The organism is Novosphingobium sp. TK71, from assembly GCF_055361505.1.
Map to the genome: position 1 here is coordinate 1,096,756 of NZ_JBSZKA010000001.1, position 115,343 is coordinate 1,212,098.

The 115,343-nt window shown below is 65.9% G+C and carries 92 protein-coding genes and 1 riboswitch (2 of these 93 only partly in view); of the genes, 54 read left to right on the forward strand and 38 right to left on the reverse strand.

Annotated elements, in window-relative coordinates; all coding sequences use genetic code 11:
* From ACXJ16_RS20930 to ACXJ16_RS20945, 4 genes are all read right to left on the reverse strand, one after another.
* Positions 1-1,538: the 5' portion of a hypothetical protein gene (locus ACXJ16_RS20930; RefSeq protein WP_463923247.1), read on the reverse strand. 7 nt of this gene lie to the left of the window's left edge; 1,538 of the gene's 1,545 nt are visible here — the first part of the coding sequence; the start codon lies at positions 1,536-1,538; the stop codon falls past the left edge of the window.
* A gap of 16 nt (positions 1,539-1,554) precedes the next feature.
* On the reverse strand, positions 1,555-4,344 hold the full coding sequence (locus tag ACXJ16_RS20935) for a TonB-dependent receptor plug domain-containing protein (protein ID WP_463923248.1): 2,790 nt from the start codon (positions 4,342-4,344) through the stop codon (positions 1,555-1,557).
* 170 nt (positions 4,345-4,514) lie between these two features.
* Positions 4,515-5,222: a TetR/AcrR family transcriptional regulator gene (locus ACXJ16_RS20940; protein WP_054435995.1), complete on the reverse strand. Its 708-nt coding sequence runs from the start codon at positions 5,220-5,222 to the stop codon at positions 4,515-4,517.
* A 169-nt stretch (positions 5,223-5,391) separates the two neighbouring features.
* On the reverse strand, positions 5,392-5,742 hold the full coding sequence (locus ACXJ16_RS20945) for a hypothetical protein (RefSeq protein WP_054435994.1): 351 nt from the start codon (positions 5,740-5,742) through the stop codon (positions 5,392-5,394).
* 169 nt (positions 5,743-5,911) lie between these two features.
* Between ACXJ16_RS20945 and ACXJ16_RS20950 the strand changes: the two genes are divergently transcribed.
* Complete coding sequence (locus ACXJ16_RS20950) at positions 5,912-7,972, forward strand: AsmA family protein (RefSeq protein WP_463923249.1); 2,061 nt, start codon at positions 5,912-5,914, stop codon at positions 7,970-7,972.
* Positions 7,973-8,208: 236 nt separating this feature from the next.
* Entirely contained in the window at positions 8,209-9,699 is a 1,491-nt protein-coding gene (proP, locus tag ACXJ16_RS20955) for a glycine betaine/L-proline transporter ProP (RefSeq protein WP_463923250.1), read from the forward strand.
* Positions 9,700-9,756: 57 nt separating this feature from the next.
* Here proP and ACXJ16_RS20960 read toward each other — a convergent pair whose 3' ends face one another.
* Positions 9,757-10,527 (reverse strand): S1/P1 nuclease, encoded by a 771-nt coding sequence (locus ACXJ16_RS20960; protein ID WP_463923251.1) that lies wholly within the window; start codon positions 10,525-10,527, stop codon positions 9,757-9,759.
* A gap of 220 nt (positions 10,528-10,747) precedes the next feature.
* On the opposite strand from ACXJ16_RS20960, the gene ACXJ16_RS20965 reads away from it, so the two are divergent.
* Complete coding sequence (locus tag ACXJ16_RS20965; RefSeq protein WP_420719915.1) at positions 10,748-11,797, forward strand: phosphatase PAP2 family protein; 1,050 nt, start codon at positions 10,748-10,750, stop codon at positions 11,795-11,797.
* A gap of 14 nt (positions 11,798-11,811) precedes the next feature.
* Here ACXJ16_RS20965 and soxR read toward each other — a convergent pair whose 3' ends face one another.
* Complete coding sequence (gene soxR, locus ACXJ16_RS20970; protein WP_185999843.1) at positions 11,812-12,294, reverse strand: redox-sensitive transcriptional activator SoxR; 483 nt, start codon at positions 12,292-12,294, stop codon at positions 11,812-11,814.
* 176 nt (positions 12,295-12,470) lie between these two features.
* On the opposite strand from soxR, the gene ACXJ16_RS20975 reads away from it, so the two are divergent.
* The 4 genes from ACXJ16_RS20975 to ACXJ16_RS20990 are packed head-to-tail and all read left to right on the forward strand — an operon-like array spanning position 12,471 to position 18,270.
* A complete protein-coding gene (locus ACXJ16_RS20975) occupies positions 12,471-12,626 on the forward strand; it encodes a hypothetical protein (RefSeq protein ID WP_156336513.1) in 156 nt (51 codons plus the stop codon).
* Positions 12,627-12,631: 5 nt separating this feature from the next.
* Positions 12,632-13,750, forward strand: a complete 1,119-nt coding sequence (locus ACXJ16_RS20980; RefSeq protein ID WP_463923252.1) for an efflux RND transporter periplasmic adaptor subunit — start codon at positions 12,632-12,634, stop codon at positions 13,748-13,750.
* 1 nt (position 13,751) lies between these two features.
* The gene (locus tag ACXJ16_RS20985; RefSeq protein WP_463923253.1) at positions 13,752-16,835 is read left to right on the forward strand and encodes an efflux RND transporter permease subunit; all 3,084 of its coding nucleotides are present in this window, start codon (positions 13,752-13,754) and stop codon (positions 16,833-16,835) included.
* Positions 16,828-18,270 (forward strand): efflux transporter outer membrane subunit, encoded by a 1,443-nt coding sequence (locus tag ACXJ16_RS20990; RefSeq protein ID WP_463923254.1) that lies wholly within the window; start codon positions 16,828-16,830, stop codon positions 18,268-18,270. The genes ACXJ16_RS20985 and ACXJ16_RS20990 overlap by 8 nt, the downstream gene beginning before the upstream one ends.
* A gap of 224 nt (positions 18,271-18,494) precedes the next feature.
* On the opposite strand, the gene ACXJ16_RS20995 is transcribed toward ACXJ16_RS20990, so the two are convergent.
* From ACXJ16_RS20995 to ACXJ16_RS21010, 4 genes are all read right to left on the reverse strand, one after another.
* Positions 18,495-18,641 carry a hypothetical protein gene (locus ACXJ16_RS20995; RefSeq protein ID WP_165913239.1) on the reverse strand — a complete coding sequence of 49 codons (147 nt, stop codon included), beginning with the start codon at positions 18,639-18,641 and terminating at the stop codon, positions 18,495-18,497.
* 446 nt (positions 18,642-19,087) lie between these two features.
* Complete coding sequence (locus ACXJ16_RS21000) at positions 19,088-19,429, reverse strand: S24/S26 family peptidase (RefSeq protein ID WP_463923305.1); 342 nt, start codon at positions 19,427-19,429, stop codon at positions 19,088-19,090.
* 23 nt (positions 19,430-19,452) lie between these two features.
* Positions 19,453-19,623 (reverse strand): hypothetical protein, encoded by a 171-nt coding sequence (locus tag ACXJ16_RS21005; protein WP_463923255.1) that lies wholly within the window; start codon positions 19,621-19,623, stop codon positions 19,453-19,455.
* 132 nt (positions 19,624-19,755) lie between these two features.
* Positions 19,756-20,355: a TetR/AcrR family transcriptional regulator gene (locus ACXJ16_RS21010; protein ID WP_054436345.1), complete on the reverse strand. Its 600-nt coding sequence runs from the start codon at positions 20,353-20,355 to the stop codon at positions 19,756-19,758.
* 125 nt (positions 20,356-20,480) lie between these two features.
* Here ACXJ16_RS21010 and ACXJ16_RS21015 point away from each other — a divergent pair, with 125 nt between their 5' ends.
* Positions 20,481-22,238 (forward strand): DUF4153 domain-containing protein, encoded by a 1,758-nt coding sequence (locus ACXJ16_RS21015; protein WP_463923256.1) that lies wholly within the window; start codon positions 20,481-20,483, stop codon positions 22,236-22,238.
* Between the two features lie 31 nt (positions 22,239-22,269).
* Here ACXJ16_RS21015 and ACXJ16_RS21020 read toward each other — a convergent pair whose 3' ends face one another.
* The 3 genes from ACXJ16_RS21020 to ACXJ16_RS21030 are packed head-to-tail and all read right to left on the reverse strand — an operon-like array spanning position 22,270 to position 26,298.
* Positions 22,270-23,595 (reverse strand): purine-cytosine permease family protein, encoded by a 1,326-nt coding sequence (locus tag ACXJ16_RS21020; protein ID WP_221937317.1) that lies wholly within the window; start codon positions 23,593-23,595, stop codon positions 22,270-22,272.
* The gene (locus ACXJ16_RS21025) at positions 23,580-24,683 is read right to left on the reverse strand and encodes an S-methyl thiohydantoin desulfurase family protein (protein ID WP_054436347.1); all 1,104 of its coding nucleotides are present in this window, start codon (positions 24,681-24,683) and stop codon (positions 23,580-23,582) included. The genes ACXJ16_RS21020 and ACXJ16_RS21025 overlap by 16 nt, the downstream gene beginning before the upstream one ends.
* Positions 24,673-26,298 (reverse strand): hydantoinase/oxoprolinase N-terminal domain-containing protein, encoded by a 1,626-nt coding sequence (locus ACXJ16_RS21030; RefSeq protein WP_463923257.1) that lies wholly within the window; start codon positions 26,296-26,298, stop codon positions 24,673-24,675. Before ACXJ16_RS21030 ends, ACXJ16_RS21025 begins: the two co-directional genes overlap by 11 nt.
* Positions 26,299-26,543: 245 nt before the next feature.
* On the opposite strand from ACXJ16_RS21030, the gene ACXJ16_RS21035 reads away from it, so the two are divergent.
* From ACXJ16_RS21035 to ACXJ16_RS21070, 8 genes are all read left to right on the forward strand, one after another.
* The gene (locus ACXJ16_RS21035; protein ID WP_324699732.1) at positions 26,544-29,276 is read left to right on the forward strand and encodes a helix-turn-helix transcriptional regulator; all 2,733 of its coding nucleotides are present in this window, start codon (positions 26,544-26,546) and stop codon (positions 29,274-29,276) included.
* 204 nt (positions 29,277-29,480) lie between these two features.
* Complete coding sequence (locus tag ACXJ16_RS21040) at positions 29,481-31,547, forward strand: TonB-dependent siderophore receptor (protein WP_463923258.1); 2,067 nt, start codon at positions 29,481-29,483, stop codon at positions 31,545-31,547.
* Positions 31,548-31,632: 85 nt separating this feature from the next.
* The gene (locus ACXJ16_RS21045; protein WP_463923259.1) at positions 31,633-33,417 is read left to right on the forward strand and encodes an amidohydrolase; all 1,785 of its coding nucleotides are present in this window, start codon (positions 31,633-31,635) and stop codon (positions 33,415-33,417) included.
* A gap of 1 nt (position 33,418) precedes the next feature.
* On the forward strand, positions 33,419-34,015 hold the full coding sequence (locus ACXJ16_RS21050; protein ID WP_443478261.1) for an FMN-binding negative transcriptional regulator: 597 nt from the start codon (positions 33,419-33,421) through the stop codon (positions 34,013-34,015).
* An 84-nt stretch (positions 34,016-34,099) separates the two neighbouring features.
* Positions 34,100-34,468 (forward strand): hypothetical protein, encoded by a 369-nt coding sequence (locus ACXJ16_RS21055; RefSeq protein WP_292636569.1) that lies wholly within the window; start codon positions 34,100-34,102, stop codon positions 34,466-34,468.
* 229 nt (positions 34,469-34,697) lie between these two features.
* Entirely contained in the window at positions 34,698-36,836 is a 2,139-nt protein-coding gene (locus ACXJ16_RS21060) for a TonB-dependent siderophore receptor (protein ID WP_054436355.1), read from the forward strand.
* Between the two features lie 2 nt (positions 36,837-36,838).
* Positions 36,839-37,567, forward strand: coding sequence for a hypothetical protein (locus ACXJ16_RS21065; RefSeq protein WP_463923260.1), 729 nt, complete (start codon positions 36,839-36,841; stop codon positions 37,565-37,567).
* Entirely contained in the window at positions 37,564-39,039 is a 1,476-nt protein-coding gene (locus tag ACXJ16_RS21070) for a PstS family phosphate ABC transporter substrate-binding protein (RefSeq protein WP_463923261.1), read from the forward strand. The genes ACXJ16_RS21065 and ACXJ16_RS21070 overlap by 4 nt, the downstream gene beginning before the upstream one ends.
* Before the next feature lie 19 nt (positions 39,040-39,058).
* Here the strand turns inward: ACXJ16_RS21070 and ACXJ16_RS21075 are convergent, their stop codons facing one another.
* Positions 39,059-39,295, reverse strand: coding sequence for a hypothetical protein (locus ACXJ16_RS21075; protein ID WP_132469219.1), 237 nt, complete (start codon positions 39,293-39,295; stop codon positions 39,059-39,061).
* Between the two features lie 12 nt (positions 39,296-39,307).
* Positions 39,308-41,281, reverse strand: coding sequence for a TIR domain-containing protein (locus ACXJ16_RS21080; RefSeq protein ID WP_463923262.1), 1,974 nt, complete (start codon positions 41,279-41,281; stop codon positions 39,308-39,310).
* A gap of 148 nt (positions 41,282-41,429) precedes the next feature.
* Between ACXJ16_RS21080 and ACXJ16_RS21085 the strand changes: the two genes are divergently transcribed.
* Complete coding sequence (locus ACXJ16_RS21085) at positions 41,430-43,388, forward strand: hypothetical protein (protein WP_463923263.1); 1,959 nt, start codon at positions 41,430-41,432, stop codon at positions 43,386-43,388.
* A complete protein-coding gene (locus ACXJ16_RS21090) occupies positions 43,385-44,908 on the forward strand; it encodes a CHAT domain-containing protein (RefSeq protein WP_463923264.1) in 1,524 nt (507 codons plus the stop codon). The genes ACXJ16_RS21085 and ACXJ16_RS21090 overlap by 4 nt, the downstream gene beginning before the upstream one ends.
* Positions 44,909-44,968: 60 nt before the next feature.
* Here the strand turns inward: ACXJ16_RS21090 and ACXJ16_RS21095 are convergent, their stop codons facing one another.
* From ACXJ16_RS21095 to ACXJ16_RS21110, 4 genes are all read right to left on the reverse strand, one after another.
* Positions 44,969-47,722 carry a T6SS phospholipase effector Tle1-like catalytic domain-containing protein gene (locus tag ACXJ16_RS21095; RefSeq protein ID WP_443478268.1) on the reverse strand — a complete coding sequence of 918 codons (2,754 nt, stop codon included), beginning with the start codon at positions 47,720-47,722 and terminating at the stop codon, positions 44,969-44,971.
* A 215-nt stretch (positions 47,723-47,937) separates the two neighbouring features.
* The gene (locus tag ACXJ16_RS21100) at positions 47,938-48,282 is read right to left on the reverse strand and encodes a DUF2322 family protein (protein WP_443478269.1); all 345 of its coding nucleotides are present in this window, start codon (positions 48,280-48,282) and stop codon (positions 47,938-47,940) included.
* Positions 48,283-48,415: 133 nt separating this feature from the next.
* Positions 48,416-50,458, reverse strand: a complete 2,043-nt coding sequence (locus tag ACXJ16_RS21105) for a TonB-dependent receptor (RefSeq protein ID WP_463923265.1) — start codon at positions 50,456-50,458, stop codon at positions 48,416-48,418.
* Positions 50,459-50,633: 175 nt separating this feature from the next.
* Positions 50,634-50,876: riboswitch (cobalamin riboswitch) on the reverse strand.
* A 144-nt stretch (positions 50,877-51,020) separates the two neighbouring features.
* A complete protein-coding gene (locus ACXJ16_RS21110; protein ID WP_463923266.1) occupies positions 51,021-51,473 on the reverse strand; it encodes a tRNA (cytidine(34)-2'-O)-methyltransferase in 453 nt (150 codons plus the stop codon).
* 163 nt (positions 51,474-51,636) lie between these two features.
* Here ACXJ16_RS21110 and ACXJ16_RS21115 point away from each other — a divergent pair, with 163 nt between their 5' ends.
* The gene (locus ACXJ16_RS21115; protein WP_054436368.1) at positions 51,637-51,891 is read left to right on the forward strand and encodes a hypothetical protein; all 255 of its coding nucleotides are present in this window, start codon (positions 51,637-51,639) and stop codon (positions 51,889-51,891) included.
* A 36-nt stretch (positions 51,892-51,927) separates the two neighbouring features.
* On the opposite strand, the gene ACXJ16_RS21120 is transcribed toward ACXJ16_RS21115, so the two are convergent.
* On the reverse strand, positions 51,928-53,667 hold the full coding sequence (locus ACXJ16_RS21120; RefSeq protein ID WP_463923267.1) for a cytochrome c biogenesis protein DipZ: 1,740 nt from the start codon (positions 53,665-53,667) through the stop codon (positions 51,928-51,930).
* A 156-nt stretch (positions 53,668-53,823) separates the two neighbouring features.
* Here ACXJ16_RS21120 and msrA point away from each other — a divergent pair, with 156 nt between their 5' ends.
* The 6 genes from msrA to ACXJ16_RS21150 all read left to right on the forward strand — a co-directional run bounded on the left by msrA (position 53,824) and on the right by ACXJ16_RS21150 (position 59,467).
* Positions 53,824-54,534, forward strand: coding sequence for a peptide-methionine (S)-S-oxide reductase MsrA (gene msrA, locus ACXJ16_RS21125; protein WP_463923268.1), 711 nt, complete (start codon positions 53,824-53,826; stop codon positions 54,532-54,534).
* Positions 54,535-54,610: 76 nt separating this feature from the next.
* Entirely contained in the window at positions 54,611-55,186 is a 576-nt protein-coding gene (locus ACXJ16_RS21130) for a sigma-70 family RNA polymerase sigma factor (RefSeq protein WP_054436390.1), read from the forward strand.
* Positions 55,179-55,871 (forward strand): anti-sigma factor, encoded by a 693-nt coding sequence (locus ACXJ16_RS21135; protein ID WP_324699740.1) that lies wholly within the window; start codon positions 55,179-55,181, stop codon positions 55,869-55,871. Before ACXJ16_RS21130 ends, ACXJ16_RS21135 begins: the two co-directional genes overlap by 8 nt.
* A gap of 83 nt (positions 55,872-55,954) precedes the next feature.
* Positions 55,955-56,515 (forward strand): fasciclin domain-containing protein, encoded by a 561-nt coding sequence (locus ACXJ16_RS21140; RefSeq protein ID WP_463923269.1) that lies wholly within the window; start codon positions 55,955-55,957, stop codon positions 56,513-56,515.
* 84 nt (positions 56,516-56,599) lie between these two features.
* Complete coding sequence (gene msrB, locus ACXJ16_RS21145) at positions 56,600-57,106, forward strand: peptide-methionine (R)-S-oxide reductase MsrB (protein WP_463923270.1); 507 nt, start codon at positions 56,600-56,602, stop codon at positions 57,104-57,106.
* 177 nt (positions 57,107-57,283) lie between these two features.
* Positions 57,284-59,467 (forward strand): TonB-dependent siderophore receptor, encoded by a 2,184-nt coding sequence (locus ACXJ16_RS21150; RefSeq protein WP_463923271.1) that lies wholly within the window; start codon positions 57,284-57,286, stop codon positions 59,465-59,467.
* A gap of 78 nt (positions 59,468-59,545) precedes the next feature.
* Here the strand turns inward: ACXJ16_RS21150 and ACXJ16_RS21155 are convergent, their stop codons facing one another.
* Complete coding sequence (locus ACXJ16_RS21155) at positions 59,546-61,660, reverse strand: TonB-dependent siderophore receptor (protein ID WP_463923272.1); 2,115 nt, start codon at positions 61,658-61,660, stop codon at positions 59,546-59,548.
* Between the two features lie 211 nt (positions 61,661-61,871).
* Between ACXJ16_RS21155 and ACXJ16_RS21160 the strand changes: the two genes are divergently transcribed.
* Positions 61,872-63,617, forward strand: a complete 1,746-nt coding sequence (locus tag ACXJ16_RS21160) for a M14 family metallopeptidase (RefSeq protein ID WP_463923273.1) — start codon at positions 61,872-61,874, stop codon at positions 63,615-63,617.
* A 30-nt stretch (positions 63,618-63,647) separates the two neighbouring features.
* Here the strand turns inward: ACXJ16_RS21160 and ACXJ16_RS21165 are convergent, their stop codons facing one another.
* The 6 genes from ACXJ16_RS21165 to ACXJ16_RS21190 are packed head-to-tail and all read right to left on the reverse strand — an operon-like array spanning position 63,648 to position 66,657.
* Positions 63,648-64,049 carry a thiol-disulfide oxidoreductase DCC family protein gene (locus ACXJ16_RS21165; RefSeq protein ID WP_185999872.1) on the reverse strand — a complete coding sequence of 134 codons (402 nt, stop codon included), beginning with the start codon at positions 64,047-64,049 and terminating at the stop codon, positions 63,648-63,650.
* A complete protein-coding gene (locus ACXJ16_RS21170) occupies positions 64,042-64,575 on the reverse strand; it encodes a DUF4166 domain-containing protein (protein WP_463923274.1) in 534 nt (177 codons plus the stop codon). Before ACXJ16_RS21170 ends, ACXJ16_RS21165 begins: the two co-directional genes overlap by 8 nt.
* Entirely contained in the window at positions 64,572-65,045 is a 474-nt protein-coding gene (locus tag ACXJ16_RS21175) for a DUF2269 family protein (RefSeq protein ID WP_054436377.1), read from the reverse strand. Before ACXJ16_RS21175 ends, ACXJ16_RS21170 begins: the two co-directional genes overlap by 4 nt.
* On the reverse strand, positions 65,038-65,670 hold the full coding sequence (locus ACXJ16_RS21180; protein WP_463923306.1) for a DoxX-like family protein: 633 nt from the start codon (positions 65,668-65,670) through the stop codon (positions 65,038-65,040). Before ACXJ16_RS21180 ends, ACXJ16_RS21175 begins: the two co-directional genes overlap by 8 nt.
* Positions 65,667-66,314: an SDR family NAD(P)-dependent oxidoreductase gene (locus tag ACXJ16_RS21185; protein WP_463923275.1), complete on the reverse strand. Its 648-nt coding sequence runs from the start codon at positions 66,312-66,314 to the stop codon at positions 65,667-65,669. Before ACXJ16_RS21185 ends, ACXJ16_RS21180 begins: the two co-directional genes overlap by 4 nt.
* A gap of 10 nt (positions 66,315-66,324) precedes the next feature.
* Positions 66,325-66,657 carry a hypothetical protein gene (locus ACXJ16_RS21190; RefSeq protein ID WP_185999875.1) on the reverse strand — a complete coding sequence of 111 codons (333 nt, stop codon included), beginning with the start codon at positions 66,655-66,657 and terminating at the stop codon, positions 66,325-66,327.
* 175 nt (positions 66,658-66,832) lie between these two features.
* Between ACXJ16_RS21190 and ACXJ16_RS21195 the strand changes: the two genes are divergently transcribed.
* From ACXJ16_RS21195 to ACXJ16_RS21265, 15 genes are all read left to right on the forward strand, one after another.
* The gene (locus ACXJ16_RS21195) at positions 66,833-68,575 is read left to right on the forward strand and encodes an ATP-binding protein (protein ID WP_463923276.1); all 1,743 of its coding nucleotides are present in this window, start codon (positions 66,833-66,835) and stop codon (positions 68,573-68,575) included.
* On the forward strand, positions 68,572-69,927 hold the full coding sequence (locus ACXJ16_RS21200; protein ID WP_463923277.1) for a sigma-54-dependent transcriptional regulator: 1,356 nt from the start codon (positions 68,572-68,574) through the stop codon (positions 69,925-69,927). Before ACXJ16_RS21195 ends, ACXJ16_RS21200 begins: the two co-directional genes overlap by 4 nt.
* 102 nt (positions 69,928-70,029) lie before the next feature.
* Positions 70,030-70,530, forward strand: coding sequence for an RNA polymerase sigma factor (locus tag ACXJ16_RS21205; protein WP_054436379.1), 501 nt, complete (start codon positions 70,030-70,032; stop codon positions 70,528-70,530).
* Positions 70,531-70,624: 94 nt separating this feature from the next.
* A complete protein-coding gene (locus ACXJ16_RS21210) occupies positions 70,625-71,629 on the forward strand; it encodes a FecR family protein (RefSeq protein ID WP_463923278.1) in 1,005 nt (334 codons plus the stop codon).
* A 147-nt stretch (positions 71,630-71,776) separates the two neighbouring features.
* Positions 71,777-74,296, forward strand: coding sequence for a TonB-dependent siderophore receptor (locus ACXJ16_RS21215; RefSeq protein ID WP_463923279.1), 2,520 nt, complete (start codon positions 71,777-71,779; stop codon positions 74,294-74,296).
* A 37-nt stretch (positions 74,297-74,333) separates the two neighbouring features.
* The gene (locus ACXJ16_RS21220) at positions 74,334-76,046 is read left to right on the forward strand and encodes a PepSY-associated TM helix domain-containing protein (protein ID WP_463923280.1); all 1,713 of its coding nucleotides are present in this window, start codon (positions 74,334-74,336) and stop codon (positions 76,044-76,046) included.
* 27 nt (positions 76,047-76,073) lie between these two features.
* Positions 76,074-76,388 (forward strand): hypothetical protein, encoded by a 315-nt coding sequence (locus ACXJ16_RS21225; protein WP_324699752.1) that lies wholly within the window; start codon positions 76,074-76,076, stop codon positions 76,386-76,388.
* Positions 76,385-76,723, forward strand: a complete 339-nt coding sequence (locus ACXJ16_RS21230) for a DUF3325 domain-containing protein (RefSeq protein WP_463921815.1) — start codon at positions 76,385-76,387, stop codon at positions 76,721-76,723. Before ACXJ16_RS21225 ends, ACXJ16_RS21230 begins: the two co-directional genes overlap by 4 nt.
* The gene (locus ACXJ16_RS21235; protein WP_463921816.1) at positions 76,723-77,421 is read left to right on the forward strand and encodes an energy transducer TonB family protein; all 699 of its coding nucleotides are present in this window, start codon (positions 76,723-76,725) and stop codon (positions 77,419-77,421) included. Before ACXJ16_RS21230 ends, ACXJ16_RS21235 begins: the two co-directional genes overlap by 1 nt.
* Positions 77,422-77,475: 54 nt before the next feature.
* On the forward strand, positions 77,476-78,420 hold the full coding sequence (locus ACXJ16_RS21240) for a bifunctional helix-turn-helix transcriptional regulator/GNAT family N-acetyltransferase (RefSeq protein ID WP_463921818.1): 945 nt from the start codon (positions 77,476-77,478) through the stop codon (positions 78,418-78,420).
* A gap of 145 nt (positions 78,421-78,565) precedes the next feature.
* Entirely contained in the window at positions 78,566-79,987 is a 1,422-nt protein-coding gene (locus tag ACXJ16_RS21245) for a serine hydrolase domain-containing protein (protein ID WP_463921820.1), read from the forward strand.
* Positions 79,988-80,140: 153 nt separating this feature from the next.
* Positions 80,141-81,139: a dipeptide epimerase gene (locus ACXJ16_RS21250; RefSeq protein ID WP_463921821.1), complete on the forward strand. Its 999-nt coding sequence runs from the start codon at positions 80,141-80,143 to the stop codon at positions 81,137-81,139.
* Between the two features lie 194 nt (positions 81,140-81,333).
* Positions 81,334-84,030, forward strand: coding sequence for a TonB-dependent receptor plug domain-containing protein (locus ACXJ16_RS21255; RefSeq protein ID WP_463921822.1), 2,697 nt, complete (start codon positions 81,334-81,336; stop codon positions 84,028-84,030).
* A gap of 51 nt (positions 84,031-84,081) precedes the next feature.
* On the forward strand, positions 84,082-86,025 hold the full coding sequence (locus ACXJ16_RS21260) for a serine hydrolase domain-containing protein (RefSeq protein ID WP_463921824.1): 1,944 nt from the start codon (positions 84,082-84,084) through the stop codon (positions 86,023-86,025).
* A gap of 4 nt (positions 86,026-86,029) precedes the next feature.
* The gene (locus tag ACXJ16_RS21265) at positions 86,030-87,349 is read left to right on the forward strand and encodes a peptide MFS transporter (protein WP_463921826.1); all 1,320 of its coding nucleotides are present in this window, start codon (positions 86,030-86,032) and stop codon (positions 87,347-87,349) included.
* A gap of 246 nt (positions 87,350-87,595) precedes the next feature.
* On the opposite strand, the gene ACXJ16_RS21270 is transcribed toward ACXJ16_RS21265, so the two are convergent.
* Entirely contained in the window at positions 87,596-88,264 is a 669-nt protein-coding gene (locus ACXJ16_RS21270) for a helix-turn-helix domain-containing protein (protein ID WP_454798340.1), read from the reverse strand.
* A 210-nt stretch (positions 88,265-88,474) separates the two neighbouring features.
* Here ACXJ16_RS21270 and ACXJ16_RS21275 point away from each other — a divergent pair, with 210 nt between their 5' ends.
* The 4 genes from ACXJ16_RS21275 (at position 88,475) to ACXJ16_RS21290 (ending at position 91,613) form a co-directional block, all read left to right on the forward strand.
* A complete protein-coding gene (locus ACXJ16_RS21275; protein ID WP_463921828.1) occupies positions 88,475-89,371 on the forward strand; it encodes a LysR family transcriptional regulator in 897 nt (298 codons plus the stop codon).
* A 128-nt stretch (positions 89,372-89,499) separates the two neighbouring features.
* Complete coding sequence (locus ACXJ16_RS21280; RefSeq protein WP_463921829.1) at positions 89,500-90,477, forward strand: alpha/beta fold hydrolase; 978 nt, start codon at positions 89,500-89,502, stop codon at positions 90,475-90,477.
* 24 nt (positions 90,478-90,501) lie between these two features.
* A complete protein-coding gene (locus tag ACXJ16_RS21285; RefSeq protein WP_463921830.1) occupies positions 90,502-91,131 on the forward strand; it encodes a pyridoxamine 5'-phosphate oxidase family protein in 630 nt (209 codons plus the stop codon).
* Positions 91,131-91,613: a nuclear transport factor 2 family protein gene (locus ACXJ16_RS21290; protein WP_463921831.1), complete on the forward strand. Its 483-nt coding sequence runs from the start codon at positions 91,131-91,133 to the stop codon at positions 91,611-91,613. Before ACXJ16_RS21285 ends, ACXJ16_RS21290 begins: the two co-directional genes overlap by 1 nt.
* A gap of 9 nt (positions 91,614-91,622) precedes the next feature.
* On the opposite strand, the gene ACXJ16_RS21295 is transcribed toward ACXJ16_RS21290, so the two are convergent.
* Both ACXJ16_RS21295 and ACXJ16_RS21300 read right to left on the reverse strand, forming a co-directional pair.
* Positions 91,623-92,033, reverse strand: coding sequence for a glycine zipper 2TM domain-containing protein (locus ACXJ16_RS21295; protein WP_463921832.1), 411 nt, complete (start codon positions 92,031-92,033; stop codon positions 91,623-91,625).
* Between the two features lie 271 nt (positions 92,034-92,304).
* A complete protein-coding gene (locus ACXJ16_RS21300) occupies positions 92,305-93,093 on the reverse strand; it encodes a MipA/OmpV family protein (RefSeq protein ID WP_463921833.1) in 789 nt (262 codons plus the stop codon).
* A gap of 224 nt (positions 93,094-93,317) precedes the next feature.
* On the opposite strand from ACXJ16_RS21300, the gene ACXJ16_RS21305 reads away from it, so the two are divergent.
* The 5 genes from ACXJ16_RS21305 to ACXJ16_RS21325 all read left to right on the forward strand — a co-directional run bounded on the left by ACXJ16_RS21305 (position 93,318) and on the right by ACXJ16_RS21325 (position 98,145).
* Positions 93,318-93,884 carry an RNA polymerase sigma factor gene (locus tag ACXJ16_RS21305; RefSeq protein WP_463921834.1) on the forward strand — a complete coding sequence of 189 codons (567 nt, stop codon included), beginning with the start codon at positions 93,318-93,320 and terminating at the stop codon, positions 93,882-93,884.
* Positions 93,874-94,830: a FecR family protein gene (locus tag ACXJ16_RS21310; protein ID WP_463921835.1), complete on the forward strand. Its 957-nt coding sequence runs from the start codon at positions 93,874-93,876 to the stop codon at positions 94,828-94,830. The genes ACXJ16_RS21305 and ACXJ16_RS21310 overlap by 11 nt, the downstream gene beginning before the upstream one ends.
* Entirely contained in the window at positions 94,817-97,213 is a 2,397-nt protein-coding gene (locus ACXJ16_RS21315; protein ID WP_463921836.1) for a TonB-dependent receptor, read from the forward strand. The genes ACXJ16_RS21310 and ACXJ16_RS21315 overlap by 14 nt, the downstream gene beginning before the upstream one ends.
* Before the next feature lie 86 nt (positions 97,214-97,299).
* Positions 97,300-97,620 carry a hypothetical protein gene (locus ACXJ16_RS21320; protein ID WP_054435988.1) on the forward strand — a complete coding sequence of 107 codons (321 nt, stop codon included), beginning with the start codon at positions 97,300-97,302 and terminating at the stop codon, positions 97,618-97,620.
* Positions 97,621-97,656: 36 nt separating this feature from the next.
* Positions 97,657-98,145 (forward strand): isochorismatase family protein, encoded by a 489-nt coding sequence (locus ACXJ16_RS21325; protein WP_463921837.1) that lies wholly within the window; start codon positions 97,657-97,659, stop codon positions 98,143-98,145.
* A 204-nt stretch (positions 98,146-98,349) separates the two neighbouring features.
* Here the strand turns inward: ACXJ16_RS21325 and ACXJ16_RS21330 are convergent, their stop codons facing one another.
* From ACXJ16_RS21330 to ACXJ16_RS21345, 4 genes are all read right to left on the reverse strand, one after another.
* A complete protein-coding gene (locus ACXJ16_RS21330) occupies positions 98,350-98,709 on the reverse strand; it encodes a hypothetical protein (RefSeq protein WP_443478291.1) in 360 nt (119 codons plus the stop codon).
* A gap of 91 nt (positions 98,710-98,800) precedes the next feature.
* Positions 98,801-101,596, reverse strand: a complete 2,796-nt coding sequence (locus tag ACXJ16_RS21335; RefSeq protein WP_463921839.1) for a M14 family metallopeptidase — start codon at positions 101,594-101,596, stop codon at positions 98,801-98,803.
* 138 nt (positions 101,597-101,734) lie between these two features.
* Positions 101,735-103,012: a M20/M25/M40 family metallo-hydrolase gene (locus ACXJ16_RS21340; protein ID WP_185999899.1), complete on the reverse strand. Its 1,278-nt coding sequence runs from the start codon at positions 103,010-103,012 to the stop codon at positions 101,735-101,737.
* Positions 103,013-103,027: 15 nt separating this feature from the next.
* Positions 103,028-105,379 carry a TonB-dependent receptor gene (locus ACXJ16_RS21345; protein WP_463921841.1) on the reverse strand — a complete coding sequence of 784 codons (2,352 nt, stop codon included), beginning with the start codon at positions 105,377-105,379 and terminating at the stop codon, positions 103,028-103,030.
* A 327-nt stretch (positions 105,380-105,706) separates the two neighbouring features.
* On the opposite strand from ACXJ16_RS21345, the gene ACXJ16_RS21350 reads away from it, so the two are divergent.
* The 4 genes from ACXJ16_RS21350 (at position 105,707) to bdcA (ending at position 110,112) form a co-directional block, all read left to right on the forward strand.
* Complete coding sequence (locus ACXJ16_RS21350) at positions 105,707-106,369, forward strand: response regulator (RefSeq protein WP_185999901.1); 663 nt, start codon at positions 105,707-105,709, stop codon at positions 106,367-106,369.
* Positions 106,369-107,913, forward strand: a complete 1,545-nt coding sequence (locus ACXJ16_RS21355) for a sensor histidine kinase (RefSeq protein WP_463921842.1) — start codon at positions 106,369-106,371, stop codon at positions 107,911-107,913. Before ACXJ16_RS21350 ends, ACXJ16_RS21355 begins: the two co-directional genes overlap by 1 nt.
* Before the next feature lie 66 nt (positions 107,914-107,979).
* Positions 107,980-109,293 carry a dicarboxylate/amino acid:cation symporter gene (locus ACXJ16_RS21360; protein ID WP_463921843.1) on the forward strand — a complete coding sequence of 438 codons (1,314 nt, stop codon included), beginning with the start codon at positions 107,980-107,982 and terminating at the stop codon, positions 109,291-109,293.
* A gap of 105 nt (positions 109,294-109,398) precedes the next feature.
* Positions 109,399-110,112: an SDR family oxidoreductase gene (gene bdcA / locus ACXJ16_RS21365; RefSeq protein ID WP_054435973.1), complete on the forward strand. Its 714-nt coding sequence runs from the start codon at positions 109,399-109,401 to the stop codon at positions 110,110-110,112.
* A 50-nt stretch (positions 110,113-110,162) separates the two neighbouring features.
* On the opposite strand, the gene ACXJ16_RS21370 is transcribed toward bdcA, so the two are convergent.
* The 4 genes from ACXJ16_RS21370 to ACXJ16_RS21385 all read right to left on the reverse strand — a co-directional run.
* A complete protein-coding gene (locus tag ACXJ16_RS21370; RefSeq protein ID WP_463921845.1) occupies positions 110,163-110,954 on the reverse strand; it encodes an energy transducer TonB family protein in 792 nt (263 codons plus the stop codon).
* Positions 110,938-111,531, reverse strand: coding sequence for a biliverdin-producing heme oxygenase (locus ACXJ16_RS21375; RefSeq protein ID WP_463921846.1), 594 nt, complete (start codon positions 111,529-111,531; stop codon positions 110,938-110,940). Before ACXJ16_RS21375 ends, ACXJ16_RS21370 begins: the two co-directional genes overlap by 17 nt.
* Before the next feature lie 15 nt (positions 111,532-111,546).
* A complete protein-coding gene (locus ACXJ16_RS21380) occupies positions 111,547-115,092 on the reverse strand; it encodes a TonB-dependent receptor domain-containing protein (RefSeq protein WP_463921848.1) in 3,546 nt (1,181 codons plus the stop codon).
* 119 nt (positions 115,093-115,211) lie between these two features.
* Positions 115,212-115,343 carry the 3' end of a FecR family protein gene (locus ACXJ16_RS21385; protein ID WP_463921849.1) on the reverse strand. Its footprint extends 870 nt past the window's final position, so 132 of the gene's 1,002 nt are visible here — the last part of the coding sequence; its start codon lies beyond the right edge, outside the window; it ends in the stop codon at positions 115,212-115,214.

A 115,343-nucleotide genomic window follows, 5' to 3' on the forward strand; every position in this document is an offset into this window, starting at 1 on the left:
GGGTTCGGGCAGGCGGCGCGGCGTGCAGTGTCCGGCCCCGAGACGGGATCGGCCCCGAGGCTGGCGTCACCGCCCTTCAATTCCGCAAGCGAGAAGCGATCGGTGGCCTTGATCGTTTCCGCTATCATCGCCGTCTGCCGGGCCGCGAGATCGGCATCCAGCTTGTCCATATGGCCGTTGGGGGCGATGCCGAGCAGATAGTTCGGCCCGGAAATGCACGCGACGTGCGGAATGCCGCTGTTGTGAAACACGCGCCCGGTGGTGTATCCCGGCCCCTGTTCCACGGCATGTCTCAGCAGGTCGTGCCGCCTGATCCCGGCAACGATCTGCTCGGTCAGCGGCCCCGCTGTGGCCGGCCAGTTCATGTACTCGTTGTGGCCGGTGGCCGCGTAGCCCTTGCCGGGAACGTCGGCCCATTCGCTGGCGCCAAGGTGCTCGATCGTGAACGCTGCCGCCGCGCGCTTCATCAGATCCGGGTGGGCAAGCGCCCAGCCGGGCGCTTCGGGCATGTCGCCGCTCATGTGCCCGGGCCATCCTGCGAAGACGAGCGTCCGGCGCAGCCTTTGCGCCTCCGGCAGGCTGGCGAAATGACGCGCGAGTTGCAGCACGGCCATGCAGCCGTTTTCCTCGATGAAGTTCTGGCCATCGGTGTGCGTGTCCACGATCACCACTTCCTCGCTCTTTCCGGGGAGGATCGCGGTGATCTGCGGCACGAGCCCTTCCACCCATTCCGCATCGAGCGTGAGGTGCGCGCTGCGCCCCGCCCTGGCCGCGGCACGCAAGGCTTCCCCCTGGTCCTGGCCGACGAACAACGCGGGCACTTTTGCCTTGTAGGGAGAGGCATGGGGCGAGAAATTGCCCGCTATCATCGCCGATGAAGCATCAAGGATGATCGCCACGCCCGCCGCGCCGCGTGCTGCAAGATCGTCCATCTGGAACGAGGGCATCGTCCAGAGCCGGTGATAACTCGTATCCAGCACGTCCGCCGCACTTTCCCCGCGCAAGTGGATGAAATGCGGGTGGACTATGCTGCTCAGCGCCATGCGCGGAAGATGCGCCTCGAAGACCAGCACGCTGCCTTTCGCAAATTCGGGCAGGCTCACGGGACCATCGGGCCCGAGTTCACCGGCATGGACGAGCGGCCCCGTCACCCCCTCCGGCCCGGTCGGCTGCGACCGGACGAAGTAGGCGACATTCGCGACTGCACGCCGCGCCGTGCCTTCGATCAGGTCGAGGCCCCAGCGCTTCGGCTCCCATCGGCGATAGGCATAAGCCTCGCATGGCCCGGGTTGCAGGCCGGCCGCGGTGAGTTCCCGGCCCAGCCAGTCCACGAACCGCAAGTGATTGGCATTACCCGGCAGGCGCGGGCCGAAATCCACCATCTGCTGGTAGTCTCGCCTGATCCGCTCGGCATCGGGGAGCGGCACCATCGCACGATTTTTCGTGGCGAATCCCCGTGCGGCGGGGTTGAGGCCTGCCGCCGCAATGGCTCCGGCCACCAGCGCCGCGCGGCGTGACAAAGGCGGGAAACTCGGCATCGTCTATACTCCGCGATCAGAATGCGAGGTTGATGCCGGCGGTGAACTGACGGCCGATAACGTCGTAAAGCTGGGGGTTCGTCGGGATGAACGTCACCAGCGTACCATTCGGCGCCAGTGGCGGATCGCGATCGAACAGGTTGTTGATCGTCGCGTAGAAACGGAAGTTTTCGCCCACCCGGTAGGAGGCGGTAACGTCGGTATAGAAGACCGATTTCACGGTGTTGTCCTCGATCGTCACAGGTTCGTGCCGCGTCACGTCGTACCGGCCTGCCGCAATGAACCGCTCCTGCACGAAAAGATCGAAGGCGCCGCGCGTCCAGTTTAGGTTCCCCGTGGCGGTCCAGCGCGGGTTGGCGGTAAGGCCCACCTCCCCGGCACGGTCGGTCGAGGTGCCGTTGCTGATGTCCTGCCGCTGTTTCTGGAGATAGCTGGCGACAACGCGGAACTGCGTCGCCCCGCCCAGCATCCCGCCGCCGGGGCGGTAGCTCATCTCGAAGTCGATTCCCGCGCTTTTCAGGCGGTTGAGATTGAGCGTCGGGGATTCGATGCGCGTGATCGCTCCGGCATCGTTGCGGGTGATATTGGCGCAGAGCGCCGTCGCTCCCGCCAGGCACTGATCGAGCGTGATCTGCGGCGTCAGCGAGGAAATCACGCCGTCGAGATCGATCGAATAGTAATCCGCCGAAAACGTCAGTCCCGGCGCGAAAGCGGGGGTAAGCACGAGGCCGGCGGTGTAGGTCCTGGCGCGCTCGGGCTTGAGCTGGGCATTGCCCCGCGTGACCTGGATGATCGGCACGGTGACGCCGTTCTCGATCACCGAGCCGGTGTTCTGAACGGTGCCCGCGAACAGTTCGGGCACGTTGGGCGCCCGGATATCGCGCGAAACCGTGCCCCGCAGGCGGACGCCCGAAACCGGCTCCCAGACAAGGCCGGCCTTCCACGTCGTCACCCCGCCGCTGGTGCTGTAATCGGTGTAGCGAACCGCCGCATTGAGATCGAGCGCGTGGAGGAACGGCAGGTCGCGCGCCAGCGGCACGGCGGCTTCGGCAAAGAGCTCCCACAAGTGATAGCCGCCCGAAACCGGGAAGACGTTGGTAAGCAGATAGCCGCCCGGCTGGTTGAGGTAAGCCGCTGGAAAACCGCGAATTCCGGTAGCATCATTGACGCTCGGCCCGATGTCGTCGGAAACCTGGTCGAGCTCGATCCGCCGGTACTGCCCGCCCGCCGCCAGCGAGACTTCTCCCGCCCAGGTCGAGAACGGCCGCGCCCGTACCGAGATGTCGGCCACGTCCTGCGTGAAATCCGTCCGGTAGGCGGCGGTGCCTTCCACATAGTCGATCGCCTCCTGCGAAGGCGCGCCCTGACCGAAGAGGTTGAGCGGTACACAACCGGGGTAGAGACCGGGGTTGGTCAGGCTGACGCGGCAGACGATCTGGCCGCTGGCGGGATCGCGCACGGCATCAGCGGCGGCGTAGAGCCTTTCGAGCACCACGTTGTTGTCGGTCCGGATTTTCGTCCGGTTCTTGCTGTGGCCATAGTACCCTTCGACCAGCAGGTCCGAGGGCCCGGTGAAACGGAAGCCCGCCTTGAAATCCATCGTCCGCGCCTTGGCGGTGGCGTTGGCCGGGTCTCCGAAATCGAAGTTCAGGCGGCCCATCGCGAAGGCAGGAGTGTTGGTTGCGGTCAGCACCTGCTGCACGGACGGATCGAGGAAAGCATTGCCGCTGTAGATCGTGAAGCCGTTGAAGCCGCCGAGGTTGAACTGCTGCACCTGGTTGTAGTGGTTGCGCGCCAGGGCAAGGCTGCCTTCGCCGAACAGCGTCAGCGTCGGGGTCACGTCGAATTCGCCGTGCGCGAAGTAGCTTTGCGTGCGGATCGCGGCGGACAGGTTGCTGAACACTTGCGCGCCGTCGCCGCCCACCTGGATGAGGCCGGATTGCAAGGTGCCGCGAGAGAACGGCACGAGCGTGCCGTCCGGCGCGAACTGCTGCATCGCCAGCGGTCCGCTGAGGATCAACCCGCCGGGCGCCGCGGTCGAGGCGCGCAGGTCGTCGCGGAAGATGAGCTGGCCGGGGACCGCCGGATTGCTGAGGAAGCCGGTGGCCCGCCGCCCCCAGCTCCGCTCGGCGACGCTCTGCAGGCCGCCGGCATCGTAATAGGACGCGCTGGCGACGATCCGCCCGCGCCCTTCGGCGAAGCTGTGCCCGGCGGTGAGGCTGGCCTTGTAGGTGGGCACGTCGCCCCGCCCGGAAATGCCCGATTGCAATGTGGCCTTGAGACCGGTGAAGCGCGTGTCGAGCACGAAGTTCACCACGCCCGCCACCGCATCGGACCCGTAGGCCGCCGAAGCACCCCCGGTGACGACATCGACCCGCTTTATGAGCGGTTCGGGCAGGAGATTGATATCGGTGGAGCCATCCCGCGCGGAAGGCGCGGCGCGGCGGCCGTCCACCAGCACGAGCGTGCGCTGCGTGCCCAGATTGCGCAAGTTCAGGTAGCTGCCGGTTCCGGGGCCGGTAGCGGCGGTGAAGCCGCCGGTCGGCCGCGTGGAGCCGCGGAAGGCGGGAAGCTGGTTCAGCCCTTCCGCGATCAGGCCCGGCTGCGCCTTGGTGAGCGCATCGGACGAGATCACCGTCACCGGCGTCGGCGCCTGCGACCCGTCGCGGATGGCGCGCGATCCGGTGACGACGATGGCGGCGCCCTCCTGCGGTTCAGCCGGAGCCGCCGCGCGATCAGCCGCTTGCGCTATTTCCGCACCCGCTCCTTCCTGAGCCGAGACCGGCGCCGCGATCAATGCGGGCACACATGTCGATGCGAGCAGAATCCCTCGAAACATTCGCCGCCCTTTCAGTCGTGGGTCTGCGGCGCTTTTCGCACCGTCTGCCCATCCATCTCCTGACGGCGAAAGTCTCGCGTTGGACGGCGCGAGTCAATATATTTCTTTTCTCAAAAAGAAAGATGTTTGCAGGAACGTCAGCGCTCCGTTTCGCAAGCCTGCGCCGATGCGCAAAGCGCGCGGATTCCGCCGGCAACGAAAGCGGGAAGCCGGTCGGCGATACCGGCGAAATCCGAGGACCGGACTTCGCCTTTCGAAATCCGGTCGATGCGCCCGGTCTGCCCGAGCGAGAACGTGAAGGCGCCGGTGAGGAAGTGATACCCCCAATAGAGCGTCTCGATCGGGGCCTGCGGCATCAGGCGCTGCATGTCGGCGATGAGCACCTGGGAAACCTCGTCGAACACCTCGGACATCAGCGAGTGCATCGCGCCCTTCGAACTGTTCACATAGGCGACGATCGCCGCGTAATTGCGATGCCCCTCGTCCCGCTGGGCCATGTCGAAACCGGGGCGGACAAAGGCGTCGATCAGGCCCTCCAGCGTTCCCTTGTCGCCGTATTCCCGGCGATAGGCTTCCAGCGCTTCGTAGCGGGCGGCATTGATGAGCGGGCCGCGCCGCCGGAAGACCGCCGCGAAAAGCTGCTCCTTGTCGCCGAAATAATAGCGCATCAGCGCGGTATCGACGCCTGCCATGGCCGCCACGCTCGCCAGCGTGGTGCCGTTGTATCCCTTGGACGCAAATTCCGCCTCGGCATGGTCGAGGATCAGCGTCATGGATTCCTCGCGCCGCTCGGCATTGGGACGGCGCGACGCAGGTTTCTTCTTCTCGTTCTGTTTTTTCGTCACTTACCGATCCCGGGCATGCTGCTCCGGCCGAAAGCACGACCGGGCTTGCTTCCCCAGATATCAATTTTGTCCGGCAAGTCGAAGCCGTAGACCGGCCCCTCCCACGATTTCCCTGTCGCAATCGCCGGCGCGAAGGCTTTCGCGATCGGTTACGACCTAGGTCGTAAACCTAGCGCCCGACGCTGGACAGGCGCACGAGATCGGAGCTTTCGCGGCTCGATGCATTGTCGGGATATTCGACAAGTCCGTCCGGCCGCAGGATCGTGAGGTCCGAATCCTCGACCGCGCCGTTGAGCGTTACCGGCCAGGTCACCGACATCGGCACCATCTGGCCCGGAATCCGGAAAGTATCGATCCGCCATGCCAGAATCTGGCTGGTCTCCGACATTTTCGCCGGATCGCCATCTCCATGAACGATGAAGAACCCGATCGGAGCGGGCACGCATGTCGTGGAGATCAGCTCGTAATCCATCCGGTTCTCCATGACCATGCCCCCATCGCGCCCGTCCGGAACGGACATTTGCGGCGCTCATGCCGATCTACCGCAATTCGGCTTACGGCAAACTTACAAGGTAGCAAGGCACGTTCATGCCCGCGAACCGCCACATTTGCGCGAAGTTCGGCCCATCGATTGCACGGCGCGTCCCGGCGGCGCAACCAAATGGCCTGCCCGCGCGCTTTGCCGCATCATGGACGCGCCTCTCCACAGCGACGATCGGGAAGCCCCGCCCGGCAATCCACACCGGGCGCGCGCCTTGCGCATCCTGCGCAATGTCGTGCTCGTGCTGGTCGGCGCGATCTTCGCGGTGTGGCTGGTGCTGTTCGTAACCAAGGGCCGTTTCCTCAAGCCCTCGTTCGAGCGGATCGCCACATCGATGACCGAACGCAAAGTCAGCGTGAGCGGAGACTTCCAGCTCTACTTCGCGCCGCTGCGGATCAAGTTCGTGGCCGAAGGGCTGGACGTTGCCAACCCGCAATGGGCCAAACGGCCCAGCTTCTTCGCCGCCCGCCGCATGGAGGCGCGGATCGCGCCGCTTTCGCTCCTGTTCGGCCGCCGGCACTTTCACAGCCTTGACCTGACGCAGGGCGAGGCCGATCTCGAATGGGATGCCGCACACCGGCACAATACCTGGACTTTCGGCAGTTCCGGCACCGGCAAGCCGCTTGAATTCCCGCGCATCGACCGCGCTGCCGTTTCCGGCACCCGCATCCGCTACAGCGACCCGCAGATGCCGCTCACGGCCGACCTCCTGGTCGATCCCGTGGTTTCCACCGACGCGCGGATCGGCAAGGCCGTGGCGGTTCGCGGCACCGGCACATTGCGCAGCACCCCGTTCCAGGTCGAGGCGCGCCTGCTCACCCCCGATGCCACGGTCAATCGCGGCCGCAACGCGCTGGAGGCGCACATCCGGGCGGCGAACAACGTTATCGACGTATCGGGCACCCTGCCCTCGATCGCCGATGTCGAACGCGTCCCCCTTCGCGTGCGCGCGCAGGGCCGCGATCTCTCCGAACTGCTGGGCATCATCGACGTCGCGATCCCGCAGACCCGGCGCTACGCCCTGAAAGCGCAGATGGTGAAGGACGGCGAGACTTACCGCTTCACCGGCATGACCGGCACGTTCGGCCAGTCGGACCTGTCCGGCCGCTTCACGGTGACCAACGCCAAGCGCCTGCGGCTTGACGCCACCCTCGCCACGCGGCGGCTGGACATCGTCGATGCCGCTCCGTTCATCGGCTACAATCCCGATATTGTCGCCTCGAAAGGCGCGGTCGCGGCGGCGGCGGCAACGGGCGCGGGCGCGCAGCGCGTCCTGCCCGACGCCGCCCTGCCGGTGGAGGCGATGCAGCGCTTCGATGCCGGGCTGGACTGGAAAGTCGGCGTGGTCCGCTCGCGCAATGTGCCGGTGCAGGACATCTCGCTGCGGCTCGCGCTCGAACAGGGCCGGCTCAAGCTTTCGCCGCTGACATTCTCGATGGCGCGGGGCGACGTGTCCGCCGATCTCGTTTTCAACACCCGCCAGCGCCCTTCCGCCGTCAGTTACGATATCCGCCTCTCGCCCACGCCGATGGGCCGCCTGCTGTCGGGCTACGGCGTGGCGGAGGCGGGAACTTCCGGCACCATCCGCGGGCGGATCAAGCTGGAGGGGCGCGGCGATACCATCCACGATTCCCTTGCCACCGCATCCGGGCGGCTGGCTTTCGTCATGCCGCAAGGCACGTTCTGGACCCGCAACGTGCAGCTGGCGGAACTGGACCTCGGCACGTTCGCGTCGAAGATGTTCGAGGGCAAGCTCAAGAAGCCGGTCGAGATCAACTGCGGACTGGTGGCCTTCACCGTTCGCGGCGGACTGGCGGCGGCCGACCCGATCCTGATCGACACCAGCAAGAACGTCATCACCGGGCGCGGTGGCTTCAGCTTCGATACCGAGGCGGTAGACCTTGCGATCCGTGCCGACGGGAAGAAGTTCAGCCTGTTCTCCGGCCAGTCGCCCGTCGGGATTCATGGCCACTTCGCGAAGCCCTCGCTCGACATCGTCAGCAAGCAGCTGGTCGGCCGGGCCGGGGTGGGGCTCGGCCTTGCGGTGGTTGCCACGCCGGTTGCCGGGCTGCTCGCCTTCGTGGACGTGGGCGACGCCAAGTCCGCCGCCTGCGGCCCGGTCCTCGCCGGGGCGACAGCCGCCGCGCAGCGCACCTCCAGGGGCAAGCCGCGCGACGATCTGGGCAAGGCGGACAGCCGGAAAAAGTGATGGAGACCTTTCGAACGAAAGCGATTTTTGCGCGGCGCCCCCCTTGCGCCTCGTCCCGGCCGAGGCACGGCTCGCCCATTAACGCCCCACATTTGCGGTAGGCGTGCCTATGGGGGCGGTCCATCGCTTGATGCCCTGACGGGTATCGCACCCTTTCACGGCCGCCCTGCGGCCGCTCCCACCGGCTGATCGTGGCGCGCCCTTGCGTGCCTGCGCCGGTTCCATCGGAGACGTACATGACCAAACCCCATGCGCATCATGCGCATTTCGGCTGGTTCAAATCCAGCCGCGACCTCGTCGTAGACGATGTCACGCTGGTGGACCGTTCGCAGCTCAATCGCGCGGTTGCCGCCGCCGCGCTCGGCAATGCCATGGAATGGTTCGATTTCGGCGTTTACGGCTATATCGCGGTCACCCTGGGTCATGTCTTCTTCCCCACCGGCAATCCCGCCGTCCAGCTTATCGCCACGCTGGCGACGTTCGCCGCCGCCTTCCTGGTGCGGCCGCTCGGCGGGCTGGTGTTCGGCCCGCTCGGCGATCGGTACGGCCGCCACCGGATCCTCGCGTTGACGATGGTGATGATGGCCGTGGGCACCTTCGCCATCGGCCTGATCCCTTCCTATGCCAAGATCGGCATGGCCGCGCCGCTGCTGCTGCTGCTGGCACGGCTGGTCCAGGGTTTCTCGACCGGCGGGGAATACGGCGGCGCCGCGACGTTCATCGCCGAATACTCCACCGACCGGAACCGCGGGCTCATGGGAAGCTGGCTGGAGTTCGGCACGCTGGGCGGCTACATCGCCGGGGCCGGCACGGTAACCGCGCTGCAATTCGCGCTGAGCGATGCCGACATGCTGGCCTGGGGCTGGCGCATCCCGTTCCTGATCGCCGGCCCGCTTGGCCTGCTTGGCCTCTACATGCGCCTGAAGCTGGAGGAAACGCCCGCCTTCCGCATCTATTCGGAGCAGGCCGACAAGCGCGAAAGCGAGCGCCCCGGACTGCGCGCCCTGTTCAGGGGCCACTGGCGCCAGCTTCTGAAGTGCGCCGGGCTGGTGCTGGTGTTCAACGTCACCGATTACATGCTGCTCACTTACATGCCCAATTACCTGAGCGTGACGATGGGCTATGCGGAGAGCAAGGGGCTGCTGCTGATCATCATCGTCATGCTGGTGATGATGCCGCTCAACGTGCTCGGCGGCCTGTTCAGCGACCGGCTGGGGCGGCGGCCGATGATCATCGGGGCCTGCGCGGCGCTGTTCCTGCTGGCGATCCCTTCGATGCTGCTGATCGGCACCGGCAACGACTGGCTGATCTTCCTCGGCCTGATGACGCTGGGCGTGGCGCTGGTCTGCTTCACCAGTTCGATGCCCTCCACCCTGCCGGCGCTGTTCTACACCCCGGTGCGCTACAGCGCGCTGTCGATCGCGTTCAACCTCTCGGTCTCGCTGTTCGGAGGGACGACGCCGCTGGTCACGGCATGGCTGGTCGAACGGACCGGCGATCCCCTCATACCCGCCTATTACCTGATGGCGGCCGCCACCATCGGCATCGCCACGATGCTGCTGGTCCGGGAAACCGCCGGGATGCCGCTGCGCGGATCACCCCCCGCGGTGGAGACCAGGGCCGAGGCGATCGCCCTCGTGCGGAGCGACCAGCCGGTCACGGTGGACAGCAGCATGCCCCGAGCGCCCGAACCCGCTGCCGCCCCGGTCGGCGCGCTTCCCGCCTGACGCCGCGCTGACAGATGAAGCGACGGCGGCGGATATGCGCCGCCGTCGCTCACGCGGCTACTTGCGCCTGGCCGGACGCAGGGCCGGCGCGGGATTGTCGAAAATCCAGTTGAGATAGGCCGCGATGCGGATGCCCGCCCGTTCGAGCCGGTCGTCCACCTCCTTGCGGTGCTGGTAGGCATAGTCCCACGAAAGCGCGGGGTCTGCCGGGTAGATCGTCTTGCGCAGGGCGATGCTCTCTCGCACCCAGACGGCCGGGTCGCGCTCGCTCCATTGCACGACCTGCTCGGGCGTGATCGCGCGGGACAGCCAGCCCGCATATTCCGAATAGGACAGCGAGCGCTGTTCGATCAGCCCCGAATCCCACACCGAATGCAGGTTTGTGGCATTGCCGAACCACGTCACCTTCACGGTGTTGCCGCCGCGATCGTCTCCGCCACCGGCATGGAGCGGCTGGTGCAAATCGCCGATGATGTGGACGATGAAACGCAGCGCCGTGCGCCGGTCTTCCTGCGAGGCCTGCGGATCGCGCAAGGTCGCCGTGAAACGCGCAAGCGCGGTCAGCGCGTCGCCTTCGGGCGGGGCGTCGGACGGCTTGTAGGCGTCGCCCTCGCGCACGGTGACGTAGTGCCACGGGCTGGCCGCCTTCTTCCAGAATTCGGCCGGATCGGACTTCATGTCGTCGGGCCAGGTCGCGGCTTCGGCCAGATCCTCGGTCCCAAGCAGGATCCTGACATTGGCGCGGGCCATGCCGCTCAGGTTCTCCTGCGCGATGGCGCCGGTGATGCGATGGCCGATCGGCCCCCAGGCCTGGGCCGGCGAAGCCATTGCGGCAGCGGAAACGATTGCAAAGGTGAGATAACGCATCGGGCGTCCATACAACAACGCTATCGCCCTGCCACGCCCGGATTTTCAAATGTGGACATTGCACGGGACGCACGCCATGGCGCGCGCCATCGATTGTCCGGTTCATCGAGCCTTAAGCACGATTCGGGCTGATCGCCGCTCTCGTATCCCGCCCGCCGTTCATCCCTTCGGACAAGACGCAATGCCTTCGACGCAGCCATCCTGGTCCGTGCCAGCTCCTTCCGGCACGGCTTTCGGCGATCCCGGCCCTGCAGGCCCGGTTCCCGCCTGCGCCGCCGGCATGGTGACGGCCCCGTCAGCCACCGCGCCGCGCCCGGCACAGGCGTTCATCGTGCGCGGCCCCGCGATCAGGCGGCATTTCCTCGCGGGACTGCTGCTCAGCCTTGTCGTCCTGTCCGTGCTGATGCATTTCGCCCGGCTTCACATCGATCCGCTGCGCGCCAGCAACCTGCCGTACTACGCGGCGGGACTGGTGGCCGCCGCGCTGCGTTTCGCGCTGCCCCGGACAAGCTGGCGCCATGCGGAGGCAGTGGCCCGGTTCAGCGAATACGCAGCGCTCTTCACGCTCATCTCGCTCATGGGCGCTACCGCCAGCTACCCGGTCGCCGCGCTGACCCACGGCTATGCCGACGTGGCCCTGCAGCGAATGGACATGGCCATGGGGTTCGACTGGCTCGCATGGTACCGGCTGGTCGCGGCCCACCCCGCGCTCCAGTTCCTGGGAACGGTGGCCTATCGCAGCATCTACGTAACGCCCGTGCTCCTGCTCTGGACCGCCGCCCGCAGCGGTCGTCAGGACGAGGCCTACCGGTTCATCGCCGGGTTCTGGCTGGCGGCGATCGTCACGCTGGTGGTGTTCAGCCTCATGCCCGCAGTCGGCCCGTTCTCGCACCTCTGGCACGGGCCGATCGCCTACATGCCCGAAAGCGAGCTGTGGCAATCGGGCCTGATCCCGGCCCTGCGCGCCCATGCCGTGCATGTGGTGGACCTCGGCCAGTTGCGCGGCATCGTGTCCGCGCCCAGCTTCCACACGGCCGCCGCCGTCCTCTATATCGTGGCAGGCTGGCGCAACGCATCGCTGCGCTGGCCGATCGTGGCGCTCAATGCGGCCATGCTGCTCTCCACCCCGGTGGAGGGAACCCATTACCTGATCGACATGATCCTCGGCGCGGTGGTGGCCTCGCTCTCGCTCGCCCTGATCCGCCTTTACGAGCGCATCGCCGCAAGCTGAAAACGGCGGCGGCCTTACTCCGGCGCCTTTTCCGACTGGGCAGCAGCAAGCAGCCGGGCGCCTGGACCTTCGGATGCGAGCTGATCGCCCGGATTGCGCAGCGGGCAATCCTCCAGCGAGAGGCATCCGCAACCGATGCAACTGTCCAGCTGGTTGCGAAGCTGGATCAGGCTGGTGATGCGCTCGTCCAGCATCGCGCGCCAGTCGCGGTTCAGGACGTCCCACTGCGCCGCAGTGATCGGCATGGCGGGAAAGCGGTCCAGATGTTCCTTGATGAGCGAAAGCGGCAGGCCCGCGCGCTGGGCGATCCTGATGATCGCCACGCGCCGCAATATCCGGCGTTCGTAGCGCCGCTGGTTCCCCTCGGTTCGCCAGCCTTCGATCAGGCCCTTCTTCTCGTAGAAGTGGATCGTCGACACCGGCACGCCGCTGCGCTGCGCCACTTCGCCCACGGTCAGCGATCGGCTATTTTCCGCCACCCTCAATTCCTCAATCATGGTTCAGGATTTCCACGCGCGTATAGCCGTTAAAACCGCGCGAACATAATCGCTAAACACCGGCATCCTGATCGGAAAATACGATATTGACCTTAACTATAGTTGAGGTTGTAAGAGGCGTGTCGGCTTGCTCCGCGCAAGCTTCCCCCCATGGGAAATCCCCAAGAGGAGCCGACATGATCCTGTTTTACGAGCCCTTGAACCCGGCGATCCGTCCGCCGCTCGGCAAGTCTGCCGCGCACCGGATGGGGACCGGGCGGCAAGCGCCGCCCTGCACCGCCGCGCTTCCCCAGGCGGATGGCGGCACCTCCGGCCATGGCATGGCGGGGTGACGGCCATGGAGGAAACTTCGTCAGGCGAAACGCGCGCCCGGCCGGTTCGTACCATAGCGGTCACCGGCGTCGCCCTCGCCGCTCTTCTCGGCGGCCTTTTCCTCTGGCGCGGGCTGCGCAGCGGCGCCGAGGAGCAATGGCCGCAGCAGGCCGTCCCTGTCGCCGCGGTGATCGCCACGCCGCGCGAAGTGCCTCAGGCGATCGAGGCCATCGGCGCCTTGACGGCGGTGCGCGAAGTCACGCTTTCACCGGAAGTGGCGGGACGCGTTTCCGCGATCCAGTTCGAAGCCGGGCGGCAGGTCTCCGCCGGAGAACTGCTCGTGCAACTCTACGACGGGCCGGAACGCGCCGACAGGCAAGCGGCGGCGGCCCGGGCGCAGTTCTCGCAGCTTCAGTTCGCCCGCTCGAACGGACTGGCGCCCACCGGCGCGGAACCGCGCGAACTGCTCGAACAGCGCCGCGCCGAACGCGACCAGGGCCTGGCATCGGTCAGGCAGATCGACGCTAGGCTGGTGCAGAAGCAGGTGCGGGCGCCTTTCGCGGGGCAGCTCGGCATCCGCCGCGTCAATCTTGGCCAGTATCTCAACCCCGGTGATCCCGTCGTCACGCTGACGGCGCTCGATGCGCTCTACGTCGAATTTGCGGTTCCGCAGCAGGAGCTGGCGCGGCTCAAGCCCGGTGCCGGCGTCGCCGTCTCCACCGACGCCTTCCCCGGACGCACCTTCTCCGCACGCGTCAATGCCGTGGAGCCGCAGATCGGCAAGGACACCCGCAACGTCACGGTGCAGGCCCGGCTCGCCAATCCCGATCGCGCGCTGCGACCCGGCATGTACGTCACCGCCGCAATCGCCCTGCCCCCGCGCAAGGACGCGCTGGTGGTGCCCGCCACCGCGATCCAGACATCCGCACAGGGCGACAGCGTGATCGCGGTGCGCGGCAGGGATGCCCGCAAGGGCGGCACGGCGGAGATCGTGCCGGTGCAGGTCGGCGCGCGGATCGGCAACGCAGTGGTCGTGACAGACGGCATCCGCGCGGGAGACGTCATCGTTTCCGAAGGCCAGCTTCGCGTCCAGCCCGGCGCGCAGGTCAGGGTCACCAGGCTTTCCGCGCAGGAGGCCCGCTGACATGCGCTTCACCGATCTGTTCATCCGCCGCCCGATCCTGGCGATCGTGGTCAGCCTGCTGATCCTGCTCGTCGGCCTGAGCGCGGTCTTCGCCCTCCAGATCCGCCAGTATCCGCGCATGGAAAGCGCCACGATCACCATCGACACCGGCCTTCCCGGCGCGACGCAGGACGTCATGCAAGGCTTCGTGACCACGCCGATCGCCCAGTCCATCGCGACTGCTGGCGGCATCGAGTACCTCACCTCCACTTCCACGCAGGGGCGGAGCCATATCGCCGCCAAGCTCGTGCTCAACGCCGATGCCGACCGCGCCATGACCGAGGTTCTCGCCAAGGTGCAGCAGGTCAAGTACCGGCTGCCGGAAGGCGTCACCGATCCGGCCATCGCCAAGATCACCGATGGCGCCTCGGCCATCCAGTACGTCGCCTTCACCAGCGAGCGGCTTTCCGCCTCGCAGATCGCGGACTTCGTGAACCGCGTGGCGCGCCCGCTCATCACTTCGGTGCCGGGCGTCGCCTCGGCCGAGATCAGCGGCGGCGCGCCGCCCGCGATGCGCATCTGGGTCGATCCCGTCAAACTCGGCGGACGCGGCCTTACCGCCGGCGATATCGGCGCGGCCCTGCGCGCCAACAACGTCCAGGCCGCCCCCGGACAGCTCAAGGGCGCGAGCACCGCGATCAACATCACCGCGGGCACGGACCTGCGGGATGTGGAATCCTTCCGCCAGATGGTCGTCAAGGGCGGCTCTTCCGGCGGGCTGGTGCGGCTTGGCGATGTCGCCACGGTCGAACTCGGCGCCCAGAACTACGACGCGCAGGCACTTTCGGCGGGGCACAAGTCCGTAACCGTGGCGATCGCTCCCACGCCGGACGGCAATCCGCTGGAAATCGTGGCCGGCGTGAAGGCCCTGCTGCCGCAGATGCAGCGCGTCGCCCCGCCGGGTCTCGAAGTCCGCAGCCAGTTCGATACCGCGCACTTCGTGGAAGCCTCGATCGACGAAGTGGAACATACGCTGATCGAGGCGGTGGCCATCGTCATCGTCGTGATCTTCCTGTTCCTCGGCACGTTCCGCGCGGTCATCATTCCTGTCGTCACCATCCCGCTTTCGCTGCTGGGCACGGCGGCGCTGATGCTGGCCTTCGGCTTTTCGCTCAACCTTTTGACCCTGCTGGCGATGGTGCTGGCGATCGGCCTGGTGGTGGATGACGCCATCGTCGTGGTGGAGAACATCCACCGCCATATCGAGGACGGCGCCAGCCCGATCGAGGCCGCGCTGCTAGGCGCGCGGGAGATCGTCGGCCCGGTAATCGCGATGACCATCACGCTGGCGGCGGTCTATGCCCCCATCGGCCTGATGGGCGGGATGACCGGCGCGCTGTTCCGCGAATTCGCCTTCACGCTGGCAGGTTCGGTGATCGTCTCGGGCGTGATCGCGCTCACTCTGTCGCCGATGATGAGCAGCCGCCTGCTTCACGCCAAGATGGGCGAGAGCAGGCTGGAAAAGGCGCTGGAGCGCGCCATGCACGGCCTTACCGCACGGTACGACCGCCTGCTGGGCCGCACTCTTGCCGCACGGGGGGCCGTGCTTCTGGCGGGCCTTGCCATACTGGGCGCCAGCGTGGTGTTCTTCACCGGCGCGGCCCGCGAACTCGCCCCGCAGGAGGACATGGGCTACGTCTTCGTCCAGACCAAGGCCCCGCAATACGCCAATGTCGATTACACCGCGCGGTTCAGCGCCGAAGTCGAGGCGCTGTTCCACAAGGTGCCCGAATATGCGGACAGCTGGTTCGACATGGGCGGCGCGAACGGCGCCAACATGGGCTTCGGCGGCATCATCCTGAAGGAATGGGCGGACCGTACCCGCAGCGCCGATCAGGTTCAGGCCGAGATCGCCGGGTCGGCCGCCGCCGTCACCGGGGTCTACACCGCGGCATTCCAGGACAGCCCGCTCCCGGCGGGCAGCGGCGGCCTGCCGGTGCAGATGGTGATCCGCTCGTCTGACGAGTTTCCCGAAATCCATCGCACGCTGGAAGCGCTCAAGGGCGCGGCATGGGGCAGCGGGCTGTTCGCCTTCGTCGATGCCGACCTCGCGTTCGACAGCCAGGAAGCCCACGTCGCCATAGACCGCGCCAAGGCGGGCGAACTGGGCGTCTCGATGGCGGAGATCGCCGATACGCTGGCGCTGATGGTGGGCGAAAACTACGTCAACCGGTTCAACTGGCATGACCGGTCCTACGACGTCATCACCCAGGTCCCGCAGGACCGGCGCCTGACGCCGGACAGTCTCGGCGGCTTCTACGTGAAGACCGGGTCCGGCAGTCTCGTGCCGCTTTCCACCGTGGCCAGCATCACCATCAATCCCCAGCCCAACAAGTTGCCGCAGTTCAACCAGATGAACTCCGCGACGATCTCGGCCGTGCTGATGCCCGGCGTCACGATGGGGCAGGCGGTGGACTTCCTGAAGGCCCAGCCGCTGCCGCCGGGCATGACCGTCGACTGGCTGTCCAACAGCCGCCAGTACGTGCACGAGGGCAACCAGCTCACCGTCTCGTTCGCCTTCGCGCTGGTGGTGATCTTCCTCGTGCTGGCCGCCCAGTTCGAAAGCTTCCGCGATCCGCTGGTCATCCTCGTCACCGTGCCGCTCGCGGTCTCGGGCGCGCTGGTGCCGCTCTACCTCGGGTTCACCACGCTCAACATCTACACGCAGATCGGCCTCGTCACCCTGATCGGGCTGATTTCCAAGCACGGAATTCTCATGGTCTCCTTCGCCAACGAAATGCAGCACGCCCACGGCTGGAACCGCGCCGAAGCGATCCGCCATGCCGCCGCCGTGCGCATGCGCCCGATCCTGATGACGACGGCGGCGATGGTCGCGGGCCTCGTTCCCCTGCTCTTCGCGGGCGGTGCGGGCGCCGCCAGCCGCTTTGCCATCGGCATCGTGGTGGTCATGGGGATGCTGATCGGCACGCTGTTCACGCTCTTCGTCCTGCCCACGATATATACGCTGCTTGCCGGGGATCATCGCCCGAAAGCCCGCGCAGAGGCCGACAGCGCGCCTGGCGAAGGAGGGCTGGCCCATGCGTAAGCGCCCGATCGCAGCCGCGCTCTGCACGCTGCTCGCCGCAGCCTGCGCGGCGGGGCCGGACTACCGCCGCCCTGCCGCCCCCGCCTCGGCCGGAGAAGCCTTCGTGACCCGCGCAGAGGGGATCGATCCGGCGTCTCCCCTGCCCGACGACTGGTGGCGGCTCTACAACGATCCCGTGCTGGACGATCTCGTCGCCCGCGCCTTTGCCGCCAACACGGATCTTCGCGCGGCATCCGCCAACCTCGCCAAGGCACGCGCGGTCCTGTCCGCAGCGCGCGCCGGGCGCCTGCCTTCGACCGCGCTTTCGGCGGGCGGCGGCTACGGCGATTCCGTGCAGTTCGGCGGCGGACAGGGCGGATCGGCCCAACTGGCAGGCGCTCAGTGGTCCGGAAACGCTTCCGCATCGCTGTCATGGGAAGCCGACCTGTTCGGCCGCGTGAGCCGCACAGTCGAGGCCGCGCAGGCAGATACGCAAGCGGTCGAGGCCGCGCGCGACGGCGTGCGCGTGCTGGTGGCGGCGGAAACCACCCGCGCCTATCTCGGCGCCTGCGCCAATGCCCATGCGCTGGAGGTCGCCCGCGAATCCGCCGCGGCATCGGCCCGCAGCCGCGATCTGGTTTCCGCGCAGGAGAAGGCAGGCTCAGCCGCCCGCTTCGATGTCGAGCGCGCCGCAGCCGCCGCGGCCGGTTCCCGCGCCGCGATCCCGGCGCTGGAAGCGCAGCGGCAGGTCGCGCTGTTCGAACTGGCGGCGCTGCTGGGGGAGACACCGCGTTCCATCCCCGCTGCGGCGCAGGCCTGCTCCCGCCCGCCCGATCTCGCCGGCGCACCGCCCCTGCCGATAGGAGACGGCGCCGCACTGCTGAGGCGCCGGCCGGACCTGCGCGAGGCCGAACGACGGCTGGCGGCGGACACCGCGCGGATCGGGGTGGCGACGGCCGATCTCTATCCCCGGATCAGCCTTGGCGGTTTTGGCGGCTTCCTGCGCAGCGAAACGGTGAAGGGCAGTGATTCCCTGTCCTTCTCGCTCGGCCCGCTGGTTTCGTGGAGCTTCCCCAACATGGCGACCGCACGCACACGGTTGCGGCAGGCCGAAGCGCAGGGCGACGTGGCACTGGCGACGTTCGACGGCCGCGTGCTCACGGCGCTGAAGGAAGTCGAACAGGCGCTTGCCCGCGTGGCACAGGGCCAGCGCCGTCTCGACGATCTTGCCGAAGCCGAAGCCAGCGCCCAGCGGGCGTGGGCCCTTGCCGACCTGCGCTACCGCGCGGGTTCGATCTCGCTGCTCGACCTGCTGGTGGCGCAATCGGCGATGCTGGAAGCACGCTCCGTCCATGCAGCCGCACTCACGCAGCTTTCGTCGGATCGGGTAGACCTGTTCAAGGCCCTTGGCGGCGGATGGCGTCAGGAAAGCACGGCGGAAAGCGCGAAACGCTGAGGTTCGCCCGCCCGCACCGACATTCGCGGCGCGCGCCATCCGGCGCGTCGATCCTCGCGAATGGGAAAAAGTGCAGCCGCAGGAATGCGCGCTGCGAATAGAGGCCGCTGGCGATGGCGGCGGCGCGGGCCGAAATCGACCATCCGCGCGGCAGGCCCCCTAACGGGCAACCTGCATCAGGAGTCCAAGGGTGTGCGTGCGCTACACGCGCGCGCCCCTGGCACTCAGGCAGCCAGCGGCAGTTCGCGGGCAACAGTCTCGGGCTCGGCAGCGACGGGCGCTTCGGCAGCAGCAGCAGCGGTTTCCGCAAGAGCGGGCATGTGACGTTCGGCCATCACGACATCGCGGCGATAGGCGAAATAGAGGGACATCAGAGAGAACATCGGGATACCTCGTGAAGCAGCGTTCTGCTGCATTGCAACATGTCTGCTATGTGATCCCCGATGGCTCTCGCTGCAAATGCAAGCACCTCGCCTTCGGTTGCAAATCGCGCAACCTACCGATTTGGCCTTCCCCGAGCCGTAAAGTGTGCCCCTGCACGTCCAACGCAAGACGCGGCCTTCCGCTACGAAATGCCTTAAAACGGCCGATTCCTGCGGATTGAATGTCGATACAGGCGGATACCGCTGCCGGTTCGACTGCCATCCCCTTGGCAATCACGACGGCGAATTCGCCCCGATCAGGGCTGAGGCGCACGCTTGCGGTGACAACAACTCAGCCCTCCATTGCATCGCAACGGACGCGACATGCCGTGAGACTCGCGAAACTGCGCAAGGCAATTCACCCGAACTTCTTTCTATTGCGCGAAACGCAAGATTCAGCGCGTAAAGCGGCATCGACTTGCGCGGCGCGGCCTGCGCCTCAGCAAACGGATCGATCCCCCCGACAGGCAGGCGACAGCGCGGCCCACCACCTCTTCGGGGGAGACCCGGCCCAGATCGACCGATGGCTGCGAGGCCGCACCATCGCCCGACAGCGCATATGTGCCGTCACCCGCCCGCCTGCCGAGCCGCTTGACCAGCATCGGCTCTCCGCACCGGTGCACACAGACGACGTCGCCCTCACCCGGCGAAAACCAGCGCCCGCGCCGCCGCAGGAGGATGTAGTCACCCTCGCGCAAGGTCGGAAGCATGCTGCGCCCCCTGACCCGGACCAGCATCCAGCCAAGCCACCAGCCCGCGCTCACAGCACCGGGTAGACCACCTCGATCGACGGCGGATAGGGACAGGGACGGCGCACCGTCTCGATGTCCTTGGTCGCCCAGAATATCTCGGCAAAGAGCGCGCCGCCGAGATCTCCCAGCATCTTTCCGACAAAGGCATGAAGCCTCGCCTCGTCGAGCGGTTCCGTCATGGCACCCTCCAGCGACTCTTTCAGTTGCTGCTGGCGCCGGAGACTAGCACATCGGGCGCGTCACGCGGCGCGCCGGAGGTGTGACTATTATGGATGAACCCGATGCGAAGCGAAGGCGGGAAAGCGGCTGCTTCAATCTTCGGCCTGCACGGCGGCCAGGCTTTCCCGCACACGGGCTAGCGCCATTTCCACCGGCTCCCGTTCGCCCATCAGCGCGAAACTGCCGTTGATATCGAACACGCAGTGGCCATGGACCGTCGCCACCAGCGACCGCGCCAGCCGGGGCGCCTTTGCCCGCAGGTCCGCAGGGAGGACTTTCTCCACTTCCTCCACCACGAGATCGGTCAGCCTGCCCCGGATCAGGTCATGCTCTTCGGGAAGGCCCATGTCAGGCGGCAGGTGATGGTCGTAGATCGCCGTCCAGGCATTGCGATTGGCCCGGGCAAAACCGAAATAACCTTCCACCAGGCAGCGCACGCGATCCTCGCCCGAAGCGGCCAGCGCTTCGCGCATGTAGTCCGTCCACAATACGAAAGTGCGCGTGTTGATGGCGATGATGAGCTGGTCGTAATTGCCCATCACGTTGTAGAGCGTGCCGATCGAGTAGCCGATCCGCTTCGCCACCTCGCGCGCGGAAAACCGCGAAAAACCGACGTCGGCCATGTGCTTGTGGCCTTCGACGATGAGCATCTGCTCCAGCTCCTGGCGGCTGTGGTCGGATCGTCTTCCCATGGCCGGCGATTCTAATCGCCTCTTAAAAAATGTACAGCGTACAATTTTATATTGAACATCGCTTAATTTAAAGATAGCGCTTGCCGAACCTAGAGCGCGACCTTCCAAGATCGAGAGGACCGGCGATGACCAGCCCCGAAAGTTCCGAAGCACTGCCGTCCGGCGAACCTGCCGCCGATTGGCCCTTGCGATCCTGGGGCCTGGCCCTGCTGGGCGGGCTGGCCGGTCTCGCGGTCCACTGGATCGTCCGGCCGGACCGTGCGTCCGGCAATCTTGACGCCATGCAGCTGCGCATGGCGATGGCCACCTTCATCGGCATCGGCACGCTGATCTTCGGGTTTCTGGTCGAACGCACGCGCATTCACTGGAGCGTGGCAAGCGCGGCGATCGGTGCGGCGGTAGTGGCGCTGACGATCTACTGGAACGGTCCTTTCGGTGCGGCCCGGGGCGAGGAGCCGTGGCGGATCGTCTGCGCGGTGCTGGCCGTCGTCATCGCCGCCCCGCTGTTCCAGGCCTGGCGGGATGCGCGGACCGCTGCGGAAAGCGCGGATGAAGGGCGGCCTTTCGCCATTCCCTATCCCGAGGCTCATGGCCATGCCTGGACCAATGTCGTCCTGTGGTGCGCGGCCTGGGTCTTCGTCGGGGTGAGCTGGGCCATGGTGCTGCTGCTCGGGCAGCTGTTCCGCCTCATCGGCATCAACCTCCTTAACGATCTGATCGAAAAGAACTGGGCGATCCTGCTGCTTACCGGCGCCGCACTGGGGGCCGGCATCGGGCTGCTGCGCGATCGCGACGGCATCCTGCGGCTGCTCCAGCGGGTGGTGACGACGATCCTCTCGGTGCTCGCCCCGGTGCTGGCGATCGGACTGCTGGTTTTCCTTGCGGCGATCCCGTTCACTGGCCTTGCGCCGTTGTGGGATGCAACCCGTTCGACCAGCCCGATCCTGCTCGGCTGCGTGATCGGCGCCCTCTCGCTTGCCAATGCCGTGATCGGCGACGAAACCGCGCATGAGCCGCGCAGCCCGGTCCTGCGCGGCAGCGTCGCGGCGCTGAGCGTCGCCATGCTGCCGCTGGGCGTGATCGCCGCGATTTCTACCGGCCTGCGCATCCAGCAATACGGCCTGACACCGGACCGGCTCTGGGCCGTGGTCTTCACCGGCATCGCCTGCGCTTACGGACTGGCCTACCTCGTCGTGCTGCTGCGCTGGAGGGTGGCGGCCGCGCCGCACCTGCGCTTGGCGAACCTGCGCCTCGCAGGCGGGCTGTGCCTTCTGGCGCTTGTCCTGTCGACACCGCTGATCAACTTCGGCGCCCTTTCCGCGCAGGATCAGGTCGCCCGCCTGAACAGCGGCCGGACTTCGCCGGACAAGTTCGACTGGCGGGCCCTGCGGTTCGACTTCGGCCGCGCGGGCGAAGCGGCCACGCGGCGGCTTGCCGCTGGCGGCTCTACGCCGGACATCCGGGCGGCCGCGAAAAAGGCGCTCGATGCGCAAAGCCGCTGGGCCATCGATCCTGTCTCGATAGAACAGGACAATCCGGTGATAGACCCGAAGCGGCTGCTCGTCCTGCCGCGCGGCACGCAGCTCCCCAAAGCGCTGCAGGAGCATCTGCTGGAATACAACGCCTGCTCGCTCGGCGATGCCTGCACCGTCCTGTACCAGCCGGGGAGCAAGGAGGCCGTGATCGTCACCGGCACGCAAAGCAGCCTGTGGAAGCAGGAGGGCGGCAGGTGGAGCACCAGTCCGGCCCGCCCGCTTATCACCGGCAAGGAAGCGCACGACCGCATCGAAGCCGCGCTGAAAGCCGGACGCGTGGAAGTCCGCGAGGTAAAGCGCCGCCAGGTCTTCGTTGACGGCCAGCCGCTGGGAGACGCGCTCGATTAGGTTGCAAGCACCCGCCCTGCCTGAACCCCGTTCAGGCAGGGACAGCTGCGAAAGGGCGCCGCCCTGCCAGGTGAAGCAGGGCGAGGTAGAGCAGGCTCGCGAAGACCGTGGCGTCAAGCGCGGGCACCGTGCTGATCGAGAAGTCATGATGCAACGCGATCGCGGCCAGACCGCTGGTGATCGCCCACGTCGCCACCGCCGGCCAGTGGATGCCCTGGAGGTTCTCGATCGAACGCGCGGAATCGGCGCCCCTGAACCTCGTCAACCCGTCGATCACATAGATCGCCGCGAACGGCGGGATCGTCACGCCGAGCAGGACGAGGAAGGGAATGAACCCCTCGATGATCCCGGCGAGCGCGAGGCCGGTGCCGATCACCGTGCCCAGCAGGATGAAGGCCCAGCGCGGCACGCGCGGGAAGGTCGCGGAAAGCGAGAGACTGGCGGAATAGAGGTTGAGCGAATTCAGCGTCCATGTCGGCATGACGAGCAGCAGCAGCGCCCAGGCACCGAAGCCGAAGCCGGTTATCATGCGCATGATGTCGGTCTCGCCCGTCGCCAGGGCGGCGATGCCCGCGCCCGCCATCAGCAGCGGCGCGGTGATCGGGTAGGACAGCGCCATGCTCATCACCGCGCCGCGCGGGGTCCGGGTGTAGCGCGAAAGGTCCGGCAGGGTGGTGATCGTCAGCATGTCAGCCCCGATCAGCGCCGAAAGCGCTATGCCGAAAGTCATGTGGAATTCGCTCTGCGCGGGCGCGGCAAGCACGATCCCGTGGCGGCGGGCAGCTGCCACGCAGACGGCGACGATCATCGCCGCCAGAAGCGGCACGCCGATCATCGCCAACCGGTCCAGCGCCCGGAAACCGACCAGGGTGGTCAGCGCCATCAGCACCGCGCCGCAGATCACCACGACCGGGAAATCGGGCGCGAACCCGAAGCCCTCGCCCGCGGCGGCGATGGCGTCCCCCAGAAACGAGACGTTCACGCCGAACCAGCAGAAATGCACCGCCGCGATGATGACGTTCACCAGTCCTGCCCCGCCCCGTCCGAACGAACGGCGGATCAGCAGATACGTGTTGAGCCGCGAACGGACCGCCACCAGCGAGGTGAGACAGCCGCCGAGGCACAGGCAGGCGCCGGCAAGGAAAGCCGCCAGCACCGCAGGCCACAGGCCCAGCGCCAGCGAGGTCTGCGCGCCGTTCAGGAACGTCGGCAGCGAGATCGAGAAGCTGGCGATGATCAGCGCCACCCGCCAGCCGCCCACGGTCAGTCGCTCCGGCAGCGGGGCATTGGCGTACTGGTCGCCCGGTTCGTGATGGGCGTCCGGGCCGCCTGCAGGCCCGCTCACGGTTTCAGCCAAGCGTCGATCTCCTCGATGGGTACATAGTCTTCGGCAAAACCGAACGCGCGCGGGCCGACGAAGTCCAGCGCCCGCTGTTCGCGCAGGGCGGCCGGCGCCGCCGCGCCCACCACCTTGACGCGCTGGCCGTATTTCAGTCGCTCGGTGGTGATGCTGTCGGCGGTTTCCCGGTCCATCACCGTCAGGATATCGGGCACCATCGCCACCACCCGCCCGTCGCGGCGGGCGATGAGGTTCTCGTTCTGGAAGTCCAGCTCCATGCGGCTCGTGCCGTCGAAACTCTCGAACGAGACCTGGCCTACCGAGAAACCGCCTCGCGTCTCGCGCTCGATATCCACGATCTTGCCGTCGAACAGTACGCCCGCCTGGGGATAGAGCCCGGTGGCAGCCAGTGCAGCGAACATCGCGGCGAAGGGATCCTGCCCGCTCTCGCGCGCCTCGCGGATCGCGGCGCCGGCGGCCCGTGCCGCGCTGATCGTGCCGTGGATGGCATGGTCCTTCGCCTGCCGCCCGGTCAGCGGATATTCGACGAGGTGCGCGATCCCCCCCACCGCCACCGAAAGCGCGCGGGCGAGCCGTTCGTGCATGAGATTGTCGTCCGTCTCGATCAGGCTGAGCGCGCCGCAGGCCGAAGTCAGGATCGAGGGGCAGGCGGACAGGCCGCGAATGTTGAAGATCGCCATCTGCGATTCCGGGAAAGCGCGGCCCATGCCGTCGCAGTCAAGCACGGGAACGCCGAACTGCGCGGCGGCGAACAGGGGTGCCAGGCCGTTGCTGCCGCCGATCTCGATGGGGATCACCGCGTCGATCCGGCGCCCGACGATCTGCTCCAGCCGCTTCAGCCCGTCCACCGCCTCACGGCCGTTCGGCAGTTTCTCGACCGAGACGGTCGGCGCGCCGATCCAGCCGCAGGGCACCACGAGGGCATCGTCGGCCAGCGCATCGAGGCCGATCACCTCGAAGGGGCCGCGCCGCTCGAATTCCGCTTCGGCAAGGAGCTGCGCGTAGTAGGGATCGCCGCCGCCGCCCGATCCGAGGAAGGCGGCGCCGCGTGCAAGGTCGCCGAGGGCTTGACGGTCAAGCTTCATGAGGAACTCCGATGGCTGCCGCTTCGCCGCCCGCAGGAGCCTCGAAGGCAAGGTCCGCAACTGCGCGAACCCTTATCTGCACGGCGCGGCCAGGCAAGTAGCTGAGATAGGTTTCCTCGACATCGGCAAGGGTCAGGCTCGCCGGATCGCCGCCCGCCGCCAGCACTTGCTCCCGTGCGAGCGCGGCGACCTGCTCGATCGCCTCCTCGCGGGCCAGGGCATCGTAACTGACGACCCGCTCGACCTGCGCGCCGACCTGCGCGATGGCCGCGCCCACTGCATTGGCCACCACGGCATGAGGCGGGCGGATCACTTGCGCGGCACCGCCGAGGCTGTCGGGAATGAGGAAATTTCCGCCGCCCACGGCAAGGATCGTCACCTTGTCACGGCCGGTCTTCATGCGGTCCAGCCCCTCCTCGAGGATGGCGCGGATGCGTCCGTCAACCGCCGCCACGACCGCGTCGGACATGGCCGGAAGCAGTGCGGGATCGCCGAAATCGGCCTGCCCGGTGCGCAGCGCGATGTCGCTGGCCGTCAGGGTCTGGCCGCCGAACAACATCCCCTCCTGCGCGAGCCGGTAGCCCACCGAATCCGGGCCGACACGCAGCGCCGCCCCGGCCGGTTCCCCGGCTTCGTAAAGCGCGGGATCGAGGTGAATGCGCGTGCCGCCGCCGAGACCGATGGCGAGAATGTCCGGCATGCGGAAATTGGTCCGTGCGCCGCCGATATCCACCGAAATCGAGGATTCGCGCGGATAGCCGGAAGCCAGAACTCCGATGTCGGTCGTGGTGCCGCCCACGTCCATGACGATCGCATCGGCCACGCCGCTGAGGAACGCGGCGCCGCGCATCGAATTCGTCGGCCCGGAGCCCATAGTCATCACCGGATAGGCTTCCGCCTGCGCGGCGGAAACCAGCGTACCGTCGTTCTGCGAGATGAACAGCGGCGCCTCGATCCCGAGAGCCGCCACGGCGCGGCCGAACGAGCGGACAACCCGCGTGGCCAGACTGGTGAGCGCCGCATTGAGGATCGCGGAATTCTCGCGCTCGATGAAACCGATCCGGCCGATCTCGCTCGAAAGGGTGATGGCGGCCTCCGGCCAGACCTCGCGTAGAAGCGCAGCGGCGCGCTGTTCCATCGCCGCATTGATCGGCGAGAAGGCGCAGCTCACGGCGATCGCGGCGATGCCGCGCGCCTTCAGGTCCAGCGCGGCATCCCGCAGCCGCACTTCGTCAAGCGGCGCCATTTCCCGCCCGTCCACCTCGTAGCCGCCGGGAAGCAGGTGATAGTGACGGCCGATGCAGGCGGCGAGGTCTTCCGGCCAGCCGGTCAAGGGCGGCAGCGCCTCTCCCGACGGGCTGGCGAGCCGCAGCACGCCGACACGGTCCAGTTCACGCCGCTCCACCAAGGCATTCACGAAGTGCGTGGTGCCGATCATCACGGACGAGACATGGGCCGCGCTCGTGCCGGAATCCTCCAGCACCGCGCGGATCGCGGCGGTAACGCCGCCCTCCACATCGGCCGAGGTCGGCTGCTTGGTCCAGGCGAGCACGCGCCCGCCGTCCATCAGTACCGCGTCGGTGTTCGTACCCCCGACATCGACGCCAATCCGCACACGAACCTCCTTGCAGCACCACGGGAAAGCAATGCCAACGGGGTAGGAGGCTGGCCGGGTCGGCGGCAACGCGCAAGACGGGTGCGGTTCGTGGCAAAACGGGTAATCGGGCACCCCGGCGCGGGTAGCGACCGCAGGCGGCAAGCATCGCCCCTTGAGCATCCCCGCTGCGTGACATAGGCTTCCACGAAGGGAGAGCACGCCTGAAAACAGTATAATCGGGTTTCGCGACAGGACGATGACGCGTGCATGAGTTGATCCGCACAAAGGTAGCCCCTCCAATCTGGCTGGGGAGCCAGATCCGCAGGGACATCCTGCTCGAACGGCTGGACGGCGCCCTGTCCCGGCGGCTGACGGTGATCCATGCTCCGGCCGGATACGGCAAGACCAGCCTGCTTTCGCAGTGGCGCAGCCGCCATGAACATGGCGCCATCGTCACCGCATGGCTTACCCTGGAACGGGAGGATTCGGACCTCCAGCGCCTGCCGCGCTACATCCTGCTCGCGCTGGACGAAGCGGCGGGGCAATCCGCCGGGGAGGACGGCGAAAACACGGCGGCCGACCTGCCGCCCCGCTCCGCCCTTTCCGCGATCGTCAACCGTATCGCGCGCGAACCTCGCCCGGTCGTCCTCATCTTCGACGATTTCCATCGCGCGGAGGGCAGCGAGGTCAATGCCTTCCTCCAGTCCCTGATCCGGCTCGCGCCCGGCAACTGCCACTTCGTCATCGCCTCGCGCGATTATCCCTGGCTGGGCCAGTCGATGCTCGCCGCCGAGGAACAGCTGATCGAACTGACCAGCGACGATCTAAAGTTCAACCGGTCCGAAGCCGAAGCCCTGCTGGACCGCGCGGACGTGCCGCCACTGCCGGACGACGTGCTGCAACGCCTCGTGGAACGTTCCGAAGGCTGGCCGATCGCGCTGCAACTCACCTCCCTCTCGCTCAAGCGCGGGATCGATCACATCAAGTTGATGGAGCGCTTCAGCGGCTCCAGTTCCGATCTTGCCCGCTACCTGTCGGAGCAGGTGCTCACATCGCTGCCGCCGGAAACGCAGGATCTGGTGATCCGCACCGCCCTGCTCGACCGGCTGACGGGAGAGGCGGTGAATGCACTGTGCGACCGGACCGACGGCTGGCTCGTGCTCGAACGGCTGGAGCAACAGGGCGTCTTCCTTGCCCCCGCCAGCGAGGCTCGCGAATCCTATCGCTACCACCAGCTTTTCGCCGAATATCTGCGCGACCGGCTGGCGCGGCAGGATCTTGCCCGGTTTCGGCTGCTGCATGGGCGCGCCGCGCGCCATTTCGCCGATTCCGGCGCGATTTCCGCGGCGGTCGAGCATGCCCTGCTTGCCGAGGACCGCGAACTGGTCGGCACGATCCTGGAAGAGAGCGGCGGCTGGCGCCTGATCCCGCAGGGCCATCAGGCCATGATCGAAACGGCACTCGGGCGGATATCCCCTCACCAGATCTCGGCCAGCGCAAGGCTGGGGCTCGCGGCGATCTACCTCCAGATCAAGCACGGCGAACTGGCCGCCGCACGAGAAGCCTATGACAGGCTAGCCGCCGAGGCCATGGACGGCGAAGTGCCGGCGGACCTGCGCACCGAACTGCGCGTGGTGGGTGACACTCTGGCCGATTACGAAAACCTGCCGGTCACGCTGGATGACCTGCTGGCGCGCGAGGCCCTGCTGCGCACCCTCCCCGCCGACGATCATCTCGTGCTTGCCAACTTCACCGAGACCCTCGCCGCCAAGTACCTCGAAGGTGGCTGGCTGGAGCGTGCGCTGGAACCGGTGCTCAACGCGCGCGGGCATTATCAGGCGCTGGGATCGCCTTATAGCGAGGTCTTCACTCACTTCCTCGAAGCGCGTATCCGCCATGCCCAGGGGCGCATCAACGATGCCGCCGCAATCATCGCCTCGGCCCGCACGCTGATCGAGGCCCATTTCGGCCCCCGTTCCGACCTTGCCGCCAATTGCGCGGCCTTCGAGGCGGAGATCCTCTACGAGCAGAACCGGATCGAGGATGCGGGCGCGCTGCTGGCCTGGGCGCTGCCGCACATGGAGCAGTCCGACGGCTGGGTGGACGTCTATGCCGCCGCCTACCTCACCGCCGCGCGCTGCGCGGCCGCACGCCATGCGCCGGAGGAGGCCTTCGCGATCCTGGAACGCGCGCAGGCCGTCGCCGCGGCCCGCCGGTTCCGGCAGCTCGCCCTGCTTGCCGCCCTGTGCAGGCTCGAAATCACGATCGCGGCGCAGGGCCCGCTCGAAACGGCAATAGACGCCGCCGGCGCCATCGGGCTGGACGGACTGGCGGACCAGATGGCGCTGGAATCGCCGCATTACCGCCCGGTCGCCACCGCCGCCGCGAAGTGCCGCGCGGCACTCAGGCTGGCGGCGGGCGATCATGCAGGCGCGCTTGCGGATATCGCAGTGCTCCGGCGCTGGGCGGAACGACACGGCGCCGGCCGCGCCTTGGTCGATATCCTCATCCTTCAGTCCCACGCCTTGCGCGAAGCGGGAGAAGAAAGCGATTCCCGCGCCGCTTTCGACGAGGCCGTGGGCAATGCCATGTTCCAGTCGCTGGTGCGTCCGTTCGTGGACTGGCGCGGCTTCGTGCAGGGCGCGCTGGATCATGCGGGCGGCGGAGCAGGCGAAGGAAACCGCTATCGCGCGCAGTTCCTTGGCGGACTGGCGCGTGCCTTGTCATGTCAGGCGCAGCCCCCGGACGACGGCGTGCTCAACGAAGCCGAAGCGGAAATCCTCCTTCATCTCAGCCATGGCTACTCCAACAAGGAGATCGCCCGGCTGATCGGCATGTCGCCCGATACGGTGAAGTATCGATTGAAGTCGATCTTCCGCAAGATCGGCGTCGACAAGCGCCGCGACGCGGTGCGCGTCTCGCATGAGCGGGGCCTGCTTCCGGGCGGGAGCGCTCCCGCCGAAGAGGCGGATTTACTGCCTCCAACCGGTGCCTGACCCTCTCCAGGCCGCGACCTTACCCGTCGAAACACACCGATTACCCTGATTATGACGTGGTTCCCGGGCCGCCCTGTTGTTGAATGCGGGCTCAGCAGGAGGATCCTCCCGGAGGCCAGAACAACAGCCACGGGATCTGGTTCCACGTCTTTGAACAAGGGGAATAACATGGGCATCCCGTACAGCTCGCGAGGTCGCGTCCGCATGGCGCGCCTTCGCCTCACCGTCATGTCCGCCTGCTGCGGCGTCGCGCTCCTGCCGTCCGCGGTGCTGGCCCAGCAGGCCGAGGCCGATCCGAAGTCCGACATCATCGTCACCACCGGCCGCTCTAACACCGGCACCAAGACCGACACCGACATCATGCAGCTGCCGCAGTCGGTCAGCGTCATCACCACCGAGGAATTCACCGACCGCGCGTCCGTGAACTTCCAGGACGTGTTCCGCTACAGCGCCGGTGTCTCCACCGAGACGCAGGGCGTGGATACCCGCGGCGACTTCTTCGCGGCGCGCGGTTTCGCCACCGTCCAGTATCTCGACGGCGTGAACCGGATGCCCAGCTTCGTCTACGGCGGCCGCCTCGACATCTTCACGCTGGAACGCGCCGAAGTGCTGCGCGGACCGTCCTCGGTACTTTACGGCGCGGGCGGTGCCGGCGGCCTGTTCAACGGCGTTTCGAAGCGTCCGCAGGAAACCTTCGGCGGCGAGGCCGACGTGATCGTCGGCACTGATTCGATGAAGCAGTTCAATCTCGACGTCACTGGCCCGATCACCGATGGCATATCCGCCCGCTTCGTGGGCGTGGCGCGCGATGCGGAGCTTCAGCAGCCCGGCCAGCGCAACGACCGCCTGCTGGCGATGCCCGCCGTGACCTTCAAGCCGGGCCCGGATACCGAGATCACGCTGATCGGCCTCTACCAGAAGGACCGCCTCGGCAGCCAGACCTACCTGCCGATCAGCAAGACCATCGGCGCGGACAACGACAGCGAGAAGATCTCGTCCGACACGTTCCTCGGCGAACCGGGCTTCAACCACACCGATACCGACTACAAGGCCGGCACGCTGCTGCTCACCCAGCGCTTCGGCCCGAACGTGACCTTCAGCAGCAGCACCCGCTACTTCGACACCGATGTCGGCTATGCGGAAGTCTATGGGCTCGCCAGCTACTACGACGCGGAACGCACCCAGGTCGCCCGCGCATGGTACAAGCGGCTTGAGCATGACAAGGGCATCGGCACCGACAACCGGCTGCTGGTGAAGGTCAACACCGGCCCGATCGAGCACCAGTTGCTGGTCGGCATCGACTATACCCGCTTCAAGCAGTCCAGCGACGAAGGCTGGGCTTACGACCTTCCGCCGTTCGACATCTACGACCCCGTCTACGGCCAGGAAATCGACGCCTCGCTGTTCTACTTCACGCGCACCACCAACACCCAGCTCGGCGTCTATTTCCAGGACCAGATGCGCGCCTGGGACCGCGTCTCGCTCGTGCTGGGCGGACGGCATGACCGGGCCACGTCGAAACTCAACGGCGAGAAGCTGCCGACCAACAGCGCCTGGACCTTCCGCGCGGGCCTCGTCGCGGACCTCACCGACACGATCTCGCCCTATGTCAGCTATTCGGAATCGTTCCTGCCGGTGTTCGGCCGCAACGTGGAAGGCGTGAACTTCGTTCCGCGCACCGGCCGCCAGTACGAGGCCGGCGTCAAGTGGCAGCCCTTCCGGGGGGCGCTGCTCACCGCTTCGGTGTTCGATATCACGGAGAAGAACGGCGTCACCAGCGACCCGGACAACATCCAGAACCAGATCCAGACGGGCAAGGTCGGTTCGAAGGGCATCGAACTGGAAGGCACGCTGCGCATGCCCGGCGACGTGCAGGTCTCGGCCGCCTACACCTATCTCGACGCCAAGGTGCTTGAAGACACCACCGGCCGGGAAGGTTTCCAGGTCGCCAACCTGCCGAAACATGCCGCCTCGATCTGGGCTTCGAAGAACTTCGCCCTCACGCAGGACATCGGCGCCCGCATCGGCGGCGGCGTGCGCTATACCGGCGAGAAAGTGGACAGCTTCGAGAACTTCACGACGCCGTCCTACACGCTGGTCGATGCCATGTTCGAGGTCACTTACGGCAAGTGGTCGCTTGGCCTGAACGCCAGCAACATCTTCGACGTTCAGACCCACACCTTGTGCAACTACGATCCCAGCGCGACCGAGGGCTACTGCTACCTCGGCAAGGACCGCACCGTAATGGCGACGCTGCGCCGCTCGTTCTGACAATCCACCCTGCCTGCGGGAGCCGGCCCTCACCGGCTCCCGCTTTTCCGCCTGACGGCGTACCGAATTCAAGGACTTCCCGCGCATGATCCGCTCCGAGCACGCCCCCTTCCGCATCGCCATGCGCCGCGCGATTGCAACGCTTTCGCTGGCGGCAGCCTCGACGACCGCGCTCACCGCGCTGGCGCCCGCGCCGGCCATGGCGATGGCCGAGGGCATGGCCGATCTCATCCTCACGAACGGACGCATCTACACGGTGGACGAAGCGCATCCCTGGGCCGAAGCCGTGGCCGTCCGGGACGGGCGGATCATCGCCGTGGGCACCGCGAAGGAAGTGGCGGCCCAGAAGAATGCGCAGACCCGCGTGGTGGACCTCAAGGGACGCCTGCTGCTGCCCTCCTTCGGCGATGCGCACAACCATCCCGTGTTCGGCGGCATGAGCCATGCCCGCTGTTCGCTTCACGCGGGCAAGTCGATCGACGACTATCGCCGCATCATCGCCCGGTGCATCGCCGAAAATCCCGAAACCGGCCCGAACGGCGGGGTCATCTTCGGGGTCGGCTGGGAAGACGGCCTGTTCCCGCCGAACGGCGTTCCCACCAAGGACATCCTCGATGCGCTGTCCACCACCCGCCCGCTGATCTTCCGCTCGGTCGGCGGGCACAGCCTCTGGGTGAATTCCAGAGCGCTCCAGCTTGCCGGTATCACCAAAGCCACGCCCGATCCGGTGAACGGCAAGATCGACCGCGACCCGAAGACCGGCGAACCGATTGGCGGCCTCCAGGAAGCCGCGCAGGCGCTGGTTGACGGGATCATGCCGGAAACCACCGCACAGGATCTCCAGGATGCCATCGCCTACACCGTGCGCCACTTCAACTCGCTCGGGATCACGAGCTGGCACGATGCCGGGATCGAGTGGGAGGACGACGGCTCCAGCGCGGTGATCGACGCCTACAAGGCCGTTGCCGACAAGGGCGCACTGACCGTCGATGTCGCCATCGACCTCAAGTGGAAGAACGACAAGGGGCTGGAGCAGCTTCCCGGCCTGCTGCGCGCTTCCGAGCGCGCCCGCACGCTCGGCATCACTGCGCGCAGCGTGAAGTTCTACATCGACGGCGTGATCCCCCAGCAAACCGCCTACATGCTCAAGCCCTATGAAGGCACGCAGGAAGTGGGCAAGCCGCAGATCCAGCCATCCGTGCTGGCCGCCGCCACGACCGCGCTCGACGAAGCGGGCATCCAGTCGCACTACCACACCATCGGCGATGCCGCCGTGCGCGAGGCGCTCGACGCCGTTGCCACCGCCCGCAAGTTCGACGGCACCGCCGATACCCGACCGATGATCTCGCACATGAACGTGATCGACCCGGCCGACCAGCCGCGCTTCGCACGCCTCGGCGTAACCGCGATCTTCCAGCCGCTCTGGACCTGCAACGAACCTTACATGGATCTTACCAAGGAGCGCATCGGCCCGGTCCGCTCGCAGTACATCTATCCGGTGGGCAGCATCGAGAAGTTCGGCGGCCGCGTGGCTTACGGCGCGGACTGGTCGGTTGCCTCAGCCGATCCGCTGCTGGGCATCGAAGTCGCCCTCACCCGCATCGCCCCCGGCGAGGATCGCGCGCCGCTGGGCGCCTCCGAAGCCGTGACCCTCGCGCAGGCAGTGCGATCCTATACGCTGGACGTTGCCTATGTGAACCACCTCGACCAGGAAACCGGCTCCATCGTGCCCGGCAAGAGCGCCGATTTCGTGGTCCTGGACAAGGATATCTTCCGCCTTCCGGCCCGCCAGATCGGCACGGCCAAAGTCATGGTCACGCTGTTCAAGGGCGCGCCGGTGCACGGCGATCTCGCGGCTCTGGCCAACTGACATGGGACTGTTCGATCCGCGCGGCCCTGAAGACGTGGCCCGGCTCGTGGCGGAGGAAGTGCTCGGCCTGGTGACGACGCACGACGACCTCGGCTATCTGGCGACGCCGCTGCCCCTGCTTGCGGAAATCGGCGAAGACGGCGCGGTGACCGGCTTCGTCGGCCACTTCGCCCGCGCGAACCCGCATTGCGAGCGGGTTCGCCAGACACCGCGCGCACTCGTGACCTTCCTGGGGCCGCACGGCTACATCTCCCCCTCGATGGTTTCCGCGCCTGGTTGGGGGCCGACCTGGAACTACCGTTTCGCGCAGTTCGAAGTGGATATCCGGCTTGAGGAGGAACGCGCGCCGGAAGCGATCCGCGAACTGGTCTTCGCCATGGAAGGCACCGCCTGGGACGTGTCCCGCATGGGCAGCAGGTTCGGCGAACTCGCACGCCATGTCGTTGCGTTCCGGGCAAGCGTGGTATCCAGCCATGCGCGCTTCAAACTGGGGCAGGACGAAACCCCGCAGACATTCGGCGAAATCGTGGACGCGCTCGGCTCCTCCGCGCTCGCCCGTGCCATGCGCGATCAGGTTTCAACCGCCCAGAACGCCTGAAATCCGGGCGGGCGGGCCTGCCTCCCGGCAGGCTTGATCGTCCCGCCCGTTTTCACAAAGCGAAAGTTCGCATTCGCCGGTTCCATGCCGAAGTGTCAGGGTGGCATTCTCGATCATGCAGGGAACCAGAAAATGGCCGCCAAGGGGAACAGCCACATTCGCGAGATTTCGGCGAAGTGGGACGAAGTGCTGCTGGTTTGCCGCAAGTGCAGCAGGAAATTCCCCGGCGGTTTCGGCAAGAAGGGCGAACAGCGGCTTGAAAAAGCGCTCAAGTCCGAACTGAAGACGAAGGGCCGCTACAAGGTGGTGCCGGTCTCCTGCCTGGATATCTGTCCGAAGCACGCAATCTGCCTGGTCAGGGCGAGCGAACCAGGAACCGTCCATCTGATCAAATCTGGCGCCACGATGGAGGACGTGATCGAGACGCTGCTTCCTGCGCCTGCGGAGCAATAGCGACTCGAAAAAAATCCGCGTTTCCAGCGATCTGACAACGCCCGGCGCCGCCGAAGGCACACTGCAAAGATAACGAAAAGGCACCGCCTCTCGCGCCCTGCGATACCAGAACCGCCCCTGAAACCAGGCGGTTTCCTGTAGCGAACGTGAAATGCAATCGTTGCTATTGCAAATGACTCGCAGTTTTAATAGTTGGCGGCCAACAAGGGTCGAACAGGGAAACCTTCGAATGTCAGATTTTGCCGTGGGCCGCCGTGCCTGCTCGCTCACGCTCGCCTGGACGCTCGCGCTTGCTGCCTCGCTGCCGCAAGCCGCCCATGCCGATGAAGCCGAGGCCGCGCCGGATCAGGTCAAGTCGTCCGAAATCACCGTGCTGGGACAGCGCAGCGAGGACTACAAGGTCGAGCAGCTCACCACCGCAACCCGCACCGGCACCGACATCATGGACGTGCCGCAATCGATCCAGTTCGTGCCGCGCGATGTGATCGACGACCAGCAGGTCCTCGATCTCACCAGCGCGCTGCGCAATGTCAGCGGCATCCAGGCCGGGACCAATGCCGGCAACCGTTCGGAAAGCTTCACGATCCGCGGGTTCCGTTCATCCTATTACGCCGTCGACTCGATCATGCTGAGCCCCGCGATCGAGACCAACGACAGCTACCGCGACATGGCCAACATCGAGCGCATCGAAGTGCTCAAGGGGCCCGCCTCCGTGCTTTACGGTCGCGGCGATCCGGGCGGCCTCATCAATATCGTGACCAAGCAGCCGCGCTTCGAGCGGGGCATGAACTTCTCGGTCCAGGCCGGCAGCAACGACTTCGCGCGCGGCCAGCTCGATGTGACCGGCCCGGTCGATGCCGCCAAGACGCTTGCCGTGCGCTTCATAGCCGCCGCCCAGACAGGCGACACCTTCCGTGACATCTTCCAGCCCTACCGCCGCCAGTTCCTGTCCGGATCGGTGCTGTGGGAGCCGGACGACAAGACCCGCGTGATCGCCAGCCTCACGTACGCGCACCAGCATAACCAGACGGACCGCGGCATCGTCGCCACCCCGGACGCCGACGGCGATCTGGTGGTCAATCTCCCGCGTACGCGGTTCCTCGGCGAACGCTGGGCGACCACGGAATCCGAACGCTACGAGTTCAACTACCGCATAGAGCGCGAACTGACCGACTGGCTGACGATCCGCCAGATCGGCCACTACGACGAAGGCAAGCTCGACCTGTTCGGCATCAACTACGGCAACAGCGTGGCCGTGAACGCCACCACCGGCGCCCGCACGATCACGCGCACCGCCGTCGAGCAGCACGAGAACAACCACAACTACGACGCGCAGGCCGACATGGTCGCGCGCTTCAGCACCGGCGGCATCGGCCACACTGTCGTCGTCGGCGGCGAATATGTGAAGTCCTACCGCTTCCGCACGTTCGCCCGCGCCACGCTGGCGGCCATCGACATCGACAACCCGGTCTACGGCGCCGAGCCCGGCACTTTCGTCCCCGCGGCCGACCGCAAGGTGCAGGCCAAGTCCTATTCGGCCTACTTCCAGGACCAGATCGACATCGGCGATCACTTCAACCTGCTGGCAGGCGTGCGCTACGACCATGCGAAGCAGTCCGACTTCGGCACCACGCAATATGCGTCGAACGACAAGGCCTGGTCGCCGCGCGTCGGCGTGGTCTACAAGCCGATCGAGAACGTATCGCTGTTCGCCGATTTCACCCGCTCGTTCCAGTCCAAGCCCGAACCGACGATCGACGGCAAGCCGATCGATCCCGAGAAGGGCAAGCAGTACGAAGCCGGGATCAAGGCCGAACTGTTCGGCGGCAGGCTCGGCACCACCCTGGCGGTCTACGAACTCACCCGCGAGAACGTGACGCAGCAGGACCCCAACAACGTCGGCTACAACATCAACGCCGGCGTCCAGCGCTCTCGCGGTGTGGAACTGGACATGTCGGGATCGATCAGCCCCAGCGTGAAGGTGATCGCCAACGGTGCCTATACCGACGCGACGGTGCGGGAATCGACCGACTATGCCAAGGGCAACCAGCTGATCGGCGTGCCCAAGTGGAGCGGCAGCGTGTGGCTGACCTGGGAGCCGGTCGACGGCCCGCTGCGTGACTTCGGCGTGGGCGGCGGCGTGTTTGCGGCCAGCAACCGGCAGGGCAACCTCGAAAACACCTTCTCGATCGGCGGCTATACGCGGCTCGACAGCAGCCTGTGGTACAAGCTGGCCGACAAGGTGCGCCTGACGCTCAACGTCAAGAACATCACCAACGACTACTACATGGAATCTTCGGTTTCGCGCTCGCAGGTCGTGCCGGGTGAAGGCCGCAGCTTCCTCGTCGGACTGAGCGGGAGCTTCTGACGATGCGGGGGGCGTTTGCCGCTGCCCTGCTGCTCGCAGGCGCCGTCCTTCCTGCATCCGTCCAGGCGGCGGATGCGGGACGCATCCTGTTCCTGATGCGCGCGGACCCTCCGGGCGGCTCGGCCGATCCGCAAGTGAAGGCGCATCTGGAGCAGCTCGGCTACCGGGTGACCGCGAGCGAAGGCTTGCCCGCTATGCCCGATCCCTGCGGGTTCGATCTCGTGGTGATGTCGTCCACGGTGCGGTCCAACCAGTTCACCGCCGATCGCACCGTCATCACGCGGCTGCGCGACATGGGCGTACCGCTGGTGACCTGGGAGAACGACCTGCTCGATGACTTGTGGATGACCGGGCTGCGCCGCGATACCGATTTCGGCGAGCTGGGAACCGGGCACTACATCTGGCTGGTCCGCGCGCCGCATCCTCTGGCGGCAGGCGTTCCTGCCGGGCTGGGAACCTGGACCGAGGCCCGCACGCCCGCCGGCTGGGGCAAGCCCGGCCTCGGCGCCGACATCATCATGACCTGGCCGGGCGAACCGGACAAGGCGACGCTGTTCGGCTACGAGGCGGGGGTAACGATGGACCACGATCACCTCGCTCCGGCGCGGCGCGTGTTCATCGGCATGGAGAACAACAGCTTCACCCGGATGACCGATACCGGCCGCAAGTTGTTCGACGCCGCGATCGCATGGGCGGCATCGGGACGCAAAAGCTGCGGAGCCAAGAAATGAAGGCCGGGCGATATGCAGCCTTGCTGGCGGCGGCCCTCGTTCCCCTTGCCGCTTTCGCGCAGGAAGGGGCGATCCCCGAACCCAAACCTCTCGTTGCGCGGTATCGCGCCGAGGACGGGCGACTGACGATCGGCGGCGGGCCGGAGGCCGAACAGGTGGCAGGCGCGGCGGCAGGCAAGCTGACGGCCCGGATATCCGGCCCTGACGGCGCAGTGCCGCTGCTCACGCAGGGCACGGTCATGCTGGCGATCCTGCCGCGCACATTGACAGCCATGGAAAGCGCCGCGGTACGGCGTTTCTCCGGCGGAGTGCCGTTCACGCTGCCGCTGATGCAGGGGCTTTACGCCCATCTTCGCCGCGACGCGGCGGGCACGGTCGACGCACGCGCCCTGCCGATCGCGGCGTCCCTGCTCGCGCCCGGCGGCCAGACGGCACTGACCCGCTCTCTGCCCGCCTACAAGCCGCTCTCTCCTGAAAAGCTGGACGAGGCCCTGCAAGCTCTTTCCGCCCTTCCCGGCGCGACTTACGCAGAGGCCGGTTCTGGATATAGGGCCAAGGACGGCACCCTCGCGATCGTCGGCAGTGACACGCTTACCGAACTGCTACCGGACATCCTGCAGGCCTATGCCCGCCGCGCGCCGGACGTTCGGTTCACGACCGACTTGCGCGGCTCCTCTACGGCGATGCCCGCGCTTTCGGCGGGAACATCGCTGATCGCGCCGATGGGGCGGGAGGCATGGCAGAACGATATCGATGCATTCCGGCAGGTAAAAGGCTACGCCCCCACCCGCATCCGCATCGCTTACGCCAGCCATGGCCCCCGGCCCGACGGCAAGACCCCGCCCGCGATCTACGTCAATGCGAGCAATCCTGTTTCCGGTCTGACCATGGAGCAGGTCCGCCGCATCTTCGCGGCGGGTGCCGATGGCGGGGACATCGCGGACTGGGGACAGTTGCAAGGCGCCCCGCATTCGGACCGGTCCGCACCGATCCACGTCTACGGCGCCCGCGATGACGGCGGCTTCGGCACCGCTATGCGCCTCTCGAAGCTGGACGGCCTGCCCTTCAGCGCCCGCTATCGCAGCATGGCGAGCGGCAAGGCGATCCTCGCCGCCGTTGCCGCAGACCCGCTTGCCATCGGCTATGCAACGTGGATGGATGCGGGAGATGCGCCTGCGGGCGTGCGCGTGCTTCCCTTGTCGAAATGGCAGGGCAGCCCTTACGTTCTTCCAGCAGCCGATGGCCACCGGGGCGAATGGCCGATCTCCTACTTCTTCAACGTCTACGTCGACGCCCGGCCCGAACCGGGGTCAGGCAGCCGCACAGCGCCCGAAGCCAAGGCGCTGCTGCGCTTTCTGCTTTCGGACCAGGGCCAGTCCATCATCGCCCGCCACAGCAGGGAGGAAAACGGCTATCTCCCGCTGGACTCTGCCGACCTTGCGGAAGAACGCGCCAAAGTCGAAGCTCTCTGACGAAAGAGCCGGCAGCCGCTCAGGGCCTGCGTCCCGTGTCGTTGCCACGCTCGTTATCCGGCACGGCATCGTCGACCATCGCTCCTGCATCGTCTGCGGTCGGCTCGCCGGTCGGCAGCGGCGCGAAAGTCGCCGTGGGCTGCGAGGTCGGGGTTTCGGTATGATCGGGCACCACCGTCGTATCCGGCGAGGGGCTGCAAGCGGCGAGCGCGAGCACGGCCGTTCCCATCAATGCGGCTATCCAGGTCCTTGTCATGGCATCTCCCCTTCAAACGACTCGATCATGGTCGATTCCTATCTGATGCAAGACTGTCTGAAAGCGGGGTTCCTGTCTAATCGGGTCCAGCAGCGGATCGGTATTGGCAAGCACGAGGCCCGCGTCTCCGATAGCGAGGCCGCGTTCCAGCGCCGCGAGCGCATCGTCCTTGCGGCCCCATTGCGCGAAGACCAGCGCCTGCTGGTAAAGGCAATTATCCCCGTATTCCCGTTCCATTTCCGCCAGATGGCGTTGTCCGGCGGCTTCGCCTGATAGGCGCGCGTCGGCAATCGCCAGCCCGCGAATGCGGGACAACGGGCTGGTTTCCGCTTCGAAATAGCCGCGTGCCGCCCCATAATCGCCCTGCACCAGGGCAATGTCGCCAAGGATGCGATGGACGTTGTTGACCTTGGGATTGAGCGAGAGCGCACCGCGAACGGCCTGCTGCGCGGCGTCGTAAGCGCGCGCACAGAACTCGGCGATAGCCTCGGTCCGCAGCACCGAGGCATTGAGCGGGTCCAGCCGCAGCGCCCGGGCCACGGCCTTGCGGGCATCGGCAAAGGACCCGGTGAAAGCGGCATAAAGCGCGAAACTGCCCAGGATGGCGGCATTGCCATAGCCCAGCTCGAAGCTCTTCTCATAAGGCTGCCGCGCCCCCGCAAGATCGAGCCGCCCGTTGGAGAGCACGAAGCCCAGTGCGGAATGGCCCTCCGCCAGTCCGGGCGCCAGTTCGATCGCCTTGCGGGCCGCCGCGATAGCCTTGTCGAAGTACCCGGCCAGTTCCTTGCCGCTTGCATAGCTGCTGCCGATCACCGTCAGCGCGCGGGACCGCGCCGCTTGCGCTGCGGCATAGCCCGGATCGAGGGATAACGCCCGGTCGAACGCCGCCAGCGCCCCCCAGTCGGAGGGTTCGTCCGCCGCCAGATTGTAAAGCGCCATGCCGTGCAGATAGCTGTCGAACGCGGCGACGCTGGACGTGCCCCCGATCCTCTGCTTGCCGCTCGCCCCGTCTCCGCTGCCGCCGAGCGAGACGATCAGGGAATCGACGACATTGGCCGCAATCTCGTTCTGCACGTCGAGCACGTTGGCCAGCTTGCGATCGAAAGTCTCCGACCAGGACTGGAATCCCGTCGCCCCGTTGACCAGCCGCGCGGTCACCCGCAGGCTTTCCCCGGCCCGGCGCACGCTCCCCTCCAGCACGAAAGCCACGCCCAGCGCACGCGCGATCTGGGCAATTGTTCGGGCGCCGGTGCGAAAGGCGTCAGACGATGTCAACGCGGCAACGGAAAGCCGCGGATTGAGGCTGAGCGCGGCGCGCAGTTCTTCCGAGAGGCCGTCGGAGAAATAGGTCTGCTCGGGATCGTCGCTGAGGTTTTCGAACGGCAGGACGGCAATGCTGTTGCCATCCGCCTTAGGCGACAGCACGCCAAGCCGCCATGCCGCAAGCCCGCCGCCCAGCACCGCGATGCAGGCCCCGCCCGCGATCAATGCCCGCCGCCGTGACAGCTTCGTCCCGCCCTCTCGCGCGGCCGGAACGGGCCGCTCGACGCTGAGAGAGTTTCCGGGGTCCGCCGCAACCGCCTCGATCGCGCGCAGCAGCTCCCGGAATGCCGGGGATGCCGTCCGCTTTCCCCAATTGCCGAGATCGATGTACTGCACCTGCCGAAAGCCCAGCGGCGGTTCGGCGCCGTCCAGCGTGACAGAGACCATGCAGCCACGATCCCGGCCGCGCGTGGCTTCATCGCGAACCCAATGGGACTGGATGGAGCGGGCCGTCCACACCACCACGACCACGTCGGCACTTTCCAGCGCGCTTTCGGTGGTGTGGGCAAAGCGTTGCCCGCCCGCCAGCAAACCGTCCCACCACACGATCAGGCCGCGCTTTTCCAGTGCGGCGATGATCGGCAACACGCGATCGCGATCATCGCGCGAGTAGCTGAGGAATATCGTCCGGCCAACTATTTCATCGGGCGAGGAATTTTCCATGCTTTCCCCGAATTTAAGCAGAACGCCGCCCTTATCGTCTTAGACGTTAGGATAGCTTGACTGTTAACATGAACACGCGGAACTTTGCACTACCGTCACCGGCGGCAATTCGGGATATGTTTCCATGCAATCCGGGGGATGCCGCCAGATGGTTCAAGTTCCGCCGCTGCCTGCCCTTCGCCTGACCCTGGGCGTTACCGGCCACCGGGAAGACAACCCCTCCTTCGCCGCCCACCGCCACGCCGTTGCCGCCGTGCTTGCCGAGATTTGCGATACGATCCAGTCCGGCCTCGCGGGTGAAGCGTTGGCGCTGGGGCCGATCGAACCGGTGCGCCTCTACGGCCTGCTGGCTGACGGAACCGACCAGATGGTCGCCGCGATGGCACTGGCGCTCGGCTGGGAAGTGATCGCCCCATTGCCGTTCGGCCGGGCGCTTTACCGGGCCGTGGCCAGCCACACAGCCACCGGGGCTGACGCGCGCGCCTTGCTTGAAGGGCGTCCTCCCGCCGATCCGCAAGTGCTGGAACGCGCGCTCGCGCTGGATCGAATTTTCGAGACGGTCCGGCTGTTCGAACTGGCCGAACGTGACAGCGAAGTGTCGAACGCTCTTCTCGCCATGCTGGACGATCCCGGCTGTGCCACCAAGACCCAGACCTTCTCCGCCTGCTGTTCGGAGCGGGTGGCGCTGGCGGGGCGGGTGATGATCGAACAGGCGGACATCGTGATCGCGGTGTGGGACGGCGCGACCCGGAGCCTTGTAGGCGGTACCGGGCATACCATCGCAAGGACGCTCCAACAGAACGGCGCCGTGATCTGCATCGATCCCGCCGCGCCTTCGGACTGGCGGATCATGCAGTCTCCCGAAGCGCTCGTCACGCGTCCTCCGGCGGAAGGCCGCGACGCCGTGCTGCGCCGGCTCATCCGATCCGCCTTGCGCCCGGAAAGCGATGCCCAGCTTCCGGCAGGCGCCGCCAGCCTCGGGGACGAGGCCTGGCCCTCCCGCAGTCACCCGCTTTCAGGCGGATACCGCCGGATCGAGGCGATGTTTTCCGGCGACGGCAGGCCGTTCCGCCCGCTGGCCCTGCGCTATGAACCGCCCGAGGCCTTCGCCAGCGGCAGCGGCGCGCCGCTCCTGGCCGACATACGTGCCCTTCCAGGACTGGACGGCGACTTTGCCGGCAACGTGGAGCGATCCCTGCTACGCCGCTTCGCCTGGGCGGACGGGATATCGACGCACCTGTCCGATGCCTATCGCGGCGGCATGGTGGCGAACTTCGTGCTTTCCTCGCTCGCGATCGCCGCCGGCATCGCCTATCAGCCTCTCGGCGCGCAGAAGTGGTTCTTCGCCGGGATCGAATTCCTGCTGCTGATCGCCATCATCCTGATTACCTGGCAGGGCGTGCGGCGGCGCTGGCACAGCCGCTGGTTCACCACCCGCCGGGTCGCCGAATACCTGCGCCACGCCCCGATCCTGCTCGCCCTTGGCGTAGCGCGCCCGCCGGGCCGCTGGCCCCAGGGGATCTACACCAGTTGGCCGGAATACTATGCACGTGCCGCCTTGCGCGGGGTCGGCCTGCCCGCCGCACCGATAACGCACGAATACCTGCGCACCGCGATGACGCGCCTGCTCAGCCCCCACGTCGCCGAGCAGCGGGACTATCACATCGGCAAGGCACGGAGGTTGCGGCATGTCCATCACAGCCTCGACCGTATTTCCGAGACGCTGTTCATTCTCGCAGTGGTTTCCGTATCAATCTACCTGCTGATCGAAATCGCCGCGGCCACGGGCCTGCTTGCCGAGGGGTTCCCGCACGCCGCCTCGAAGGTCTTCACTTTCCTCGGCGTATGCTTCCCCACCTTCGGCGCGGCCATCGCGGGTATCCGCTACTTCGGCGATTTCGAGCGCTTTTCCGCAATCTCCCGGATCACCGCCGAACGCCTCGACGGGCTGGACCGCCGTATCGAAATTCTCGCCGCCGACGATGAGGCGCGGATCGACTATGCCGTGGTGGCGCAGCTTGCGCATGACATGGATTCCATCGTCGTGTCCGAGATCGAAAGCTGGCAGGCGGTCTTCGCCGGAAAGCAGATCACGGTTCCGGTATGAAGCGACCGCGCCAGATCCCGGTCGCCGTCCTCGCCCTGTCTGCGCTGGTTCTTTCCGGCTGCAACGCCGAGCCGCGAAAGCCGCCTGCCGACCGCGCGGCAAGCAGCGAGAGCAAGGCCGCTTCCCCCGCCCCGCCAGCTTCTGCCGCGCCGCCCCCCGCACCGATGCCTGCGGAGCTTACCCCCGGGGATCGCGCGCTGCTTCTGGAAGCCATCGCGGGCTCCGAACTGTTCGCCAGGGTCCTGCGCAACAAGGAGCGCACCGGAAAAGTCGTGGCGCCTGGAAAGGAGCGCGATCTGGCCAAGGCCGAACGCGACCTTGCCACCATTCGCGAACGGCTGGCAGCACTTTCCGGCGATGGCATGCCGACCTTCGCGCTGATCCACACCTTGCGCGGCGGCGCGGCGATGAACGCCTGGCTCATCGGCCCCGACGGGGGCGTGGCGCACGGGTTCTACGATCGGGACTACACCGGACTGTCGCTGATGGTTGACGGACTGGGCGTGCGCCGTCTCGCCGCCACGCGCGGCAACCGGCCCAAAGGCACGCCGCCCCCGCCGCCCGATGTCGAACGCGGCAACCTGATCCGGGATCGCTCCCCCGAGGCCGTGCAACTGCGCGGAGAAACGCTGGAGCGCACCCGCGAAATGCTGCTGCCCGGCGCGGTGGGCGATGCGCTGGGAACGCGGAGCGGCCGGCTTCTCGTGATCCCGGCGATGGACACGGGAACCGCCCCCTATGCCGCGCTGCCGCTTCGCAATGGCACGGCAGTGTCGCACTGGTCTTTCGTGATCCTTCCCGATGTCGACACGCTGACAGGCGCCGATCCCACGTTCGACTATCGCGCGCTCGACATCGGCAAGGCCATTGTCGTGGGCAACCCGGACTTGTCGAGCGACAGGAAGTTCGATTGGGCGCCGCTTCCCGGCGCACAGCGAGAGGCTGTCATGGTCTCCAGGGAACTGGACGATCCCGCCACGGTGCTGATGACGGGAACACAGGCCACGCGCGGCAACCTGACACGGGCCATCGCAGCACGGCCGGACGCCGGACTGGTCTATCTGGCGACACACGCGGTGTCCGACCCCAGGAACCCTCTTACCCGCGGGTTCATCGCCATGTCGGGCAAGGAGGGGCACTATTATGCCGGAGATATCCGGCAGGCCCGTTTCCCGGACTGGAAGCGGCACCACCCGCTGGTCGTCATCAGCGCCTGCCAGACCGCGCTGGGCCGCATGTTCGACGGCGGCGGCTTCGGCGTTGCCCGCAGCTGGACTACAGCAGGCGCGGGACAGGTCGTGGCCAGCCTCTGGAATGTGAGCGATCAGGCCACCGCAATCCTGATGACCCGGTTCGTCGAGCGGCTGAAGGCCGGGGACGTACCGGAAATCGCCATGCAGAAGGCCCAGTTCGCCACGATGAATGCCCGAAACGCAAAAGGCGAAAGACCCTATGCCAACGATCCGAAGATGTGGGCCAGCTTCATGATCTTCGGAAAGCCCTCGGCACCGCTGCGGTAGAGGCCGCCTTCACGATCTGGGCCACATTTCGCCTCTCCGGCCGGGGATGACATTCTGGCGCTAGCCGGGGTCGCCTGTAGCGGTGGGCCTCAGGTCGATGCCTTTACGTCTCAGGCATTCGGATATCTTCGCGAAATCTCCGAGTGCCGCCTCGCACTGGCGGGCGGTCTGCTCGAAGTCCGGCCCTTTCCACAGCGTGGCCCCTGCCGAGGGCGAATTGTCGAAGGTACGCTTGTTGTTGGCATAGAAGTAGGTCGCGCCTCCCGTGCCTTCCGGCAGCGCGGCGTCGTTGAGGAATATCCAGGCCGTTCCGCTCATGGTGGGAACGAAGGAACCCATCCAGCGGATTGCGGGCGGTTTGCGCTGGCCCTTGTCGCTCTCGTCTGCTTCCTTGATGACCGGCGCTACAGGCGTCAGCCGCTGGATCATGATCGTGCGGCGATAGCCACTGGGCGACAGGTCAGGTTTCGAGTCTCGAATCTCGACCAGCGGCTCAAGCCAGCGCGCGAGGACCACGCGCCGCAGCGGCGCCCCGCCCGCCATCACGACATTCGCAGGAAACGGAAAATCGAAAGTGTTGCGCCCTGCCGCAGCCACAGGGTGAGTCTTGTCCCGCCACGGATCGCCCCGTTCGGGCCAGGTCAGGATGACATAATAGCGCTGCCCTTTGATGACGGTGCCGTGCGCCGCCACTGCCGCCTTGCTTTGTATCGCGGGCGATGCTTGCCCCCGCCCGGCTGCAAGCGGCGCGAACGGCAGGCAGGGGTTTTTGGGATCGAGTGCCAGCGGAGCGGATCGCGTTTTGAGTACGGCTTTTGGGGTATCGTTTTCGGCGGATTCCTTGCAGAAGGCCACGCCGCGTTCCAGCCCGATCAGGCTCGTCTGCGTCCAGAGTACGAGAACGAGCCAAGGTACGCACAGGAGGATCGAAACACCGAACAGGAACGGCAGGACCCGCCATTTCCAGAACTGCATCACCGCCTGATAGCCGAGGCTGTTGCGAAGCGCGCGCAGGGCCGTGGGCTCGAACCGTTCGAGTGTCTGCCCGGCCAGCGCGTCCCACCAGGCAATGCGGACACGGTCCCTGAGGTCGGCCTCCAGCGCCCGCATCGCATTGGCTATCAGCCCGATGAGCCCCAGGATCACAAGGCTCAAGGCCCAGTTGGCGGTCCAGGGATCGTACCATGCCAGGAGCCAGGAAGGCACGAACTTGCGCCCCAGCACGAAAATGTCGCTCAGCACCCATCGCGAATCCATTCCCGGCGTGAAGCCCGACCCGTCCCCCCAGAACGGAGCGAGCGCCAGGAACGCGGTCAGCAGGACAACGGCGAAATAGCAGGTCCGCCGCAGCCAGACATTGTCCCAGGCATTTTCCTGGATTTCGCCTCGCCCCTTTGCCCGGTCCCGCTCCTGCAAAGTGCGGCTCGCGGCGGCCAGCGCGGACTTGTCCGCAGGGGCATAGGGGGGCTCGACCTCGAACTTGCGAGGCAGCACGATCGGCGCATAGTTGTCGTTGCCGAGACAGATCCGCTCGATCACGCTGCGATGGACATGGCACGCCGTCAACAGGCCCTGCGGGCGATGGCGCTTTTCCCCGATGATCGGATCGCGCAGGACCCGCGTCTGGTTCATGCCAACGGTATCGGCAATGCTGCGATGAAGCATGGCTGCGATCTTGCGCGGCTGGTAGCGATAGTATCCGGCAAGCCCGCTTCGGGAATCGTGCATCGGCCCCAGCGGGTTCGCAAAGGCGCGGATGCGGGCTTCCTCGCTCTGGATCAGCGCCAGCCGGTCAGGCCCGAGGGCGTTGATCTCGTCGATCATCCACTTGAGCGACACATAGGCGAGGCTGTCATCGGGATAACCTCCTCCCACGTCCGAATGCATGCCGGCGAACCATACCTGCTTCAACCGCGAACCGGCCCGCAGACGCTCCGCCGCATTCCAGTCCCTGCACTCCTTATTGATGCCGGCATGCGCCCGCTGATCGGCGATTTCATCCCAGAGCAGCGGCCAGAAGCTGTCCCGCTCATCATCGAGCGCCAGCGCATGCCGTGCCACCTTGACCCGGCGATGCAACTCGTAATCGGTCATGGTGAGCGGCCAGACGTACTGATCGATACCGCGCGTGATCTCCACGATGGGCCCGCCATAGGCGGCCACGGTATCCCATACGCCCACGAACTCGATGTCCGGGAAACTCTCCGCCTCACGGTTGAAAGCCTGCCCCCGCAACCGGCGCCAGCCTTGTATGATCCTGTCCCTGAACCAGCGGACGGTCTGGAAAAGCCAGGGGAACAGGTCCGGCGCATTCTCGCCCAGGAAGCGCCGCACCGCATCGGCGCAATTGCGCTTCAGTTCGCGCTCGTCCTCATAAGGAACGATGCCCTGCGTGCAGATGAGCGCCACGAGAAGCCGGATCGTGAACGCGCCCCGGCTGAACCCAAAGGCATAGATCGTGTCGCCCTTGTCCGTTCCGGGATACTGGCCATTGTAGTTGCGGCAGACATATTCGTAGAGCCGCAGAAGATTGCGCTTCAGCCCGAAGCCGAAAATGCCGCCCAGAACCGCCAGGAAACGAAAACTCGAAGTACCTACGCCATTGTCGTAATAGGCAATCTGATCGGGGCCGCCGGGCCTCGATCCCAGATCGAGCGCATCATAGAGGCGATAGACGTTGGTGCGGAACAACGCGCGGCTGCTGTTGCCCGTGCCGTCCGAGAACACGACGATCCGCTTGGGCTCGGCAAGCGGCGCAGCCGCATCGGCACGCCGTTCCGGCGCGATTTCTTCTCCGGTAGGTGCGCTGGACACATTCCTGCCCCCCGATCGCTGTCATGAAATGACAATCTGCAAAGCCCCCGCTTCGCACACGACAATGAGTGACATTTCCAACGCGGGCAGACAACAGTAAACGCGCGATCGAATGGGAACTATACTTAAGATCCCATCCGTATGATTAACAATTCTTACTGAATAATTTGCACACAAAGGGAAACGTCAGGTCCAACCCCCGCCCGTACCTGCGATCAATGCCCGGCCGGAATGACCTCGATGCCCAGCCGGCCGCCGCGTGCGGCGATATCCAGCAGAAGGTCGACATTCGGATGTGCACCGGGACGCTCGCGTGCATCCGCGGTATGTTCGGCGAACACCACAAGGCCATGCTCGGCAGCAGCCGCATCCAGATGGTCGAACCGCTGCTTCAGGTAGTTGTAGACGGCGAGCGAACCCTGCTTGCCCGGCTGGTTCGATATGGAGGCCACCACGTTCCCCGCATCATCGACGAGGTCGATGCGTTCCAGGCCGTCTATCGGCGGCAATAGCTGAAGATTGTCCTTGAAGGTCGCGCCCGGTTCGATTGCCGCCAGCATGTCTCTTGTTCCTGATTCACTGCACTCGCGGCGCTCTTACACCTTCTTCGAATGACCGCAATCGGTCCCGGAAGCACCACCTAGAACCACCAAGTAGTGCCGCGGCGCATGAGGGCCGCGGCACGCCCTGTCCTCAGAAGGTGTACCGCGCGCCGATCTTGACGGTGCGCGGCTCTATCACCCTGCTCAAGCGCCCGTCGACGGGACCTGCCGCATCGTAAGCCGGAATGTAGGATTGGTAATAATAGGCAATGTCCTTGTCGCGACTGTCGAGGATGTTGAGCACTTCACCATATATCTCGATCCGGCCTCCCTTCCAGGCGGCACGGGCATTGACTACGGTGCTGCCGCTGTCCCGCACGCTGTTGTCCTCGACCAGAGGGTAAGGGCCGAGATGGCGAATGCGGATGCTCGTCTCCCACGGGTCCAGCACGATGGACGCCCCCGCCGACGCTGCATTCTCGAAGGCGTTGGGAATGCGGTCGCCATTGTCGTATCGCGAACGGCTGGCGGTATAGTTGCCATCAAGCGCAAGCCAGGGCAGCGGCCGCCAGAAAGCGACAAGTTCGTAGCCATGACGCTTGCTGGCGCCGGTCGGCTCGACCGCGTTGGAATCACCGACGAAACGCAGTTCGCTTCCAACGTCGAGCCACCAGTAGGTTCCTGTCAGCGAGAAACCGTCCGTCTGGAAACGGGCGCCCAGCTCCTTGCCGGTGCCGCGTACCAGAACAGGCACCGGCGTTTCGGCATTCACCGCCCCTCGCACATCGTTGGAGTGGAATCCGCGCCCCCAGTTGGCATAGAGTTCGAACTGCCGGGTAACTTCATAGGCCGCGGAGAACTTGGGCGAAACGATCGAATCGTGCCCGCTTCCCTCACCAAGCTCTTCCGCCGCTGCGTTTCTGGCGCGCACGGAATAGTGATAGTAGTCGCCCCGCAGACCGCCCGTCAGGCGCAGGCCCGCCAACGGCTGCCAGGTTGCCTCACCATGGATCGCACCGGAAAGTTCCTCGACGTGATAACGGCCCAGCGAGTACAGGAATTCGCGACTTTCCGTGCGATTCACGCCAACGCTGCCGATATGGTCGAAGCGGTTCTCGGTGCCGACGGAGAGTTCCAGTTCCGGCGCCGGATTCCAGTGCTTGCGTGCCGTGAGGCCGGTAACCCAGCGCTTGTCGAACTGGTCGATCTGGGCGCTGGTCCCGTCGGGATCGACATAAGTCGGGTTTGAATACATGTTCCAGTCGTAATACTGGGCGTAGACGTTGGCGCTCCAACTCGCCTGCGTGATCCCCACATTGCCGACGAACCGCGTGGTCCTGCCGCGCGCCGTCGGGTCGGGCGAACAGAACACGTCGGCGCATATGTCGGAACCGACGATCCGCTCGGGAATCTGCTCGGTTGGACGCCATGTCGCGTGGTAGGCATGAAGCGAAGCCTGGAGCGCACCTTCGCCCAGCGGCATGCTGTACTTCGCAAAGCCCGCATAATGGCGCAGGTGCTCCTCCTGCTGCCACGGCCCGTCATAGCGCTTCGCCTGCCCCACCACCGTAAGATCGCCGGAACCAAGCCCTTTGATCGTGCCGCCCGCTGCAAGACGGCCGGTGCTGTACGAGCCCCCCTCAAGCGAAACCCACGGGCGGTCGAAGCCGGCGATCGTCGTCATGTAGGCCGTGCCCGCCAAGGCGAAATCGCCGCCGTCCGCGCGATAAGGCCCTTTGCGGAAGTCTTCACGCGCAACGATCTCCGGGATCAAACCGTTGAGATCGAGATACCCCTGCCCATGACCATGGGTCCGCAGGTTCATCTGCACGCCGTCGATATAGGTCGTGAAATCGCTACCATGATCGAGGTTGAACCCGCGCAGGAAATACTGGTTCGCCTTGCCGCTGCCCGAATGCTGGGCGGCGACCATGCCGGGAATAGCCTCGAGAAGTTCGGCCACGCGCAGCAGCGGACGGACCAGCAGGTCGGAGCCTGCCACGCTGCCTTCGCTGGCGGCATGGGCTTCGCCGATCTTGGTCTCTCCCCGGCCGAAAACCAGGATTTCGCTGTTGCCGCCATCCGAAGCCGACCCGTCCGAAGCCACTTCGCCGGCAAGAGCCGGAACGGAGGCAAGCGCGACGATCCCGCCCATGGCGAGGCGGGCGAATGCCGCCTTTGTGTTGATTTGCATTACAATTCCCCCGGCGCCTGCGACTGGGAGTGGAAGCGTGCCGTCCAAGACGGTCGGCACGCGCCATCGGCCGGACGCCCGAGGCGACCGCGACACGAACCGATGCGGCTTCCACCGCTCGTTCGTCGCTCAGACGGAAAAATTACCGGGCCTCGGCCATCCCCTGGACCAAAGCGAGAGCGACCAGACGCCGGCAGGTCTCCTGGCTTGCGGGTCATCGCTTGATGCACGGCCTTCCCAGGCCTCGCAGGATTTAGCGTCCGGCCCAGTGGCTGCGGCCAGGCTCCTTGGCCTGCCGCGATATGCATCGCGCTCACCGCTTACAGTTGCAGGGACAGCCTCGGATTCGAAGGCCGAAGCCCTCTCACCGCGTTCCCTATTAAGCCTCTTTCGAGGCACCGGCGCGATCTTGCCCGCCGCCTTCGAAAGAAGGAAACGGTTGCAGTCCGCTAACCCACGCAAGAAATGTGTTCAAGAGTGTATGGCAGGTGAGGTATTGTTACGGCGATGCTTTCGCCCGCTGCGCCGGGAAAGCGGGCCGGGAAAGCGGGCCGGGTAACCGTCACCCCGGCAAAGTCGCGGTCTGGCGAAGGGCTTCGCCAAGCGCGAGCGCGGCCGACGTGGCGAGATTCAGCGAGCGCACCTCCGGCCGCAGCGGTATGCGCACGCGCGCATCACAGACATCCGCCACTGAGGGGGGCACCCCTGCGCTCTCCTTTCCGAAGAGCAGGACATCGTCTACCCTGAATCCGAATTCATAAGCCGAATGGCTGCTCTTGGTCGTGAACAGCACCAGTCTGCTCGGCCCGATATCGGCCCTGAAGGCATCGAAGCTGGCGTGTCGTGTAATCGTGACATGGTCGATATAGTCCATGGCAGCCCGCCTTACGCGCCGATCGTCCCATACGAAGCCCATCGGCTCGATAATATCCACGCTCGCGCCCAGGCACGCGCCAAGCCTCAGCACGGCGCCGACGTTTCCGGCAATCTCGGGTTCGAATAGAGCAATACGCATCCGGACCGATTGGCGGCAAGACAGCGGCCATGCAAGCCCTTCGGCAGTTCCCGGATAACGAGGCGGGGCGGCGCCCTTTCCGGCCTGTGCCGCAAGTGGCGGATATTGCGGGAATAAAGCCGTTGTGCAACCTAGGGCATCCGAAACCTTGAAGGACCGAGGGATGCCCACGATACAGGACAAGCGACACGACTTCCTCTGGCTCGTCCAGCTCTGGATGCAGCGCGAACGGGATATCGCCGGATGGACGGCAACCTGCGGCGATGCGGTTGCCGCCAGCTATCGTATCCCCGCATCGATGACCGCGCGCGACGCCGCGCACGATTTCCTGTCCTTCAACAGCGCTTCGTTCCGTGGCGGCGTGGAGAACGAATGTCCCGCCTGGATGAACGCGCTGGAAGATCCTTCCTACGGCTGAGCCCCGCATGACGGGCCGAAACGGCGCGCCGCCTCCTCAGCCGAACGTGAAGGCGAAGGCCTGCACGCCCGGATCGAGGAACTCGATGGTGAAGGTCCGGTCGGTCACGGTGCCCTGCTGGCGAACCAGTTGATAGAGCCGCTGCGTGGTCACGGTGCCTTGCCCGGCCGCGTCCGCGTCCATGCCGTGATCGCCGCCCGGAGCCTTGCCGTCCACGGTGACGCGGAAGCGGACCGGGCGTCCTTGCGGCCCCGGCCCCAGCACGAGATGAAGATCGCGGGCATGGAAGCGGAAAGCGATACGCCCGCCCGCCGCATCCAGCGAGACGAACTCCGGCCCGGCGGTCCACGATCCCGCAATTCCCCAGTCATTGCGGCCGGGCAACTGCCCCAGCACATAGCTGTGGGGCCGGTCCGGCACATAACCGCCCGCCGAAGCGAAACGTTCGCCTCGTGAATAGCCCAGATAGGTTTCGGGCGAGCGATTGGTGGCCTTCTGCGGCGCCTCGCCCACGCCGGAGCCCTTGACCGCCACGACCTCCAGGCTGGGCGGGGCATTGCCGTTCTCGGCCAGCAGGCGCTGGATGACCCTTTCGGATTCCGCGTAATCCCCCTCGCCGAAATGATGATAGCGGATCCGTCCCTTGCCATCGATGAAGTAATGCGCGGGCCAATAGAGGTTCTGGAAGGCGCGCCAGATCGCGCGATCGTTATCGAGCGCCACTGGATAGGAAATGCCGAGATCGCGTATCGCGCGGCTCACGTTCGCCGGGTTCTTCTCGAAGGCGAATTCGGGCGCGTGAACGCCGATGACGACGAGCCCCTGATCCTTGTACTTTTCCGCCCATGCACGGACATAGGGAAGCGAGCGCAGGCAGTTGATGCAGCTGTAGGTCCAGAAATCGACGAGGACCACTTTCCCACGCAGCGCCTCGGCGGTGAGCGGCGGCGAATTCATCCATTCGCTCGCCCCTGCCAAAGACGGAAACGCGCCTTCGTCTCCCAGTTCGGCCCGGCCGGCGCGCATGGCCGAAGCGGCAGGCGTACCGGGGCGGAACTTGGCGAGCAGCCTCTCTTCGACTTGCGCCGTGCCCGAAAGCGAAAGGCGGGTGAGAAGGCCGGTATCCAGCCCCAGCGCGATCGCGGCCACCCCGGCGAGCACCGCCACGCCCAGCACGCGGCGAACACCGTTACCAAGGCCGATGGATCGCTTCATCGCCGCAAACACCTTCCCGCCCACCAGCAGCGCCAGCGCCAGCGAAGTTGCCGCGCCCAGCGCATAGGCGAGCAGCAACAGGGAGGTATGCGTACTGGCGCCGTTCAGCGCCGCTCCTGTCAGGACAAGTCCGAGCACCGGTCCCGCGCAAGGCGCCCAGAGCAGCCCGGTGGCAACCCCGAGCAGGAGCGACGCGGAGAACGTGGCGGAGGAGCCGCCCACGTCTCCTTCCGCCGAACGGGACAGCCGCGCGCCCATCGCCACCAGCGGCCGGGTCGCGCGATCGGCCAGCGACGGGAAAAGCAGCAGCAGGCCGAACAGCGCAAGCACCGCCAGAGCCACGATCCGCCCCAGGCCGTTGGCCTGAACCGCCCAGCCCCCGCCCACGGCCGCCAGTGTGGCAACGCCCGCGAATGTCACCGCCATGCCGATCAGCATGGGCAATCCGCTGCGCAGGAACGGCTGATCGGCCCGCGCGAAGACGAAGGGCAGAACCGGCAGGATGCAGGGGCTGATGATGGTCAGCACACCGCCCAGATAGGAAAGGACAAAGAGGATCATCGGCTGTTTCCTCCAACATGAAGCCTGCCGATCAGGCGCATCGGCGCATGAACCTGCGCTGTCCGCGATCGCATCGGAAACTATATTTTCGCGCCTGCATCTTTCCGACTTTCCGGAACGTATCTTCCGGTACTCGAACTTTGCCGGGAGGACGAAATGAAGGCTTTTCCTTGCAGGCGACCGCTCCTCGTATTCCTTGCCTGCGGCCTCGCCGTCGCGGCGCCCGTTCTGGAGAGCCGCTCCACTGCGGCCCCGCAGCGCGCAGCCGTGCAGGTTCCCGCCCCTCTCCACGACAGTCCCAACCCTGCAGGAAGCGAAACCGCCGTTATTGCCGGTGGATGCTTCTGGGGAATCCAGGGTGTGTATCAGCACGTCAAGGGCGTGCGCAGCGCCGTTTCGGGATATTCGGGCGGCGACCGCACGAACGCAAGCTACGCCGCCGTCGCAAGCGGGCGGACCGGACATGCCGAAGCGGTGCGGATCACTTTCGATCCGGCACAGGTCAGCTACGGAAAGCTGCTGCAGATCTTCTTCACCGTGGCCGCCGACCCGACCACGCGCGATTTCCAGGGGCCGGACCACGGCACGCAGTATCGAACCGCCATTTTCCCGCAGTCCCCCCGGCAGCAGGAGATCGCCCGGCGTTATATCGACCAGCTTGCGGCCGCCGGCGTCTGGAAGCGGCCGATCGTCACGCGCATCGAACCGTTCAAGGGCTTCTACCCCGCCGAAGCCTATCATCAGGATTTCCTGACGCTCCACCCCGATTCCGCCTATATCCGCGCGAACGACCAGCCCAAGATCGCCGCGCTCAAAAGGGCCTTCCCCGCGCTCTATCGCAGCACGCCCGTCCTTGTCCGGCCGTGAGCCGGCAGGCGGCGAGCGACAATCGTTGATCTCCTCGCGGCGAACGGGCAGGATCGCCGCATCGGAGAAGCTGGCAGTGCGAAACGGGAGCAGCGCTAAACCAACGGAGGAGCGGGCAAGGCTCGTCGCCGCGCTCCATCTTGCCGCGGCCAGCGAACCCTCCGGCCTGCGCGCCGTCTACGAAATGACCGCGCCGAAACTATTCGGCATCTGCCTGCGTATCTGCGGCGACCGGGGGGCCGCGGAGGATGTCTTGCAGGATGTCTATGTAAAGGTCTGGCGCCGTGCAGGCGCATTCGATGCGGAGCGCGCCAGCCCGATAAGCTGGCTCGCGGCGATCGCACACAACAGCGCGATCGACTGGCGCCGGTCTCAGCATCGGCATGTCGCGGTGTCGGAAGAAATTCTGGCGGCCATCCCTGACGAAGCGCCCCTGGCGGATGCCGTGTTTGCCGATGAGCAGGAAAATCGGCGGTTGCTCGGCTGCCTGGAAGGGCTCGACAGCCACCAGTCCAACGCGATCCGGCGCGCCTTTCTCGATGGCCTGACCTACCAGCAGCTCGCCGACCAGTTGCAAACGCCGCTCGGGACGATCAAGAGCTGGATCAGGCGCGGAATGCAGAGACTGAAGGACTGCCTAAGCGATGGCTGACCCCGCCGATCCCTTCGGCCGCAGTGATGTGGCGGCGGAACTGGCTCTCGGCCTGCTCGAAGGCGAGGACCGCGCCGCCGCACAGCGCCTGCGCCTGTCCGATCCGGTCTTCGCGGGCGAAGTGGATGCATGGGCCGCGCGCCTGTCACCCCTGCTGGCGGCGATCCCTGCGGCAGAACCTCCAGCACACCTCTGGGACAAGGTTGCCGCCCGCATCGATTCCGGCGCGCCCCGGAACCCGGAACCGGCGCTCATCCGCCGTCTGCGTGCCTGGCGCGCGGGCGCGATTTTCGCCGCTTCCATCGCCGCCTGCCTGGCCCTGTTCATCCTCGTCCGTCCGGCCGAAGATCGCACGAAGATGCCCATGTCGGTTTCGCAACTGGCGGGGGCCGAAGGCTCCGCCACCATGGCGGTCGCTTACGATCCCAAAGCCGGAATGCTCCACCTCAGCCCCCATTCGCTGGGCGGCAACGGCAAGAGCCCGGAACTATGGGTCATCCCGGAGGACGGCGTGCCGCGTTCGCTGGGGGTCATGCAATCGGCGGTCCTGGCGATATCGCCCGACATGCGCCCGATGCTGACGGACGGGGCGACGCTGGCGATCACGCTGGAAGACAGCGCCGGCGCGCCGCACAAGGCACCCAGCACCGCGCCGATCCTCACCGGAAAAATCACCACTATCTGAAGGCCACTGCGTCCATCGCCGCTTCGGCTCCGTATCTCCCGCGCATTCCAGAAGAATGGAGTGCGGGAAGAAGGATGCCTCAGATGAAAGTGCGATCCAGAACACTAGCAGCGTTGCTCGCCACCGCCGTTCTCATGACCGGCGCGGCGGCCGTCGAAGCGAAGGACCCCATGGTCGGCGGGGCCGCGATGTATGCGAACAAGGACATCATCGACAATGCCGTCAATTCCAGGGACCACACCACCCTTGTCGCCGCGGTAAAGGCGGCCGGGCTTGTCGACACGCTCAAGAGCGCGGGGCCGTTCACGGTGTTCGCCCCGACCAACGCCGCGTTTTCCAAACTTCCGGCGGGCACGGTGGATATGCTCCTGAAGCCCGAGAACAAGGCCATGCTTACTGGCATACTGACCTATCACGTGGTGCCGGGACGGATGAGCGCCGCCGATATCGCCGCGAATGCCAAGGCTCACGGCGGAAAGGCCATGCTTACCACCGTGCAAGGCGAAATGCTGACCGCGTGGAAGGACAAGGCAGGCTCATGGTGGCTGACCGATGCCAAGGGCGGCAAGGCCAGGATCACCATCGCGGACGTCATGCAGTCCAACGGCGTGATCCATGTCGTCGACACGGTGCTGATGCCGTGAGATGATGAACCGGCTCATCCACGGGATTCCGGCGGAAGCCGACTTCCCGTGGACGGCCTCCGCAATCCTTCAGGATGACGGCCGATGAACACCCAGGATCAAGGCCCCAAGGATCAAGGGCCCAGCCGCCGCGCATTCCTTGCCGGTTGCGGCTTCATCGCCGCGGCCCTCTGCTCGGCCCCATGCCTCGGCGCGGCGGCAGAGCCGTGGCTCTCGCTGTCGGACGCCCAATGGCGGGCCCGCCTGCCACCGCCGGCCTTCGCCGTCCTGCGCCGGGGCACCACGGAACGTGCCTATTCGAGCCCGCTCCTCGGCGAACACCGCAAGGGCCGGTTCCTCTGCGCCGGCTGCGCCCTGCCGCTGTTTTCATCGCAAACCAAGTTCGACAGCGGCACGGGCTGGCCCAGCTTCCAGGATCATCTTCCCGGCGCGATCACCTTGCGGCAGGACCGCAGCCTGGGAATGATCCGCAAGGAAGTTCGCTGCGCGCGTTGCGCGGGGCACCTCGGCCATGTCTTCGACGACGGACCGCCGCCGACGGGTCTGCGCTATTGCATGAACGGCGCCGCGCTGCGCTTCAGCGCGGGCTGACGGTCGCCCTTAAAACGATACTGCGACCTATTTGCAACAACATAGCATAATCCGGCCGATAAATTGCTGTTCGTCCAACCGAACATTGCCAGTATATTGCATGTGAGAAGCATTCTCATTAGTGGCGCCCCCAACTGATGCCGGGTTCTCCGGACATCGCCATGAGGGGACCCCAGAATGTCCGTCAGAGCCAAGATCCGCGCGTGTTGTTCCCTTTCATCCGTGCTCGCGATCAGCCTGTTCACGGCTGCCAATGCCCATGCCGCAGCCGCCACCGAAGAAACCGCCCCTGACGCAGCGGTTACCGAAGGGCCCGACCCTGACGCGATCGTCGTTACCGGCGCCACCGAAACGACGGGCCTCAGCCTCTCCTCGCGCGAGACGCCGCAGTCGGTCACGGTCATCGACAGCGAGCGGATGCAGGAACAGGGGCTCTACGATATCTCCGAAGTGCTGGAGCAGATCGTAGGCATCCAGACGAACCGATCCAGCGCGCTGGGTACGGACGGCACGAACTACACCGCGCGCGGTTTCGAGGTGAAGAACTACCTGGTGGACGGCGTTGCGCGCCCGAGCAACCTCTACGGCTTCACCGAAGACACCGCCGACATGATCGCCTACGAGCGGATCGAGGTCATCCGCGGTTCCGCCGGCATGATGACCGGCACCGGCCAGCCTTCCGCCGCGATCAACATGATCCGCAAGCGCCCAGGTGAAACCACCCGCGCCAGCGTCTCGGCAACGCTCGGCTCATGGGACATGTACCGGCTCGAAGGCGATCTCGGCGGCGCGGTGACATCCGATGGACACGTCCGCGCCCGCGTTGCCGGGGCATGGCAGGACAACCAGACCTTCATCGATCGCGAACACGCCAAGCGGCAGGCGCTCTACGGCGTGGTCGAAGCGGACCTCGGCCCTAACACGCTGCTGACCGCGGGGGTCGAATACCAGAACTTCCGCAACGAGGGCGCTTCGCGCGGAGGCGTCCCGCTCTACTTCACGGACGGCACCCGGACGCACTTCTCGCGCTCCACCAACGGCGGCGCCAACTGGTCCGATTTCAGCCGCAAGAGCGTGAACCTGTTCGCCTCGGTGGCGCACGATTTCAGCCCGAACTGGCACCTGCAGGTCGATGCCGAGCACAAGTCCGGTTCCTACGACGAGACGATCGGATACTTCTTCGGCACCGCGATCGACAAGAACACCGGCCTTGGCGGCACGCTTTATTCCACCCGTTGGGCATCCGACCTCACGCTCGATGCGATATATGCCAACCTTCGCGGCACCTTCGAGGCATTCGGCCAGGAACAGCATGTCGCGCTGTCGCTCAGCCACGCCCAGTTCGATGACGACCAGACCCCCTACCCCGGCTGGTGGTATGGCGGCGACTACATGAAATCGGTCAACGCCTTCGAATTCTTCGAGAACGGCGAGACCACCAAGCCCGACCTGACGCCCACCGGCGACCTTGCCGGCAATCGCATCCGGACCAGCGCCGCTGCCGGTGTCGCCCGCCTCAAGCCGATCGCCCCGCTCTCCGTGATCGCGGGCGGCCGACTTACCTGGTGGAAGGGCGACAGCTATGCCGAGGACACGTCCGGCATCCGCACCTGGACGCGGGAAACGGATGAAAAGGCCGTCTTCACGCCTTATGCGGGGCTCGTGCTGGACTTCAGCAAGACCATTTCGGCATATGTAAGCTATGCGAGCGTCTTCGAGCCGCAGACCCAGCGCACCGTCGACGGCGACGTGATCGCCCCGCTCGAAGGCAATACTTACGAAGCGGGCCTCAAGGCGGATTTCCTCGACGGCAAGCTGAGTGCCAGCGCGGCGGTCTTCCGCATGAAGCAGGACAACTATGCCATGGCCGATGGCCCCGGCATCTTTGCACCCGACGGCAGCGCTGCCTATCACGCGGTGTCGGGCATGAAGTCGACCGGCTTCGAACTGGAAGTGAACGGCGAGATACTGCCCGGCTGGCTGGTGGCGGGCGGCTTCGCCAATGCGAAGGCGAAGGACCGCGACGGCGTGCGCCAGTTGCCGCAAATCGCCAGGGACAGCTTCAAGATGTTCACCTCCTACCGTCTTCCAGGAAACCTGGAAGGACTGACCCTGGGCGGTAACTTGCGCTGGCAGGGCAAGACCACGGCGGAAGGCGAAGGGCCCAACGGCGAAGTCTACACGCAAGGCAGCCTTGCGGTCGTCGACCTGCTGGCTAGCTATCGCTTCTCGCAGCGCCTGTCGCTTGCGGTCCACCTCGATAACGTCTTCGACAAGACGTATTATTCGGGCCTGTTCCTCGGCAGCGCCCGCTACGGCATGCCGCGCAACGTCACGGTGACCCTGCGCGGCAAGCTGTAACCCGTAACCTGCAAGCGGGCGCGCGACTGTCCCGAAAGGAACAGGGACGCGCCCGCAAGAAGGCCTAACCGCGTTTCCTCAAAAGCGCATCGTCAACGATCCGGTGACGGAACGCGGTGCGCCCGGGTAGATCCACAAGGCGCTGTAGCTGCTCTGCGCGTAAGTCTGGTCGAGAATGTTGTCCACCTCGATCCGTGCCGTAAGCTGCCGCGTAATCCGGTAAGCAAGGCTTGCCTTGGCCTTGAGGTAGCCGTCCAGCCTCAAGTCGCCACCATCGAGCGCCGCCGCGCGCGGGCCGACATAAGTGCCGCCCGCGCTCAGATCGAGGTCGCGTCCGGCCAGAGGCAGCTTCGCGAAAAGCTGCACGGTTCCGGAATGACGCGGAACGTTGAGCACGTCGCTGCCGGGAAACGCCGGATCGCGCGCCTCGGCATCGGTGTAGGCGTAGTTGCCGATCAGCCGGATGCGGGACGTAAGATCGATCTCGCCATCGAACTCCACCCCTCGCGAACGGATGCGGCCCACCGTGGCGAGATAGTTTGCATCGGCAGGATCGGCCGCCAGGATATTGCGCTTCGACACACTGAACCAGCTTACACCGGCGCGGAAGGCGGTAAACACCAGCTTTGCGCCGATCTCATAGCCCTTCCCCGTTTCCGGCGCGAAGGCGTTGCCGTCCCTGCCCACGCTGGAGTTGGGCCGGAAGCCCTCACCCCAGTTGGCGTGAAACGCAATGCGACGATCGGGCCGGAAACGCACACCTCCGCGAAACTCCAGCGGCTTGCGCTTCATCCTGCTGGACTGCCCGGTCAGCCGGTTGTCGATGCTCTGCGAAAGACGCTCGTAACGCATGCCCGCCACGAAACTGAGACTGTCGGTCGCCTCCCACATGTCCTGTGCATAGATGGCGCTGGCCTGCCGGTGCTCCAGTGTCGAAGTGAAAGGCGTCAGCAATCCTGCCGCGCCGCCATAGACGGGGTTCCAGACATCGATCGGATAGGAATTGTCGGCAGTGGGGCGGAAGCGGGCCTGCCAGGTGTCGAAGTCGAGATCGTACCACGTCACCCCCAGACTGGGCCGATGCGTGCCGAATGCCTCGAACACACCGCGAAGCTCCGCCCGCGCGGACCGGTCTTCAAGATTCCAGTCACGCAAACGGCGCTGGCGGCGCACCGTACCATCGGCAAGCAGCGTCGAGGCTTCCGAGGAGAAGCCGTGGATGCGCGCATCGCGGTAGGCACCCCCGCCGACCAGCGACCAGCCCTGCCCCAGATCCTGCTCGACGGTGAGTTGATGCCGCCAGTTGGTCGATGAGACACGTCCGTCGCCAGGCTCGCCGAGAAAACGGTCACGCGGCACTGCCTCGGTATCCGTGCCGATAGCCGGGATGCCCCGGTCAAAGGGGGAGCGGAAGGCGATGTACTCGCCCTGGTAGGTCAGGGTCGTGCCCGGCGCGAGGCGCCAACCGATCGAGGGCGCGAAGAGACGGCGGCGCAAATCCACATGGTCTCGGAAACCGTCGCTGTTCTCGATCGCGCCGACCAGCCGGATGGCAAGGTTTGCGGCAAGCAGCGATTCCACGTCGCCCTCCAGCCGCCAGGTGGCGAAGGAGCCCGCGCTCGCGGTCATCGTGCCGCCCTGCTCGAATTGCGGCTTCTTGGTCACCACGTTGACCGCGCCGGCCGGGTCCACCGAACCGAACACCGCCCCCACCGGGCCTTTCAGCACCTCGATCCGCTCGACATTCGCGGGATCGCGCGGCGGGCCAAAGCCGCGATTGGCAAGAAAGCCGTCCACGAAATACTCCGCGCCCGTATCGGGCGTGCCTAGAAATCCGCGGATCGCGTAATTGTCCCGCAGCCCGCCGAGATTGTTCTGCTGGGAAATGCCGCTCACCAGTTCCAGCGCATCGGCGAGGCGGCGGACGCCGTAATCGTCAAGGATCGTCCGGTCGAGGGCAATGCTCGCCTGCGACATGCGCTCGGTCACGAGGTCTGAACCGTTTACCCGGTCGATCCGGCTACGACCAAGCACCACGATCTCGTCCACCGAGGCGTGGTCGTGATCGCGATCCTCTTCCCGGGCACGCGTCTCTTCGTGATCGGTTTCGGCGGCAAGGACCGGGAGAGGCGCCGTGGCAGCACCAAGCATGAGAGCGGCACCAAGCACGTTGGAAACCGGACGATCGGGCATTTGCGGGGTCCGCATGGTCTAAGCGCTTTCTGACAAAGTGTTGCCCGCGGCCGATTTTCGGCGGGAGCAATTGCGTAATGATATATTGTCACATAAAGCCGGTGCCGAGCTACGCAAGATCAAAAAGGCCGAAATCGCCGTGCACAAATCGTCTACCCCATCGCGACGCCTGCGATGCCCGTCTCGCTCCCTGAGAGGGGCGGCAACGGGCGTGATCGGCCTGCTCCTTGCCATCGGCCCTGCAGCCGCGCAGGAGCGCCCTGCGCTCCCGCCGGTGTTGCCCTGGTCGGGGAAAAGCGAAAGGTCGATCGCCCGGATGGACGATCCCTGGATCACCCCCGCCGAATGGGCCGGCTTCCGGAAAACGCCCAGTCACGAGGAAACGCGGGCCTGGCTGGAGAAGCTGGTCGCCGCCTCGCCGCTGCTGGCGCTGGAGAACTTCGGCAAGAGCGCCGAAGGCCGGGATCTCTATCACGTCCGCGCCAGCAGCGGCAGCAACAGGCCGGTCGTGCTGATACAGGCAGGCATCCACGCTGGCGAGATCGACGGCAAGGACGCCGGTCTCATGCTACTGCGCGACATTGCGCTGCGCGGCAAGGCAGACCTGCTCGACAAGGTCGATCTTGTTTTCGTTCCGATATACAATGCCGACGGCCACGAGCGCGCCAGCCCGCGAAACTTCCCGCACCTGCGCGGCCCCGACAATCCGGGCACGGTCGCCACGGCGCAAGGTCTCAATCTCAATCGCGACTATGCCAAGGCCGATGCACCGGAAACGCAGGCGATGCTGTCTCTCTTGCGCCGGCTGGACCCGGTTCTCTACATTGACATGCACGTCTCGGAAGGCTTCGACCACGCCTATGACGTGACGTACACTTCGGCAGGCTGGGGGCGGCATTTCCAGTCGCAGGCGATAACCGAATGGCTGAACGGCCCGTTTCGCAGCGGCGTGGATGCCTTCCTGCGCGGGATGGGACACAACCCCCATTTCTATCCGAGCGCCAATGACGACCGCGATCTCGACAATGGCCTGCGCATCGCCGCCGAAGGACCGCGCTATTCGACCGGCTATGGCGACTTAGCGCGCATACCGACGGTCCTTGTCGAAATGCACAACCTCAAGCCCTACCGCCAGCGGGTGCTGGGCGCCTATGCGATGATGGAAGCCGCACTGCGCCAGACCGCCCGGGACCTGCCGCACTTGCAGGGAGCCATTTCCCGCGACCGTGCCGAGCGTCCCGAAACGCTCGCCCTGCGCTGGCAGCGGGATGACAGTCCGCTGGAATGGATCACGTTTTCCGGTGTGGCGCACGAGACCTATCGCTCCCCGGCCACGGGCGAGATGGAACTGCGCTACCTCGCCAGGCCCCGCCAACTGCGAATACCGGTGTTCGGGCAGAAGCCCGTGCTGACCGTCACCCTGCCCGAAGCCTGGTGGGTTCCTGCGGGCGCCACCGAAGTGATCCGGCGGCTAGACCTGCACGGCATCGCCTATGAACGCATCGAGGCTCCGCGCACCCTGGATCTCGACATGGTGCGGCTGATCCACGCCCGGCCCGGCCCGGTGAGCGAAGGACGCATGACGGTAGGCGGCGAGATGATTCACGAGACCCGCCGGGAAACGATGCCTTCAGGCTCCCTGCGCATTCCGCGGGATCAGCCGCGCGGGCTGCTTGCCGCCGAATTGCTGGAACCCGAAGCAGTGGATTCGTTCCTCGCCTGGGGCTTCTTTCCCGGCATGATCCAGATGCCGGATACACCTGACCGCCTTGCCAGCCTGTCCGTGGCGGAAGAACTGCTCCGAGCCGACCCCCAGGTTCGCGCCCAATTCGAGAGCAGGCTGGCGCAGGACGCGCAATTCGCGAACGATGCCGATGCGCGCCTTGCCTGGCTTGTTGCCCATACGCCGTTCGGCGACGACCGCGCAGGGCTCTATCCCATCGGACGCGAATTGTAGGCAGAGCGCCGTACCGTATCCGGGCGGCTGTCAGAGCATGCGATCCGCATCCTCCGGAAGGGGCAACCAGCACGTCTCCCGGCGGCCGAAGATCCGATAGCGGTTGCGCGCGATCAGGCGATAGGCGCGGTCCCGCACGAAACGAGGGACGAAGCGGGCCGCGCCGGCGATGCGCCACGGCCATCCCAATCCCGCGTAAATGGAAATGACGGCATCGCTGTCCCGAAGCACCTTCTTACCGTCGATCACCAGGATCGTGTCAGGGTCGAGAGGATCGACGCCGTGCTGCCGGAACAGCGCGGCCCCGATCTCGCCCTGCATCGGCGCCAGAAGGTACCGCCGCGCCCGGTCGTGCTTCAGGACGAACTGCGCATTGGCGGAGCAAAGTACGCAGTTCCCGTCGAACAGGATGATCGGGTGACCTTCAGGCATCGCGCCGTTCCATGCTGCCCGTGTAGCGAATGACACGGCCCAGCCAAGGAAGACTGACCGGCACGTCGAATATGTAGCGCCCCCGCTCCTCCCGCTCGCTGGCGTGGCAGCGAGGCCGCAGCCAGGAAGGCAGGGCCAGGCCGAGAAACCGGAATTCCTCAAGGTCCAGCAGCAACCGTCCGTCCTTCACCGACAGCCGGAAAACATTTGTGGCCGGGCCCATCCGCTCCACCACGCGCCCGCCTTTGACGGAGAGCTCACTTCGATAGCTGCGGCCAGCGAATGTCCGCAGCCAGTTCTCATGGCCCTTGCTTCTCTCGAAGACCACCGTAACCGGCACGCCCCGGCCCCGCGCAGGCAGATTCATCACTCGGCACAGCAGCCAAGCCGCGGGATTACGGCTGACCGTGATGTCGGCAAGCCCCTCCCAACGCTGTCTGTCGAAAGCGTCATGCGCCTCCTGCAGCAGCGGCGGCAGTGCATCCATCTCTTTTCCGAGCAACTGGCGAAACAACGGCGGGCTCACAACACGATCTCCGGTTTGGCTACCATCAGCCAGAAGATGACGATCACCCCGGCGAATGCCGGCCAGCCGAGCGCGAACCACCAGCGCGAGAGACGCAAGTAGCACGCCGGCAGCGCTTCGCCATCAGGGGTCTCGTCGGCGATCCGGCGCATCGCGATCTGGATGAAGACCACCGGTACCCAGCAGGCCCCCACAACGACATAGAGCGCCATGGCCAGCACCAGCCAGCCGCTCGTCAGCGGAAAGCCCGCGATCCGCGCCAGCCACACGCCCGTCACCGGTTGGACGATAACGGCGGGTGTCGTGAACAGCCAGTCTGCCAGAACCACATTGCGGTTCACCGCCCGACGCGCGGCCAGCGGTCCGCTCCGGTTCACCATCCAGCCGTGGAACGCGGTGCCGAGGCCGGTTCCGAACAGCAGCGTGGAACTGAGAATATGGATCAGCTTGAGAAGCAGGTAATCATCCACGGCGCGTCTCCAGAACATGCACGACCAGCGAAAGGCCGAGCACGGCAAGGTTCTTGACGAGCGGCCCGAACGGGTCCGCCCAGAGTTCGGGGGCGATCGTGGTGAGGATCGCGGTATAGACGCCCATCAGCGCCACGCCCGCAAGCGCGGCGCCGTGCCGCCGGGCCGCAATGGCCAGTCCCACCGCAATGTCGGCCAGCGATCCGGCCCAGAGCACGGCGAAAGCAGCCGCGCCGCCCAATCCCAGCTTTGCGAGCCAGGCATCGATCGCGAAGCCCGGCGCCGCTCCGATCGAGACCAGTCCCCCTGCGAGCCAGACCAGCGCCAGCAACCACCGCGCCACCGGGATCACCGGCGCCAGCCGGGCTGCCGCCACGTCGGCCGCCGTCGCCGGATGCAATGCAAGCATCTGCTCGACGGGGCTGGGCCTGCCCTCCGTCGCTTCAAGAAGGTGCGCCATCGGCGCGGTATTCCCCGCCTCCAGCATTGCCAGGCTCTCCGGTGTCGCCGGACCGATCCCGAGGCGAGCGGCCAGCGCCAGCAGATTGCGGGGGACAGCAAGCTGCGGCGCCCTGCCCCGGCCCAGCCAGCGCCGGATGACGGCGGTCAGTTCATCGGTGGTCATCGGCTCAGGCCCAACGGCATCGAGGCGATGATGCAGCGGGGCAGGCGCACGAAGCAGACGCAGCAGGATATCGACGAGATCGTCGACATGGATCGGCTGCACCTGCCATTGCCCGGTTCCGAGACGCGGAACGATGGGCAAGGCGGCGAGCGCCGCGAACAACGCCATGCTCGCGCCCCCCTGCCGAGCACCAGCGACGGCCGCACGACCGCCCAGCCCATCACTGTCCCATCCGCTCCGAGCCGCGCGAGATAATCGTCCGCCGCGCGCTTGCTGCGATGGTAAGGCGTGACGCCGGTGTGGTCAGCCCCCAGCGCCGAAACCTGGATCACCCTGCCGACCCCTGCCGCGAGAGCCGCGTCGAACAGCGCTGTGGCACCGTGTTCGTGCACGCCGGCATAGTCGGCTCCCCGTCCGATGATCCCGGCGCAGTTCACGATCGCGTCGACCCCGCGCAGCCTTTCGGCCCATTGCGCGCGATCGTCGCGGGCGAGATCGCAGGCGATGGTTTCCACACCGGCAAGCCTGCGCGACAGGCTCGCCGGTTCGCGCCCGGCAGCGACGACCTGCAGTCCTTCGACTACCAGCCGTCCTACCAGATGCCGCCCGATGAAGCCTCCGGCTCCGACGACGAGTACCCGCATCCCTTCCTCCTCAGGCGTCATGGAAAGCGTGGCGGGGGGTGCGGCTCCATACCGCGAAGCCCATGCCGACGAGCGCCAGAAGCACACCCATGAGAGCGCTCGTCATGGTCCCCTGCACAAGCTCGGTCGGATCGGTTGCGACGCCTCTCAGCGAAACGAACAGCAGCGGCGTGGCCACCATCATCACCACCGACCAGACTGCCCAGAACCGCGAGCGCTGCTCCGTCCCGCACAGTTCGGCCAGCAGGATCGAGAGCGGTCGCCACAGCACTACCGCAGCAAGCGTCGCGATCAGCGCAGTCAGCGCATAAGTCAGCAAAAGGGCGGCAATCGGTATCAACATGGCAGTTTCCTTCGGAATCGCCGCTCCGGCTTGGCGCGGCGTCGGCAACCCATTCGCAAGTGGCATGCCAATTGCTCGATCATTCCGTGAATGCCCGGAATCCGAGCTTTTTCGAGGTCCCGGCCCGCGCAGATGTTAACGACGTGAACGGAAAACGATGATAGAGCCGTCAACGATGGATACAGCGATCGGCATCACTGCCTACGTCGGCGCGCTCACGCTGACAGCGATTGCCAGCTTGCTGCTGGGAGGCTTCGTGCTGATGCGCGCCCGAAAGCTGCCGGGATCGTCACTGCTCGCCGCCTTCCTTGCCGGAGTGGGCATCTGGAGCATCGCGCAAGTGGCGCCGGCCGTCATCGGCCTGCGGGCCGGGCCGTTCACCGTCCCCCTCATCGCCCTCTCGCCCCTGCCCGCCGCTGCCTTCGTCCACCTTGTCTTTGCATTCGCGCTATGCGGATCGTTGCGCCCTGTCGCGCTGGCAAGCTATGCCCTGGCAAGCTTCGCCGCCTTGGTCGGGCTCCTCTTCGGGGTCGGCGAGGTCATACCCTGGCACGGGTTTGCGGGCTTCTTCGTCCCTTCGCCGGTGGGATGGGGTGTGCTGGGCGTGGCGGCCATCCTGTCGGTCGCGGGACATCTGCGGCTCCTCCGGGTCTGGCGGCGGCAGGCCGGGCTGCAGGGACAACAGGCGGGCGCCGTATTCGTCTCCAGCCTGCTTGGCCTCGCGGCTCTCTCCGGCTTTGCCTTTCCCGCGTTCGGGATCGATGCCTACCCATGGCCGGTACTGCTCCTGCCCCTCTATTCGGTTGCGCTCGTCTACGGCATCGTGCGCCACAACTTCATGCTGGCCGATGTCTGGGCACGCCGCGCCCTGGTCTGGCTGCTGCTCATCGCGGGGGCCGGAGGGGCAAGCGTATTCATCGCCGCATTGCCGCTGGCCCTTGCGGATCGTCCGGTGGGTTTCCTCGCGACCTGGACCGCACTGGCCGCCACGCTCATGCTGGGACTGGCGATCCTCACCCCGCTCAAGCGCATGGCCGATCGCTTCGTCTTTCCCGGCGCGCGGATCGAAGAAGCGGACATCGCGGGATGGCGCGACCTTCTGGCACAGGCTTCCGACGAGACAGAACTGACGGCCATGGCCAATGAGCTGCTGCAACGACACCTTGCGCTTCCTGCAGGGGGGCCCGACCTTCGGATAGACGGGGATTCCGTCTCCCTGCGCGGTTGGGAAGATGCCCCCGCAGCCACCCGCCACGCTGCCGAGCGCTTCACCGAGATTGCCGCCGAAAGCGCAAGGCGCCTGTCCTCCGCACGCCGCCTCGTCGATGCGGAACGCGAAGCGCGCCTTGCCGAACTGGGCGCTCTTGCGGCAACGGTGGCGCACGATCTGCGAAACCCGCTGGGCATCGTCCAGATGGCCGCCACAGCCGCACCGCCCGGCGTCCGCGCCGAAATCGGCGAGCAGGTGGCGCGGATGAACGCGCTCGTCACCGATATTCTCGACTATGCCCGCGCCTGGACGATCGCCCCCCGGCCGCTGCGTCTGAGTGAACTGCTCACCTCGTTCGGGGTGGATACCCAGGTGCCGCCGGACCTGGAAGTGATGGCGGACCGGATGGCCCTGGTCAGGGCACTGACGAACCTGATCGACAATGCCCGCGCCATGGGGACACAGGTATCGGTGATCGCCGAGGATGGTCGCGCCGTCACCATCGACGTCTGCGATGATGGCCCGGGCATCGCGCCCGAAATCGCGGCAAACCTGTTCCGCCCCTTCGTGTCTCGCCGTCCGGGAGGGACGGGCCTTGGCCTCGCCATCGTCCTGCGGATCATGGAGGCACACGGCGGCACCGTGACACTCGCCGACCGCCCCGGCTGGTCAACCTGCTTTCGCCTGACTTTCGAGAGAGCCCTATGATCCTGCTGGCCGATGACGAACCCGCATTCCAGCGCCTGACCGCCGGATGGCTGCGCTCGCTGGGACACGAGGTGACCACCGCAGGTGACGGCGACACGGCGCGGTCCGCCTTCGAGGCCCATGGCGCCGACGTGGTCCTGCTGGACCTCGCAATGCCGCCTCACCACGATCCCGAAGCCGGTCTCGCCCTGATCCGCCAATTCGCGCCCTCTCCGGTCGTGGTGATGACAGGCCACGCGGACCAGCCCCTCGCGCTCAAGGCGATCGAGGCGGGCGCATGGGATTTCCTCGCCAAGCCGGTCGACCCGGACATGCTCAAGGTCGTCGTCGAACGCGCGCTGGAACGCGCGCGTCTGGCCCGGGAACTCGCCGCGGCCCAGGCCCGCGAACATGCCGCCGAAGACATGGGCCTTATCGGCCAATCGCAGGCCATGGTGTCCTTGCGCGACCTGATCCGCCGCGTGGCCCCCACCACCTTGCCGGTCATGGTGCTGGGGCCGAGCGGCACCGGCAAGGAACTCGTGGCGCGGGCGATACACACTGCCTCGCCGCGCGCGGCGCGCACGCTGGTCCCGGTCCATTGCGGCGCGGTTCCGGCGGACCTGCTCGAAAGCGAATTGTTCGGCCACCTCAAGGGCAGCTTCACCGGGGCCCACGCCGACCGACCCGGGCTTGTCGAAACCGCGTCGCACGGAACCCTGTTCCTTGACGAAATCGGTGAGATGCCAGCAGCGATGCAGGTCAAGCTGCTGCGCTTTCTCGCCGATGGCAGCTACCAGCCGGTCGGCGCACGGGACGTTCGTCATGCGGACGTCCGGATAATTGCCGCCACGCACCGCGACCTTGCCGCCGCCGTGGCCGAAGGCAGCTTCCGCGAGGATCTCTACTACCGGTTGAAAGGCGTCGTCCTCAAGGTGCCGGCCCTTGAGGACCGAGCCGGAGACGTGGCGCTGCTGGCCAGGGTGTTCCTGCGGCGCGTCGATGGTGCTCCCGCCCATTTTGCGCCCGGCGCGCTGGAATGGCTGGAAGGCCATGGCTGGCCCGGAAACGTGCGCGAACTGCGTTCGGTAGTCGAATGCGCCGCCGCGCTGGCCCCGCAGAGCCCCGGCGGCAGGGTCATCGGCATCGCCGACCTCGCCTTCGCAATGGGAGAGGATGCCGCAACGGCCGTCGCCGAAAGCCCGCCGCCTTCCTCCCGCCAGTCGTTGCAGGAGGAAGTGATGGAACTGGAACGGCGGCGCATCACCGAAGCGCTGGAACGCACGGGCCACAATCACACGCATACCGCGCGTGAACTGGGCCTCTCCCGGGTAGGCCTGCTCAAGAAGATGGACCGGATGGCGCTGCGCTAGGCGGCGAATTTTCGACGCGCCTAGGGCCGGCAACACTGTTGCGAACCGGTCGCAAATGCCCTAGCGGCTATCTCTCTGTAATGCTTGAACGGGTGGCGAGTCTTGGCGGATCGGGCGCTGAAACGCCTGTATCTGACGCATAAGCGCTCGGTGCAGGATTATCTTACACGGAAGCTGCGAGACCCGGTTCTGGCCGCAGACCTCACACAGGATGCCTTCGTACGGATCGCGGAGAGCGGACGGCTGGATACGATCGGCAACGCCCGGTCCTATCTCTATCGCACCGCGCACAACCTCGCGATAGACCACGTCCGCAAGCCGGAACGGCGCTACACCGAACACGCGGATGACGAGCGTATTGCTAATGTCCCCGAAGATATCCCCGCGGTGGATGACACCGTCGCGGCTCGGCAGACGCTGGAACGCCTGCATGACGTAGTAGGCGAGTTACCGGAACGAACCCGGCATGTGTTCGTGCTGAACAAGATCGAGGGCCTCAGCTATGCCGAGACGGCAGACCGCCTCGGCATTTCGGAGAGTTCCGTGCAAAAGCACCTGCGTATGGCGCTGGCCCATGCGATCAAGCGCCTGAAGCTCCAATAGACATGGCGATGCAGCGAAATTTACTCCCGATGGACGCGCCGACCGTCCTCCATGGTGATCGCACGAGGCGATCTTCCGTCAGGGGCGGGCGATCATGAACAGCGAAACACCTGCCGACGGGCAGCGGATCGACGATATCGCGGTGGAATGGATCATCCGGGTCGGCGGCGAACCTCTCGGCGAGCATGAAAAGCAGGCGCTCGATGCCTGGCTCCAGGCAGATCGTCGCCATGCGGCGGCCTTTGCCCACGCCAGATCGACCTGGGCCAGTCTCGGCGCCCTTGCCGAACATCCCGGCCGCCTGCTGGAAGACTTGCCCCCCGCAGCTCACGCGGTGGCTCCCAGCTTGCGGAACCGCGCCTTGCACCGGATCGTGAGCGCGGGTGCCATCGCCGCCTGCGCGGCCCTCCTCATCGGCACGGGCTCGCTGTGGTACGGCGATCCGCTGACCATGTTGCGGGCGGACTATCGCACCGGAACCGGAGAAACCCGGATGGTGACGCTGGCGGACGGATCGCGCGTGCAACTCGGCCCGGACAGCGCCATAGCCGCGCGGTTCAGCGGAACGGAACGCCGCGTCGATCTTCTGGCGGGGGTCGCAGCCTTTGCAGCCGTTCCGAAAGCACGGGCGGGGAATCGTCCCTTCATCGTGTCGGCCGCCAACGGCGAGGCACGCGCCCTAGGCACCCGCTTCATCGTGGACCGCGTTCCCGGATCGGTGAGCGTGACCGTGGCGGAGCACCAGGTCCGCATTTCGGCGAGCGGCGGATCGACGGCCCGCGCGGCCGTCCTGTCGCCCGGACAGCAGGTCGAATATGGCGCAGGCGGTCTCAGAGTAACGAGGCGGATCGACGTGGATCAGGCCCTGAGTTGGCAGCGCGGACGCCTGATCGTCAATGCGGCGCCACTGGGAGATGCGGTCGCCCGGTTCAACCGTTACCGTCACGGCCGCATAGTGGTGGCGCGGTCCGCGCTGGCAACGCGCAAGGTCAGCGGCGTCTTCGATACCAACGACATCGAGGGCGCAGTGGCGACGATCGCAGGCGAGCTCAAACTCCGGACCATGCGGGTTGGTCCGCTCCTGACGCTTCTCTACTAAGGTTCTCTTTTTTCCGCTCCTGACGAATTTCTCGAATATTTTTACCGGACCTGCCCCACTCCCCCGTCCTTACCCTTGAGAGACGCTAATGCATGTCATTCGCGCAATTCAATCTGGCAAGGGAATGATCGAATGGGGGTTGGTTACATGGGGACCGCAAACGACGGGTACCGGGCCGCGAGTCTTGCAACGGCAAGCGTTCTGGCGCTGCTTGCCGGGGGCTTCGCGCTTCCCGTGGCAGCGGGTGCGCAGGCCCCGGTCGCTGCGCGGCAGGGACAGGTCGCGTTCGACATTCCGGCGCAGGACCTGAACAGAGCGCTGCTCACGCTTACCGACAAGGCCGGGCTCCAGATTTTCTACGACCTGGAAAAGGTCTCCGGAAAGCAGAGCACGGCCGTTCGCGGCAATTTCGCGCCGGCAGAGGCGCTCTCCCGGCTGCTGTCGGGAACCGGCCTGACGTTCCGCTTCCTCAACGGCAACCGGGTCCAGATCGAACCCGCGCCGAAATCGGGCGACGGCGCGGTGCAACTCGGTCCGGTCCGTGTCGAAGGCGCTGGAGACGCCGCAACCGGACTTGCCGCCAGTTCCGCATCGGACATGCTCTCGTCGGAAGGGTCGCGCTCCTATACGGCCCGCGGAGCCGTCACGTCCTCCAAACTGCCGCTGACGCTTCGGGAAACGCCGCAATCGGTCACGGTCATCACCCGCCAGCAGATCGAAGACCGCAACTTCATGACGATCGACGACGCGGTCGAGGCGGCAACCGGGATGTCCGCCACCACGGCCAACCTCGGTTCGAACACCTTCAACGCGCGCGGTTTCTCGGTCGGCGCAACCCAGATCGACGGTATCCCCGGCGCGGGCGGAACGACGGGCGGATACACGCCCAATTCCGCGATGTTCGACCGGATCGAAATCGTGCGAGGCGCGGCGGGGCTGGTCACGGGCACGGGCAACCCCGGCGGCGTCGTCAACCTCGTGCGCAAGCGTCCGCTGGAAGAACAGCGATACGGGCTCGTCCTTCACGCCGGCAGCTGGAACCAGTTTCGCGCCGAAGCGGACATCAGTGTCCCGGTAACCGACTGGCTTCGCGTGCGCGGGGTCGCGGCTTACGAGGACCGCAAGTTCTTCGTGGACCTGCAACACGCCAAGCGTCCGCTGTTCTACGGCATCGCCGAAGTCGATGCGACCTCGACCACGCTTGTGACCCTGGGCGCAAGCTATGAGGAGAACCGGACCGACAGCTTCTTCAACAGCGGCCTGCCGCTCTATTCCGACGGTACCGACCCCCATCTGCCGCGCTCCTCACGCGGGCTCGCTCCCGGATGGAACTTCTTCGATGTCGAGGCGAGCAACATCTTCGGCAGCGTGGAACAGCAACTCGGCGGCGCATGGAAAGCCAGGGTTTCGGCGAACAAGCAGCACTGGATGCAGGTCTACGTCTCGCCGAACATCAATGCCGCAATCGATCCGGTCACCGGAATCGGTCCGCGCCTGACCAGCAGCATCTCGAAGATCTACAACCCGCGCGACCGCCTGGGCTTCGACGGTCAGGTCAGCGGCGATGTCCGGCTGTTCGGCCGATCGCACGAGGTCATGCTGGGCGCGTCCTATGCCAGCGAGACTGTCAAGAAGCCGAAGACGGCGGTGGGAACCGTCGTCCCGGTGGTGCAATCCATCTTCGATGCCGATCCCTGGGCGACGCCGGAACCGGACTTCCCCGAACCCACGCCCACCGGTCGGTACAGCAAGACCGAAGAGACTGGCATCTACGGCGTGGCCCGGCTGAACATCGCCGATCCGCTGAAGATCATCCTCGGCGGGCGACTGAGCACCTACAAGACCGATACGCGCGCCAACCTGACCTCGGCCCATGCGCTGACCAAGGAGAGCAACGTCTTCACCCCTTATGGCGGGATCATTCTCGACGTAAGCCGCAACTGGTCGGTCTATGCCAGTTACGCCGATATCTTCCGGGTCCAGAACACCCTCTACACCGCGGATGGCACGACGCTGGAGCCCGCTGTGGGCGCGAATTACGAGTTCGGCGTCAAGGGCGAGTTCTACGGCGGCAAGCTGAACACCTCTTTCGCGCTATTCCGCATCGTCGAGAGCAACCGCTCGCAGCAGGACCCGGACAACCCGGCACCCTGCGCCGGTTCGCCGACGGGGGATGCCTGTTATGTCGCCGATGGCAAAGTGCGCGGACAGGGCTTCGAAACCGAGATTTCGGGCGAAGTCGTTCCCGGCCTCCAGGTCATCGCAGGCTACACCTATACCGACACGAAATACCTGCGCGATCGCACTGGAACCGGCGCGCCAAGCGCAAACGAGGGGCTCGCGTTCAACACCACCACCCCGAAACACCTGCTTCGGGTCTGGTCGACCTATACCCTGCCGGGCAAGCTGGACCGGCTGACCGTGGGCGGCGGCATCAACGCGCAGAGCCGCATCTACCGCCTGTCCGGCATCTACACGATCGAGCAGAAGGCCTACGCCCTCGTCAGTGCGCGGGTCGCGTTCGACGTCAACGAGCACGTGAAGCTCGCCGTCAATGCCAACAACGTGTTCGACAAGCGCTATTACCAGCGCATCGGCACGCTGGCCTCCGACAACCGCTATGGCGAACCCCGCTCGGTCCTGTTCAACGCCCGGTTCACCTACTGATGCCGGAACGCCGGTCATGCACCCCGGAGGCGGGACGATGAAGGAAGGCTTTCGCCAGTCGATGGCCTGGCTGCATACCTGGACCGGCCTGCTGGTCGGCTGGGTGCTGTTCTTCGTGTTCATGACCGGCACGACCGGCTACTTCGACGATGAGATCACCCGGTGGATGCAGCCGGAGCGACCGCTGGCCACGGTTTCCGCTTACGTGCCACAGGCCCAGGGCGTAGCGAGAGCCCAGGCATTTCTCGCAAGCAAGGCACCCGGCGCGCAGCGCTGGTCGATCGGCCTGCCGGGCGGACGCGGGGAAACGGCGTGGACCCTGTCCTGGCCCAAGGCCGGCGGCGAACGGCACAAGACGCGCCCGCAGCGAAGCACGCGCGGGGAACACGGCGAAAGAGGCGGCAGGAACCAGCGCCTGGTGTTCGACCCCCAGGCGGGAAGCGCGGTGCCGGTGTTGTCCGGCGCCATGGGCCGCGAGACCGGCGGCGGCGTCGGGCTCTATCGCCTCCACTACCAGCTTCATTACGTGTCCCACGCCAGCGCCATCCTGATCGTGGGGGCCTGCACGATGATGATGTTGCTCGCAGTGCTGAGCGGGGTCATTACCCACAAGAAGATCTTCAAGGATTTCTTTACCTTCCGCCCACGGAAGGGTCAGCGCAGCTGGCTGGACATCCACAATGTCATCAGCGTTACCGCGCTGCCGTTCTTCCTGATGATCACGTATACGGGCCTCATGTTCTTCATGTACGCCTACATGCCGGCGGCCATGAACCTTGCCTATGGTTCCGACCGGCAGTGGGAGAACGACGGCTACACCAATCCGCTCAACCCGCGCGCCAATGGGCAGTTTCAGCCGGGCGCTGGCGGCGAACGGCGCGGACCGTCCATCCCCGCCAGCGGGATTCCCGCGCCGCTCGCCGATCTGTCCGATCTGGTCATGAAGGCGGAGGCGCGATGGGGCCGGGACCGGATCGAAAACATGACCGTCACCCACCCGGGAGACCGCAATGCGCGCGTGGAGATCACGCGTGCCGCAAGCGGCCTCACCACCGGCCGCGACGACCGTCTGACGTTCGACGGCATCACCGGCGCGCTGCTTCGCGGGCCACCGGAGCGCGCACGGAGGACATGGCAGGTTCAGGACAGCATGATCGCCCTGCACGAAGGCCTGTTTGCCGGACCTGTCATGCGCTGGCTCTACTTCCTGTCCGGGCTGCTCGGCTGCGGCATGGTCGGCACCGGACTGGTGCTCTGGACGGTCAAGCGGCGGCAGAAACAGATCAGGGCCGGACGGACGGATTTCGGATTTCGCCTCGTCGAATGCCTCAACATCGCGGCGATCCTTGGCCTGCCGCTTGGCATTGCCGCCTATTTCTGGGCCAATCGCCTGCTGCCTGCCGCCATGCCCGAACGCGTGGCATGGGAGTTCCACAGCCTGTTCCTCGCGATCGGCGCGATGCTGTTCTGGGGCTCTGTCCGAAAATCCGGCAAGGCGTGGGCCGAAGGCCTGTGGACCTGCGCGGCCGCATACCTCCTGCTTCCGGTGCTGAACGCCCTCACCACCGAGCGTCATCTCGGCGTCACGCTGCCCTCCGGTGACTGGGCGCTGGCCGGCGTCGACCTGACCATGCTGGCCATCGGCATCGTGCTGGCAGCGGCGGCGCGCCGCGTAAGCCACCGCCTGCCGGTAGCCCGCGTCGCTCGCCCCCCCGTCGAAGGCAAGGCCGCCCGACCGGAGGCAGCGTGAATGGACTGCATGAAAATGAGCGAGCGAGTGAAAGAAGTCGCATCGAGAGCCTCGACCCGGCACCGCCTGTCCGTCGCAAGCCGCGTAGCGGCAGCCGTCCCCGGCGCATACACCCTGACGGCGATCATGGTGATGCTGGCCGCCCAGATGCTGCTACGCGCGGGTATCGGCCCGGCGGAAGCTGTGCTGGCCGCCACCATTCCCGCCTTTCTCGTCTATGCGGCGATGGTCTGTGCGGTTTTCCACGCCAGAAGCGCCGCGCGGGCCTGGGCATGGCTGGCAGGCGCTGCAGCCCCCATCGGCGCACTGTTGTGGATCATGACCGGGCCGGTGCTGCGATGATGCCCGTTGCAAGCCTGCTTCTCTGCCTTGCGGCCTTCGCGGTACTGGCAATGTCCCTGGCGCGCCACCACCGGGACGTGCTCGGCACGACGCCTGCCCCACGGCGCGAACGCAGCCTGAAAGGGCTTGGTTGGGCGCTGCTCTCCTTGTCACCCGTGCCCTTGACGATAAGCACGGGGATATCGATCGGCATCGCCTTCTGGTTCGGCACGACCACGCTCGCGGCCCTGCTGATTGCCATCATACTCGCCTATCGCCCGCGCCTCCTCGTGCCCGTCGGTGTTTCGTCGGTCCCGCTGGCCCTTGCCGCTTTCTGCCTTTCCCGGGGACTGTGATGCCAACGATCCGAAATCCACATGAAAGCTGGCAGGGTGGCAGCCGGACCAAGGGCCTGCTGATGACCATCATGGTCTACGTCGTCCTGCTCGGCCTGTTCTTCGCCCAGTGGCACGCACGCATCCGGCCCGTGCCGCCGGTCAGCCTGAGCGCATTCAACGTGGCTCCCCCGGCCTCGCCGCCGGAACAGCCGCGCGAAGTGCCGCCCGGCCCCGAACAGGTCGAGGCGAAGGAAAAGCCCGCGATCGACGCGGTTCCCAATCTGCCGCCGCCCGAAATCCAGATCCCGGCGCCTCGCCCGCTGCCTGCCGAGAAGCCTGCCGATGTTTCGGATCCCGCGCCCCCTGTCGAAAGGACCACCGCCCCAGAAGTGCGCCCCGCGCCGCCGGCCCAGCAGGCGAGCAACGATAAAGCCACCTGGGAAGGCCTGATTCTGGCAGCGTTGAACAAGGTCAAACGCTATCCGCGAGAAGCACAGTTCCGCCGCCAGCAGGGCGTTCCCTATATTCGCTTCGCGATCGACCGGAACGGCAAGGTGCTGTCATCCGCCCTCGAACGATCATCTGGCATGAGATCGCTCGACGAGGAAGCCGTGTCGCTCCCGAAGCGCGCCCAGCCCCTGCCCAAACCTCCCGAGGAAAGGAAAGGTGCCATCATCGAATTGGTTGTCCCGGTGGAGTTCTTCCTGGCCCGATAAGCATCGCGACCGGATATAGTTGACTCAGTCAACATTATGGCGATACCTGCGTTCATGGACAACACAATCGAAACCGTTCGCACCTTCAATCGCTTTTTCACCCGCCACGTCGGCGCCATCGACGAGCGCTTCCTGGGCACGGAGACGAACCTTCCCGAAGCCCGCCTGCTGTTCGAGATCGCCCGCCGCGAACCCGTTCTGGCAAACCAGCTTCAGGACGCGCTCCGCCTCGATCGCGGGTATCTGAGCAGGATGCTCGGCCGGTTCGAGGAACGGGACTGGATCGCGCGACACCGCACGGAAGCCGATGCGCGCGCTCGCCCGATAAGCCTGACCGCTTCCGGCCGCGCCGCGTTCGACCTGATCGACGAAAAGCAGCGCTCGGCGATCGGGGAGGATCTGGAGCGGCTGAGCACGATGGAACAGGGCGATCTCGCCGTGGCGCTCTCCCATGCCCGGCTGCTGCTGGACGACAAGGCAGCGGACACGTTCACGATACGGCCGTTCCGCACCGGGGAAGTGAGCCAGATCGCGGCGCGGCAGTCGGTTCTCTATGCGCAGAGCCACGGCTGGAAGCATCAGTTCGAAAGCCTGGTCGTTGACACCGCCGCGGCTTTCCTGCGCAATTTCAAGCCGGGGCGCGAGCAATGCTGGGTCGCTGATATTGACGGAGTCATGGCCGGAGCCGTCTTCCTGACCGATGAAGGCAACGGCATTGCGCGGTTGCGCCTGCTCCATGTCGAACCGTTCGCGCGGCGACGCGGCATCGGCGATGCGCTGGTGCGCGGATGCATCGGGTTCGCGCGGGAGAAGGGCTATTCGCGGATCAACCTCTGGACCCAGACCAGCCTGGAATCCGCTCGGCGCATATACGCCCGGCTTGGATTCACCTGCATCTCCACCGAGGTGCATCATGAATTCGGCGAACCCGTGCAGGGGGAGGCCTGGATGCTGGAGCTAGCCAATCCTGCGAATCCCGAGCACATAATTTCCAAATGAGTTGAATTTCTCTAATTAGAGAATATTATCCACCCACCATGTCGAGTCTCGTTCCGTGCGCAGGACGCGCGAAGCGAGGCTCGGTACAACTGGAAGGGGATGACGCAAGCCAAGCCGCGCGCCCGCTTCAAGGGGGTGTTACTTGATGATCCGCTTCCCACACCATTCCGCGCTTACCGGCCTTGCCCTGCTGCTGGCCACGCCGGCTTTCGCGGCTGCGCCGCCGATTACGGGACCGGCAGACCTCGGCACGGCAGTCTCGGCACAAGTCGCCTGCGCAGGGATTTTTGTGTCCGGCCGCGCCGAAGCCGATGTCCTGCGCGACGATGTTCGCGCGCTCGCACCCTTCACGCAGGGCATCTCGCTGGCGGTCGACCGCGAGGCAAGAACGGTAACGGCAAGCACCAGCGGCGGCGCGCCGCGCACGGCCTTCTATCGCCCGGCGGCAGGCTGCACCTTGCTGACCGGGGACCTTTCGCCCGCCGCGCTCGATGCCCAGACGGCCGGGCTGGGTCCGGCATGGACCGGCACTGAAGGACCATGGCCGCAGCCCAAGGCCGCGCCCGCGAAGATGGTCGGCGGCGCGCTGGAAAGCGCCGTTGCCGCCGCGTTCGACGGCGTGAACACCGGCGGCTATCCCGACACCCGGGCCGTCGTCGTGATCCAGCACGGCCGCATCCTCGCCGAGCGCTATGCACCGGGGTTCGACCGCAACACCCGCTTCCTCGGATGGTCGGCCACGAAAAGCGTCATGGGCACGCTGGTCGGCATACTGGTCGATGACGGCAAGCTCCGCCTCGACGCGCCGGCCCCCATCGCGGAATGGCAGAAGCCCGGCGATCCCCGCGCCGCCATCACCTTGCGCCAGTTGCTCAACATGACCAGCGGCCTGGCCTTCGAAGAGCCCTATCGGCCCGGCAGCGATTCCATTCGCATGTTGTTCCAGGCCGGAAACATGGCATCCGTCGCCCTCGCCCGCCCCGCCGAACATGCTCCGGGATCGAACTGGAGCTATTCCTCCGGCACCAGCAACATCCTCTCCGAAATCGTCTTCCGCGCCACCGGCGGCACGCTGGAAGGCATGACGCGCTTCGCCCGCGAGCGTCTGTTCGATCGGGCCGGAATGACCAGCTTCCTGATCGAACCGGACGAAAGCGGCGTGATGGTCGGCAGTTCCTATGGCTATGCTACCGCACGCGATTGGGCCCGGTTCGGCCTGCTTTACCTGAACGACGGAAAGGCGAACGGCAAGCAACTGCTATCCCGCGACTGGGTCCGGTTCGCCAGCACGCCTTCGGATGGCGCGCGCCAATTCTACGCCGGGCAGTTCTGGCTCAACCGCAGCGACGAAAACGGCCCGAAAAGCACCTATTTCAGGAACCTTCCCGGCGATGCCTTCATGGCAATGGGCCACAACAGCCAGATGGTCATGGTGATCCCCTCACGCGATACCGTGATCGTCCGGCTGGGCTGGACGCCGGAAGGGCAGTCCTTCGATTACGACAAGTACCTGGCTCCGATCGTGGCGGCGTTGCCCGCCTCCGGATTGGCCGTGTCCGCGCGATGACCTGACGCCGCCCGCGTTCCGCGCGGGCAAGTTCGCCCCGATCCAGCCCCGCCACTCCCTGCGCCGTGCCCGGACCGTCCGGGCGCGAACGGTTTGTCGCGCCTGCATGGCCCGGCGGAACCGCGTGGTTTTCTAAATCATGGAGACTGTCTGATGCATCCCCTCAAGCTCGGCGTTTCGGTTGAAACGCTCCGCCTCGCCGAACCCTTCCGCATCTCCGGCCGCGAGATCGACAGCGCCGACGTAATCGTCATCACTCTCGACGACGGCCGACATCAAGGCCGGGGCGAGGCCACCGGCGTCTACTATATGGGGGACGAGATTCCGCAAATGCTGGCCGCACTGGAACAGGCGCGCTCAGCCATCGAGGCGCATCCCGGACGCGAAGCGCTGCGCTCGATCCTGCCAGCAGGCGGCGCGCGCAATGCCGTGGATGCTGCGTTGTGGGATCTGGAAGCACAACGATCGGGCATGCCTGCATGGCAGCTGGCCGGGCTGGCCAGGCCCGCTCCGTTGCAGACGACCTTCACCATAGGCGCCGACGAACCGGCGGAAATGGCCGTGCGCGCAAAGGCCTATACCCATGCGCGTGCCATCAAGGTCAAGCTCACCGGGGAGCTGCCGCTCGATATCGCCCGGATCAGGGCGATCCGGGAGGTACGGCCTGACGTCTGGCTCGGTGTCGATGCAAACCAGGGATTTTCCATCGGGGACATGGACGCGCTGGTTGCGGCAATGGTGGAGGCGCGGGTCTCCCTGATCGAACAGCCTCTCGCCCGCGGGCGAGAGGCCGACCTCGACGGCTATCGTTCACCGATCCCGATCGCGGCGGACGAAAGCGCGCTGACCCTCGCGGATGTGCCGGGGCTGAAAGGCAGGTTCGACGTGATCAACATCAAGCTGGACAAGTGCGGAGGCCTGACAGAGGGCCTGCTGATGGCCGCCGCCGCGCGCGAGGCGGGGCTTGGCGTCATGGTCGGCTGCATGGTCTGTACCAGCCTCGGAACCGCACCGGGTTTCCTGCTGGGGCAACTCTGCGACCTGGTCGATCTCGATGGCCCCCTGTTCCTGAAGCAGGACCGCCAGCCCGGCGCCATTTACGAAGACGGCACGATCCGATGCGACGAGGCCGTCTGGGGCGGCGTGCGATGACGCCGCCCTTCTGGAGCCATCAATTTCTCTGAAATGACATTTATGTCTCATTTAGGATTGCAATGTCCTTTATGAGGTGTTCATATCCATGCAGTGAATCGAAGGGTTCGGTCGCGCACATCAAACAATGGCGGACACGCGCATACCGGCTCGCCGGATGCACCCTTCGACACGTCCAAAAAGGGGGTTTGAGCATGAGGTCCGGAAAATTGATCTGGCTTGCCGGCACCGCGTTGGCGGGACTGGCAGGTGCATCGCCGTCGTGGGCGGAAGAAGCGCGACAGGACGGCCAGTCGGATATCATCGTCACGGGTTCGCGCATCCAGCGCCAGGGCTTCGATGCTCCCACACCCACGACCGTGCTCAGCGCCGAGGAACTGCGGCAGGGCGACCGGCCCAGCCTGGCGCAGGCACTCAACGACATTCCGCAATTCCGCCCGACCCAGACCCCGGAAACGACCACCGCCAACGCCACGTCCGCCGCCTCTCCCGCCGACTTGCGCGGGCTGGGGCCGGTCCGCACGCTCACACTGCTGGACGGCCACCGCTTCACCGGCAGCGCGGACCTCAACAGCGTGCCGCAGAACCTCGTCAAGCGCGTCGATGTCGTTACCGGAGGCGCTTCGGCCGCATGGGGTTCGGGCGCTGTCGCCGGGGTCGTCAACCTCATCCTCGACGACGACCTGACCGGCGTGAAGATGGGCATGAACCAGGGCATATCCTCGCGCGGGGACGGTTACCGCTATGGCGGCGACATTGCCTGGGGGACGAAATTCGCGGGCGGGCGCGGGCACGTCATGGTCGGCGGTGAATATCTCGAGAGCAAGGGCGCGTTCGACCGCGCCTCGCGGCCCAACCTCAACGCCGGGCTGTTCCAGCGCGCCGATGGTCAGCTCGTGCTTGCAAACGACGTCAACCTGACTGTGCTCAACCGCGGCGGTTCGATCCTGGGCCTCACCGCGGCGCCCTACAACCTGGTGTTCAATCCTGACGGTTCGATCGGACCACTTCCGCTCGGCAGCGAGACTTACGGCCAGCAGACGACAGGCGGCGGCGGGCAGAGCCTCTACGACTACATGGCCGTCAGCGCGCCCTACAAGCGAACGAACCTTTTCGCTCGCGCCAACTACGATCTGACCGACGACCTGACGGTCTGGATCAACGGCAGCTACAACCGGATGGCGGCGAACTACGCCTTCTTCCCGGAAACCTCGGTTTCGGTGGTGATGCCGGACAACGCCTTCCTCACCGACACCGCCTGGGCGCAACTCTCCGCCGCGGGCGTATCCACGCCCTTCGTGCTCGGCCGCATCCTTGATGACGTCGGCAAGGACCGCATGCTGACTTTCGGCTATGCCCGCCGCAACCTGGAAGGCGCGATAGGTCTCGATGGAAAGTTCGGCAACGGCTGGCGCTACCGGGCCTATTACGACCACGGCGAACTGCGCAGCACGCAGACGCTTTCCAACCAGCGCATTACCGCGAACTTCGCCAAGGCCATCGATGCGGTTCTGGTGAACGGCACCGCGACCTGCCGGGTCAATGCCGATGCTGCGACCGCCAACGACGATGCAGCCTGCGTGCCGATCGATATCCTCGGCAACGGCAAGATCACCGAGGCCGGCGTCGCCTATGCCTTCGGTGCCGCTTCGCAGATCACCACGACGAAACTGGATACGGCGGGCGTCAGCCTGGGCGGACAGCCGTTCTCGACCTGGGCTGGCCCGGTGGATATCGCGCTGGGGGCGGATTTCCGCTGGGAGAAATTCGTCACGAATTCAACCGATGCCCTGTCTCTGGCTGGCGCATTCTCGACACTGAACTATGCCGCGACGAACGGCAGGTTCGATGTGCGGGAGTTCTTCGGCGAGATCAACGTGCCGCTGCTCGACCTGGCCGAAACCGCCCGGCTCGAAGTCAACGGCGCGGCACGCTATTCCGACTACAGCACCAGCGGCGGAATCTGGAGCTGGAAGACCGGCGGCACGTTGCGGCTGATGAACGACCTGCTGCTGCGCGCGGTCTATTCGCGCGATATCCGCTCGCCCAGCATCAGCGAGTACTACCTGAACCGGGCAACAAACATCAGTTCCGCGCTCGATCCCTACAACGGCAACGCGGTGGCGCAGAACGTCGTCAGCTATACCGGCGGCGATCCCAACCTTCAGCCCGAAGTCGCGCATACGCTGACCCTGGGCGGTTCCTATTCCCCCCGCTTCGCACCGGGACTGCGGCTTTCGCTGGATTATTATCACATCAAGATCGACGATGTGATCGTGACCCTCCAGACGCAGGACGTGCTCAATCTCTGCGCCGCGCAGCATCCTGACGATGCCCTGTGCGGCGGGCTGATCACCCGCAACGCCAATGGCAGCCTGGCATCGGTACAGCGCAGCTTCCGCAATCTCGCGCAATACAGGACCAAGGGCCTCGACATGGAGGCCGCCTATCAGGTGCCGCTGGGCGATGGCCGCGTGACCCTGCGCGCGCTCGCGACCCATGTCATGGAACTGCTGATCGACGACGGCGTCTCCGTGACCGATCGCGCCGGCATCGTCGGAGGCGATACCGCGTTCTCGACACCGAAGTGGCGCGTGACCACATCGGCAGGCTATGACGACGACCGTTTCGGCGCCGACCTTCGCCTGCGCTATGTCAGCGGCGGTCGATATACCAATGTCACCGGCCCGAACGGCGAACTGCCTCTGGGCAACCGGATCGCCAGCCGCGCCTACGTCGATCTCGGGTTGCGCTTCAAGGTCGGAACCTTCACGCTTTTCGGCAACATAAACAACCTGTTCGACCGCGATCCGCCGAGAACGCAATACAGCAATCCCAACTATGACGTGATCGGCCGCTATTTCTCCGGCGGAGTGCGGCTGAACTTCTGAAACGGGGCGCGAGCCAACGAAGCGACAACCAAGGGGCGCAAGATCGTGCGAATGATGAAGTATCTGGCCGCCGGCGCACTCGCGCTTGCAGGCGGCGTGACCATGGCCGAAACCGCGCGGGTCGCGCCGCCGGTCGAAACGGCGCCCGTCGGCGGCTCGCGCATCGATGGCGGGCACGTCCTCACGCGAGCGGACGCTGACGCCTGGCTCGACGGTTTCATGCCCTACGCACTCGCACGGGGAGATCTGGCAGGCGCGGTCGTCGTCGTCGTGAAAGACGGCGCCGTGCTGACCCAGCGTGGCTTCGGTTTTGCCGACATCGCCTCGCGCAGGCCGGTGGATCCGGCAAGAACCCTGTTCAGGCCCGGCTCGGTGTCAAAGCTCTACACCTGGACCGCCGTGATGCAGCAGGTCGAAGCCGGACGGCTGGATCTCGACGCGGACATCAACCGCTATCTCGACTTCAGGATTCCGCCCTTCGAAGGGAAGCCGATCACCCTGCGCAACCTGATGACCCACACTTCGGGCTTCGAAGAGGCAGGGCGCGGCCAGATCCTCGCGGACGATGCGATCCTGCCGCTCGAAACCGTCATCAAGCGCTGGACGCCGCACCGGGTCTATGCTCCCGGATCGACGCCTGCCTACTCGAACTACGGCGCGGCGCTGGCCGGGTACATCGTGCAGCGCGTGTCGGGAATGCCGTTCGAAGACTATATCGAGCAGAACATCTTCCGGCGCCTCGGCATGAAGTACGCCACGTTCCGCGAACCGCTGCCTGCCGCGCTCAAGCCCTTCATGGCGACAGGCTACGACCTGGCATCGGGCGATCCCAAGCGGTTCGAGACCGTATCGATGACACCGCCCGGCGCCGCCTCCATCAGCGGCGGCGAGATGGCGAAGTTCATGATCGCACACCTCGATCAGGGCGGCCCCCTGCTCCGGCCCGCAACGGCGAAACTGATGCATTCGCCCGCCAACGAACCCCTGCCCGGCATCAACCGCATGATGCTCGGCTTCTACGAACAGAAGATCAACGGCCGCAGCGCCATCGCCCATGCCGGCGACCTGCAATGGTTCCATTCGAACCTTGTGCTGTTTCCCACAGAGCGTGTCGGCATCTTCGTTTCCCTGAACGCCATGGGCAAGGACGCGGCGGCCGGGGTTGTCCGCAATGCCGTGGTCAGGCAATTCGCCGATCGCTACTTCCCGGCACCGCCCGCGCCGGCGCCCAGAGATCTCCCGACCTCCCGACAGGACGCGGCACTTGTTGCAGGCACTTATGCGACGACCCGCACCCCGGTGGACAACTGGGCCGCGATGATCGGCTTCGCAACCCAGATCAGGGTCGGCACGGACAGGGACGGCAAGCTCTCGATCCCGGCGTTCAAGTCCATCGGCGGCGCGCCCCGCCACTGGATCGAAGTGGCCCCCTTCGTCTGGCAGGCCGCCGAAGACGGCGAACGCTTTGCCGCGCGGGTGGAAAACGGCAAGGTCACGCGCGTATTCTACGAACCGGTCGCGCCGTTCATGGTCTGGGACCCGGTTCCCTGGTATCGCGACAGCGCATGGCTTCTGCCGCTTTCCGGCGCCGCGCTGGCGATCATCCTGCTCACCGCCCTCGCCTGGCCGATCGGCGCCATCGCCCGCAAGCGCCATGGCGCAAAGCAGACGCTGGCAGGCCGCGACCTCATCGCCTGCCGGGCCGTCGCAATCGGTGCGTGGCTGGTTCCGCTTCTGCTCGGAAGCTGGGGCTTCGTGATCGCCCGCGTAACCAAACTCGTCACCCCCGGTGCACTGATCCTGTTCAACCAGATCGTCGGCGCGCCGCTGTTCCTCGGTTTCGCTGCCCTCACCGCCTGGAACCTGCTCCTCGTCTGGAAAGGGAAGCGGGGCTGGTTCCCGAAAACGTGGAGCGTGCTGCTCCTCCTTTCCGCGCTGGCCATTCTCTGGCTGGCCGTGGCGATCCACCTGATAAGCTTCGGCGCCGACTGGTAAGGTCATGCACGGAAAACCTGCACCCACGGCGGCGACGCGCAACTGGTTCGGCCAGCCGCCGGGGCTGACCGTCCTGTTCCTCACCAACATGTGGGAGCAGTTCTCCTACTTCGGCATGCGCGCACTGCTGGTCTACTACATGACCCGGCAACTGATGCTGAGCCAGGGGCAGGCCTCGTTCGTCTACGGCGCCTATACGGCCTGCGCCTATTTCACGCCCATCGTGGGCGGGATGATCGCGGACCGCTGGCTGGGCAAGCGCCGCGCAGTCACGCTGGGTGCCACGATCATGGCGACCGGGCATTTCATGATGGCGTTCGAACCGCTGTTCTACGTGGCGCTGGCAACGATCGCGCTGGGCAACGGCCTGTTCCTGCCCAGCCTGCCCAGCCAGATCAACGACCTCTATGCACCCGGCGATCCCCGGCGCGGCTGGGCTTACAACGTCTATTACCTCGGCATCAATATCGGCGGCTTTCTGGCGCCATTGATCTGCGGCACTCTGGGCGAGATCTACGGCTGGCACTACGGCTTCGGCGCGGCCGGGATCGGTATGTTCGTGGGCCTGCTCATCTACCTCGCAGGCCAGCGCCACCTGCCGCCCGAGCGGTCACCGCAAGCCGGAACAGGCGAAAACGCGAACGAGAACGAAACCGGGCCGGCCGACTATCGCCGCACATGGTTGGTCCTGGCCGCCGTGGGCCTTTGCGTGACCGTATTTCGCGGCGCCTACGAACAGGTAGGCAATACCGTTGCGCTCTGGGCCGACAGCGGGATCGACCGTCGCCTCGGCAGCCTGACCATTCCGATGACATGGTTCCAGTCGCTCAATCCCCTGCTGGTCATGATGCTGACGCCGCCGTTGCTCTCGATGTGGCGGCGGCGGGCAGAGCACGGCCGAGACACAGCGCCAGCACGGCGCATGATGCAGGGCGCGTTGATCGTCGCCATGGCCTATGCCCTGCTCGCGGCCGTTGCCTGGCAGGCGGGCAGCGGGAAGGCGGACTGGCTTTGGCTGGTGCTGTTCTTCGCGCTGTTCACGGCGGGCGAACTGTTCATCCTGCCGACCGGCCTCGGCCTGTTCGCGCGCCTCGCCCCGCCGCGCCTCGGGGCGACCACCGTGGCGGCTTGGTACCTCGCGATCTTCGCCGGCAGCCTTGGCGCAGGTCTGGTGGGAACGCTGTGGAGCCGCATGGGCCATGGCACCTACTTTGCCCTGCTCGCCGTGATCGCCGTGATCGCCGCAGTGCTGCTTCGCCTGCTCGACCCGGCCGTTCGCCGCGTCGCAGAGGAACACCGCACGGGAGGCCGGACGGATGCATGAGTGATGTCCCGAATAGACCCAGGACATCGACAGGCGCCCCCTCGTCATCCCCCGGCCTGTCTCCTGTTCCCCAGCGATACGGCCGGTACCATCGAGGCTTGCAACCACCAACTCGGCGCATAAACTGAGGGCGCTGGAATATGCCTATGTTTCAAGGCCAATCGACGCAACTTAGGCCTTTTTTGTAAGTGCCGAAGCAACGCCCCGAATAGCGCCGCTCATGAGTTTACGGCCCAAGCCGGCGGCTCATTCCTTGCGCGAGGCCCGCTTTTTCTGCGCCGTTTCCTCGCCGGAAGCCGTTTTGCGCTGCGCCTCGTGGATCAGGCTGGACAAGTCCTCCTCGGCGCTGGACATGACACTGACGATCGTCGTCTCCTTGTGCCCCGGCGCGCAGACATAGGCGTGGCCCATGCCGGAATCGATGTAGATCGATTCTCCCGCCTTCAGTTCCAGCGGCTCGTAGAACTCGGTGTGGACAGTGATCGCACCATCGACGACGAAGATGAACTCCTCGCCCGAATGCCGCAGCAATTGGCCGAATTCGCCAAGAGACTGCGCATGGATGCGGGAGATCACCGGGACCATCCGTTTCTGGCGCAGTTCGGTGCAGAGGTAGTAGTATTCGTAGTTGGGCGTATCGACCCGCACGGCCCGGTCCAGCGTTCCCACGCTGCGACGCCCCATGATCGTTGCCGGCGCGCCTTCTCCCTCAGCGAAGAGGTCGGCGATGCTGATGTTCAGCCGCTCGCCCAATTGCTGGAGCTTGTCGTAAGTAAGCGAGAGGCGGTCGTGCTCCACCTTGGACAGGGTGGAAACGGGAATGCCGCAAAGCTCGCTCATTTCCTTGAGAGTCCAGCCATTCCGCGTGCGCAAGTCGGCGATTACCGCGCCCAAGCTTCTACGACCGCCTGCCATCCAAATCGCTCCCGCTCAAAAGCCCATCTAGGCGCATTTTGTCCTAATTGGAAATTACCCCTTATCATCCGCCAGCAGTATTAGACAACGGAGAGGTTGCCGACCGGACATACATATCCGGGGGGCGCACCTATCCAGTCTTGCACGCGGCATTGACCGCAAAGGCCATTTCCGCGCAACGTCCTGCTCTTTTCCAAAGGGGGGGATGGGTTGGACCGCTGGCAGGCCATGAAGATCTTCGTCAGGGTGGCGGAAGCAGAAAGCTTTGCGGAGGCCGCCCGGCAGTTGCGCATCAGCCCACCCGCGGTCACGCGGGCGATATCCAGCCTGGAAGACCAGATCGGGGTCAGGCTGCTCACGCGGACGACACGCTCGGTAAAGATGACCGAGGCAGGACGGCGATACTTCGAAGACTGCCGCCGCATCCTTGCCGACATTGCCGATGCCGAAGCCTCCGCCGCCGGTTCGCACGGCAATCCCACGGGCGCGCTCATCGTCACCGGGCCGGTCATGTTCGGGCGGATGCACGTGCTGCCCATCCTGCTCGAATATCTCGACCGCTTTCCAAGCGTGACCGGGCAGACCCTGTTCGTGGACCGCCCGGTGAACATCGTGGAGGAAGGCATCGATGTCGCGATCAGGATCGGCAACCTTCCGGACTCGGGCCTGAGCGCCACGCGGGTCGGTTGGGTCCGCCGGACGATCTGCGGAGCCCCGTCCTATTTCGAAAGGCATGGCGTCCCCCGCTCCCCGGCCGATCTTGCGCATCACCGGGTCATCATGCCGACCGGTGCCTGGGTATCCCCCGAATGGCACTTCGGTGCGGATAGCCGCACCAGCGTCACCGTCCACCCGCGCCTGCTCTGCAACACTAACGAAGCCGCCATTTCGGCGGCAGAACAGGGATGGGGAATTACCCGCGTGCTGTCCTACCAGGTCGCTCCGGCACTGGCGGCAGGCCGTTTGCAACCGGTACTCGAAGACCATCTGGAAAGCCCGATCCCCGTTCACGTCGTTCATGCCGCAGGGCGACACGCCACCGCCAAAGTGCGGGCCTTCGTCGATCTCGCAGTCGAGAGACTGCGCAGCAACAGCCTCCTTCTCTGATCCGATTGTTCCGAATCATGAAATAATGACTTCCAAATCCAGCGAATTAACGCGGGTTATCGCAGCAATTACATCTTTCACCAGAGGCTGACGCAGATCGCGCAGCGGCACTGAACAAGGTGGAAGACATGACCAAGCGACTGATCCTTTCCCTGATGCTGGCGACTGCCGGTATCGCCGCGCCGGCAAGCGCGATGGCTGCCCCCACGCGGGATATCGCGGCGACGAGCATCGCGCCGGCAACCGTCCACTACCGCTCGGCGACCATCGACGGGGTGAAGATGGCCTACCGGGAAGCCGGTCCAGCCGATGGACCGGTCGTGCTGTTGCTGCACGGTTTCCCCACCAGCTCGCACATGTTCCGCAACCTCATCCCGCTGCTCGCCGATCGCTACCATGTGATCGCGCCTGACTATCCCGGCTTCGGACAGAGCGATGCGCCCGATCACGAGCAGTTCACCTACAGCTTCGGCCATTACGCCGAGATGGTGGATGCGCTGATGGGGCAGCTCGGTGCGCAGCGCTATGCCATGTACGTCATGGATTATGGCGCGCCGGTCGGCTACCGGCTGGCGATCAAGCATCCCGAGCGGGTCAGCGGGCTGATCATCCAGAACGGCAATGCCTATGACGAAGGGCTCGGCGCCTTCTGGGACCCGATCAAGGCCTATTGGAAGAGCGGATCGGCCAAGGACCGCGCAGCGCAGGCCTGGCTGGTGACGCAGAAAGCGACCATATTCCAGTACACCGACGGCGTCAGCGACCTGTCGCGCATCAGCCCGGACAACTGGGTGCACGACCAGGCCCTGCTCGACCGCCCGGGCAACAAGGATATCCAGCTCGACCTGTTCTACGACTATCGCACCAATGTGCCGCTCTATCCGCAGTTCCAGCAGTTCTTCCGCGAGCGCAAGCCGCCGACGCTGATCGTCTGGGGCAAGAACGACACGATCTTCCCCGAGCCGGGCGCCCATCCCTACTTGCGCGATCTGCCCGAGGCGGAACTCCACCTTTTCGACACCGGGCATTTCGCCCTTGAGGACAAGCTGGACGAGATGGCCCCGCTCATCCGCAACTTCCTCAACCGCAAGGTTGCGCCCCGCTGACCGCCCTCACATCGGAGACACATCATGTCTTACGGATTTCTGGATATAGCCATGACGCCCAGCGTCCGCGCGGCCCAGGCGGAAATGGGTGCCGACCGGCAGTGGGCCCACTTCGAAGGCGACCGCGAATTCGACCGCTTCACCAGGAACGAGGCCGCCTTCATCGCCGCGCGCGACAGCTTCTACATGGGATCGGTGTCGGAGGACGGCTGGCCCTATGTCCAGCATCGCGGCGGCCCCGCCGGGTTCCTCAAGATGGTGGATGAACGGACGCTGGCATTCGCCGACTATCGCGGCAACCGCCAGTATATCAGCACGGGCAATTTCGCGGCGAACGACCGGGCCTGCCTGATCCTGATGGACTACCCCAGGCGCATGAGACTCAAGATCTACGCGCACGTCGAAAAGCTGTCGCTTGACGCGGATGCGGCGCTGACCGATCTCGTGCTGGACCCCGGCTACAAGGCGCGGCCGGAACGGATTTTCCGGCTGCGGCTGGAAGCGTTCGACTGGAATTGCCCGCAGCACATCACCCCGCGCTTTACCGAACAGGAAATCGAACAGGCGCTGAGGCCGCTGCATGAGCGCATGGCCGAGCTGGAAGCGGAGAATGCCGCCCTGCGCGGCAGGCTGGAAGAGCAAGGAGAAGCATGATGGACGATACCCTCGCACAACGCCGCCCGCCGCTGCCGCCTTTCACGCTCGAAACCGCGACAGAAAAGGTACGCCTTGCCGAAGACGGTTGGAACAGCCGTGACCCCGGGAAGGTCGCGCTGGCTTATACGCCCGACAGCGTGTGGCGCAATCGCGCCGAATTCTTGAACGGCCGCGCAGCCATTGTCGCGTTCCTGGCCCGCAAGTGGCAGCGTGAGCTCGACTATCGGCTCATCAAGGAACTATGGGCCTTTCGCGATAATCGCATCGCCGTGCGCTTCGCCTATGAATGGCATGACGACAGCGGCAACTGGTTCCGGTCCTACGGCAACGAGAATTGGGAGTTCGACGAAGGCGGGCTGATGCAAAAGCGCTTCGCCTGCATCAACGACGCTCCGATCTCCGAAGCCGACCGCCGGTTCCGCTGGCCGCTCGGCAGGCGGCCGGATGAACACATGAGCCTTAGCGAACTCGGCATGTGACTGGCTTTCCTAGCGGCAAGTCACATTGCCGCGGTCCAGCTCCCGGCCCAGCAATGCACCGCCGCCCGCAGCGGCCAGCGATTCAAGCGTCCGGCCGCCGGCCAGCTTCGCAAGGATCGCGCCGCCCACGGCGCCCACGACCAGTCCCGTAGTGCCATCACTGCGGCGGCAGTAGGCGCGGCCGTCACGCCCCCTGAACACGGTATCGCGGCGCGAGAGGCGGCGTTCGCCGGTCTTCCCCGGGGCATAGGCCCTGGACGGCTCCCAGTCGCGGCGATCGCCGTGCCAACCGCGATCAAGGTTCTCCGTGCGGCCGTGCCGGGCATCATCCTGCGGGTTCCAGCCCTGCGCCTGCGCGCCGGGCGCTGCGAAACCCAGTCCGAGCATGGCGGCGCACGAAAGGATCTTGAATCGGTTCATCGCATAATCCTGAAAATCGAAGCGCCGGGGTGAAGGTGCACGAGCGGGCCGCGCGAGCACGGCCCTCTCCGTTGCGAACCGTCCAGACCTTCCGGGCGGACCTTGGTCCGCTGCGACCCGGAAGGCTCGGGGGTGGAGCGGGGAGCAAGGCCTCGGACTATCGCTGACGTGCTCATGCACCTTCACCCCAAAGACACCGCCGGAGAGCTTCATCCTCACGGAAAAATCCATACCCCCCGACTTTTTCCGCGAGCCGGGGAGCGGACGGGGTTCAATTCCGGCCGAAACGATAGGTCAGAGAGAAGAAGCCGGACGGCTGGGTTCGATGCGCCACCAGCGGGCTGTGCTTCGCGTCACCCAGCAGCGTGACGAGCCCGCCCGAAGCGCTGGCGGCAATGCGATCGGTCAATCGATAGATCACGGTGACCGTCGCGGCGGCATCCTTGAAACCGCTGCCGGCGCGATAGGCCTCGACCCCGGAAGCCTGGGACTCACGCTCGGTGATGCCGAAATAGCGGTCGTTGTGCTTGCGATCGCCCCAGGTGGTGACGACTGCCGGGATCACCGCCACTCGCCGGGACAGGTTCACGGGATAGGCCAGGCTGGCATCGGCAACGACGCCGCGGGTGCCGCCCACAAAGCCCTGGGTTCCGCCCAGCGTGGCGACGAAACCGCCTGCCCTGACCCTGGCGAAGATCCTCGCCCCCGCGCCGTAATCCACCCCGCGCACGCCCTCCGGCACATCGCGCCGCCGATAGCCGGGCATCATCGCGATGCTGGCCCCGATGCTGACGTCCCGCGTTTCGATCGCCGTGGCGCCGATCCCGTCCCTGAGGTTCGCGAAGAAGCGGCCGGAGGCGATGTCGAGAGCCGGCAGCGGCAGCACGCGGTACTTGTCGGCCCCCTGATAGACCGGCACCACGGCAGCGCCCATCCCGACGATGATGTGATCGGCGCTGTAGGGCGGCGGGCTTTCGTTATCCTGCGCCAGCACGGGCACGGCCGACAGGGCCGCGGAAAGGCCGGCGGCCAGGCCGAGTGAACGGATTTCCAGAATCATCAGAGACTTCCATCATGAACTTGCGACAAACGTGTTCGGGCGCGCCGTTTCGGCGGTCCCCTGACTTAGATGCCGCGCCCTTGGCATTCCTCACCGGAAAGTTCCTTCCCCGGCGAGGGCATGGCCCCTGCACGCATTACGGGATGATTGGAAAACGGTTGTGGGGCAATCTGCGCGGCGCTAGGCTCGTCGCCATTGAGCCTCCGGGAACGACCCACGACATCATGGAAAACAACGGTCTGATCGAGGCCTTTCTGGCCTTGCGGGCCGCCCTGATGCGTCATCTCGCGATCCAGGGGGCCACGCCCGACGAGGCGGAGGATATCCTTCAGGACATAAGCCTCAAGATATCCGACCGGCAACCTGACGGCGTGGAACAGCCCAGGGCCTACCTCTACAGGATGGTCCAGAACCACTTCACCCTGCATCGGCGCAGCGCCGGCCGCAGGGCGCGCCGGGACGAGGCGTGGGTCGGCGCGAATACCGGCGATCCGCCCGAGATCGACGAGACGCCCTCGGTCGAGACCAGGATGATCGCCCGCGAACAACTGGCCATGCTCCAGGCAACGCTGGACCGCCTGCCCGAACGCACGCGGACGATCTTCCGCCGCTTTCGCATAGATGGCGTCCCCCAACGCCATATCGCGGCCGAAACCGGGATCAGCGTCAGCGCCGTCGAGAAGCATCTGGCGCGCGCCTATGAAGCCATCGCCGCAAAAAGACGCCGCATGGATGAGGCGGCGGCAGGGTCACGGCATCTCAGGAACGAGGAGACCCTTCGTGGAAAGTGAGATGGACGAAACGGTTCGGCAAAAGGCGATCGCATGGTTCGTCCGTCTGAAGGATGGCGGCGACGACGATTGGTTCGCGTTCGAAGCCTGGCTTGCCGAAGACCCGGCCCATGTCGCCGCGTTTCACCGGATCGAGGATATCGATCTGGACCTCGATCCGGTGATAGGCGACGTCGATTTCCGGGAAGCGGCGAACGACGATGAGCCGCCCGTTGCCTCTCCCTCGCGCCGCCGGTGGCTGGTGGGCGGCGCCATCGCCGCAGCCCTGGCACTCGCCCTGGCCATGGCGCCGCGGCTGACCTCGGACCGGTACGACGTCTATTCCCGGCCTGGCGAAATCCGGGTCGTCACGCTGGATGCGGGCACGCGCGTCACGCTCAATGGCGACAGCCGGATGACGTTCGACAGGAAGGATGCCCGCTTTGCGGCCCTGGCTTCGGGGGAAGCCCTTTTCGAGGTTCGCCACGATCCTGCCCGTCCGTTCCGGCTGGAAGTGGGCGGCAAGATCGTCGAGGACGCGGGGACGGTGTTCAACGTCGCCTACGAAAAAGATGCGATCCGGGTGGCGGTGGCGGAAGGCAAGGTCGTCTACGATCCCGGTTCGGCGCAGACGGCTCTCGGCGCCGGGGAAGCCCTCGAAGCGACTGGGGGACAAGGGAAAATCACCGTATCCCCCGCCGACAGCGCCGTGATCGGTACCTGGCGAAAGGGGCAACTGACCTATTCCGGCGCCCCGCTCTCGCTCATCGCCGGCGATCTTTCCCGTGCGCTGGGGGTGAAGATCCGGGCCGATGCCTCGGTCGCGTCGCGCCCCTATTTCGGCACCATCGCCGTGCGGCGCGGCGATCCTTCGCAGCTCGGCGATCTCATGACGGCGCTCGATGTCGTCGCCGTGCCCGAAGGAAACGGCAAGGTAATGAAACCCAGGGGCGATGATCGACGCTAGAAGCCGCCGCATTCACCTTGCGGCGGCCCTCCTTGCCGCAGCCGCCCCGGCCCCGGGCAAGGCCGAGACTTTCCGGGTTCCGGCAGGACCATTGGAAGATGTGATGGCCGCGCTGGGGCAGCAGGCCGGGGCGACGGTGATCCTCGCCGATCGCGACCTTGCCCGCGTCCGCTCGCCGGGTGTGGACGCCAGCCTGCCCCTGCCTGCCGCGCTCAGGCGGGCCCTGCGGGGAACCGGCGGCGAGGCCGTGTTCATCGCCCCCCGGACCGTGCGGATAACGAAAGGCAGGATGCCCGAAGCGGCCAAGCCGCCCGCCTCACCGGTCGCACCCGAACCTGCCGGAAACGACAACCCGGAGCCGCCGCAAGACATCCTCGTCACCGCCAGCAAACAGGGCATGTCGCTTGGCACCTACCCCGGATCGGTGAAGGTCGTACGGATAGACGGCGGCTGGTTCTCCTCACAGGCGGCCGACGGCAGTTCCGCGATCACCCGGATGACCCCGCTGCTCGGTTCGACCAACCTCGGCAACGGGCGAAACAAGCTGTTCATTCGCGGAATCGCCGACAGCAGCTTCAGCGGCCCGACCCAGGCGACGACGGGCGAATACCTTGGCGACGTGCGGCTGACCTACAATGGCCCCGACCCCGACCTCAACCTCTACGACATGCAGAAGTTCGAGGTGCTCGTCGGCCCGCAGGGCACGCTCTACGGGCCAAGCGCGCTGGGCGGCATCCTCCGCCTCGTTCCGAACGCCCCCGACATGGCCGACCTTTACGGCAGCGCGAGCATGGGGATAGGCGCCACCCGGCACGGCGCGGCCAGCACCGATGCGGCAGGGATGATCAATGTCCCGCTGAACGACTATGCGGCGGTGCGCTGGGTGGTATTCGCGGGGCGCGCCGGCGGCTATATCGATGCGCCGGCACAGGGCCGGAACAATATCAACGACACCGCCAGCTACGGGCAACGGCTCACCGCACGCTTCGAGAACGTCGGGGCATGGACCATCGAGGTCGGCAACGTGTTCCAGAACTTCAAAAGCGGCGACGGGCAATACGTGCTCCGGCAGGACCCGCCGTTCACCCGCTCGGGATCGGTGCCCCAGCCGTTCCGGAACAATTACCGCCTGCTGTTCGTCACCGCACGCCGCCCGGTCGGCAATGCCGAACTGACCACGGTGACTTCGCTGGCGCGGCAGGACCTCTCGACCGTTTTCGATGCGACGGGCTATGTCGGCGCGCCTGCGGTGACACGGCTGGGCGAGGAGCAGCAGGTAACGCTGATCTCCCACGAGACACGCCTTGCCGGGGGCGGTTCCCGTTCTCCCTGGATCGCGGGCCTGGCGATGACGCGGAGCGCGAACCGCCGGTCACTGGCCATCGGCGGCGCGGATAGCTGGGACCGGAGCGCCGGGCTGCAGGACGACCAGTTCGAAGGCGCGATCTTCGCACAAGCCTCGTATCCCCTGCTGCCTTCGCTCACTGCAACCGCGGGCTCGCGGCTGACGATCGCACGCAGCAGCCGCAAGGGGATCAACGTCGAGCCTGAGGCCGGGGAAATAGGCGGCAGCACCGGCACGACGCAAAGGTTCTCGGGCACCCTGGGGCTGGTGTGGGAGGCCGGTCCGGCACTTTCGATATTCGCCGATTATCGCCACGGATATCGCCCCGGGGGCTTCGGCTTCACATTGCAGAGCAACGGCACCGACGATGCCGTGCTGACGAAGAGGTATCTTCCCGACGATCTCAGGATGTTCGAACTCGGGTTCCGGTGGGGCCAATACGACGGCAGCCCCTTGCGTCTGGAAGCCACCCTGTTTTCCGTTGACTGGCACAACATCCAGGCGGATCTCGTGGGGCCATATGCGATCCCCTACACGACGAACATCGGCAGGGGCCTGGTGCACGGGCTCGATGTCGAACTGGCGGTTCGGCCGGTTTCCTCGATCACCCTGAGCGCCTCCGCCTTCCTGAACCGAAGCCGCCTGCGCGAACCGGCCGGCGGGTTCGCCACAAACGGTATCGACGCGCAGGCCTCGCTCCCCAATGTGCCCAGCAGGGGCGGCCGTATCTCGGCCTCATGGGAAACGACCTGGGCATCGCGGACCGGGCTGAGGCTGGAAGCGGCGTTCCGCTATGTCGGCCCCTCGCGGCTTGGCGTCGGCTCCTACCTCGACATTCCCCAGGGCGATTATCTGGCCGGCGACCTTGCCGCACGCCTTGACCACGACAGGCTGGGCCTGTCGCTGACGATCGCCAATGTCACGGATTCGCACGGCAACACCTTCAGTTATGGCAACCCGTTCGGCGTCGGGCAACGAGACCAGATCACGCCGCTGCGCCCCCGCACGATCAGGATCGGAATGACCCGCGCATTCTAGGCTTACGACCTCGGCGGCGTGGACGAGTTCCGCTTCGCCCGATTAGCGTGATGGTGTTCGGCCGTAACCATGCTAGAGGCCTCGAAATGCTTCACAACAACAGGCTTGCCGGTTCGGTCATCGTTGACGGGCTTCAATATGACTGGGAACTCCGACGCGAGCCGCAGTGGAGCGATTTCGACGGCTGGAGGGGCATGACCGTGTCCCTGCTACAGAAGAACACCCAGCGCGGCGCACTGCTGGAATTCCCGCCGCCGAAGCGCCTTCTCAAAGGCCTGCAACGGGGTCGTCTCCAAATCAGCGACGCGATCGTCACACGGGGAATCCGCGCTGCCCTGATGGCCGGATGGGAGCCGGAATCCCGAGGAAAACCGATGGTCTTCGTGGTCGACGCCGACGGGAACTAGGGTAGCTTTTTTACGCGGCGCCCGTTAATCCGGTTCATGGAACAGGCCCTTCTCGTCATCGACATACAGCCAAGCTTCAACCCGCCCCAATGGCTGGTCGAAGGCGCAGCGCAACTCGCGCGCACCATGCGCTCCGTGGCGACGGTCGAGCGGCATGACGAAACCGTCACGCCGTTCTGGAAACAGTTGGGATGGAAACCGGCGCCCGATGATCAATCGCTGGTCGAGACCGACAGGGTGTTCGTAAAGCATGGCTATTCGCCGCCGCCGGAACTGATCCGCCATCTGAAAGACGAAGGGGTCGAGCGCGTTCTGGTGTGCGGCATCCAGGCGGATACCTGCTGCCTTGCCGCGGGCTTCATGCTGTTCGACGCGGGCCTGAATCCCACGATGCTGAAGTGGCTGACGGTCGGCTCCTCGCTGGACCGGTCCGCCGCGCTGGGAGCCCGGCTTTGGCGGCACCACTTCGGCCAAGGCTCGGTACTGGAATCGCCACAGGAACTCGAAGCGCTGATGCGCGGCTAGCGCCGCGCGGCCCGCCATTGCCGGATGGTCATGCCGTTTCCGGAGGGGCCGGCGATTCCTGAATGGCAATATGGGCCATCGCGGGGTCGGCGTGGAGCCGTGCCCCAGATCACGTCCCGGGCGCCGGCGCGCTTCTCTATCTCATTGATATAATAGAATTTTTCCTGAGCGGTGCAGCAGGTTTTTCATCCCCCTGGGCAGCGATCACTGATATCGCAGGGTCTTCTCGAAACCCTCGTTGGCCTTGGTCATCCTGGCCAGCTTTCGCAGCTGCCCGCGAACATGCCGCTCGAACCGGGCATCGTCGTAGATGCCAGTGACCCGGTACTCGTCCTGAGCGATCAGTTCCTTCAGACGCAGCGCAAACGCGGCCTGCTCGTTCGTGCAATCCGCCCCCTTCAGGGCACGGCAGACCCATTCCTCGGCAGCAGCCTTGTCATAGTCGTCCTGCGCCTCGTAGCCGCGCCTGTCCGCCGCAGCCTGATCCAGCTTCGAAGCCTCGAACCGGCGCTCCAGCCATTTGCGGACCTGTTCGCCATCCCATGCCTTCGACGGACTGTTCATCATATTCTCCAAACCTCGCCCGCCATAGCGCAAACCGATGGCACAAGCGAAGCCCGCAAGCCGCAAATCCGCATGAACTGCGCGGCCGGGGTCAGTTCCCCGGAACCGGCCCAGCATCGCTGCCCGACAGCAGCACGCCATTGAACAGGAACTTGAAGGTTGCGAAAGGCTGGCCTCGCTGGGTCACTTCCGGGCCCATCAGGAAAACCCGCCCCTTGCCGAGCCCGGCCTCGACGATGCCCGCCCCGCCGTTGAGCAGCTTCTGGCCCCAGGCCCAGCCGGAAACGAGCGGGTCGTCCTTGTCGAACCAGCTCACCTTGCGCACGGCGGGCCCGTCGGCGCGGAACACCGGGTTGTTGTTATAGAAGAGGTTGACCGTGGGCGCGACACCGAAGGCCAGAGGATCGCCGCTGTCGACTTGCGCGCTCAGGATCGATCCCGGGACGTAGAACGTATTGGCGGAAACCCTCTTCGGCTTGCCGTCGCTCCCGCGCGGGGCAAGCAGGTTCGTGACGGGAACGCCGATCTGCTCGCCCATGCGCGTGGCATTGCCTACCGCGATGACGGTGCCGCCCGCCCTTGCGAAAGTGGCGACTTGCGGGAAGGTCTTCTCCGGCGTGATCGTGCCGAGCATCTTGCGATAGGCTGCCGGGATGGTTTCGGCATCGGGCTGCGGGCGCACGGGGCCTTCCTCCCGGCCGAGCACGTCGCTCTGGAAGACGAGCACATCGTATTTCGCTTTCAGCCCACCCTTGTCGAGCGCCTGTGGGTAGACCAGCTCGTAAGGGAATTCGTACTGCTCGAAAATCCAGCGCGTCCAGCCCGAGGCCATCGAGCCGCCGTATATATCGACGAGCCCGATCTTCACCGGCCTGATCGCAACCGCCTCTCCCCCTGGCCTGGCCGCGACGGCATGGGCATCGAGCCCGAGCGGGGCGACAGCGGCGGAGACGATGGCCTTCGCGCCGGCCGATGCGGGAATCCACAAGGCACCCGGGGCGAGCGTCTGCCCGTCCACGCTCAGGCCCTCCTTCATCCAGAACACCGGCAACCCTGCCTTCAGCAGGCGATTGGTGAGCGTGAAGCTGTTGTTCACCCCGTGATCGACGATCCAGCCCGCCCCGCCCGAACCCAGCACCCGGCCCGGTGGCGGTGCGGCGATCTCTTCCGGCACGAGCGGGAACGCGGGCGGCGGCGCATCGAGCACGCGGTCGAACGCGACGTTCATCTGCAGGGCCAGGGTATAGCCGGTGATGTCATAGGGCTTGATCGGCGGGCCGCCGGCATAGGCGAAGTCCTGCGGATGGTCCTGCGGCTCGAACATGTCCAGCACATGCGGACGGAACGCCTGATCGCTGCGCACGACATAGCTGCCCGCAGGATAGCTCCTGCCCTCGAAGGTGAAGGCGGACGGCGCCTGCTGCACCTCGATCCCGGTCTTGATGAGCGCATTGAGGAAACGCACCGTCGTCGGCATGTCCTGCTGCCGGTCCGCCGGTATGATGTAGGCGCGCGGCGCGCGTTTGTCGGGGGCGTTGAGCACGGTCTTGTAAAGGCTGGCGGGCACGACCTTCTCATTGCCCCAGCCGTAGCTGCCGATCTCGTCCGCCCCCGGCGGCGGCATCGTCCTGGCTGCTTCCCGTACTGCATCCAGCCGCCGGGGGGTGACGACCCAACTGTCCGTGCTGCCCTTGGCGATCTGGTTCCGGCCCATGACATAGCGGTTGTACTGGATCGTCTCCCGATAGCGCGAGGCATAGTCGAGTATCGCCCGGTCCATCTCCTTCACGTAGTCCAGCGATTGCTGGAAGTGCCAGTCCTGCGGGGCGATCGGCAGAACCTCGTCCTGCCTTGGCAACTGGTTTTCGGGAACCAGCGGGATCTTCATCGGGGTGGGATTGCCGATGATCTCGGTCAGGATGCCGATCTGGTTGTGGAAGTAGCCGATGGTGCGGATGCCGCCGTTGAACCAAGTCGAATAGGACGCGGCGGAACGCATCGCCGAGCCGCCCATGCCCTTCGCCACCAACCGCGCATGCATCATCTGGCCGACCACGTCGGTCTGGTTGATGACGAGCGGTTCGTTGTTGAAGTTGTAGGGATCGCGGAACGGCGGAATGAACACCACCGCGCCCAGCGGGCCTGTCTGGTGCTGGTTGTAGAGGATCTGCGGGAACCACTCGCGATAGCCGGCGCGGTTCATGTTGGTCGTCTCGGGCTGGGTCGAGGCGAAGCTGTCGCGGTTGTTATCGTGGCCGATATACTTCTGGTAAAGCACCGGGATCGAGTCCGTCGTCAGCTTGTGCGGATCGGCCATGTACCAGTCGGCGACGAGCTCCAGCCCGTCGGGGTTGGCGAAGACGAACAGCATGATATCGTCGCCCAGCAGTCGCAGCGTCTCGGGATCGTTGCGCGTCAGCATCTCGTGGATGATCTGGACATGGCTCTGCGCGTTGACGATCTCGCTGGCGTGGAGCCCGGCGTCCATCCACACCATCGCCTTGCCCTCTGCGGCAAGCGTCTTCGCCGCTTCGTCGTCAAGGCCCTTGGCCAGCGCCAGCTGCTGCGCGATGCGGCGGTACTTGTCGAGATTGCGGATGTTGTCCGGCGCGGAGACGACCGCCATGTACTGCTCGCGCCCCTCGGCAGTCTTGCCAATGGATACAAGCTTGATGCGATCGCTTTCCCGGGCGACCTGCATGAGCCAGGCGGAAATCCTGGTGTAGTCGGCCAGGAAGTAGTCGGCGCCCACCGTTCCGCCCACGACTTTCTCGGGCGCGGTGACGGCAGCACTCGTCGGCGGCGCATCCTGAGCCAGAACCGGCCCCGAAAGCACGAGCGGGAGCGAAAGACACGTGGCGGCAAGCAACAGGTTGCGACGGGACATGGCGTTACTCCGGATCGGTGAGCAGGCAAGGGGCGGCGGCGCTTCGAGAAGCGCGGCCCGAGCGGGTTTCGAAATCTGCGCGAATGAGGGAAAAAGCCGGGGCGGGCCTCTGGAAAAGGCCCGCCCCGTCAGGATGGGTCAGCGTGCTTCGGCGAGGGCCAGGACCGTTGCCAGACCGACCGCCATGTTCTTCAGGTCCTCGGGCGGGTTCATCTTCATGCCCTCCTCCAGCGAGTGGGCGCGGAAAGTCTCGAACCCGGAACCGAGCGTCACCGCCTCGATCCCCATGCTCATCGGGATGTTGCTGTCCGTTGACCCGGCGCCGTATCGCGGCTCCACCCCCGAACCCCGGGCGACGGCAGCGGCGATCTTCACGATCCGGGCGTCCTGCGCGGTGGTACCGACCGGGCGGTCCCCGATCAGCTTGGCGTCATAGGATATCTTGCCCTTCGCAACCGAGCGCGCGGCATTCTCCGCATCCACTGCAGGCTGCAACAAGGCCAGGAACTGCTTTTCCTCCGCATCCAGTTCAGGTTTTCCGTTGGATCGCATGTCGATGGTCATGGCGGTGGCGAAGGGGATCGAGTTGACCGAAGTGCCGCCCTCCAGGATGCCGACGTTGTAGACGGTCTTGGGCTCCACCGGCGCCTTGATCTTGCCGAACGCGACCATGGCATTGGCCATCGCGAAGGCTGGGCTGACGATCCCGAAGTCCCCCATCGAATGCCCGCCGGGACCGTTGAACGTCACCTTGTAGCGGCGCGACCCGGTGCCGGCATTGGTGATACGGCCGGGCTCCCCCGGCTCGAACGAGATGAAGTACTTGATCCTGTCCTTGTACTTGCCCTTCTGGAACAGATAGCGCGATCCGCGCAGGTCGCCGGGCCCTTCCTCGCCCACGTTGCCCATGAACAGGATGTCGGCCCTGGTGGCGTAGTCGGCGTGCTTCATCGCGCGAATGAAGGCGAGCAGGACCGGCAGGCTGGAGGTATCGTCGCCGATACCGGGTGCGTAAAGACCATTGCCCTCGCGCCGCACTTTCACGTTCGTGCCGCCGGGGAACACGGTATCGAGATGCGCGGTGACGACGATCAGCGGACCGCCACCCGTCCCCTTGCGCAGACCCATGACATTCCCGACCTCGTCACGCTCCACGTCGGCCAGGCCCTCGGCCTTGAGCATCGCCATGTAGGCGGCGCCGCGCGCGTCCTCCTTGAACGGCGGCGCTTCGATCTCGGTCAGGGTAATGATGTCCTGGATGATCCTGTCGTAGTCGGCCTCGAGCGAGGCCCTGGCCTTGGCGAATTTCGCCCCGCCGAGCAGCGTGGCGGCAGCCTTGTCCTCCGCGGTGGCCGCGTGAGCCCCCGGTGTGGCCAGCGCGAGCGCGGCAGTTGCCGCCAGCAATGTGATACGCATCCCAAGTCCCCTGGATTAGAAGTTGCTGTATATCGTCGCGCCCATCGTGCGCGGTGCGGTGGTCGCCCAGTAGTCGGGCACGCCCGACGCGCTGGAGATCGTGTTCACGCCGATCTTGTCGAACAGGTTGCGCACATAGAGGAACATGCCCAGCCGGTCGTTCTGCACGCCGACGCGCAGGTTCACCATCGAATATTTCCCGAACTCCCGGTAGAGCGCATTGGTAGGCCGGATCTGCGAGGTCATCTTGCCGGTATAGGTCCAGTCGGCGCGCAGCAGCCCCGTGAAGTCGTTGAAGGCCGGGAAGCTGTATTCGGCGCCGGCGCTGGCCGTGGTGCGCGGGATCAGCGGCAGGATATCGCCCTTCCGGCCCGCGGCCGTCACCTCGGCGCTGATCTGGTCGGCGGTCAGGCGCGGCTTGAGATAATGGAACGCGGCATTGAGGTAGAGGCCGGCGAACGGCGTTGCGCTCGCTTCCACCTCGACGCCTTCGATGCGTGCCGAACCGACGTTGCCGATATAGGAGAAGTTCCCGTAAGTCGCCTGGACCGAGGTTTGCAGGTTGTTCCAGTCGATCCGGTAACCGTCGATATTGAAGGTCAGCCTGCGACCGAACCACTGGGTCTTGAAGCCCGCCTCGTAGTTCCACAGGGAATCCGCCGCGTAAGTCTGCGCCGATTCCGGGATACCCGGCGTCAGGTTCGCGCCGCCGGGGCGGAACCCCTGCGAAGCGGTAGCGTAGAACATGATGTCCGGCGTGATCTTCAGGTCGACGTTGAACTTCTTGATAAGGCCATTGGCGTCGGCAGTAACTTCCCGATAGGCGCTGGGCGCCTGGCCGTTGAAGTAGTTGTAGCCCAGGTTCTCGCCGCCGACGGTCTTCTTGTAGTCGTAATATCGCAGGCCCGCCGTCACCGTCAGCGGCTCGAAGATCCGGTAGCTGATTTCGCCATAGACGGCGGACTGCTTCACTTCGTCCGTCACATAGCGCGAGCCGAGATCGACGACCGGCTGCTGCGGCTCGCCCGTGGCGGGGATGCCCGCGAACACCAGCGTGTCGACGCGGTCGTTGCGGTCCTCCCGGAACAGGCCGACGGTATAGCTGAACGGCCCCTTCCCGCTGGAGCTGAGCCGCAGCTCATTCACGAAGTTGCGCACGAAACGCGGCTGGTAATTGCCGATCGGCTGCTGTGCGGCCGCCCAGTTCTGGTAGTCCTGCCGTAGCTGCGCCGATGTCAGCCCGCCGGCATCGGCCGCGCATGTGCCGGAGCTGGTCGTCGCCCCGGCGCTCGTGCCTTGCAGCAGCGAGCCGGCGTATGTGTTCTGGAACAGGCCGCAGTAGCGGTTGGAAGCGGCGATGCTGGCATAGTTGTCCGAATTGTCGTTGGTCTGCCGCACATCCCAGCGATAGAACGAATTGTTCAGCGCCAGGGTGCCCACAGGCGTTTCCCACTTCGTTTCCAGCGCATAGAGCTGCAACTTGTCGTAAGCCGGCGAAGCCACCTTCTGCGCCGAGATGAACGCGCCCTCCGAGGGTGCCCACTGCGAAGTCCCGCCGAACTTCTGGGTCTGCAGGATCGTCATGAAGTTCATGCTCAGGTTGCCGGTGGGCTGGAAGCCCAACTGGAAACGCCCGCCTTCGAGCACCGAGCGGTTGAGATCCTTGCGGCCGATCGTCGGATCGTCGACATAGCCCGGATTCTGCTGGCGATAGAGCACCAGCCGTGCGGCCAGCACGTCGTTCACGATAGGTACGTTGACCGCGCCTTTCAGCGAATAGCCGAACTCGCCGTGCTCTACCGCTTCGGCTCCCATCTCGGCAGCGCCCTCGTACTTGGCGAGATCGGGCTTCTTGAAGATCACCCGCAGCGTCCCGCCCATCGAACCCGACCCGTACAGCGTTCCCTGCGGCCCGCGCAGCACCTCCACCCGCTCCACGTCGAAGAGGTTGAGGTTGGGCGTTACGCCCGAAGGATCGGAACTGGTGCCCGACGGTCCGGTCAGCGGCGTCTCGCCATAGTAGAGGCCGACCGTGCTTTCGCCGGCAGTCTGGATGCCGCGGATCGAGATGCGCGTGCGGCCGGATTCGCCGGCGATGAGGTTGAGACCGGGAACCTGCCGCACAATGTCGGCAATGCCGGTGGCGCCGAGGTTCTGAAGCGACTTTTCCGATAGCGCGGTGATGGCGATCGGAGTGTCCTGCACGCGCGAGGCGCGGCGCAGGGCGGTGACGACGATATCGCCCACCCCTTCGGGCGCAGCCTGCTGGGGCGCCGCGGCATCCGCCCCCTGCGCCTTGGCGACACCCGGCAGCGCCAAGGCGGAAACAGATAGGAAAAATGCAGCGCGACCGTAGTGAGTGGCCATGATTGCCCCCTGTTGCAGCCGATCCATGCCCGCCCGCGCCGTCGCCGGTAATGGGCGATCTTCTGCGCGGAACGGACTGGATCCGGTTCGTTGTCGAGGTTTCCCCTCCCGACACAGGGAAGCTGACGGCACCCACCTGTCACGAAGCTGTCATTGCATGCTGCGCTGCAAAAAGAATCTTGCCCATCGCGACAGGTTGATGACAGGTTCGGTTCACAGAGTGCCGAATCAAACGGAAGAAAGTTGCGCCGGATCAGGGCCGGCGCCCATGACAACAAGACGGCCAACCGGAAGAGGATGCTGCAACTCGTACGAGGGAGTGAGTTGTTGCGTATATTGATCGTGGAAGACGACGAGCGTCTGGCGCGTGGGATGGATGCCTCGATGAGTGCGGCGGGATTTGTCGTCGACGTTGTCGGCAGCGGCGAGGAAGCGCTCGATGTGCTGGCCGCCGAAACCTACAACGCGACCATCCTCGACCTCGGCCTGCCGGACCTGGACGGGCTGGAGGTGCTCCAGTCGCTGCGGCGAAGCGGCAATGCCACGCCGGTCCTCATCCTCACCGCGCGCGACGCCGTGAGCGACCGCATCGCCGGGCTGGACCGGGGCGCGGACGATTATCTGTCCAAGCCGTTCCATCCGCGCGAACTGGAATCGCGCCTTCGCGCGCTGATCCGGCGCAGCCAGGGCACGGCGGACCCGGTGCTGCGCGTCGGCGGCCTCAGCCTCGACCGTTCGACCCGCGTGGTCGAACTCAGGAGCGCCGTGGTGGACCTGCGGCGGCGCGAACTGGCCGTCCTGGAAACCCTGATGGGCCGCCCCGGCAAGGTCGTCACCAAGCAGCGGCTCAATTCCGAGGTATTCAACTTCGCCGATGCGGTCGCGCCCAACGCACTGGAAGTCTACGTGGGCCGTCTGCGCCGCAAGCTCATGCCGGACGGCCCGACCATTCGCACGATCCGCGGCCTCGGCTACATGTTGGAGGCCTGATGGCCTCTCTGCGATCCCGTCTCACCGCAGCGGTCATGGTGCCGCTGCTGGCTCTGGCGGTGACCTTCGGCGGCATAACCTGCTGGATGATCCAGCGTTCCGGGGCGATGACCTCCGATCGCATCCTCGTCGGTTCGGTACGCGTCCTCAGCCGGGCCACTGATGCAGACGATACCTTGCGCGATCGGTTGCTGCCGCTTGCGGTCCATCTGCTGCAACGCCGCTCCGCCCCCGTCACTCACTACAGCATCTGGGACGGCGACCGGCTGCTTGCCGGGGAACGCGACCTGGCGCCCCCGCCTCAGTACGATACCCGCACCGGCAGCACGACCAGACGCCTGCCCGCCGCCAGCTTCCCGCGCACGTACCGCAATACCCCGCTCACCGGCGGCTATGTCGACCCGCGCGATGCCGGCGGCGTGATCCAGCCCGCCTACCTTCGTGACGGCCGCCTGCGCGACAAGCCCGTGCGCATCGCCACCGAAATCCGCCGCCTCCACCGCAACGGTCGCGCGGTGGTGGTTCAGGTGGCCGACTTCGTGGACGATCGCTGGGCCTACCAGCAGACCTACTTCCTGCGCGTGCTGGGCGCGGGCGTGCTGATCGCGATGACGGCGGTGCTGCTGTTCTACTGGGCGATCACATGGGGGCTCAGGCCCTTCGCCTCCCTTGCCGGGCAGATCGAGACCGCGCGCCGCGAACCACCGCCGCAGTTCCGGCTCAGGCTGGAGGAGAACGCCCCGCGCGAAGCCCGTTTGCTGGCGAATTCGTTCAACGCCCTCCTTGCCCGCACCGAGCGCGCCGTGGATTCGCTGCGCCAGTTCACTGCCAATGCCTCGCACCAGATGCGCACCCCGCTCGCGGTGGTCCGCATCCATCTCGACGTGCTGGAACGCTACGGCCCCGGTTCGCCGCGCGGGGCGACCGCGCTTCAGGATATCGGCAATGCCGTGCTTTCGCTGGAGCGCCTGCTGATGCAGCTCATCGCGCTTGCCCGCACCGAGGAACAGGGCATTGCCGAGGACGCGAGCTTCGATCTTGCCGCCGTCGCCGCCGATCTCGTCGCGGCCCGGGCCGCGCAGCCGGGAGCAGCCAGTCTCGACATCGGCTTCGAGGGGGCTGATGACGGCCCTCTCCGCGCAGCCGGCCATCCCGTGCTCGCGGCCGAGATGATCGGCAACCTGCTGGACAACGCCGTGCGCTACAACCGCCCCGACGGCACCGTTACCGTGCGCGTGCTGCGCCGCGCGGGGCGCGCCCGCGTCGAGGTGGAGGACGATGGCCCCGGCATTGCCCGGCAGGACCGGGAGCGCGTGTTCGAACGCTTCTATCGCGCGCCGACAGAGAACGGGGCGACCGGCAGCGGCCTTGGCCTTTCCATCGTGCGCGCCCTTGCGGAGCGCATGGGCGCGCATGTCCAGCTTGAACCGGGAGCGGGCGGACGCGGCGTACTGGCGAGCATAGACTTCGCGCGCGCGCCGGCATCCGCAGCCACCGAAATCGAACAGGAAGCGCAACACTTCGCCCTCGCGACAGCTTGCTGACAGGGTTTTCGCTCCAGCATCAGCGCCATGAGCCAAGCGCTTCCGGGCGCGGCAACAGGATCACCGATGTCCGCAAAACCTCCTTCGATCAACCCGATGATCGAGACAGCCAACCCGTCCCTCCCGCCCTCCGGCATCCGGCCGCGCAACCGGTTCAAACCGCATCTGCAGGTGTGGCTGCTGGGCGGCTTACTCCTCGGCATGGGCGGCGGCACGCTGGCCGGGCTGTTCGCCGGAGATTCGCCCGCCACGGCGCTGCTGATGCACTGGTTCGTCAAGCCGGTGGAGCAGGCGTTCCTTTTCGCGCTGTTCCTGCTGATCGTGCCGCTGCTCATATCCGCGATCGTCAGCGGCATAGCGCGAATCCGCAACATGGCGGGAATGCGGCAACTCCTGGTGTCGACGCTGGCGCACATGCTGGCCGCGTCCGTCGCCGCCGCGCTCATCGGGCTGGCCATGGCCAACCTCTTTCGCCCGGGCGACGTGGTGCCCGCCGAGATCGGCCAGCAACTTCTGGCGGCAAGCCATGCCCCCGCTTCACCGGGCATGATCGACACGCTGTTCTCCTACGCCGCGGTCGAGCGGCCCATAAAGATCGTCATCATCGCATCGGTACTGGCCGGCATGGTCCTGACCTTCCTGCGCACGCGGCGGACCGGCCACGTTCTGGCGACCAGCGAGCGGGTGTTCGATGCCGGTATGCACGTGCTCGCCCATGTGGCGCGGCTCGCGCCCGTTGCGGTCGCCTGCTTCATGTTCGACCTGACGCTCGTGTTCGGCTGGCACTTGCTGCTGTACCTCAGCGCCTATGTTGCGGTGGTGGTGGCGGCACTCCTGCTGCAGATCGCGCTGACATTCTTCGCCGTGGTCTGGATGCGCGGCGAAGTGACGCCGCTGGCGTTCCTGCGCGGCGTGCAGGAGCCAGCCGTCATCGCCTTCTGCACATCCTCCTCCAACGCCACCCTGCCGAGCGCACTGCGGGCAGCCGAACTTGACTTGCGCCTGCCGCCGCGCGTCGCCCGGCTGGTGCTGGGCACCGGAACCATCGCGAACCAGGGCGGCACCGCGATCTACACGGCCGTGACGGTCCTTTTCATCGCCCAGTTCTTCGGCATGGACCTTTCGCTCGGACGGCAGGGCCTTGTACTGGTGGTCGCCGCCCTGGCGGGCATGGGCACGATCGGCGTCCCTGCCGGCTCGCTGCCGACCGTCGCCGCCGTCCTCGCGCTCACCGGCCTCCCGGCAGAAGGCATCGGCCTTGTCATCGGAGTGGACCGGCTGCTCGACATGTTCCGCACGATGGTCAACGTGGTGGGAGACATCGCCATCGCCACCGCTGTGTCGCACGACCGGCGCAAGCGCAGCCTGCCGAAGATGTAGCGGACTGGCGCGTTCTTGTGTTGACGGAATGGATTTCCAAGCCCCTTATCTTGCGGCTCTTCCCCGGAACCAAAGCATCCCATCGCACTCGAAAGGAATTTCGTAATGGCTCGCTTCACTGGAAAGAAGGCGCTCGTCATCGGCGGCAGCCGCGGCATCGGCGCCTCGATCGTCCAACGCCTGGCCGGGGAAGGCGCATCGGTGACCTTCACTTACGCCGGATCGCGGGACGCGGCCGAGGCACTGGCCGCGGAAACCGGCTCCACCGCCGTACGATCCGACGCTTCCAACCGCGATGCGCTGATCGCCACTGTCAGCGAGGCGGGCGCGATCGACATCCTCGTCGTCAGCGCCGGTCTTCTGGTCACCGGCGATCCGCTCGAACTCGATCCCGACGCCATCGACCGCATGATCGACGTGAATGTGCGTGCGCCCTACTTCGCCTCGGTCGAGGCGGCACGCTCCATGCCCGAAGGCGGGCGCATCATCGTGATCGGTTCGACCAACGGAGACCGCATGCCGTTTGCCGGAGGCGCGGCCTATGCGCTCACCAAGTCGGCGATCCAGGGCATGGCGCGCGGTCTTGCCCGCGATTTCGGCCCGCGCGGCATTACCGTCAACGTCGTCCAGCCCGGCCCGGTCGATACCGAGATGAACCCTGCCGACGGCGGCATGGCAGAGGCTCTCCACGGCTTCATGGCGCTGCCCCGCCACGGCAAGCCGGACGAAATCGCGAACCTCGTCGCATGGCTGGCGAGCGAGGAAGCCGGTTTCGTCACCGCCGGGCTCTACACAATCGACGGCGGCTTCGCGGCCTGACCCAAGAGGCGCGGCGCTTTCAGGTGCCGCGCCTGCCGCGATTTGCCGCCTTATTGCGTGAAAAATTCCACCGGAACCGTAAGCCTCTGCGGATCGGGTCTGTCCGCGGGTATCGCAGGCAAGGGCTGAGCCCGGCGGATCGTGGCAAGGGCTGCGCCGTCCAGCAAAGCCGAACCGGACGATCGGCCGATTCTCGCCGAAAGCACGCGCCCCTCGCGGTTCATGGTGAACTGGACATAGGCGATCCCCTGCTCTCCGCGAGATCGCGCCGTCGCCGGATAGCGGCGATATCTTTCCATATGGGAGAGCAGCAGGGCTTCCCACGTCACCTTCGCGTCATTTGCCGCCCGTTCGGCAGGCGGTGCGGGAAGCGATCGCGGGGCGGTGGTTTCCGGAACGGCCTCCGCCACCGAGGCGGGTTCGGCCGGGGGCCGGGCCGGCGATGAGGGGACCGACGGATCGCTTTCCGGCTCCAGCGGCGGCGGGGCCTCACTGCTTTCCGGTTGTGCCTGCGCTTTCTGTTCCACCTGCCTCGGACCTTCCGGCACTTGCATGTCCGGCTCGGGCGGAGCGGTGGGAGGCTGGAATTCGAGCAGCAGGGGCCGGGAGGATTCCGCCGCCGCGGGAACGATCCGCCAGGTCACGAAACCGAGCGCCAGCGCGGCAAGGATCAGGAAAGTCGTGCTGCCAAGCCCCATGCACCGGGTCAGCCGGTCCGGCGGCAAGTCCGCGTAGCGCGTTCGCCCCGGCGTGGAGTAAGATTCCTCCGCCGGCGCGCAGGCTCTTGCCCCGCGCGGCTCCCGGTGGCCGCAGTCGTCCCGTATCTCAGGCGAAGCTGGCATCGGCAAGGGCCTGCACCCGGGCGAAGGCGGCATTGGCTCCGGCAATGGTGCGCGCCTCTTCCGCTTCGGAGAGTTCAACGGCATTCAGCGCGGCCGTGAAGGCGCGCCAATGTGCGGCGGGGCCCTCCGGCGCGGGCGCAAGATGGCGTGCCCCGTGCGTATCCGACATCCCCAGCCTTGCCGCCTCCTTGCGCAGCAGCGCCGCCCCCATGTTCGAACCCTCGGCAACATAGAGCCAGCCCAGCGCGGTGGGCACGTCCGGCTCTGCATCCGGAAGGAAGACCGGCGGCGCCTCTGCCCGGGGGAGCGGAACCTTCAGGTCATGCAGGTCCGCCGCGATCAGCGCCAGCCGCCGCCGCCCGTCCAGCCCCGGCAGCAGCACTCGCAGCCGGGGGACATCGTAAAGCGCATCGATATCGCGGTGGAAGCCATACTGCATCGTCGCGAAGCGAATGTAACCGTCGAGGCTGGCGAAAGAGGCCGCTTCCATGATCGAACGATCCAGCCGGTCATGCGTGGCATGGGTTGCGCCTTTGAGCCGGGCGGCGCGGGTATCTTCAAGGGTTCTGGTGATCATGGGCATGTCCTTCGATCAGAAGCGGTAGCTGACGCCGAGGCGGATATTGTGAAGGTCCGCGTCCGAGCGCACCTTGCGGCCGTTGGCGATATTCGAGCTGCCCGGGCCGTTGACATATTCCCAGGATACGGTCCCGTCGTCGTGCCAGGTGACGTCGAAGTCGCTATAGGCGATGCTCACGCCTTCGCGGGCCTTTGCGAAGCTGAAGGTCTTCCGCTCGAAGCGGGCGTAACTGTATTCCGCGCGGACCGACCAATGATCGCCGATCGCCCGCTCCACCCCGCCGCCCAGCACGAACCCTTGCCGGTTCTTGCGATCCTCTTCGGCGAAGAGATGCTCCAGCGCGCTGCCGATGCCGCGATTCTGCGCGTCGACGGAACGATACTGGTTGCGGGTCTGCGTTTCGCGCAGCCAGCCGATGCCGCCGGTGCCGTAGATCAGCGTGCGGCCGAGCGAATAGCCCAGCTTGCCGCGCAGGGTGATCATCCGATCCCAGTTGTAGCGCGTGTCCGATTCGAGCTGGTGGTTGTTGCGCAACCACTGGGTCGCGGTGCTTTCCTCCGAAACCGGCACGCCCGACCAACTGCCGAGGTTACCCGCCGAAATGTCGGCCTCCACGCCCAGCACGAGGTTGCCGGGCAACTGGTAGTTGTAACCGGCGTGAAGCCCGCCCAGCACGTTGCGCATCTTCTGGTCGATGCGGCTGCCGTTCTCGATGTCGGCGGCATTGCCCATGCTGTCGGTCACGCTGCCGCCGGTCTTGCCGAGGCCGTAGCCGAAGTCGGCGCCGATATAGGGCCCGGTCCAGTCGGCAGCATCCTCGTTGGCCCATCCGCTGAACCAGTTCGCCGGCCACAGCGCCGTTTTCGAGCCGAGCTTCCCGGTAAAGCCGATACGGAAGGTCCGTCCCGGCGCCGGGATATAGCCCAGGCTCATGGCCTCGGTGTAATAGCGGTCGGTGACGTTATCGAGGCTCCAGTCGAGCGAGAGCGCGTCCGTCACCTTGAACTGCCCGGTCAGGTCCAGCAGCACATAGGGGTTCCACGCGATCGCCGAGATCAGCGGCATGTAGCCGCTCTGCGGGACTTGCGCGCCGACCGCGCGCTTGCCCGTGTAAGTCAGGCGCCCGCCCAGCATGGCGCGCTCGGCCAGGAACTTCTGACTGACCGCGAGATTGGCCGACCACCGGGGCGGGATGTAGTTTGTGGCATAGTCCGAGGCGAGCGAGCTTTCCACGCAGCCCGTGGCCGCGTCCTTGCAAAAGGCGATATGATCGTAATAGGTCGCTCCCGCATCCACCGAGAGGCCGCCGGTACGGTAGCTCAGGCTGCCTTCCACGCCCCGGAACTGCGCGCGGTCGATGTTGAACATCTGCATCGCGAAGAACGCCGAAATGTATCGCCGGGCGATATAGCCGTCGATGTCGTTGTCGAACCATGCCAGCTTGACGCCCAGTTCGTCACCGTCCGCAAGAACGCCCTTGCGCGAGTAGTTCATGCCCGCTTCCCAGTTATGGGCCTCTTCCTTGTGCAGGTCGGGGTTGGCGATCATGAAGAAACCGGTGGTCGCCTCCATCAGCGAGGGCAGACGCGCGGCCTGCTTGTAGCTGGCGAAGAGCTGCAGCCCGTCCACCGGCATGAGCGTGGCACCCAGCGAGAAACTCACCGCGTCCTCGCTGCGATCGAAGATATCGGTGTGGTAAGTGGTGCCAGACTGTTCGTCCTGCAACTTGTACTTCTGGTAGCGCAGGCCCGCATCGAGGCGCAGCCAGGTCATGGGCTCCAGCGCAGCCTGCCCGAACACGCTCGTTTCCCGCCGCGTCCCTTCGCGCCCGGGTGCGAGCGAACCGTTGTTATTCCAGCCATCCACCGGGCCGGTCCGCTCCCGCAGGAACGAGGCGCCATAGTCGGCGGAGAGCAGGCCCAGCGGCGTCAACACGCGTGAACCGTTGCCGATGTCCACGCCAAGCACGTTCACGAAGCGGCGCGTCTGGTCGGTCTGGAGCAACGAGGCCGCGCTTTCGCGAAGGTTCGATATCCAGCCATTCAGCTTCAGGTCCACCAGGTCGGTCGCCGGGTTCCAGCGATAGCGCGCGGTCACGCGGTCGAGGCCGGTGTGCGAGAGCGGATAGGTCTGCAGGACCGTGCCGGAGGCGGAGCCCGTGGAACCGGGATAATTCTCGCCGAAGTCGCTCCAGTAGCCGCCGTAGCCCAGTTCGAGCACATGGTCTGCGGCCGGGCGCAAGGTGGCCTTGAGCAGCACCGATTCCGCATCGGTAGAGGTGTTGAGCACTTCCTCGCCGCCAACGAAAGGCGTCGAGCCGTAGCGGTCGTAGAACTGCACTGCACGCTCGCAGAGCGAGGCGAGGCTGCCGGAAGCTGCCCCTGCGGCGCAGAACGCAGAAGGCGTGCCGGTCGCCTCGGGCGCATGCTTGCCGTTGGCGCCGGCATGGTAGTTACCGGTGCGCCGGAACGAATAGCCCGCCACCAGGTCCACGAAATCGCCCTTGCGCGCGAAGACCAGACTGCCGGCGCCGCCCGTGGGCGAGAAGAAACCTGGCCGGTTGCGTTCCCGCGTGGCCGCCAGCGTATCGCCGTTGTAGGACGAGGGCGCCAGCAGCGAGCGGGTCATGTTCGAGCCGGGCTCGGTGCTGTTGTTCGACAGCGAGGCCTTGATGCGAAGGCCCACGGTCTCGCCTTCGGGAACGATGTCGTCGGCGGAAAGAGTCGTCATGCTGACCGACCCACCGATGCCGCCGGCAATCGGATTGCCCATTGAGGGGCCCTTCTCGATAGCGACGTGGCTGATGAAATCGGGGTCCACGAAACTGCGATTGCTGGTGCCCTGATATCCGCGATAGACCGTGGTGCCGTTGATCGCGCCGTCCACTGTCACCGGCACACGGCCCTGCCCCTGAAGGCCGCGGATGTTCACGTCCAGTCCGCCGCTGGTGCGCGCCTCTCCGGAGATCACGCCGGTCGCGCCGCGCAGCATGTCGGCCGGCGACTGGCCGGGATAGGCCTCCAGCGTCTCGCGGGTGATGACGCTGACCGAGCCGGGCGTGGAATAGACGGTGCCTGCAGTGCCATCCCATCCGGCCACCCTGCCATTGCCGCCGCTAGCACCGTCGCCGTTTCCCCCACCAGCCGATCCCGAGGTGCCCTCGACACGCAGCGTGCCGAGCTGGACCACACCGGCCTCCGCCTGAAGCGCCCGCTCGACCGTGAAGGTGTTGGCGCTCGTCCGCCGTGCGGTCAGGCCGCTGCCGGCGAGCAGGCGCGAAAGCGCGGCGGCCGGGTTGTGGCGGCCCTTGATGCCCCCGCTCGTGCGGCCTGCCACGAGCGCGCTGTCGTAGACCAGTTCGACCCCGCTCTGCTCCGCGAAATCGTTCAGCGCATCGGCGAGGCTGCCCGCCGCAACGTCATAGCTGCGGGCGGACTGCGCCGCCGCAGGCGTGCTCGCGGCAAAGACGCCAGAGAGACCGGCCGAAGCCAGCAGCACGGCCTGGACCAGTGTCCGCATTTCGCCCTTGCGCGCACGGCGCGCTTTAAAATTGTCCATCGTCATTGCCCCGTTCATTCACCCAGCAATCGCTATTGCGACGCATATTCACAAATGAAGACGAAGGCGGCGCACGATAGGAAACCTCGAACGTTCAAAAAAATTCGCGGCCTGCAGGATTAGTCGTGCAGGATGGTCACCATCCCGCCGATGCGGGTGCTGCGGATGCCCAGCGACCGGCCAATCGCATCGATCGAACGATCGGGATCGTCGAGCCGGAACACCCCGTTGACCCGCCGCTGCGAGAGGCC

Bases quoted from the DNA above. Each gene is read 5' to 3' on its own strand.
- ACXJ16_RS21025 (WP_054436347.1), bottom strand. From the start codon at position 24,683: ATGAAGCTTGACCGTCAAGCCCTCGGCGACCTTGCACGCGGCGCCGCC.
- ACXJ16_RS21345 (WP_463921841.1), bottom strand. From the start codon at position 105,379: ATGGCCACTCACTACGGTCGCGCTGCATTTTTCCTATCTGTTTCCGCC.
- ACXJ16_RS21375 (WP_463921846.1), bottom strand. From the start codon at position 111,531: ATGATCACCAGAACCCTTGAAGATACCCGCGCCGCCCGGCTCAAAGGC.
- ACXJ16_RS21075 (WP_132469219.1), bottom strand. From the start codon at position 39,295: ATGACAAGGACCTGGATAGCCGCATTGATGGGAACGGCCGTGCTCGCG.
- ACXJ16_RS21210 (WP_463923278.1), top strand. From the start codon at position 70,625: ATGAACAGCGAAACACCTGCCGACGGGCAGCGGATCGACGATATCGCG.
- proP (WP_463923250.1), top strand. From the start codon at position 8,209: ATGACCAAACCCCATGCGCATCATGCGCATTTCGGCTGGTTCAAATCC.
- ACXJ16_RS20980 (WP_463923252.1), top strand. From the start codon at position 12,632: ATGGAGGAAACTTCGTCAGGCGAAACGCGCGCCCGGCCGGTTCGTACC.
- ACXJ16_RS21285 (WP_463921830.1), top strand. From the start codon at position 90,502: ATGTCTTACGGATTTCTGGATATAGCCATGACGCCCAGCGTCCGCGCG.
- ACXJ16_RS21015 (WP_463923256.1), top strand. From the start codon at position 20,481: ATGACCAGCCCCGAAAGTTCCGAAGCACTGCCGTCCGGCGAACCTGCC.
- ACXJ16_RS21185 (WP_463923275.1), bottom strand. From the start codon at position 66,314: ATGCGGGTACTCGTCGTCGGAGCCGGAGGCTTCATCGGGCGGCATCTG.
- ACXJ16_RS21215 (WP_463923279.1), top strand. From the start codon at position 71,777: ATGGGGACCGCAAACGACGGGTACCGGGCCGCGAGTCTTGCAACGGCA.
- ACXJ16_RS21120 (WP_463923267.1), bottom strand. From the start codon at position 53,667: ATGATCCTCTTTGTCCTTTCCTATCTGGGCGGTGTGCTGACCATCATC.
- ACXJ16_RS21190 (WP_185999875.1), bottom strand. From the start codon at position 66,657: ATGTTGATACCGATTGCCGCCCTTTTGCTGACTTATGCGCTGACTGCG.
- ACXJ16_RS21325 (WP_463921837.1), top strand. From the start codon at position 97,657: ATGGAACAGGCCCTTCTCGTCATCGACATACAGCCAAGCTTCAACCCG.
- ACXJ16_RS21050 (WP_443478261.1), top strand. From the start codon at position 33,419: ATGGGACTGTTCGATCCGCGCGGCCCTGAAGACGTGGCCCGGCTCGTG.
- ACXJ16_RS21230 (WP_463921815.1), top strand. From the start codon at position 76,385: ATGATGCCCGTTGCAAGCCTGCTTCTCTGCCTTGCGGCCTTCGCGGTA.
- ACXJ16_RS21290 (WP_463921831.1), top strand. From the start codon at position 91,131: ATGGACGATACCCTCGCACAACGCCGCCCGCCGCTGCCGCCTTTCACG.
- bdcA (WP_054435973.1), top strand. From the start codon at position 109,399: ATGGCTCGCTTCACTGGAAAGAAGGCGCTCGTCATCGGCGGCAGCCGC.
- ACXJ16_RS21045 (WP_463923259.1), top strand. From the start codon at position 31,633: ATGATCCGCTCCGAGCACGCCCCCTTCCGCATCGCCATGCGCCGCGCG.
- ACXJ16_RS21085 (WP_463923263.1), top strand. From the start codon at position 41,430: ATGGTTCAAGTTCCGCCGCTGCCTGCCCTTCGCCTGACCCTGGGCGTT.
- ACXJ16_RS21110 (WP_463923266.1), bottom strand. From the start codon at position 51,473: ATGCGTATTGCTCTATTCGAACCCGAGATTGCCGGAAACGTCGGCGCC.
- ACXJ16_RS21100 (WP_443478269.1), bottom strand. From the start codon at position 48,282: ATGCTGGCGGCAATCGAACCGGGCGCGACCTTCAAGGACAATCTTCAG.
- ACXJ16_RS21370 (WP_463921845.1), bottom strand. From the start codon at position 110,954: ATGCCAGCTTCGCCTGAGATACGGGACGACTGCGGCCACCGGGAGCCG.
- ACXJ16_RS21090 (WP_463923264.1), top strand. From the start codon at position 43,385: ATGAAGCGACCGCGCCAGATCCCGGTCGCCGTCCTCGCCCTGTCTGCG.
- ACXJ16_RS21005 (WP_463923255.1), bottom strand. From the start codon at position 19,623: ATGACGGAACCGCTCGACGAGGCGAGGCTTCATGCCTTTGTCGGAAAG.
- ACXJ16_RS21115 (WP_054436368.1), top strand. From the start codon at position 51,637: ATGCCCACGATACAGGACAAGCGACACGACTTCCTCTGGCTCGTCCAG.
- ACXJ16_RS21265 (WP_463921826.1), top strand. From the start codon at position 86,030: ATGCACGGAAAACCTGCACCCACGGCGGCGACGCGCAACTGGTTCGGC.
- ACXJ16_RS21360 (WP_463921843.1), top strand. From the start codon at position 107,980: ATGTCCGCAAAACCTCCTTCGATCAACCCGATGATCGAGACAGCCAAC.
- ACXJ16_RS20985 (WP_463923253.1), top strand. From the start codon at position 13,752: ATGCGCTTCACCGATCTGTTCATCCGCCGCCCGATCCTGGCGATCGTG.
- ACXJ16_RS21295 (WP_463921832.1), bottom strand. From the start codon at position 92,033: ATGAACCGATTCAAGATCCTTTCGTGCGCCGCCATGCTCGGACTGGGT.
- ACXJ16_RS21245 (WP_463921820.1), top strand. From the start codon at position 78,566: ATGATCCGCTTCCCACACCATTCCGCGCTTACCGGCCTTGCCCTGCTG.
- ACXJ16_RS21220 (WP_463923280.1), top strand. From the start codon at position 74,334: ATGAAGGAAGGCTTTCGCCAGTCGATGGCCTGGCTGCATACCTGGACC.
- ACXJ16_RS21165 (WP_185999872.1), bottom strand. From the start codon at position 64,049: ATGCCTGAAGGTCACCCGATCATCCTGTTCGACGGGAACTGCGTACTT.
- ACXJ16_RS20975 (WP_156336513.1), top strand. From the start codon at position 12,471: ATGATCCTGTTTTACGAGCCCTTGAACCCGGCGATCCGTCCGCCGCTC.
- soxR (WP_185999843.1), bottom strand. From the start codon at position 12,294: ATGATTGAGGAATTGAGGGTGGCGGAAAATAGCCGATCGCTGACCGTG.
- ACXJ16_RS20950 (WP_463923249.1), top strand. From the start codon at position 5,912: ATGGACGCGCCTCTCCACAGCGACGATCGGGAAGCCCCGCCCGGCAAT.
- ACXJ16_RS21315 (WP_463921836.1), top strand. From the start codon at position 94,817: ATGATCGACGCTAGAAGCCGCCGCATTCACCTTGCGGCGGCCCTCCTT.
- msrA (WP_463923268.1), top strand. From the start codon at position 53,824: ATGAAGGCTTTTCCTTGCAGGCGACCGCTCCTCGTATTCCTTGCCTGC.
- ACXJ16_RS21150 (WP_463923271.1), top strand. From the start codon at position 57,284: ATGTCCGTCAGAGCCAAGATCCGCGCGTGTTGTTCCCTTTCATCCGTG.
- ACXJ16_RS21305 (WP_463921834.1), top strand. From the start codon at position 93,318: ATGGAAAACAACGGTCTGATCGAGGCCTTTCTGGCCTTGCGGGCCGCC.
- ACXJ16_RS20945 (WP_054435994.1), bottom strand. From the start codon at position 5,742: ATGTCCGTTCCGGACGGGCGCGATGGGGGCATGGTCATGGAGAACCGG.
- ACXJ16_RS21000 (WP_463923305.1), bottom strand. From the start codon at position 19,429: ATGCTGGTCCGGGTCAGGGGGCGCAGCATGCTTCCGACCTTGCGCGAG.
- ACXJ16_RS21180 (WP_463923306.1), bottom strand. From the start codon at position 65,670: ATGACCACCGATGAACTGACCGCCGTCATCCGGCGCTGGCTGGGCCGG.
- ACXJ16_RS21010 (WP_054436345.1), bottom strand. From the start codon at position 20,355: ATGGGAAGACGATCCGACCACAGCCGCCAGGAGCTGGAGCAGATGCTC.
- ACXJ16_RS21195 (WP_463923276.1), top strand. From the start codon at position 66,833: ATGGATACAGCGATCGGCATCACTGCCTACGTCGGCGCGCTCACGCTG.
- ACXJ16_RS21040 (WP_463923258.1), top strand. From the start codon at position 29,481: ATGGCGCGCCTTCGCCTCACCGTCATGTCCGCCTGCTGCGGCGTCGCG.
- ACXJ16_RS20990 (WP_463923254.1), top strand. From the start codon at position 16,828: ATGCGTAAGCGCCCGATCGCAGCCGCGCTCTGCACGCTGCTCGCCGCA.
- ACXJ16_RS21260 (WP_463921824.1), top strand. From the start codon at position 84,082: ATGATGAAGTATCTGGCCGCCGGCGCACTCGCGCTTGCAGGCGGCGTG.
- ACXJ16_RS21330 (WP_443478291.1), bottom strand. From the start codon at position 98,709: ATGAACAGTCCGTCGAAGGCATGGGATGGCGAACAGGTCCGCAAATGG.
- ACXJ16_RS21060 (WP_054436355.1), top strand. From the start codon at position 34,698: ATGTCAGATTTTGCCGTGGGCCGCCGTGCCTGCTCGCTCACGCTCGCC.
- ACXJ16_RS21250 (WP_463921821.1), top strand. From the start codon at position 80,141: ATGCATCCCCTCAAGCTCGGCGTTTCGGTTGAAACGCTCCGCCTCGCC.
- ACXJ16_RS21155 (WP_463923272.1), bottom strand. From the start codon at position 61,660: ATGCCCGATCGTCCGGTTTCCAACGTGCTTGGTGCCGCTCTCATGCTT.
- ACXJ16_RS21300 (WP_463921833.1), bottom strand. From the start codon at position 93,093: ATGATTCTGGAAATCCGTTCACTCGGCCTGGCCGCCGGCCTTTCCGCG.
- msrB (WP_463923270.1), top strand. From the start codon at position 56,600: ATGAACACCCAGGATCAAGGCCCCAAGGATCAAGGGCCCAGCCGCCGC.
- ACXJ16_RS21240 (WP_463921818.1), top strand. From the start codon at position 77,476: ATGGACAACACAATCGAAACCGTTCGCACCTTCAATCGCTTTTTCACC.
- ACXJ16_RS21135 (WP_324699740.1), top strand. From the start codon at position 55,179: ATGGCTGACCCCGCCGATCCCTTCGGCCGCAGTGATGTGGCGGCGGAA.
- ACXJ16_RS21335 (WP_463921839.1), bottom strand. From the start codon at position 101,596: ATGTCCCGTCGCAACCTGTTGCTTGCCGCCACGTGTCTTTCGCTCCCG.
- ACXJ16_RS21355 (WP_463921842.1), top strand. From the start codon at position 106,369: ATGGCCTCTCTGCGATCCCGTCTCACCGCAGCGGTCATGGTGCCGCTG.
- ACXJ16_RS21340 (WP_185999899.1), bottom strand. From the start codon at position 103,012: ATGCGTATCACATTGCTGGCGGCAACTGCCGCGCTCGCGCTGGCCACA.
- ACXJ16_RS21270 (WP_454798340.1), bottom strand. From the start codon at position 88,264: ATGGCAGGCGGTCGTAGAAGCTTGGGCGCGGTAATCGCCGACTTGCGC.
- ACXJ16_RS21080 (WP_463923262.1), bottom strand. From the start codon at position 41,281: ATGGAAAATTCCTCGCCCGATGAAATAGTTGGCCGGACGATATTCCTC.
- ACXJ16_RS20995 (WP_165913239.1), bottom strand. From the start codon at position 18,641: ATGTCCCTCTATTTCGCCTATCGCCGCGATGTCGTGATGGCCGAACGT.
- ACXJ16_RS20965 (WP_420719915.1), top strand. From the start codon at position 10,748: ATGCCTTCGACGCAGCCATCCTGGTCCGTGCCAGCTCCTTCCGGCACG.
- ACXJ16_RS21055 (WP_292636569.1), top strand. From the start codon at position 34,100: ATGCCGAAGTGTCAGGGTGGCATTCTCGATCATGCAGGGAACCAGAAA.
- ACXJ16_RS21320 (WP_054435988.1), top strand. From the start codon at position 97,300: ATGCTTCACAACAACAGGCTTGCCGGTTCGGTCATCGTTGACGGGCTT.
- ACXJ16_RS21280 (WP_463921829.1), top strand. From the start codon at position 89,500: ATGACCAAGCGACTGATCCTTTCCCTGATGCTGGCGACTGCCGGTATC.
- ACXJ16_RS21105 (WP_463923265.1), bottom strand. From the start codon at position 50,458: ATGCAAATCAACACAAAGGCGGCATTCGCCCGCCTCGCCATGGGCGGG.
- ACXJ16_RS21070 (WP_463923261.1), top strand. From the start codon at position 37,564: ATGAAGGCCGGGCGATATGCAGCCTTGCTGGCGGCGGCCCTCGTTCCC.
- ACXJ16_RS21140 (WP_463923269.1), top strand. From the start codon at position 55,955: ATGAAAGTGCGATCCAGAACACTAGCAGCGTTGCTCGCCACCGCCGTT.
- ACXJ16_RS20960 (WP_463923251.1), bottom strand. From the start codon at position 10,527: ATGGCTTCGCCGGCCCAGGCCTGGGGGCCGATCGGCCATCGCATCACC.
- ACXJ16_RS21235 (WP_463921816.1), top strand. From the start codon at position 76,723: ATGCCAACGATCCGAAATCCACATGAAAGCTGGCAGGGTGGCAGCCGG.
- ACXJ16_RS21255 (WP_463921822.1), top strand. From the start codon at position 81,334: ATGAGGTCCGGAAAATTGATCTGGCTTGCCGGCACCGCGTTGGCGGGA.
- ACXJ16_RS21380 (WP_463921848.1), bottom strand. From the start codon at position 115,092: ATGGACAATTTTAAAGCGCGCCGTGCGCGCAAGGGCGAAATGCGGACA.
- ACXJ16_RS21065 (WP_463923260.1), top strand. From the start codon at position 36,839: ATGCGGGGGGCGTTTGCCGCTGCCCTGCTGCTCGCAGGCGCCGTCCTT.
- ACXJ16_RS21200 (WP_463923277.1), top strand. From the start codon at position 68,572: ATGATCCTGCTGGCCGATGACGAACCCGCATTCCAGCGCCTGACCGCC.